This is a genomic window from Bifidobacterium thermophilum (assembly GCF_002846655.1).
In the GTDB taxonomy this organism is placed as follows: Bacteria; Actinomycetota; Actinomycetes; order Actinomycetales; family Bifidobacteriaceae; genus Bifidobacterium; species Bifidobacterium thermophilum.
This window is the reverse complement of record NZ_PCGX01000007.1, coordinates 115343-207936: the sequence shown is the minus strand read 5'-3', so window position 1 is coordinate 207936 and position 92594 is coordinate 115343. Positions and strand designations below refer to the sequence as shown.

Sequence of the window (92594 nt, the reverse complement as noted above, 5' to 3'; positions counted from 1 at the left end):
CGAGTTGGATGTGTCGTTCGCGATCGGGGATCTGGTCAGGTTCCGTGTGAACGTGTACCAGGATCGTAACGGCGTGTGCGCGGCGTTGCGTACGATCCCGTTGGAGATCAAGACGGTCACCCAGTTGGGCCTGGACCAGAGGATCGCGGACCTGGCGCTCCTGCCGCGCGGCCTGGTGCTGGTGTGCGGCCCGACGGGTTCGGGCAAGTCGACCACGCTGGCCGCGATCGTGGACAAGGCGAACGCGGAGCGGCACGACCATATCATCACGATCGAGGACCCGATCGAGTTCGTGCACCGGCACAAGAACTGCGTGGTCAGCCAGCGTGAGGTCGGCACGGACACGTTGAGTTTCGCGGAGGCGCTCAAGCACGCGTTGCGTGAGGACCCGGACATCATCATGGTGGGCGAGTTGCGTGATCTGGAGACGATCAGCACGGCGTTGACGGCCGTGGAGACCGGCCACTTGGTGTTCGCGACCCTGCACACGCAGGACGCGGGCTCGACGGTGGACCGTCTGATCGACGTGTACCCGGAGAACCAGCAGCAGCAGATCCGCGTGCAGGTCGCGTCCACGTTGCGGGCGGTGATCGTGCAGACGCTGCTGCCGAAGGCGAGCGGGCACGGGCGTGTCCCGGCGACCGAGGTGATGTACGCGACGCCGGCGATCAGCGCGTTGATCCGCGAGGGCAAGACGCATCAGGTGCGTACGCAGTTGCAGTCGGGCGGCGACCTGGGCATGCACACGCTGGACCAGGATCTGGCGCGGCTGGTCAACCGGGGCGACGTGCAGCTCGACATCGCCGAGAAACGCTGCCAGGACCGCAAGGAATTCGAGAAGCTCGTCCAGGCCCGCGCCGCCTACTGACCGCAAGCCGGGGGCCGACCCGGCCGGTGACAATCAGTCCTCCGGCCGAACGAATCACCCCCGGCCGAACGAATCGACCCAAGGCGACCCCGTCCCGATCCTACCGGCCGGTCATCCCCCTGTTTCTGCCGACGCTGAGACCCCTCTCACCGTCGGCAGAAGGTTTTCTGCCTGTTTTCTACCGACGCTCACACACCACTCAGCGTCGATAGAAGCAGAAAACGGGGCTTCTGCTGACCTCAGCTGATATCGACATCTACAGTCAGCGCGTTCGGCGCTTCTTTGTGGAACACCTTGCGATACACATCCCTACGCATATACACGCTGCATGTCGTAGCTTTGTACTGGTCTTTCCATGGGCGCACCAAATTCACATACTGCACCTCAATGTAATCAGCACGTTTGTATCCCAATTCATTAAAAAAGAACGGCTGGAATGACGTGAAATACAGAGCTGGCTCGCCTTCATTCTTCCACGTTTCGAGGTCTTTCTTGGCTTGTCCCGCTGGCTGATACCACAACAAGTAACTCGAATCATCCGGCGAGTTCGATATCAGATTCTTGTTGAAATACGGGTTCGCAACAATCAGATCAGCCGGATACCATGTAGTGAAATCGATGCAGTTATCACCGCCACCGCAGTATGCCCCCTGCCATTCTTGCTGTTGCTCTTTAGTCGCAGGCAGTCGCGACCATCCGGACATCATTCTTTCGTTCTGCAGATTTCCCCGCTCAATCAGCGAAGCCAAGGCACGTGCCTGAGAATACGGATACAGCACATCAGCGACACATGCATAGACATTCCAATATACGCTGATACTGAGCAGGAGCACTCCCACGAATTTACCGAGATTGATACACAGTGTGCGATCCCGATTACTCATGTGCGCAGATGCACGCACGCCCAAAGTCTTCATCCATGCCGGTACATCATTCATATTCAAAGGGCAGTCACGGCATAGGACACACAGCACCATAATGAAGAATCCTAGGATGATCCCTTCATGATGAGCAGCAAAATACCGTACTCCCAGCACACTCATCATCGCATACGGAATGATGAGAAGACCAAGTTCTCCGCGCCGATAGGCAAGATGGAAGAACACAGCCCAGACAAGACAGGAAAAGACGGCCATCATTGCCCACTCCCATGCCGATATGGAGGCGAAACACATCATGACGTCCGAGAACACCGATGTAAACATCATCTCCGAAGGCAGGCACAACCAGAAGCGAAGCACCATCTGCCAAGTACTCGGCAACGGGGAATCCACAAGCAAATCTAATCCACTATCGTACGTGTTGGGTCTCGGCCAGACGAGAGCGGTGATCCCCAGGCCAACAGCAAGCAACACCAACCAACCCGCCAGACGAGGTTTTGAGCCCATCAACACACCGCGTATTCCGTGTTGGCGCCATACGCGCCACACCCATACCATTGTGATGCTGCCGGCGAGCACGACACCATACGAACTGCACAAGCAGAGCAGCACCAACGAGCCAATCAGCCGCCAAGGGTGGTCGTCGCGTTCACGCCATGACAGTCCTGCCAGCAGCATAGCAGCGTGCATCAGCGCGTAGGGGCGCGACGTCACTCCATCCTGAAAACACACGAAATATGTGAACGGCAAGATGATACGTAGCACTTTCGGCAATCCTGAACGGAATATCAACAGCCATACAAAGAAAACCGCCGTCATCAATTGAATGCTCTTGATTCCCCACTCGTATGGCACGCCAAGACGCGCAGGAATCGCCAGCAACAGCCACCAGAACGGCGGATGCCCCTCGTAATGCGGGCGCACCAGCAACAAATCATGCCATGAGCAGTCACGGGCCATCAGCCACGATTGCGCTTCGTCGAACCACGGTTCATGGAAGCACATCACCGTGATGACGACAGCGATATACGCCGTCAACACTCCAACATGAAGAAGATTCTTCGGAACGGCAAGCCACTTGCGGATGCGGTGCGTGCGACGCGCATCAGTAGACCGCCGCGAGACCGGTACGCTTCCTTCAACAGCACTACTCACGATGCCCGTCCTTCCGTGTCGTGTACATCATGCATGATTCCCTTCACCGGTTGAAGCGACGCACGCAACCACTGCGCGACCTCACAGCTGCACAACCAGTCATAGACAGCATCAAACCAAGTGTTGTAATGTTTATCGATGGTCATCGCGAACAACAACTGACGAAGAATATCAATGATTGTGCCGAACACGACAATACACGCAATGACAGCGATGAGCATGGCAATAGGAGCACGCCAGGTTCTAACCTGTTCCAAAGGGAACATCTCCGACCACAACAGGTTGCGCAACACAGCATTTTCATGCAACACATAGACACCAAACATCGCCGATGCCACGGCGTTGATTCCGATAATGTGTCGATGACAACGAACAGCCAACGATACAAGGCCAAACGCCACCAGCAACACAGGAAGCTTTCCTTCCCCGGTCAAAAACAGATGATCGATGTTCGTATAACTGTGGTTTCCCGTATATCGGAATGCAAGAACGCAAGAAGCGATATGGACAACAAAAATCAAACACCCTGCCGCAACCATCAGCCATGCCGTGGAAGGTGTTATCTCACGCAAATACCAGCGATAATACGACAACAAGATGTATAAATATATGAAATATATGAAACTCCATGTCGGAAACTCCCACGTTGCATAACGCGTCAAACCATATGCAATACCCCAAACCGCAAACATCACCAATGCCAAACGAGCGTGCCTACTCGGGCCGATAGCACGCAACGCCGCCGTGACAAACGGATATAGCAGCAAGAACATAATGTACGCCGTCGCATACCACAAAGCATTCGAAGAAATCGGGAACAGATTGCCTACGATATCGTCTACCGACAGCAAGGCGTTCGGCACGAGAATACGATATTCTGCAAACAGAATAATGTTATACATCAGCACTTCAAGCTCAAGATAACAAGCTTTTCTCAATGACGAGCGGAACGTAGGCGCTTCACGTTCGCATAAATACCAGGCAGAGATGAGAAAGAAGATGGCAACACCGGTTTTCCCCAACGGACTCAGGGATAACGCCCAGAGATCAAACGCCGACGATCCAAGAGCAACGTTATGTACTGCCGTACCATTCCAGCATGAGTGATACGCAACAATCATCACCATGGCGATGATGCGTAAGGCTTCAACGCCCGACTCACGGTTTCTCCACCGTCGGACCACAGGACTGAACGGTGAAGCCGAAGCGGTATCGCGCGATGACGAACGCGGTTCTTTGCGCATTGTGGCAGCGTGCGTTTCAGCATGCGTTTCAGCATGCATTGTGCAATCCTCGGATACCCTCTTGTGCACATTGTCGGCCAGATTCAACGCCATGCCTTCTTCTTCTCTCGTTCGCTCCCGCTCTCACGCTCTCCAGTACGGCACGCTCTACCACGTTGGAATCACGTGCCAAAACTATGCTCAATGACAGCAATCCCGACATTAGGATGCAATCGTTGTCATTAGTACACACTGTACAACATGCCAACAACCGGCGAGCGCAGCGTGCCATACACCATGGGAGCCGGAATACGCACCCGTGTCCACAGGCATTCCTACGATAATTTCCATAATCCAATGCAGGGGAGCCCAGCCGCGAGGCCGGGCTGAGAAAGGCATCGTGCCTGACCCTTAGAACCTGTTGGTTAGAACCAGCGTAGGGAGCAATGATGAGCACAGACGCATCACCAGACACCAGTGGCAACTCGTCCATCGTTGACGACGCCAAGCGATTCAGCGCGCATACCGAAGCCACGCCGCTCGCCGCCGACGATCACCAGCGTGAGCTGATCGCCCAAGCCGTGGACAGCGTGCGGGACACCACCCCGCTCGCCCAGTCATTCACGAATTTCGTGACCATCAACCTTGTCGCCAACGCGCAGCTCGCCGCAGGAGGCACCGCGGCCATGAGCTACCTGCCGGACGATATCATCGACACCGCGGCCATCGCCAAAGCCACGTATATCAATGTCGGCACCCTGCTGCCATTCTTCAAGGACGCTCTGGGCAACATCGCACGCTCATTGCACGCCGCGCAACACCCATGGGTGCTCGACCCCGTGGCCGCCGGAATCGGCAGGACACGTTCCGCTATTCTCTGGGCTTTCCGCTCCGCTCCCCCGACCATCGTGCGGGGCAACGCCTCGGAAATCATTGCGTTGGCGGGAATCTGGGATCTCAACGTCCCATCCGCCGGCGCGCACACCGACACCACCAGACCGGCCGGTGTCGAGGCGGTGGATGATGTGGACAGTGCACGTGATGCCGCCGTCATTATGGCCCGGTATTTGCGCGGATACGCTCCAAACCACCGTGCTGCGGTCGCCGTGTCCGGCGCAACCGACCTCGTGACCGATGGCGATACCGTCTACCGGTTGCCCGGCGGCAGCCCGATGATGACCAAAATCACCGGAGCGGGATGCTCGCTCGGAGGCGTCACCGCCACCTATCTCGCCGTAACCGATCCGCTTACCGCCGCATTGACCGCGAGCGCCCTGTACAATCGCGCCAGTGAGGAAGCCGAGCGGGCCAGCAACGGTCCAGGCAGCTTCCAGACCGCATTCCTGGACGCCCTGTGGAGCACCACTGCGCAGACGGTCTCCCAGTCCCCGATTACCGCTGAAGCCGCCTGACCGGCTCGCTGCATCGCATCAAGACGTCTTGCAGATCGCCGGAGCGTACTGTCCGGCAGTTCATATGCAAACGTAACCATACCGCCGCGTGATATCACCATGCCATATCTGGTATCAAGCGAATGAATCGTTCGCATGACCGCCAGTACCAAGCGATGAATGAACACACCTCGGGGTCCACACCGGCCCCCATCAACAGAAAGAACACCATGACCAACCCAACCAACCCGTACCCCTACGCTTCCATGCGCGACAGCTTCGACCTGACCGCCTACTGCATCCTCGGATCACAAGACACCAAAGGCCGGCCGGTCGGCGACATCGTCGACGACGCACTGCAAGGCGGAGCAACGTTCATCCAACTGCGCGACAAAACCGCAGACGCCAAACAGTTGACCGAAACCGCACGCGATATCGCACAAATCATCGAAGACAACGGCAAGTCCGACACCGTCGCATTCGTCATCGACGACCGTGTAGACGTAGTCTGGCAGTGCCGCAACCTCGGTATCAAAGTCGACGGCGTACACATCGGACAAGACGATATGGACCCCCGCGAAGCACGACAGCTGCTCGGCGACGACGCCATCATCGGATTGAGCGCGGAAACCGAAAGTCTCGTCAAACTCATCAACGAACTGCCCAGCGGCTGCATCGACTACATCGGCGCCGCACCGCTGCACCCCTCAACCACCAAGCCCGAAGCCATCGTCGTCGAAAATGACGGCAGCAAGCATTTCCTGAGCATCGATCTCATCAACACCATTTGCGCCGCCAGCGACTATCCGGTCGTCATTGGCGGAGGCGTGACGCTCGCCGACATGCACGATTTGGCAGCCTCCAAAGCCGCCGGCTGGTTCGTGGTCTCAGCAATCGCCGGGGCTGAGGACCCGAAAGCCACCACCCAAGCGATGGTGGATGCGTGGCGCAGCGTACGCGGCAGCGGACATCACGGATACGCGGCGCGCACCATCTCGAGCGCACCGGCAGCGGGGACAACATCTGTGGGGGACGCTATTGAGGTGGCGGACGGCAATTCGCCCGCCACCTCACTTAACTGTTCACAAGCCGCCAAATCCGGCAACTTCACCAACGCGAAAGCCGCAAAGGAAGCCGCACGACTCGCCAAACAGCAGCGCGTTGACATCGCCGCACGCGGCTGCACGCAACGCGACAAGGCACACATCCGCAAAACCGAACGCGTCCATTTCGAGAACGAATCGGGCAGCTACGACCTTGACGTGCCCTACACCGAAATCAAACTCTCCGACACCCCCGGCGTCGGCCCGAACCCGCCGTTCCACGATTACAACACCGAAGGCCCCTCATGCGACCCGAAAGAAGGGCTCGCGCCACTGCGCCTCGACTGGATCCGCGACCGAGGGGACGTCGTCGAATACGAAGGCCGCGAGCGCAACCTCGCCGATGACGGCAAGCGCGCGGTCAAACGCGGCAAAGCGACCAAGGAATGGCGTGGACGCAAGCATAATCCATTGAAAGCGGCAGGGCATCCGGTCACGCAGATGTGGTATGCGCGGCACAACATCATCACGCCGGAAATGCGCTTCGTCGCGGCGCGCGAACATTGTGACACCGAGCTCGTCCGTTCCGAACTTGCAGCCGGTCGTGCCGTCATGCCTTGCAATATCAACCATCCTGAAGCTGAGCCGATGATCATCGGTACGAAATTCCTCACCAAACTCAACGCGAATATGGGCAATTCCGCGGTGTCGTCATCCATCGACGAAGAAGTGGACAAGCTCACGTGGGCTACCAAGTGGGGTGCGGACACGGTCATGGACCTGTCTACCGGCAACGACATCCATACCACCCGCGAGTGGATTCTGCGCAACTCCCCCGTTCCGATCGGCACGGTGCCGATGTACCAGGCGCTGGAAAAAGTCGAGGATGATGCGACCAAACTCAGCTGGGAACTGTTCCGCGACACCGTGATCGAGCAATGCGAGCAGGGCGTGGACTACATGACCATCCATGCGGGTGTGTTGCTGCGTTACGTGCCGCTGACCGCGAACCGCGTGACCGGCATCGTCTCGCGCGGCGGTTCAATCATGGCGCAATGGTGCATGCAGCATGAGCGGGAAAGCTTCCTGTACACGCATTTCGACGAATTATGCGATATCTTCGCCAAATACGACGTGGCCTTCTCGCTCGGTGACGGTCTGCGGCCCGGAAGCCTCGCGGATGCGAACGACGCCGCCCAGATTGCCGAGCTCATGACGCTCGGCGAACTCACCCAGCGCGCATGGGATCATGACGTGCAGGTCATGGTCGAAGGACCGGGGCATATCCCCTTCGACACAGTGCGTATGAACATCGAAATGGAGCAGGCGATCTGCAAGGGCGCGCCGTTCTACACACTCGGCCCGCTGACCACCGACACCGCCCCCGGCTACGACCACATCACCTCCGCGATCGGCGGCGTGGAAATCGCACGCTACGGCACCGCCATGCTCTGCTACGTGACTCCGAAAGAGCATTTGGGCCTGCCGAACAAGGATGATGTCAAGCAGGGGGTCATCACGTACAAGATCGCCTGCCACGCGGCGGATATCGCCAAACACCACCCGCACGCGCAGGACCGTGACCTCGCGATTTCGAAGGCGCGTTTCGAATTCCGCTGGCTTGACCAGTTCAACCTGTCGTATGATCCGGACACCGCCATCGCCTACCATGACGACACGCTGCCTGCGGAACCTGCGAAAATGGCGCATTTCTGCTCGATGTGCGGGCCGAAGTTCTGCTCGATGGCGATTTCGCAGAATATCCGCAAGAAGTACGGGAACGCAGCGGCGCAGGAGCGCATTGTCGCCGGGGTCGACTCGCGCGGCGGCGCGGCAGGCGTGCAGGTTGGCGCGAATGTGAGCGGTGTGAAAAATGCTGACGATGGCGATGCCCAGACCGCTACAGGTGTCGCCGCCGCTACCGAAGGAATCCACGCATGAGTGACACATTGCCGGTGCAAGCGCCTTCGCACGATTCGCTCAGCGGATCAGCGAAGCATGCAACCGAGACCCTGCCGGCCGTTCTCACCATCGCCGGCAGCGACTGCTCCGGCGGCGCAGGCATCCAAGCGGACCTGAAAACCATGCTCGCGTGCGGGGTCTACGGCATGAGCGCCATCACATCCATCACCGCGCAAAACACCCAAGGTGTCAGCGCGGTCGAAGACGTGAGCCCCGGCATCCTCGCCGCCCAGTTGGATGCTGTATACACCGATATTCCGCCTGCCGCTACAAAAATCGGCATGGTATCCAACGCCCGGCTCATCGAAGTAATCGGGGATGCGCTGCGAACGTATCAAGCCGCAAACGTCGTGCTTGACCCGGTCATGGTTTCTTCCAGCGGAACACGGCTGCTCGACGAGAACGCTGAAAGCGCCTTGACCGGCCTGTTCGGACTGTGCCGGCTCATCACCCCGAACATTCCCGAAGCAGAAGTACTCTGCGAACTGGCTGCCGGCTCAATCGACACCCCGGATGCGATGGCGGACGCCGCCAGACGCATGGCTGCGCGCTACGGATGCGCGGTCTTGGTCAAAGGCGGGCACAGCATGCAGGGCGCAAACGACGTGGTGGCCGAACCGGACGGTGACGTGACTTGGTTCCGCGGCGAGCATATCGACAATCCCAACACACACGGGACTGGATGCACGCTTTCGAGCGCGATTGCGAGCGCACTGGCACGAGAAGAGACATTGACGTCGGCGATTCGCGACGGCAAGGCTTACCTGACCGGTGCCATCGGCGCGGGACTGGATTTGGGTCACGGTTCGGGGCCTATGGATCACGCGTGGCGATGGCGGTGACAGCGGAAGTGACGACAGAGGTGCGACAAGCGTGATCTGACAGTGACAATGACGATGATGGTGACGATGACCGCGGCTGTGGCCTCGGCAATGTCCTCGACAGTGGCGAGCGTTCCTCGTCATCGTGACCGGAGATAATCGATATCGACAATAATCAACAACAATCAGCCGTGAATCCGCGCAGCCCCAGAACGACTTCTTGCGGATTCCCATGAGAAAGGACGAATCATGACCCTCGATCGCAATGCGGAACGTCAGCAAGTGCCTGTCGATCCCGAAACCGGCAAACCATATATCAACACCGTTGCCGCCGTCGCTATCAGTCCCGCCGGGGCAAGCCCCGAAAAATCGACGTATGTGGCGCAAGCGGTCGATGTCATCCGCCAATCCGGGCTGCCCAACGAAACCAACGCCATGTTCACCAATATTGAAGGCGACCTCGATCAGGTGCTCGCCACCATTCGCGATGCGACCATGAAGCTCGCCGGGCAGGGATACCGCACTGATGTGGTCATCCGGCTGGACATCCGCCCCGGATTCAGCGGGCAGATTCACGCCAAGCAGGAACTCGTCAACGAAATCCTCGACGGGAAGGCCGAACAGGCGAAGTGACAGCGATCTTGCCGTGGTGTGACAGTGGCGTCGCACCACGGCGAGATACCGACCAATCCGGCAATGCCACCCGAGATATCCAGCCGGGGTACAACGCAACAATCACACCGCAGCAAAACACCAACCAATCCAACGCCGCAGCCGAACATATCCCACCGCCACGCAACACAACAGTCGCACCGCAGCAAGATTCGCAATACCCGTGCACAGCGATTTTGACAACACATCGCTTACAATGGTCGCCGGTAGCAACAGCAAGAAGAAAGGCCAAGCTATCCATGACCACCATGCAGGACGTCGCTGACATCGCAGGAGTGTCAAAAGCCAGCGTATCCCTCGTACTCAACGGCCGTGACGCCGGACACGTCAAGCCGCAGACCGCGGAACTCATTCGACAGACCGCCGCAAAGCTCGGCTATCATCCCAACCAACTGGCGCGCAGTCTACGCACCAGCCGCACGCATATGCTCGGCTTCATCAGCGAAGAAGTCGCCACCACCCCATACGCAGGCGGCATCATCCTCGGCGCGCAAGACGCGGCCAGCTCATACGGGTACGTGCTTCTCACCGTCAGCACCGACGGCATGGCCAACGAAGAGCAAGAGCTCACCGCACTCCGACGGTACGGTGTCGACGGATTCCTGTATTCGAAAATGTCCAACCGTATCACCGACGTGCCTCAAGCCCTCACCGATTATCCGCTGGTTCTTCTCGATGCCACCGACCGCAACAAACGATTCCCCAGCGTCGAACCCGACGAATTCCGAATCGGATACGACGCCACCAAACGGCTGATCGACGCGGGATGCAAACGGATCGCATACGTCGGGTGCTCGGAGCCGCTCATCGCACAGCCCCGACGCCTGCGCGGATACCAGGCCGCGCTCAGCGACGCCGGGATGCCAATCGACGACGCGCTACATGTCGATGTGCTCAACAACGGGCCGGCATTACGAGCAGTCAGCAAGCTGTTCGACGAGCAGCAGCCGGACGGGTTCTTCTGCTTCAACGATGCCCGAGCATGGTATGTGTATGAATGCGCTGCGCGACGGGGGCTGACCGTGGGGCGCGATATTTCCGTGGTCGGTGTGGATAACCACCGCGTGTTCGCCGAAACCCTCGAACCGCTCTTGACCACAGTCGAACTGCCGCATTACGAGATGGGGTATTGGGGGGCGTGTCGGCTGATTTCCATCATCGAAGGGCATGACGTCGACACCTCGGTGTGGCCGGAGACGACCGCTCCCCTGCCGCCGCTCGACGCGCCAATCCCCGCGACGATCCACTGCAAGCTCATCGACAAGAAGTCGGTGCGCGAGTAGTGCGCATGGTCGCGGAAGGCGGCGATACGGTGGGCGAGATTGTTGCGATCGGCTGTCATATCCGTCGATCGCGCAGTGGCAAGATGCCAAATCAACTACCAATGGAACCCGCCAACCACGCCGTAGCGCGACCGTCCGGTCACACCACGACAAGATGCCCCCCTAATCATCCACCAAACCGGACGGCATCACCATGCCGTGCGACCGACCGGTCACACCACAGTGAGATATCCGATTCCCCGTTGCGTCTCGCCACACCCCCGGCTACACACCCCCAACCACACCACTCCGAACATGCCCCCGACCACGCCTCACCGCACTCCATTCCGCCGCATCACAGCGTACCGTTTCCCCACAAGTTGCACGCACAAGCCGCACGACACGCCGCACGTAAACCGATTGACGTAAACCGTTTTACCCCCTATTGTTATCCATACAGCAAAGCGCAGCAGCCTTGCCAAACCAGCTCGCTACTGGCACCGACAAATCAACATCAATACAAGCCAAAGGACAATGACGCAACCGCATAGCAGCGGAATCTACCAGAAAGAGGCCATCATGGATACGACACACACCAAGAAATCGCCATCGACATGGAGCAATCCCTCCTACTTGCAAAGCTCGTTCGGCATCTTCATGTTCTTCTGCTCGTGGGGCATCTGGTGGTCCTTCTTCTCCCGCTGGCTCACCGATCCCACGCACGGACTGGGCATGACCTCTGCACAGCAAGGTGAAATCTACTCGATCAACTCGCTGGCGACGCTCATCATCATGTTCGCCTACGGCACGATTCAAGACCAGCTCGGCATCAAGCGCCGCCTGGTTGTTGTTGTTTCGGCGATCGCGGCATGCGTCGGCCCGTTCGTGCAGTTCGTGTATGCGCCGATGCTCAACGCCGGCGGCACGGTCCGCATGATCGGCGTGCTGCTCGGCTCGGTGGTGCTGTCCGCCGGATTCATGGCGGGCTGCTCGCTCATCGAAGCGGTCACGGAACGCTATTCACGCCATTTCGGCTTCGAATACGGCCAGTCACGCGCCTGGGGCTCCTTCGGCTACGCGATTGTCGCCTTGTGCGCCGGCTTCCTGTTCAACATCAACCCGATGCTCAACTTCTGGGTCAGCTCGCTGTTCGGGGTGGGTATGCTGTGCGTCTACCTGTTCTGGGTTCCTTCCGAGCAGAAGGATGAGCTGCGCAAGGAAGCCGACCCGAATGCCGCTCCGACCAACCCGTCGCTCAAGGAAATGGTCTCCGTCCTCAAGATGCCGACCCTGTGGGTGCTCATCGTATTCATGCTGCTGACCAACACCTTCTACACCGTGTTCGACCAGCAGATGTTCCCGAACTATTACGCTTCCCTGTTCCCCACCACGGAAATCGGCAACGCGACATACGGCACGCTCAATTCGTTCCAAGTGTTCCTCGAGTCGGCCATGATGGGTGTCGTTCCGATCATCATGCGCAAGATCGGCGTGCGCAACGCGCTGCTGTTGGGCGCCACGGTGATGTTCCTGCGCATCGGCCTGTGCGGCGTGTTCCACGATCCCGTCGCCGTGTCCATCGTCAAGCTGTTCCACTCCATCGAGGTGCCGCTGTTCTGCCTGCCTGCGTTCCGCTACTTCACCTTGCACTTCGACACGAAGCTGTCCGCGACCCTGTACATGGTGGGCTTCCAGATTGCATCCCAGGTCGGTCAGGTGATCTTCTCCACTCCGCTGGGCGCGCTGCATGACCATTTGGGTGACCGTCCGACCTTCTTCACCATTTCGGGCATTGTGCTCGCGGCGTTGATTTACGGCATCTTCGTGATCAAGCGCGACGATCAGGAAGTCGGCGGCGACCCGTTCTACACCGACAAACAGAAGCGCGCGATGGAGGCGGCAGCCGGTTCTCAGAGCTGACGCTCGGTCTGACATGCAGGACGGGTGTCGGTTCAGGACTGACGTCGTTCGGTACCGACGTTCAGAACCGACATCTACGCCGAACGGCCGTCTTCCCCTTCGCTCCAGAATCCTCTGACTCCCGCATCCATCTCTGACCGTGTTCCGCAAGCGGCACGCTTCCCAAGCCATCGCCCGTCTTGCGGAAGCGGTCAGCGCCACATCATCAATCACATCAATCAAATCAATCAAATCAATTACATCAATCAAATCAAGGATGATTATGACCAACACCACTCACACCGAAGGCTCGCAGAACACCGCGACGACCTTCGCTTCCGGTTTCACTCCAGCGCAGCCAGTGCTCACACCCATCCGCGACCATGCACTGCAGCTTGAACAAGCGGAGGCGGGCGTCCGCAAACTCGCCGCAACCCGCAACGACCGCTGGTACCCCCTGTTCCATATCGCTTCCAACGGCGGCTGGATCAACGACCCCAACGGGCTGTGCCACTACAAAGGCCGCTGGCATGTCTTCTACCAGCTTCACCCGTACGGCACGCAGTGGGGCCCCATGCACTGGGGACACGTTTCCTCTCCCGACATGCTGCATTGGCGGCGCGAACCGATTATGTTCGCCCCGTCGCTCGAGCAGGAGAAAGACGGCGTGTTCTCCGGTTCGGCAGTGATTGGCGATGACGGCAAGCTGCGCTTCTACTACACCGGGCATCGTTGGGCCAACGGGCACGACAACGCCGATGGCGACTGGCAGGTGCAGATGCTCGCCGAGGCCGACAACGATGAGCTCACCCACGCCACCAAGCGCGGCATGATCATCGATTGCCCGCTCGACCGCGTCTCTCACAACTATCGCGACCCGAAAGTGTGGAAAACCGGCGACACCTGGTACATGACCTTCGGTGTGACTTCCAAGGAGCATCGTGGCCAGATGTGGCTGTTCTCCTCGCACGACATGGTGCGCTGGACGTACGAGCGCGTGCTGTTCGAACATCCCGATCCTGACGTGTATATGCTCGAATGCCCTGATTTCTTCCCGATTCGCGACTCTCACGGGCGGGAACGTTGGGTCATTGGTTTCTCCGCGATGGGCGCCAAGCCGAGCGGGTTCATGAATCGCAATGTGAGCAACGCCGGATACATCATCGGCGATTGGACGCCTGGCGAGGCCTTCGAGCCGGATAGTGAGTTCCGTCTGTGGGATTGGGGGCATAACTTCTACGCCCCGCAATCCTTCACCGACGGCGACCGGCACATCATGTACGGCTGGATGAGCCCGTTCACCCCGCCAATCCCCATGGAGGATGACGGCTGGTGCGGCAATCTCACCCTGCCGCGTGAAATCACGCTTGGCGACGACGGCGATCTGCACACCGCTCCGGTAGCGGAAATGACCGGACTGCGCAAGCACACCACCGAATTCGGATCGGTTCGGCTTGATACTAACGAGCTGAAGACCATCATGCCGGATGCCCAGGCAGTGGAAATCGAAATGACAATCGACCTGCGCGAAACCACCGCTGAGCGCGCCGGACTGCGCGTCCATGCGACCGATGACGGCGCATTCACCGCAATCGGCTACGATGCGCAGACACAGCGGGTGGTTATCGACCGTCAAGCGGCGGCGCGAGGCGATCGCGGGTACCGTGCCGCACCGCTGAGTGAACAGGAACTGGCATCGGGATTGCTCAAGCTGCGTGTGTTTGTCGACCGCGGTTGCGTCGAGGTGTATATCAACGACGGCAGCCAGGTAATGAGCTCCTACAGTTACCCGTCTGCCGGGCCGCGGGCTGTTGTGCTCGCTGCCGAATCCGGCGGCATGGCGGTGCGTGACCTCACTGTGCACACGCTCGCCTCGATCGGGCTTGCCGACAAGCGGTGATTACGCGCAGTCTCGGTGTGTGATCATCGGCGGGCGGTGCGACGGTTCAGTCGCACCGCCCGCCGATACCATTTTGGCTCACCCACGAAACCTGCGGCATCTCGCCGCCATGCAACCACCCCGCCACACCACGGCGGGATATCCCCCGGCCCGACCAAGAAACCCGGCCAACCACATCACTCAGCGACCAACCAGTCGCACTGCGGCGAGCATTGTCATTCCCTCTCCTGGCCAATCCGCCATGTTCTCCTATTTCCCTTATCTCCCCATCTGCCCCTATCTCGCCCATTATTTCCCCAGCGATTTCTGATATTCCGCGGTTGTTGCTCACCTGAACAGTTAATCCTGCGTACAATGAAGATATGGTCACGATGAGAGATATTGCGGCAATGGCGCGCGTATCAACTTCCACAGTCTCGCTGGTCATCAACCACCGAGACAAAGGCCGCGTCAACCCCAAAATTGCGGCACGCGTCTGGAAAGTCGCCGACAAACTCGGATATCATCCCAACGCCATGGCGAGTTCGCTGCGCAGCGGCCGGACGCACACCATCGCTTGTATCAGTGACCAAGTCGCCACCACCCCGTACGCCGGCGAAATCATCCATGGCATGGAAGATGCCGCACGCCAACTTGGGTACATGATGTTCATCATCAATGCCGACGACAAACGCGATATCAGCGACGACATCGCCCGTATGCTCAGCTGGGGCGTGGACGGTTACGTGTATGCCAAATTCGCCAACCAGCACATCAACGTGCCGAGGACACTCCACGGCCAGCAGGTTGTCGTGGTCAACGCCGAGGAACGCACCTTCATCCACCCGCGGATTGAGCCGGACGAATTCGCCATCGGGTATGACGCCACCATGCGCCTCATTGACGCCGGGTGCCATCGCATTGCATACATCGGCTGCGATGAGCCTGCCATCGCCCAAGTCGGACGGCTCAAAGGGTACCGTCAAGCGCTCCGGGACTCGGGATTGCCGTTCGAGAAACGTCTGACGAACCGGGTATCCCACGGGCGTCCCGCGCTCGAAGCCGTATACAAGCTGCTCGATGACACGCATCCGGATGGCGTGTTCACATTCAACGACGCCCGTGCGGTCTATGTGTATGATTATGCGTTTCAGCATGGGCTGACTATCGGCAAGGATCTGTCAGTCATCGGTGTGGACAATCATGAGGTTATCTGCGACACCACCGTGCCGGCATTGACCAGCGTGGAATTACCTCATTACGAGATGGGATTCTGGGGAGCGTGCAAAGTCATCTCCATGATTGAAGGCGCCGACCCGATTGAGCAGGAACGTGTCACGCCATCATACAATGCCGCGTCCATGCCGCCGTTGGATACTGACGGTCCTGCGCGCATTCATTGTGCAATCGTCGAAAAAGAATCCATCGTCGGCGGCCCGCGCACGCACGACGATTCCGAACCGGCGCAGACTGCTGGGAGCGACGCGAATCCGAGCTCATCTGCTTCTGCCGACGCTCACGACGCCCCCAGCGTCGATGAAGGCCTCCGCCGACACCCACAGGCTGCTCAGCGTCGATAACAGCTTCTGCCGACGCTCACGACGCCCCCAGCGTCGATAGAAACAAGTACCCACGCTCACGACACCTTCAACGTCGATAGAAGCTTCTGCCGACACTTACGACACCCTGAGCGTCGGCAGAAGCAGACATAGGTCACCCGGCATCGGCACACGGTTGATGATCATGGCACAGGTCAAAACAGACGCCGGCACCGAACAGACCAACCAGACGGATCAGGCTTTACTTCTTCACTCCACCGAACCGACGATCACGGTGAATGTAGTGATCGATTGACCGCCAGAACGCTTCACGCCCATAGTCCGGGAACAGTTCCGGCACAAAATCGTATTCCGCGTAAGCCGCCTGCCACGCCAAAAAATTCGAGGTGCGCTGTTCGCCCGACGTTCGGATCACCAAATCGCAATCCGGAATATCCGGGTTGTACAGGTGCTCGGCGATCATCTTCTCGGTGACGCGATCACCCTTGATTTTGCCGGCGCGCACCTCACGCGCGATATCCGCGCACGCATCAGCTATTTCTGCACGCCCGCCATAGTTGATGCAGAACACCACGTCGATGACCTTGTTGTTCTTCGTGCGTTCCATAGCCATTTCGAGTTCGTCAATCACCGACTTCCACAGCCGCGGACGACGGCCGGCCCAACGCACACGCACGCCCCACTCGTCCATCTGGGCGACGCGGCGGTGGATGATGTCACGGGAGAAGCCCATGAGGAACCGCACTTCCTGCGGCGAGCGCTTCCAATTCTCCGTGGAGAACGTGTACAGGCTCAGATACCGCACCCCGCATTCGATTGCAGCAGCGATGGTGTCAAATACCACCGGTTCGGCGGCCTGATGACCATCGGTGCGGATCAATCCGCGCTGTTTGGCCCAGCGACCGTTGCCGTCCATAATCACGCCCACGTGACGCGGCACTTTATCCTTCGGGAAATCCGGGATGATTGACGGGTCTGAGAACGGAGCCGCCGGCACATCCAGCGACTTGTAATCCACATGTTCGAAAGCCATAGTTATGAATCTAACAAGCGCAGCGAACGAATCGGGCGTTCCATGTAGTATTCGCCCCATTCCTCGACAAGTTTGTGCGTGTCGGCACGCTCTTCGGCCATGTCGAGAATCGCCCAATCGCCTTCAACCAAGGCCTGGAGCTGTTCGCGGGTGTCGAGCGTAATCCGATGCGAGCCGGGGACATGGTCTTTCACGCACATCACGCCGCCCGCAGGAACGGAGAAGAAATCCAGATTGTCACGTTCACCGCACACGACGCACGCGTCAAGCCGCGGTGTCCAGCCCGCATGTGACAACGCACGCAGCACATACGAGTCACCGATGGCCGCGCACGGGTGCGCATGACGGGACAATGCGTTCAACGCCCCCGCCAGCAGCAGATACTGGGCGGGCGAAGGCTCATTTTCCGTGGAAATCAGGCGGTCCGCGGTCTCGACTATCTCACACGCCGCAGCATACGCCTCGAAATCGCCGACAATGCCGGCCGCATACGCTGAAATAGAAGCCGCTTGCGAAACGACATCAAGCGAACGGCCTTCAGCGATCAGCAAATCGTCGCGCATGAACGGTTCGAGTCTGCCGCCGAATCTTGATTTCACGCGACGGACACCCTTGGCTACCGCCCGAATCTTGCCGTGATTACGCGTGAGGATGGTGACGATGCGGTCCGCCTCGCCGAGTTTGATAGTGCGCAACACCACGCCCTCGTCACGATACAACGGCATCTTGGCGACCTTTCAGCGTGCGGCAAGCGGCGCGCGCCCACCAGCTCGGGCGATAATCAGCGATCTGTGACATCTCAGTAGATGAACAGGCCCCAGAACGCGAAGAACAGCAGCACATGGAACATGGCGAACGCCGTCACCCAGAACAACACGCGCGCGAAACGCGTCGAGGCGAGCACCGGCTCACGACCGCTGACGACATCACCGATTGCGCCCTTGCGGGGCGGGAACTGGGCAAGACCGCGGGTTTGCATGACTTCGATAAGCCGCGTGAACACCCGGGACCACGCCCACACGACCAAGGTGCACACCACTTGGATGACCGGCCAGCTCCAAAACATCATGCCCGGATTCTCCGCCGGAGCGCCGCCCCACGCGAGTTGCACAATACCCATCACCACTTGGCCCAAGCCGCCGCAGAACAGGAGGAATGTGGCCAGCGTAGTGATCGTCAGGCTCAGCAGCGCCCCGCCGAACCCGTATTTGAAGCCAAGTGCCGGGCCTTTGCGGCGGATCATGAACACGATTTTACGCACCAACGCCGCCAGAGCAATGATCAGTGTAAGCAGCAAGGTGATCAGCATCGCGATGTGAATCCATGCCCCGTAGATGGTCAGTCCGCGGTCAGCGTGCAGGTCTTTCGGCACCGCGATTGACTGGTACAGCATCGAACCGGCCGCCCGCTCGCTGGTCTGGTCAAGCCCGGCGGCGGTTCCGACCGCCCACGAGACCATATCGTTGACGTAATCGTCAGCGAATCCGGTGCCCGAATCTGCCTCGTTGCCTAATCGCAGCACATGATTCGCCACCGGATAGCTGCGAATGGTCACATCCCAATTGCCCGATCGGTGCGCCAAATCGAGAATCTCCCGCGCCCCTTCGACCTGAGCGGTCATCACGTCCTTCGAACCGTACGCGACGAAAGTGGGGATGGAATAGGCGGCAGGCTGTTCGATGTCGAGATCGAAATTCTTCAAACCGAACAGGGTGCCGTCCATATCGAACACACGGCGCACGATTGACTGGTATCCGCTATGCGCACCGACCAGAGTGAAATCTTGTGAAGCGAGGAAGCCGAGCGACTGTCGCGGGGAGAACACCATCGGGCTGAGCAGCACCTGGAACGCGATCTTCGGATCCAGCCGCAACAGGTACGAGCTGATCCATGTGCTTTCGGATGTCGCATAAATGCCGACTTTGGCGGCATTGACTTGTTTCAGCGATCGCAGATAGTTGATTGTCTGATCGTAGATTTTCGCGGAGGCCGGATAGTCCCTGGTGATGTCTGTCGTTGACCATATCGGTTTGTCGATGACCGCGGTCACGAAACCGGCCGATGACAACGAATAGGCGACATCGCCGAACGAGTTGTCGCAGGTTCCGTACCCGGCGCCGTGCATGAACACGACACCTGGACGGTTCGACCCGGCGCCTTTCGGCTCTCGGATCAGGACGCGTATATGCTGGATTTCGCCCGTGGATGGGCGTTTCGCATCGATGGTGATATAGCGCTGAGTGACCTTGTAGGTGCCGACCGACGGCAAGGCATGGCCTGTGGTGTTGTTGAACGTGACTGATGTGTCGCCGGTGAGCATGGACATGGTTTGCCCAGTCGGCTGGATGTTCGCGCTGACGGCGGTGATATGGGAAACGCCTACGAGAATGCCGAGAAGAATGATGAAAATGGGAACGCTGACGGCGAGACGATGCCCGCGGGACCATGCGACGGGCTCCTGCTTGGGCTGGCGGGCGCGCTCGGCGGTTGTATCGGTGGGTAGCGTGTCAGCGGGTAGTGTGCCGGTCTGGCGAGCAGTCGGTTCGGCGGCATGCATATCGGAGCGCTGGACGGCTTCTTGGCCGGTTTCGGGGCTGCTCTGGCGTTCTTCCTGATTCGACACATCGACTATTCTAACGAGGACCATGGCCGTTCAGCCGGTCGCAAGAACCAGACCGGGATCACCTAAATCGACAATCCCGCACTCCCCCTCAGCTTCTGCCGACGCTCAGCACTGCCTCAGTGTCGGCAAAACCTCCTACCGACACTCACAGCACACTCAGTGTCGGCAGAACCCTCCACCGACGCTCACAACACTCTCACCGTCGGCAGAAGGTGGGGGGGCCGACGGTGTGTTGGGTATGCGACCGGGACGCTCCATTCTCTTACGCGTTAGGGTGGGTCCCACCGGTAATCGGGACGACAACCGGGCCACTTTTCGCGACGGGCGTGCCGCTTGCTGCACTTTCGCTCTCCATCCGTCCAGCGATCTCGCGCGCATGCTCGAGCAGCGTGGGAACAATCTGGTCTTCCGGTACGGTCTCGATGACCTTGCCTTTGATGAAAATCTGACCCTTGCCATTGCCGGAGGCCACGCCCAAATCAGCCTCGCGCGCCTCCCCTGGGCCATTGACGATGCAGCCCATAACCGCGACACGAATCGGCGCCTTGATATCTTTCAGCCCTTCCGTCACCTGCTTGGCGAGCTCAATCACATCGACCTGCGCGCGCCCGCAGCTCGGGCAGGAGATGATGTCGAAATGCCGTTGGCGAAGACCAAGATACTCAAGAATCTTGCAGCCAACCTTGACTTCCTCGACCGGGGGCGCGGACAGGGACACGCGAATCGTGTCCCCGATGCCTTCAGCGAGCAACGCACCGAACGCAAGGCACGACTTGATAGTGCCCTGCCACGCAGGCCCAGCCTCGGTCACGCCCAGATGCAGCGGCCAATCGCCCTTGCTGGCGAGCAGACGGTACGTCTGGACCATGGTGACCGGATCATGGTGTTTGACGGAAATCTTGAAATCGTGGAAGCCAACGTCCTCGAACATGCGGGCTTCCTTCAACGCCGAAGCGACGAGGGCCTCAGGGGTCGGCCCGCCGTATTTCGCATACAGCTCCTTATCAAGCGAGCCGGCGTTCACACCGATACGCAGTGAAATGCCCGCATCCGTGGCCGCCTTGCAAATCGAAGGCCCGACCTCGTCGAACTTGCGGATATTGCCCGGGTTGACACGTACCGCGGCACACCCGGCGTCAATCGCCTGGAAAACATACTTGCTTTGGAAATGGATGTCGGCAATCACCGGAAGCGGGGATTTCGCGACGATGGCGGGCAGCGCGTCCGCATCATCCTGACTGGGCACGGCGACGCGGACGATGTCGCAACCCGCCTGCGCGAGCTCACCGATCTGGCGCAGCGTGGCGTTCACGTCCACCGTCGGGGTGTTGGTCATCGACTGCACGGAAATCGGAGCGCCGCCGCCGACGGGCACCGGACCGACCATGATGCGGCGGGACTTGCGCCTCGGATGCAACGGGCTTTCGCTAATATCAGGGGCGCCTGTCTTGCGGAACCCCGTCTCGCCGCTTGCGGTCAATTCATCGTCTTGAATGCTGATGCTTTCCTTCACACCTGCTTGTTTATCAAAACATCGGCACGTTGGCGCGCTTCATGCTCAACTTGCCCCATTTCCTCCACGGATGCGAACAGCGGATCGCCGCGAAGCTCCGCATCCATCTGGTCGATCACCGCCTTGACCGTGTCCACAATGCCCAGATACGGCAGCCGGCCGTCGAGGAACGCATGAACAGCCTGCTCATTCGCCGCGTTCAGCACCGCGGTATGTTTCTCGGAGGCGGCAAGGCACTGCCGGGCAAGATTCACCGCGGGGAACGCTTCATTGTCCAATGGTTCGAATGTCCATTGCGCAGCTTTCGTCCAATCACACGCGGCGGCGATATCACCGAGTCGTTCAGGCGCGGACAGGCCGAGCGCAATCGGCAGCCGCATGTCCGGCGGCGAAGCCTGGCAAATAGTCGCGCCATCGCGGAATTCGACCATCGAATGCACAATCGACTGGGGGTGTACCGTCACTTCAATCCGCTCCGGCGGAATATTGAACAAACGGCTCGCCTCGATGACCTCCAGCCCTTTGTTCATCAGGGTGGATGAATTGATCGTGACCACAGGGCCCATGTGCCACGTGGGATGGTTTAACGCTTGGCTGGGGGTGATGGCGGTCATCTCATCGCGGTGCAGACCGCGGAACGGACCGCCTGAAGCGGTGACGATGAGCTTCGAGACTTCGCTATGGCGCCCGGATCGCAGGGACTGCCAAATCGCGGAATGTTCGGAATCGACCGGATTGATCTGCTGGTCGCGGACCTGGGCGCTGAACAGGAGATGACCGCCAGCGACCACGGACTCCTTGTTGGCCAACGCCAGCTGCGATCCCGCTTGCAGCGCGGCGATGGACGGTTCAAGGCCGATGGATCCGGTGATCCCGTTGAGCACCGTATCGGCTCCGCACCCGGCAAGCGCAACAATCGCCTGATGACCGGCGTGGATGGCGGTATTTGAAGCTCCCGCCTGATCGAGTGTCTCACGCAACGCCCCGACCTTGGATTCGTCCGCTATCGCGACCTGCGGGACATGGAATTTGGCAGCCTGCTGCGCCAACAGGTCAACATGGCTGCCGCCCGCTGCAAGTCCGGTAACCGTGAAGCGGTCCGGATGGCGGGCGATGACGTCAAGTCCCTGCGTGCCGATCGATCCTGTTGACCCGAGCACGATGACAGTGGATTGTCTGATCACAGTGGATGCTTCCTACTCCTCGTGACCGGCCTGAAGCTCCGTGTTCAGCGCCAACCGGTCGGTATTCACCTCTGGGAGCGCACAACTCCCCCTACTGGTTCACATGATACACTCGGGCGGCAATCAATCAAGGATTTCGGTCGGTTGCGCAGCTCGCCAACAGCGTCAGGTTTGTACCACCGAGGTTGGTATGCCTGATTGCATGTGCGCCTGATTGCCATGCCATGCACCGGCAACCATAGCAAGCCATACCCAATCGAACCGGAAAACCGCAATGATGCCGACGCAGGTGCGGCCAGGCGATAGCTTTAGTCCTTGTCACGCCCCTGCTGATGGTCGTCACCCAAGGACGGGAACGACAAATCGGGAATGTCAAAACCGTAGCCGGACGCAGACGTGTTGCTGTGGGAATCGTCGTCGCTGGCATCCGGGAACAGATTCACAGAAGGTGCGGCGGCCGTGGCAGCTTGGGCGTCCGCGTTCGGTGCGCCGAATGATGATGCCGACGGTGCAGCGGCGGATGCCGGTGTCGCCGGTGTTGCTGGCGTCATCGGTGTTACCGGTGTTGCCGGCGTCTGCACGGAAGCGGCAGAGAACGCGCTCGGCATCGATACCGGCTGCGATTGGATTCCCGCTGAGAAATCATGCGCCGGGGCGTCCGACGGAGCTCCAGCAGATGCCGCCGCGCCGAAAACGGACGCGTCTACGGAACCATTGCCGGAAACAGAGTCATTGCCGGCAGGGAATATCGAGGCCGGAGCAGACGCAGACAGTGCGGCAGGAGCGGGACCGGCAGCCGCTGCAGCGAACAAATCAGAGGACTGATTGGCAGCGGGCTGATTGAAGTCGGCGACAGGCGGAACCGACTGGCCGTTGAACAGCGGCGACGGCTGGAACGACGGCGGCACAGAAACGGGTGAATCAGTACCAGCAGACGCAGGCGTGTCGGCCTGAACCGGCGTGACCTGGGAACCCATGTTCGGGAAAATCGTCGACTGGTTGCTACTGGCCAGTGCCGCCAATGACGGGCTACCTTGGGCATTGGCAGATGCGGCGGCTTGGGAAACAGGGCTTTGGGCAGCTCCGAACAACGAAGCATCGAGCTGCTGCGCAGCCGTGGGCTGCCCTACCCCGGCATTGCCGGACGACGGTACACCGAACGCAGGCAGATAATCCGCCCCAGCGCCAGAAAACACACTGTTGGCAGAGTCTGCAGAAGTATGCTGTGGGGTTCCCGCAGACACCGGGGAAGTCGATGCCGCCGGCGTTCCCGCGCCGAAAGCCGGCTGATCAGACTGACTCGGAACGAAAATCGCCTGTTCAGCCTCATGCAGCGCGTCAAACGACTGCGGGGTCGCAGCAGCAGCGTATGCGGCGGCTCCCGATCCAGGAGCGAACTGCGGCAACGCTGCTTCCTCCTGCTGGGCGAACAACGGTTTGACCCCACCATTGGCGTGCGGCTGAGCAGACTGCTCTTCCGGGCTTCCCACATAATCCGCGACGCGGGCATAGGATTCGATGCGGCTGAGCAACTGGACACAAGCATTGATGTAATAATCGACTTGCCGTTCGTCATATCCGTGCTTGCCGCGGCGCTGGGTGAAAATCACGTTGGCGACACGCTGGGCGTTCAGATCGATGTCTTTCTTGGACTGGTCCTGATCAGCCCCGTCGATGCCGAGTTCCGCGGCTGCCTTGTCGACCACCTGGTCGACCAAACGGTCCACCTGCTTGCGGTCATAGGACGGTTGCTTGCCCTCGCCTGCGGCGAAACGCTTACGCTGCGGACGCTGCGCATGTCCGGCGATTTGACGATACAGATCTTCGGTCTGGGCTTTCCACGCCACTCGGCCGTGCTGTGTGATCTCCCATGTCGTCTGCTTGTCCACGACCGCACGCTCAAGTCTTGCCAATGCAGCGTCAACCTGGGCGATTGCGTAACCGCCCTTGCGCATCTCGAAAGACACGTTCTGAATGTCCTTCTGCGTCAGCTGCATGCCTTCACTGTCATACAGCTTGTGCGCACGCTCAAGAAACTCGTCGACCTGGGGCACGTCATAGCCCCACTTGCGCTTGCCTACGAGCGCAATACCTGACGCACCCTGTTCGGTTTCAGGTTTCTTAGCCATTGACTACCGACCTCCTAGACGTATATTCCTAGGCTCAACTGTACGTGATTGTTTAGACTCTTTTGCTGGGAAAACCCATAAACCATACCGAAAAGCGCGTTGTTTCGGCACGCTCCCAACGGTGCGTCCGGACGGGAACACGCCGGGATGCGGCGCTCGCGGCGTGTCATGCAGTAGAGTGGAGATTTGCGGGCGATTAGCTCAGTTGGCTAGAGCGCCACCTTTACACGGTGGATGTCGGGGGTTCGAGCCCCTCATCGCCCACTTTCCCGCAGCCATTGCAAACATTGGGATTGCACGATATGCGGATTTCCGTCTCCCCGCGTCGGTAGAGCTTCTGCCGACGGTCAGAACGCCCTCAGCGTCGGTAGAAGCAGGAGAAGAGGCATGAATAAGCGCCTGGGAACGGTCAGCTGACAAGCAATTCCAAGAGCAGGGCACACACCCACGCCTCATCCGCCACTTCCACAAACTAGCTACGCTCAGGACACCGCCAGCGTAACCAGTTTGTAGAGGAGTACGAACCAGCTATGACTAAGACGCCGCTGGCACAGTTGCTCGCTAGGGTTCAGTGGGAGGAACCTTTGCCGAAGGCACGCAGCTGAATGCCGTTCCAGTCCTTGCTGACTGTCAACGGAGTAGCGGCATTCATACCCGCGGTCTGCGCGGCGGATTGCACCGTGCTTGCATTCGGAGCGCCTTCACGACCTGGCTTCGGGCACAGCACCCACATCGGGCCGTCATCCCCAAGCACCGCGTACGCATCGACAATCGTGTCGGCGAGCTCGTCCTCGTCGTCACCGTCACGCCACCAGATGATGACCCCGTCAACCGCGGAATCATAATCCTCGTCAACGAGTTCCTCACCCGTCAACTGTTCAATCTTCTCACGGATCGAATCGTCGACGTCATCATCCCACAGCCATTCCTGCACGATGTCCCCGGAACGGAACCCGAATTCTTCAGCGTTTTGAAATGCCGTTTCAATCACGTTGCACAATATAGCAAGACACGCGAACTTATTGGTTACTTATGGCTGTTTTTGGACACTTTACCCGCCAAGTCACCTGCCATGTCACCGCACATCGCAGCTCACACCGTGCAATGCGGCAGGCTGTTCCCCTTGCCTTTACCGATGGCGACAAGCGCCTTGTACGCCTCGTCGAGCGTCGACACCTTCACATCGCGCAGCCCCGACGGCACATGGCCGACGACCTCGTCACAGTTGGACGCGGGAGCAAGGAACCACGTGGCACCGTCACGCTTGGCACCCTGCATTTTCAGCCGGATCCCGCCAATAGCACCGACTTTGCCGTTACTTTCCATGGTTCCCGTCCCCGCGATCGTCTTGCCGCCCGTCTCATCGCGGGCTGTCAGCTTGCTGATTACACCGAGCGTATACATCATGCCGGCGGACGGACCGCCGATATCGTCAATATGCATATCAACGTTGACGCCGGAAACATCCACACCGAGTTTCTTGGCATACGCGAGCGCCTGTTTGGTGGCCGCTTTCTGCGACGAGGACATCTCCTTATTGGCTTCCTTATCGTATTCCTCGGAGGTCTGGCCGGGAGTGAACACCGCCTCGCTCGGTAGCACGGTCGTGTCGGGGCGGAAATACATGACAAGCGTCGCGATATTGGGTACCGGATACCCCGGCACGCCGGAAGCGTTGACCGTTACCATGAGTAGTTTGCCCGACTGCTTGTGTGTGCGAGCGCCGGATATCGCGATGATCTGCTTACCTGACGACGTGCCGAGCACGTTGCGTGTAGGACCAGGCGTTTCAATCACATACGGACTGGGCATGAGCAGGACAAGCCCGCACAGCAGAACGCAGAACGCGCCTGCATAATAGCCGAGGCTGCGTCGGTCGAAATCGTTGCGTGCGCGACGCAGGAACGCTGCGGCGGCTTGGATGGAGCGCGTGAAACTCATACCGCCATACTAGCCAGTCACCTGCCGTCATGGCCATATGCGGGCGGTATGGCAGGCAATTGCCATCGCCAAACGCCGGCCCCTCCACCGACCACCATGAATTGCTGTCCATCACCGTCCGCATGGCGGCATTTCACAGCTCTCGCCGCAATCCGCTCACCATCAGCGAACAATGAGGCGGCTGACTGTATCATTAGGGGTACTTACGCGCCCACTCTCAACCGAAGGATGACAGGTCATGGACGAACACGCGATACACCAGTGGCTCATCGATTGTTTTGGCCCGATCCAGGGAGAGATGGCTTGGCAGCAGCTTTCCCAACTGCCGCAGGAGGTCCGGGACCAACTGGCGCAGCAGGATCCACAGAAGCTGCCGAAGCCTGATGAAGTGCGGGCAATGATGAAAGCCTTCACAGAAGGCGGGCTGAATTCTTTGGCCGAAATGCAGCAGACCGTCGAGCGCGGGCCAATCAACGTGAAGCTCGCGGCAACCATCGCGCTCGACCGCGCCAACGACGAATCATCATGGCAATCCGTCAACGCGCAAGACGCCGCCAGCGTACGGCGTGCCGCCAGCGAGGCGAACCTGTGGCTGGACAGTGCCTGCGAATTCGACCCCGCTCCGGGCGAAACCGAAGTGCTCACCCGCGCCGACTGGGTCAACGGCACGCTTGATTCATGGGCGAAATTCGCCGGGCCAGTCGCATCCGCGATGAACGAGGCCCTGGCATCGGTGGTTTCCGAACGGCTCGGGGACGCGTTCGACGGCGATATCGCCGGTATTTACGCAGGCCCGATTCCGCTGCCGATTCCAGAGAATCTCAAGAATCCGTCACAAATTGTCAAGCTACTGGCGAATACGTCATTCGCCATGCAATTGGGCCACGCCGCCGGCGATTTGTCGCATGAAGTCCGCGGCAGTTTCGACCAGGGCGTGCCGCTGCTCAATAATCCGGCGGGCGGGTTGATCGCGCAAAACGCCATTGAATACGCGCGTTCGCTTGATATCGACCAAAGCGAGGTGCTCGCTTTCCTCGCGTTGCAGGAAGAAGCGCATGCCAGGCTGTTCGCTTCGGTTCCTTGGCTTATGCCTCGATTCGAGGCGCTGATCGGCAAGTACGCACGCGGAACGCGCATTGATTTGGACGCGATGGAAGAGCAGCTGCGCGATGCGGAAATCATGAACCCGGATTCCTTCTCCGGCGCGGTGAACCTCACCAACGTGGCCATCCCCGATACACCGGAGCAGCGTGAGGCTCTGGCAAGCCTCGAGGAGCTGCTGACGCTCGTGGAGGGCTGGACCGATTGCGTCACATGGAAGGCCGGCATGGCACACCTGCCGCATTTGGATCAATTGCGTGAAATGATGCGCCGCGAGCGCGCGGTCGGCGGGCCGGCGCAACGGACTTTCGAATCGCTGCTGGGATTGCAGTTGCGCCCCAAGCGCATCAGGGAAGCAGCCGATCTGTGGGCGCGAATCGACGCGGATTTCGGTATGGAACGCCGTGACGCGAAGTGGTCGCACCCTGATCTGCTGCCGAAACTGCCCGGCGAGCATGCCGGCGACGAAGTTACGTCGGGTGCCGCGACTTCCGGCGCTGATGCGGATGCTGCAGGACAGACGGGTGCTCAAGGAGCTGAGAGCACAGGAATCGATTGGGATGCGGAGCTGTCCAAACTGTTGGATGAGGACGCGCGCAGCCAGAACCAATCCGAAGCGGGGTCGGACGCGGAATCCGCCCAGAACAATCAGCACAGCCCAAATGGTGAGGATGGCCAGAATCCGGGGCATCCGGCCCAGGACAGCGGCAATCACGTGGATGGTGCCGGCGAGGGCAACACTGCTCAAGGCGGTGATGCTCAAAGCGGTACCGCTCAAGGCGGCGCCGACAATGGGAATGGCACCGGCGAGGACGACTAATTCCTAAGACTCCGACGACCATAACGATAGACAGGATGATGTTGCCACTTGCGGTCACGGCCCACCGCTTGACCGTTCGGCGGCATCATCCCGTCAAACCTTGAGGCGTTATCAACCTTTACCTGACGCAGCTGGTCAGCCGCCGGTCGTCTAAATCCAGACGCACGGCAGTCACACCAGAAAACGGCTCGGGCGTCGGCGCGCGCCCGTATCGCTCGACTGCCGGGCTGCAAACGACAAGTGCAATGTATCCTCAGCACGAGTGACCCCCACGTACATCAACCGGCGTTCCTCCTCAAGCGCTTCACCGGGCGCCGGAGACCCGTACGGTAACAGCCCCTCCGAACAGCCAACAATGAACACGTGTGGGAATTCCAGACCCTTCGACGCATGAATCGTGGATACCGTTACAGCAGAGGAATCCTTCACAATCCCCTTGGCCTCAAGCAGCGCCGCTTGTTCCTGCGTTTCATCGGCAAGCGGCGACGACTGCCAACCGGCATCACGACGCACACGGAACCGCAATCCTTGCCCTCGCAACGCGGCACATACATGCTGCTGTTGGGCGTTGATGCGCGTCAGCACCGCGATATCAGATGCCGACACGCCTTGTGCTACAAGCCTTGCAATCCGGGCGGCGATACCCTGGGCTTCCTGCTCGTCGTCATCGTATTGGGTGCGAACCACGCGCACCCCCGCACCACGGCCGGATTCCAGACGCAAGTAGTGCTCGCGTTCGGGAGAAGCAGCAAGAATCCGGTTCGCATACCCCACAATCTGCGGTGTCGAGCGATAATCAGTGCGCAAACTGATATCCGCAGCGACAGGCGAGAATTCCTCGGTGAAATGCAACAGGTCATAGCTGCTCGCCCCGGCGAACGAGTAGATGGTCTGCGCCGGGTCCCCCACCACGCAGATGTTCCGGTTGTCGCCCAGCCAACGGGTCAGCAGACGATGCTGAAGCGGCGAAACATCCTGATATTCGTCAACGGTCAGCCACCGGATCGAACGGCGGATGGCACGCGCGGCATCCGCATCATCGTCAATCACATGACACGCCATGAGCAGAATGTCATTGAAATCAATATGCCCTGTCGCCGATTTCTCTTGTTCATACGCTGTATATACGTCAGCGAAACGGTCAGGTTCCAAGCCGATAGGCGGCTGCCGGTGAGTGGCGGCGCAAACCCTGCCATAATCGTCGGGTGCGATGAGCTGCACCTTGCACCAGTTGATTTCAGCGAGCACATCGCGTACTGCGGGCAATCCGGTCTGGGTGGGGTCAAGACCTTCCGGATTCACCGTGCGACGCAACGCCCGCGCGGTAAGCTCCTGCGGACGGTCGGTGACATGAGGGAACGGCGCGCCGCAGACATCCGGCCATACGCGACGAAGCTGGTGGAGGGCAGCCGAATGGAATGTCGTCGCGGTCACGTCATCGCCGACACCAAGCGTGCCGAGCCGGGCACGCATCTCGGCGGCGGCTTTCACGGAGAAGGTGACGGCGAGGACTCCTCGGGCATCCCAGGCGCCCGTTCGGCAGCCGTAGGCGATGCGCCGCGTGATGGTGCGCGTTTTACCGGCGCCTGCACACGCCACAATCCGCACCGGTCCGTCCAACGCCGTGGCAGCTTCGCGTTGCGCATCATCGAGGCCTGCGAGCACATCATCCTCAACCGAACCATTCATACCTCGCTATTGTGTCAGCCGGCACGACCGCGTGCAAACTTGACACGGATGGCGGGATGGTGGATGGTGTCCCTGCTTGGCGTTGCGCATGGCGATTGCGAGTTGGCGCACGGCGGGCGGTGGGAGCCAAGAGTTGAAGCGGCGCTCAGTTGGAATCTTGGACTATACCCGTTGTCGAATGTCAATCAGCGATTCAGTCCGGGCAACAGGGCGCAAATCGTCGGATATGGGAGCGCCGACCCCCAGGAAATGGCGGAATACCAAGAGAGGAGACCCATCGGCCATCACACGGCAGGGCATGCAGCTGGACCAAATCCAAAATCGAGGCTCGAATATGAATCCAGTCCGAGAGACCCGCGGACACGGGAGTACAGGACCATAAGGAATGGCGGAATACCAACAGATGAAGCCCGCCGGCCATTCCGCGGCAGGACATGTATCAGGACTGAATCCGAAATCGGCGACCGAACATGAATCCAGTCCACAGAACAGGACACAAACCGGTATGCGCGAGAATGCCGGGCATAGGAAATGGCGGAATACCAAGAGATGAGATCCACCGGCTATTCCATGCTAGGACATGCGCCAGGACCAAATCCGAAATCGGCGGCCGAACATGAATCCAGTCCGAGAGACCCGCGGACACGGGAGTACAGGACCATAAGGAATGGCGGAATACCAACAGATGAAGCCCGCCGGCCATTCCGCGGCAGGACATGTATCAGGACTGAATCCGAAATCGGCGGCCGAACATGAATCCAGTCCACAGAAACAGAACGGAACCCATACATGTAAGGCATCCGACTTGAAAAAAGCCGGAATACCTAGGAAAAGCCCAGCCGAATGACCATCATCGATGCATACCCGGCCGAGCCGGCAGACCGCAATTGAGCCATACCACGCCAAACTGGACTTTACCGACAATCGCCATCAAGTCATTCCATCCATGCCGCGCCCGTATTCCTGTACACGGTTTTTCCGCCCAACATGCCGAATCCTGCTCGATTCAGGCGATTGCCTGTATTACTGTGGAACTGTGAATCAGCGAAGCGATTTTATGCTGGCGGCCTTGGCGTCGGCCGTCATGCCGGACATTTCCGTGGCAGGCGTACGCGCCAGCAACCAAGGCAACGCCACCGACGAAGCCCGAGGCATCGACCATGCCGTCGTACAGGACTCCTCAGGACGCCTGTATGACGTGCATGCCAGCGACACCGAAGCGGGTCGCAAGCATCTGCGCGGGCGTATCAAGGCCGCCCAGGCGCTGCAGCGGGCGAAGGAGCCTGCTGCGCTCGGTTTCGCCGTCGACCGTGTACTCGCCAGTTCCGACGGGGACGACGAGCATGGCCCGACCGGCACGACCGCGGTCATGGTTTCGCCGCATTTCGATGGCATGTCACGGCCACTTGACCTGCTGACCTTGGATGATTGCGCCAGCGTCGGCACGGCGATCGGCGCGATTCACCGGCTCAATCCGGCGTTCATTCCGCAAGAGCATTATCCAGCGTATGCAACCGGCCAAATCAGGGCGCAACTGGTCGCATGGATCAAGCGTCTCAGGCAAGCCGGGCATATCCCCCAGGAAATCACGTCAAGCTGGACGGCGGTACTCGACACGGATGGCCTGTGGTCGTTCTCCACTTGCCTGGTGCATGGTGGATTCCATGACGGGGACATTCTGTTCTCAGGCTCGACGATCACCTCAATCGTCAACTGGCAAGACATGCAGATCAACGATCCGGCACGCGATCTTGCATGGATTTTCGGCAAGCTTGACGAACCGCACCGCAATGCGGTGTTGGCGGCATACGGACGGATGCTGGGTTCGCGTCTGGACAGCCTGATCATGTTGCGGGCCAATCTGTGGCTGCAAATGGAGCAGGTCGGCGAATTCATTCAGGCGCTCAGCGATGCAGACAGCCAGAAAATCATCCAGTTCAAGGCTCAAGTCGAACGGCTCGCCCACCAGCTGAGCCTTGCGACCGGATCGCGGTCCCCTGCCGCATCAATCCACCGTTCCGACGGCAAGCCGCCGAGCACCATCACAGTCGGCACTCTGCTGGATGCCGGGGAGCGGCGTGACGCGATGCTGCGCGAGGAAGCCCGACGCAAGGCGGCTGCGCAGGAAGCGGACAACACCAATGATGCTTCGGCACAAGCCGGGAACGCCGGAAACGGTGAGCCGAGCGACCAGACCAATGAGACCGACCGCACCGGTTCGGCGCAAATCGCGCGTGCGACCATCAAACGCGACGAGACGGCGGACAGCACGAAATCTTCACCGGTACACGCAGAGAACGCCGGAAACGCCGGAAACGCCGGAAACGCCGGCGACAGCACAGCGAGCCGCCCTGTTACCAACCCGCATAGCGAGGCGCCGACAATTGCCATCAAACCGCCGAGCTTCGCAATTCGCGGCATCCAGGTGAATAACGCGTCGGGCACCATCCAGACCATCGACGACGACACACGCAGCGAGACAATCACGGTTGCAAACGCCCAGGGCACGCAAAGCGTTGCTCGAAACGAAATCCAAGGCGGAACTGCACACCAGACGAACGATGGCGGCACTGATGCAGCACGCCCGGAGGAAGGTCGTGGAGGGCAGTCGGCGCAGCATTCCGCACGCAGTGCGCAATCAGCGCAGTTCCAAGTGCAGGAAGCGACCCGGTACATTGGGCAGAACAGCAATGTGATCAGCGAAACGCGGTCGTATGTTTCCGCTAGCGTCCGGGTGCGCAAAAACGGCGATGCCAACGTGGATGGGTTCGCCGACAGCGACGCCGAAACCGTGGCGTTCCGGGCCGCTGAGCAGCAGTCCGGTGACGATGAGCATGCTCCGGAAACCATTCTCATCCCGCTGCTTGAGCGTGAGGAGCGCGCGATGCGGGACGCCCGGGAAAGCCTTGAGGCCGCGTCCCGTCAGCAACGCCACCGCGACGAAGCATCCGATGTTTCCAACAATCCGCAAGATGCCGGCAATCAGGTATCTGATGGGCGATCGGATGCTCACGACAACGGTGACGGTCACAGCGAACCCGTTATTTCAAGCGGCACAGACGACAGCCATGGTCATGCCGACCAGGCAGACAAAGCTGATCAGGCCGAGCAGGAACAGCGCGATCAGCAAGACCGCCCAGCCGGGCAACCGACCGATGCCAACCATGGCGAAGAGGCTGCCGCCGGGCAGTCCGACACCACGCCGAAAGCGTAACCGCACGCCAACGGGCACAATAGAACACAAGAATCACAGGACATAGCCGCACGACACCCCGGTTTCCTTCCGGGAAGGCACAGGATGGGCGCGCGGATCAACGACAGGAGCAGACATGGACATCGAACTGGGCATCCAGAACGTGGCACGGCCGGTGAGCTTCACTTCCGATGATACAGCCGAGCATATCAGCGCAATTATCGACGACGCGGTCGCCAATGGCAAAATCATCGACCTCGTAGACACCAAGGGCCGGCATATCGTGGTTCCGGGCGCGGCGCTCGGCTATGCGCTGATCGGTTCCGAAACCAAGCACGCGGTCGGTTTCGGCGCGCTGTGAGTTAGCGCCGAGGCATGCGGCGCGCATAGTTTCTGGATATACGTGAGCTGCGCAAGGTACGTAATCACACAATTCAAGTAGGCATACGGTACGCATTCTGTTGTAGAGCTGGGCTGCTGCTGCAGGGCCTGTGCGGGGCTTCGCGGATTGTGTTATGCGACCCCCGTTGCGCGGACGGTATTGCGCAGACCGTGGTCGCACAGCAACGACAACAATGCCCGACTTCCTCACCGGGAGGCCGGGCATTGTCATTACCGTACGTTGTCGCCTCGCATCATTGCGTTACGTCGTTGTTTTCCCGCCATCCTGCCGTCGGGACGTTGGACTTGGGTCGCCACGGACACAGACACGCCGCCATTGCCCCCGACACTCTGGGCCACGAATCAAATCAACGGAATCGTGCCTCGCTCAACGATGCTCCTGACTGTTTCATCATCGGTCAGGTTCTCCCCCAATCGGTTCGGTTTGCCACCTTGCCCGTGCCAATCGGAACCGCCGGTGACAAGCAGATGGTGGCGTGAGGCGATATCCAGCAGGCGCCGACGCTGCTGGGGCGGATTGCCGCGATGCCACACTTCAAGCCCGTCCAGTCCGGCATCGATAAGCTGCCCGATTTGGTCGTCCGACAACAGCACGGGATTACGACTGGGATCGCCGGCATGAGCGATGACACTGACTCCCCCAGCTTGCTTGACGGCACGAACCACATCGACGGCATCCGGCGACGGAGTGGGAATGTAGTAAGGGCTGCGCGAACCGACAGCGCCGTCGAACGCCGCCGAGCGATCCGGATACGCCCCCGCAGCGACCAACGCATCCGCGATATGCGGCCGGCCGACTGTCGTCTCATCGCCTTCGCGAATCTGAGCGAGCACATCATCCCAAGTAATCGGGTAATCCTTGGAAATCAGCTCGACCATACGCTTCGTGCGCTCAAGTCTGGCTCGACGAAGTTTGGCGAACAATCCGCTGATTTCGCGATTGTGTGGATCGTACTGGTATGCGAGCATATGCACCGACACGCCATCCGCATCCGCCGTCACTTCAGTGCCCCGCACCAGATGCAGGCCGTACTCCGTGGCAGCCGTTGCCGCATCATTCCAACCTGCGGTGGTGTCATGATCAGTGATCGCAACCCCGTGCAGCCCCAATGCGCACGCTTCACGGACCATATCCGCAGGTGTCTGCCGACCGTCGGAGAAGACGGTGTGACAGTGCAAATCCCACCCCTCGGATGGCGGATTATCAGCGATATGTGCAAGAGTCATATCACCATCGTAAGCTGGATATTCGCAACCGGCCAACGACACGCGCAGAAGCGCGGCGCGCACGGCACATCGGTAATCAGCGTAACCAGCGAGGAAGGCGGCATCGTGAGCGAACAGACGACACCAAAGCCACAACAGCAGCGGAATTCGAGCGCTTCGGCAGAGCAGGATGCGGTGATTCCCGGCTGGCGACACGGCAGCACATGGACGTATCTGATCATGCTGCTCGCTTCTGCGGCGGCACTGTTTGTTTCGTTCATGCTGTCCGCCGAGACGCTTCGACTCGCACGCCGGCCGAATCAGCTGCTCGCCTGCGATATCAACAATGTGGTTTCCTGCTCGCAGGTCGCGCAATCCTGGCAGGCGGAGCTGGTGAAACTGGGTGATTTGAGCTTCCCGAACGCCTTCTTCGGCATTGCGGCGGAAAGCGTGTTCGTGACCATAGCAGTGATTGGTCTGGCTCGTGTGCGCGTGCCGCGCTGGTTCGCAACTTGCACGTGGCTCGGCGGGCTTGCCGCGCTGCTGTTCTCCTACTGGCTGACCACGCAGTCGTTGTTCGTGATCCACGCGTTGTGCCCGTGGTGCTTGGCTCTGATGTTCTCGACGACCATCCAGTTCATGGCGTTGAGTCATGCGACGGTTACGGTGCAGGATATTCCCCATGGCAAACGCGGTTTGCGCACCTATTACCGTCTGAATTATGACCTGATGGCGGATGTCGTGTGGGTGCTGGCGATTATCGCGCTGATTTTGGTGAAGGACGGCAGCGCAATTTTCAGGTGAGCTGAGCCGCATTCGGCAGTATCGCACGGTGGGTGGGCGCATTGCACGAGTGCGAACGGCCCCGGCTGTTTTCGGCTGGGCTTGTCCGCGCAAAATTGTCGCTAGCGGTACCGTATCAACAGCCTCGTCGCCACTGCCTTGAGCGATTTCTCTTATACAAACTGGTTACGTTCAGCGCCCGCTGAGCGTAACCAGTTTGTATAAGAAAGGGTTGGCGTGCACACGGGCTGCCCCAATCTCAAGCGAGCGCGCTGAATGCGCCCAATGATTGCGTCCGCTCGTTGCGAGGATTAGAGGAGCACACCAGGCGAGTTACAGCAGATCGATGCGACCGACCAGTGTCGCCGAACCGGTGAGGAACACCCGGTCGTCGCGGACATCAACTTGCAGGGTGCCGCCGCGCACGGTAATCGTCCAATGGTGGATGCCGGTTTTGGCCAACAAGGTGATGCCTGTGGCGCACAACCCGGTTCCGCATGACAGGGTCTCCCCTACTCCGCGCTCGTTGACACGCATTGTAGCCTTGCCAGTATCCGTACCGGCGTCTTGGGAATCGATGCGGACGAATTCAGCGTTCTGATCGGACTCAAGTACCGGAGCCACCTCCGGTTTGGTTACAAGATTCAGCGCTTCAACCGCCGGCAGGGTGGATTCCCCGTCTTCAAGCACGCTGACCACGTGCGGATTGCCCATATCCACGAATGTTCCGCGGGCGGACCCGTCAGTCCCCGGAATCGTCACGTTGAAAGCATCCGTCTCCCCACGTTTCCACGGGCCCATGTCCACACGGAACACATCGTGACCGCATGGGGCCATATCGCCTAGCGAGACGAGCGTTTTCACCCCAGCACGGGTTCCCAGACGGAATGGCTCGCCGCCTACACCTTGCGCATATCCGAGCCGTTGCGCGAACAAGGCCGTGGCACGCGTACCGTTGCCGCACATTTCAGCGAGGGAACCATCCGCGTTGCGGTAGTCCATAAACCATTCAGCGCCTTGGGCATGAAGGTCTGCGGCGGTATCAGCGGAAACGTCTCCCACATGCTCGGGGTGGGTCAGGCGCAGCAGGCCGTCTCCGCCGATGCCGAAATGCCGGTCGCACAGGAAACGGACCTCGTCTGCCGTCGGCTCGAATTCGCCGTCGGGATCAGCGTATATGACGAAATCATTGCCGGTGGCGTGCGCTTTGTATACCGTGTGTGGAATGCTCATGCCATCACTGTAGCGTTTCGACGCGAGGATTGCTGACAGCGCATCGCATAGCGGGCGGATGCGGATGTTGATGAGCATACGCAGACGAGAAGCACTGCAGCGTCGGCCGTCACAACGGTTGCCGGTCGGTAATCTCAGACGACGTGGATTTCATTCACAGTCCCTGCGCGCCCCGCGCCCATCGCAATGGTTGCCACAATCCAACAATCGAGAAGCGAGCAACTTCAGGAATACGACATACCGCTTATTCATGGTTGGCAAGTTTCGCCTTGAATTTGTACACAATCATGACGACTTCGGTGGCCCCTGCCGCGGTAACGGTCATCGCCGTGCCGTCCGGGAACAGCGAGGCAGGCAACCCGGTCGCCTGGACACCTTCGACGCACCAGTCCTCCTGGAGAATGGTATGACTGGAGCCATTGGCATCCTCCACCCCGATGCTCACCGGCTTGTTCATGGTCTGTTTGCACATGAACACCGCGTAATACATTTCATCGTCGGCAACGTCTTGCGAAAATCTAATGGAACCGTTGCCCCGGAACTTGCGAGAACCGAGTTCGGTGTGCGGACGATACTCGGTCATCATCTTACTTTCCGCATAGCTGCGTAACCCGGGAACAGTGAAGTCCGCATAGGTTTTCAGATAATCCGGCTGCACCGGTTCCGACGAGGAAACGCCGGCAGGCGCGGACGCGGTACCGTCCGCGGACGTGGCTCCGCCCGGACCGCATGCCGTGGAGCACAACACCATGCAGAGGCAGCTTGCCACCACCACAATGATTTTCAGGACGTGCATGATTACCGACCGGTAGGCTCCATTGCTATTCATAACAACCTCCTTGTCGTCGGACGACATCTTGAAATGCCCCTGTTGAAATCCCGCGATAATCCTCGGTGATTTCCGCGATACCACTCAGGATAATCCGCGGTATCACGCCATGCAAGCCCCACCGGTAGCAGTTCCCACCGATATAACTTGACTGGTAGAACTTGTCCGGCAGGGAACCGAATCCGAGCACACAACCGCAAGCCGGTAAACCGGACATCCGGGTTCGCGGCTCTCAGTCGACAGCCAGTATTTCCACCGTTCCGGCGGTCCGGCGAACACCGCATACCGACAGGCCATACTGCCGAGCTCTACAATCGTCGAGTTCTGGCCACAGCAGTTCTACGACAGTGGTAAGAACAAAACGCACCAGAACCCCCGGGAGCAGACGGTCTTGTGATCATGCCCCAGTCACGCGTGTTTGAGCTCGCCATGCTCCTTGCTTTGCGCGTACATCACACCGATTTTGCGCGCGTACCAGATGAGCGCAACCGTGCCAGCGAGCGCTACAACGATCAGCACCAGCATTGATGCACTGATACCGGTTTTCGCCAAAGCCCCTGCAATGCCACCGGGCGTTGATGTGGCAGTCTTCTTAGTGCCGGAAGACGCAGCACTTCTCTTGCCGTTGCTCGTTGTGGCGGACGACGGAGCAGCCGTCGCAGCGGCGCTCACTGTGCCTTTCGATGATGTCTTATTGTTTGGCGCGTTTTCGCGATTGACCATCGCGTCAGCGGCGATCTTGTTTGTCGCCGCTTGGGCGAGCGCGGCTTTGGCTTTCGCCAACTGTTCCTTGCTCTGCGCTAATGTCGCAGCACTCTTGACAAGCTTGGCATCGGCATCGGCCTTTGCTACGGTGGCATCTGCCAATTCAGCTGCTGCCGCACGCAGCGCGGGTGCGTCGGCGTCCCTCTGGCTGTCCGCAGCGCGCTTGGCAGCCAGTGCCGCATCATTGGCGGCTTGTACGGAATCACGATTCTGCGTTGCCTGCTGCAATTGGGTATCCGCCTGCTTGACGGCATCGCTGTCCGCGGGATTGTTCCGCCTGACTGCGGCATCATTGGCCAAAGCCCTCGCATACGCGGCTTCGGCACTTTGTAATGCTGCAGCCGCGCTTGCCAACGACACCGCGGCTGCGGCGGCTTGCCTCTGCCCTGCGCTCGCGCTGGCAACCGCTTTTGATGCGGCAGTCACACGCTGTTGCGCGGCATCTGCGGCTTGTTTCGCATTCTTGTTGTCAGTAACTGCTTGATCATAGGCGCTCTGGGCCTCGGTTAAGTCATGTTTCGCAGATTCATAGGCGCTGTCCGCGGCTTTGGCGTTGCTCTTCGCATCTGATGACGTGCTCTCCGACGACACACTCGATGACGGCTGAACTGCAGAGGTTCCCTTGCTTGCCTTCTCTCCGAATCCCGCTGCGAACGCAGTTCCCGGCAGCATGCAAGCCACGGCTGCGACAACCGCAATAACGTACCTGATACGTTTCATTGTTCCCCCTATCCTTGCCGGCGTGAATGGCTCCAAGCGGCAATGTCCTGCTCTGTCACCCATTATGGCCCGGATGCGATGACATCCGAAAGCCGATAATTCGACAATATCAATGCGACACGCCCAGAGTTGCACTTTGTATCGAAGGTATTCTCGCTACATGCGAAGCCGGGTTCACCTATCTGCGCATATTCATGCGCTTTTGTACCGAGCGGCACCGTTCAATCCGCCCATATCATCAGACGCCAATTACAACACGCCGTTGGGGAACGATGCTACTATCTGCGGTAGCGCGTGCAGTTCGGATTGCGGACACGCGGCATCGTCGTTGAATGAATCGTTGAGGAGGAACCATGACTTCCACTGCACCGATCGGCGTGTTCGATTCCGGGTTGGGAGGCATCACGGTTGTGCGTGAAATCGCGAAAGACCTGCCAAATGAGCAAGTCCTGTATTTCGGCGATTCCGCAAACGCCCCGTACGGCACGAAAACTCCCGAACAAGTGCGGAAACTCGCATTCGCCATTGTCAACAACTTCGTTCGCGAAGGCGTCAAAGCCGTGGTCATCGCCTGCAATACGGCGACATCCGCCGCGGTCGATGCGCTGCGGGAACAGTTCACCATCCCGATTATCGGCATGGAACCGGCGTTGAAGGTCGCATGCGACCGTGGACACGGCGTCCCTCAGCATGTCATCGTTGCCGCCACCCCACTGACCTTGCGTGAACAGAAGTTCGCCAAACTCATGGCTCGGTTCAACTCAACCAACGTCATTTACAAACAGCCTTGCCCGGCGCTGGTGGAGATTGTGGAGCACGGGCAGCTTGACGACAGCGAGCTGGTCGAGCGCACGCTGCACGGGTATTTTGACGGCTATGACCTCGAGACGATTGATTCCGTGGTGCTCGGCTGCACGCATTTCCCGTTCTTCCGCGATTACTTCCGTCGGCTCATGCCCAGCAGCACGGCGATCATCGACGGAAACGTGGGAACCGTGAACCATTTGCGCGTGGTGCTCGAAGCGCTCGGCCAGCTCGCCCCCGAAGACGCGGAAGGCACAATCGTGCTGTCCAATTCGGACCCAAGCGAACGGATGACCACGTTGATGCATCAACTGTTGACACGGTAATCATAACCGACGAGCCACATTGCGGCCGGATGGCCGGGGCAGTTTCCCAGTCGTATCGGACGGACCGCGACAGCTGTCTGTCTGCTGAACGAAGCATCTGTCCGCTATGCGATCCGGCAGTCGCACCATGGGCAGATAGCCCGGGCAATCGACGAAACTGCCGCCATATCACCCGGCCGTGCAACCGCGCAGCCGCACCACAAGCAGATAAGCGGCGACACCAGCCGCGACACCGTGGTCATCAGTCGGCCCACCACATACATCCCGATGCACCACGTGCACCTCCATGCGCCCCTATGCGACACTTCAGTATCATCTGCGCGGTTTCCGCCATCGGTCGCCACTTTGTCCACGCTTCACCCGTAAGCTCGCATTATGCGCGCATGTCAGGCATGCGTTCGGTGAGATTACCAGGTGTGAGGGAGACGAAATGGCAAAAACGGCGCTTATCGATGTCGGCGGAGGGTATCGTGCGATTTTCGGGGCAGGCGTCATGGACCGGCTCATGGAAATGCACATCGACTTCGACCACTGCTACGGTGTCTCCGCGGGAAGCGCCAACATGGTCGGGTACATCGCGCGCCAGCCCTACCGCAGCCACAAGTTCTACACCGAGTACGCCAATCGCAAGGAATACGCAAGCGTTCAAAACTTCAGGAAGAACCATAACTTCGTCGCGCTTGACTACGTGTACGGCACGCTGTCAAACCACGATGGCGAGTATCCGGTTGATTTCGAAGCGTTCGAGGCGAATCCAACCAGATTTACCGTCGTCGCATGTAACGCCGAAACTGGTCAGCCCAAGTATTTCGACAAGTCCGATGTCCATTTCGATGATTTCGACATCATGAAGGCCTCTTCTGCCGTGCCTGTGGCCTGCGAACCGTACGTGATCGACGGGGTCCCCTATTTTGACGGCGGCATCGCCGACCCCATCCCCATGCAGAAAGCCATCGACGACGGGTACGACCGGGTTGTGGTGATCCTCACCCGGCTCAAGGATGTGCTGCGCGAGCAGAAGAAAGACATCATGCCCTCGCGCATCCTGGAACGCACCTACCCGGCCGCAGCCGACCGGTTGCTCAACCGGTACCAGACGTATAACGACGAGGTTGCGCTGGCCAAACGGTACGAGCAGGAGGGCAAGGCGCTGATCATCGCGCCGGAATCCTTGTACGGGCTGTCCACGCTGACCAAGAAATTCGAGGGGCTGGAACGCATGTACCGTGCCGGGTATGCCGCCGCCGAGGCGATTCCGGCGTTCCTGGAGAGCTGAGCGCTGCGAATCCTGATCACGCACGGTTGCTGGAGGCCGATTTGGCGAGTTGATGACGAAAAATCCTGACAACCCGCCAGCGCAATCTGGAAGGTGAGGCGCCGGAATCAACAACCACGGAATCGGCCGCCCCGCAATCAGCTGACCCGAAATAGGCGCGAGCGAGATGCCGAGTCTGACGCGGCACACACCGGCACACATGAATCGGCACACATAACAAGTGGCGGGTTCCAGACATCACAAGCGTCTGGAACCCGCCACTGGCAAGGAATCCGCGTCGCGCCCGAATTTGAGCGAGGGCGCGGACATCCGTGCTCTGCACTAATTGAGCGGAGCCATACCGGCCGGGCGCGCGGAAGCCGCTGCCGTGGACGCAGCAGCAGCCGCATCGGACGGGACTTCGCTGGCGGTGAGCATGGCCTTGGTGACCTGCTCGTACAGATCCTGATACCCGCCAGGCGTGGAGGCGGGCAGCACCACGGTCTTCGCGTTGCGGGACTCGGACAGCGAGCGCATCACGTCGAGATACTGGTTGAACAGGACCACATTGTTGACATCGGCGATATTCATGCCGACGGCCTGCAAGCTCTTGATCTGGTCGACAATACCATTGGCGATCTCACGACGATAGTTCGCCTGGCCCTCGCCCTGCAGGCGGGTCTTCTCGGCTTCCGCGGCGGCCTGGGTTTCGATCTGGATGCGTTGAGCCTCGGCACGCTGGCGGGTGGCTTCCTTCTCACGCTGGGCGGCGTTAATGGAGTCCATCGCGTTCTTGACCTGCGGGCTCGGGTCAATCGCGGTGATGAGGGTCTTGACGACGGTGAAGCCGAAGCGGCTCATTTCCGTGCCGACGGTCTTCTGCACGTCGGCGGCGACATCGTCCTTGCGGGCGAATGCGTCATCAAGGGTGAGCGCCGGTATTGCGGAACGCAGGGCGTCCTCCATGTAGCTGCGCAGCTGGCCGGCCGGATCTTGCAGCTCATAGTATGCCGTGGCGACGGATTCCGGAGCCACGCGGAACTGTGTGGAGGCGACCACGGTGACGAACACGTTGTCAAGGGTCTTGGTTTCCAGCTTCACATTCAGCTGGCTGACCCGCATATTCGTTTTCATGGCGATGCGGTCGACGAACGGGATTTTCATACGCAGGCCCGCATACTGAACTTTATGGAACTTGCCGAACCGTTCAATGATGTAAGCCTGCTGCTGCGGGACCACGTACAGTGCGGAGCACAGCAGAAGCACCACGATGACAATCAAGGCGATAACAAACGGCATGTGGGATTCCTTTCATCCGATTCCGCGCAATCTTTGCGCGAACAGCCGTCTCCATCGTATCAGAAACTGAACAGAATGCCGGAATCCGGCCATTTTCAAGACACGCTTCCCAAAAGCTGAGAGCCGGCTATCGATTTTTGCGAACGCAACGCCACCACACGAAAGCGTGCAGGTTGTTAGGGTCAAAGACAACCAACGCATTCACACTGACTGCAGCCATCTGCGGTCACACAGCCATACCGCACTGCCGGATGCGGCGCGCATCATCGCACCGTGATGCCGGCACGCCGCATGTCCCATCCAAGGAGGTTCCGCATGCCACGTATCTTCCAGGTCAGCGTTCCGTCCCTGCGGGTCACGCTGTCCTCCATTTTCCGCAAGCAAGGCTTCAATTCGACTGACGCCTTGTATCTGGCCGGCACGCTCATCGACGCCGACCAGAGGGGGATCAGCTCGCACGGCACGCAGCGCATGGCCATGTACGACGCGAAAATCCGGCATCGGATCATCGACCCGCACGCCCGCCCCGGCATCGTGCGCAGCAAAGGGGCTAGCCTGCTCATCGACGGCCACGCTGCCATGGGGCAGCTCGCCATGCGCGAGGCGACCAATCTGGCCATCGGACTGGCGCAATCGCACGGTGTAGGCCTGGTGACCGTGCGCAATTCAAACCATTTCGGCACCGCCGGGCAATACGCGCGCAAAGCCGCCGATTCCGGATTCGTTGGCATCGTCTCGACGAATTCCAACCCGATTGTCGCGCCAACACACACCGCAGTTCCCGCACTGGGCAGCGACCCGATCGCCGTGGCCGCCGGTTACGGGGACGACCAGCTGGATTTCGACGCGGCAACCAGCACCGTGTCGCTAGGCAAAATCGAGATTCACGAGAAGACCGGCACGTCCATCGACGCCGACTGGGCGGTCGACGCGCGCGGAACCGTCAACCACGACCCGGCGGCCATCATGAACGGCATACGTTCCAATCCACGCCGGGCCGCTTTGACCCCGCTCGGCGGACCAGGCGAAAACGGCGGCGGGTACAAAGGTTACGGCCTGGGGCTTGCGGTGGAACTGCTCACCGGACTGCTCGGAGACGCGCCCGCATCCATCGACTTGAAGGGCACTCACATCAGCCACAGCATCCTCGTGATTTCCCCAGAAGTCTACGGCGGCAGCGATGCGCTCGCCGCGCGGGTCTCCCAACTCGCCAAACGCCTGCGTTCCCTGCCCTCCAGTGACGGGCATCCCGTGCTGTTCCCCGGCGACAAGGAACGCGCCGCAATCGCCCAGCACCACGACAGTGTTCCGATCGACGACGTGACCTACCGGCAGGTGCGGGATATCGCGTGGGGGCTGGATATCGACGAACCGCAGATTGTGCGGGTTGAGGGGGCGGATGGTGGCGGTGGTGATGAGGACGCGGGCGCAGTCGAAGGCCAGAAGGAGATCGTGGATGGGCTTCCCGCGTAGCAGAAACTCCCAGATGCCTGGGCTTCCGAGCTGTGGTGCTTGTTGTGTGATCGTGTGAGGATCCGCTCACACAGCGGGGTCGCGATTGTCTTGTGGTAGGGGTTTGGCTTGTAGGGGTGTCGTTGTGTGAGGATTCGCTCACACAATGACAGGTTGGGTGGCCGGAATCGACTGGTTTGCCGGTTTTTCCTGTGGTTGCGTGAGGATTCGCTCACACGATAACAGGCCATGACCCTCCCGTGGTGTGGTTTGTCTTTGTCTGACGGTCACTGTGTGAGGATTCGCTCACACAGTGACCGGTTTGATGACTGGAAACAGTCATTCGCGACCACCAGATGTCTGTTGTGCGAGGATTTGCTCACACAACAGACAATCCGCCGGGACTAACGGAACTCCGGTGACGGGGACGACATCCAGTGTGACAACCAAACCGGGGCACCGTCGTGCATCCATCAGCGTGCCGTATACATCAATCTCTGTACGCCCGTTCGATGGCCTGGTCCAGGTCGGCGATCAGGTCGGAGACATCCTCAAGGCCGATCGACAGGCGGATCAGCTGGTCATCCACGCCGGCGGCCTTCAGATAGCGCGATGGGACTTCCCGGTGCGTGATGCGGGCCGGGTTGACAATCAGCGAGCGCGAATCACCGATATTGGGCACGTAGGAGAATACACGGACCGCGTCGATGATGCGCAGTACGCGGCTCTCGTCACCTTGCGGCGAGAACGACAGAATCGTGCCCACACCGTCAGGGAAATCACGAGCGACCAAGGCCGCCTGCGCGGTGTTGCCCAGACCAGCATAGTTGACACGTTCAATGCGCGGATGTTGCGACAGATGCCGAGCGATGGCGGCGGCGCTCACAACTTCTTGGCGCTCACGGACGGCGAGAGTTTCCAGTCCGACCAGTTGCAGGTAGCTGTTGAACGGGCTGGGTACCGCCCCGAGCGTGCGCAGGTATTTCACGCGGATGCGCCGGATGAACGCGAGAGAGCCGAATTTGTCCCAGAAACTGTGGAATTCACCGTTGCGCTCGTCACTGATAGCCTGTTCGACCATGGTGAACTGCGGGTAACGCCCACGGGACCAGTCGAATCGTCCCGCGTCAATGATGACTCCGCCGATGGCGTTGCCATGCCCTGTGATGCCTTTGGTGGTGGAGTGGACAACGATATCCGCACCATGTTCGATTGGCCGGTACAAGTAAGGTGTGGGGACGGTGTTATCGATGATCAGTGCGACACCGTGACGGTGGGCCAGTGTGGCGAGCGCGGGCACATCGGCCACTTCGGTTGAGGGGTTGGCTACAGATTCCGCGAAAATGGCGCGGGTTTGCGGTGTAATCAGCGCTTCGACGGCGTCAAGGTCGTTGATGTCGTCGACGAAATCGGTGTGGATACCGAATTGGGGGAAGAACGAAAGCATCGCGTCCACCGAGGCACCGTACAGGCTGGTGGGGGCGATGATGCGCCCGCCGCCTTCCGCGGCGCACAGAAGCGCGTATGAGACGGCGGCCATGCCGGAGCCCACGGCGACCGCTTCGGCACCGCCTTCAAGTTCGGCGAGCCGCCGTTCCAGTACGGCGGTGGTCGGGTTGGCGACGCGAGAGTATGAGAATCCCTGTACCGCCCCGGAGGCGAGATTGTCGCCGTGTTCCGCAGTGTGCATGTCGAATGCCGCGGTCGCGTAAATCGGCACGTTGCATGCTTCGGCGTTGCCGGCAGTGTCGTATCCCCCATGAATCGCCGCGGTGGCGAACGCTCTATCCGCGGTGTCACCGGCTGGAATCGCGCAAGGCGCAGCGATTGCCAGAGTGTGGTCGGGAACAGGAACGGATGGGTTGGTCATTGGGGTCATCGCCTTTGGGATACGTGTGGATGGATAGGGGGTATGGCAGGGAGCGTCGTTACCGCGCCAAAACTGCTTTCATTGGAGGAACTTGCGGAATCTGCGGCATCATCGATGTCGCCGGCATCGTCGGCGTTGTCGAGATTGCGCAACGCAAGCAACGCGAGCGTCGCCAATGTCCTGCCAGCAGGGGCGAGCGCGTCAAGCTGCGGGTAGAAGGTAGGGCCGTGCATCGGCCGGTCGCCGTTGCCTACGCCGATATGCAGAAAAACGCCAGGAGCATGGCCGAGATAGTAGGAGAAATCCTCTCCCCCAAGCGTGACCGGCGAGGATTGCGGTTCAAGGCCGGCCTCGCGGGCTGCCTGTTCGGCGATGCGCGCCCAGCCGGCATCGTTCACAACCGCCGGCGAACCATAGTCCCAGTGGAAATCGGCATCCACCGACCACGCATCGGCCAGACCGTCTACCAGTGCCTGTATCCGGTCATGAAGGAGGCGCCGGTCCTCGGGATACGCGGTGCGCACGGTTCCTTCGATGAATGCCCGGTCAGGGATGACGTTCCATGTGCTGCCCGCCTCAATGTGGGTGATGCTCACCACACGCGGGTGGGTGGGGTCAAGGTCGAGCCCCGCGAGGCTTTCCAGCCCTTGTGCCAGACTGATCAGCGGGCGGATGGGGCTGCGGCCGGCATCAGGATGGGCGGCGTGCGATCCCTGCCCGGTGATGGTGATGGAGAACTTGTCGACGGCCCCGCTGACCGGCCCGGCACTGATGCCGATCCGACCTGGTTCGAGCGCGTTGGAATCATGGGTGCCGAAGAATGCCTCGACGTCATCCAAGACCCCTGTACGTAGGACGACGACCGCACCCGTCGGTGTGTCCTTGGTGGCAGCGACTTCTTCCGCCGGTTGGAAAATTACTTTCACCGTACCTGCGAATTCGCTGCGCTTCTCTTGGAGCTCAAGCGCTGCGGCGAGGGCGACCATGAGGTTGAAATCATGACCGCACCCGTGCAGGTATCCCGGATTCAGCGATGTGTACGGCAATCCGGTCTGTTCTTGGATAGGCAGCGCGTCAATGTCCCCACGCAACGCGACCACATGATGACGCGTCGCAACCGGGAACGTGACGCCGGGGGCCGTCCGCGTGCCTTGAATCTGCGCGACCAACCCGGTAGACAGTCCGCTCTCAAGAATGGTCACACCGTGGTCTTTCAGGATGCCGGCGATTTTCGCCGTGGTTTCCACTTCAGCATAGGACGGTTCCGGATGCTGGTGGAACCATCGGTACCATTCGTGCAGCTCGCTGTCGCGCAGGGGCATGGGTTTCTCCTTCTCGTGGTGTCTGCCGCTCGGAAATGAGCGATGAGGTTCGGAAATCGCTGTGTCGGCAATCAGATGTCGCCGAAGCTCCACAGCGCATCCATACCGCCGGTTCCCGGACCCGAATATTCCCATGAACCGGTCAGTGCGGATCGGTCAGCCGGTTCGTTCCAGCGTTCGTAGTAGGCCTGCCGGTCGGCCGGGCCGTTGTCCTCAGTGGTGTCGGTTGTGGTCGTGTAACCGAACGAATACGCATATGAACCGTCATCGAACGGCAGGAATCCCAAGGCGCGCAATTCCTCATCGTCGATGAATCCCGGGGTCTGGAACAGCTGCCGGGCATACGACCACAGGTGCGGATAGTCCCACAAGTGACGCACATCGTGTCCGACACGTTTGACCACGCGTGGACGGTAGGTCACTTCGTAGGCGGCTAGTGTCTGGAAGAGACGCGCATCGCTGTCGGTGAGGTACGGACCGAACAGGTACCTCCGGTTTTCGAGACGCTGGTTGATTTCCGCGAGTCTGGCCTCGAACACGTCGAGGGCCGCCTGCGCGACATCCCGACGCGGAGAGAAGATGATTTTATAGGTGCCGTTGTTGATGTCGTCGAACAACTGCTGGTTGAGCAGATCGATCTGCGGTCGAAGGAAATCCGGGTACAGATCCGGCGCTCCCTGCTTATGGTATGGCTTCCATACGGTTTCCCAATCCAGCGTCAAGGTCTGGTACTCATTGGTGACGACTTTGCCGGTCTGTTCGTCAATGACGGCGGGCGAAGTGGCGCGTCCCGAGAATTCCGGATCAGTAGCACGATAGAAATCCACGAGGTGCGTGTAGCCGAATTTCTTGCCCAGCCCTTCGGGATCGAGAATCCACCCAGCATCGGTTTTGCCGAGCACGGACTCAATCGCCACCACCTGGTCGAGGCCGGTGAGCCTTAATACGATGCGCTGACGCCGGTTCCAGCCGCAGCCAATCAGCCCAATCACGCGGTACCGGTTCGGGATAACCGGGATTTGTCCTCGTCCGTATCCGAACCGACGAGAAATCTTATTACCTTGGCGGCGGAAATCCCCTTCAGGCGTAATTTCGTCTCTCACCCGTTTCAAAGCGGCATAACCGCTACCATCGCCATCATTCGTCGCATTGCTCAGCAAGCAAGCAGCCCGAACCGTTCCGTCTAGCGTAATCTGCTGCGCCATCAGTGCTCCTTTTCGTTTTCATGGTTCGCAAGTCTCGTTCTGTTAATTCAGGACGCTGGCGTCGGGCGTCTGGTCAGCGCCGAACCATTTGACGTCGATCTTCTTCGATGTCCCGTCCTTGACGACTTCCTTGAAGGCCTTGTTGATGTCGTCGCGCAGCTTTGTCTCGCCCTTGGGCAGAACAAGATAGCTGTAGCTGTCGGAGGACAGTGAAGACTGCGCCTTCTCCCCCAGACTCAACGCCTTGGTATCGAGACCGCCCTTCTTCTTGAGATAGCCGAACGTCGGCTTGTCGAGGAAGTACACGTCCGCGGTGCCGTTCTCCGTCTGCCGAATGGTGTCAAGTCCTTCATTCTGCGTGTAGACAAGCTTCGAAGCCTTGGACGGGTTGGCATCGTTGTACTTCTTCAGCGCAAGGGAGATGTTGCATCCCGAAGCGCAGACGAGGACCTTCTTGCCAGCCAGCTCGTCAAGTGTGTTGATTGCCTTGATGCCGCTTGTCTTGCTGACGACCGCGACATACTGGTCCTGGTAGATCGGGTAGGTGAACTCGTACTTCTGCTCACGCTCTTTGGTTTTGCTCAGATTGTTGACGGCCAACTGGTAGCGGCCGGCATCAAGACCAGTGAACAGGGCGCTGAACTCTGCGGTCTTCCATTCGAGCTTGTATTGGGGCAACTTGGCGAAAATCGCTTCTGTCAGTTCGGCGTTCTGCCCGCTGACATTGCCGTCCGCATCCTTGAACACGAACGGCGCCGGACCGCCACCGGTGACCGCGACGATTGTGCGGGTCTTCGTGCCCGACGAAGATGATGCCGAAGATGACGATGCCGACCCCGAGCCACATGCGGACAGCCCGGATGCGGCGAATACGATGGCGGCCAATGATGCGGCGGCCTTGATAATCAGTCCTTTGTTTTTCATGTTGTCTCCATATCTCTTTGCGTGATTGCCTTGGATTGTCTTGCCGAAACCCAATTAGCACCTGATTGATGATTGGTATGTACCGCACGTTATCGGCGCGACATGCATGAAACGCCCCCGGCTCCACAAGACGTGGTTATGGCAGGTTATTGGGTCGCCTGTTTTCAGGGAAAACCGTTTGTCGAACGCCTATCAGGGAAAGTTGGAACGTGTTGCAACCGGCGGCGGGAGCGCCGAAAACGTTCGGGACAAACCGTGCCGAAAACGCAAGACGGCCCGCACCACCTTGTAGGATGGCACAGGCCGTCTTGAGTTCGGAAGCGTCTCCGGACCGTTCAGTCCCCTGAAGAACCTGTCAGATCCTCACCGAACCATTTCTTGCTGATTGTTGTAGCGGTACCATCCTTGATGACCTGCTTGAGCGCCTTGTTGACATCGTCGCGCAGCTGCGTCTGGTCTTTCGAAAAAATCAGGTAGGCATGGCTGTCCGCGGAGAACTTTGATTCCACCGCTTCACCGATATCGATGCGCTTGGCATCAATGCCGGCTTTGTCTTTGAGATAGTAATAGCTCGGCCCGTCAAGGAAGTACACGTCGCCGGTGCCGTTCTCAACCTGGCGGATGGCATCGGCTTCCTCGGCTTGCGAGTAGACGATCTTGGATGCCTTCGACGGGTTTTTCTTGTTGTAAGCCTCCAAGGAGGACACGATATTGTACAAACCTGCCGGAGGCACGATGATGCGCTTACCGGCGAGATCCGCGAAGGATGAGACCTTCTTCAGCGAATCGTCCTTGCGCACCACCGCCACGTATGGCGCCTAGTACAACGGGTCGCTGAACAGGTACTTGTCCTTGTTCTTCGCCGTCTTGGAGAAATTGTTGACGCCCATCTGGTACCTGCCCGCGTCCAGTCCCGGGTAGATCGCCGAGAAGTCCGCGGTCTTCCACACCAGCTTGTACTGGGGCAGTTTAGCGAAAATCGCCTTGGTCAGCTCGATGTTCTGTCCATACAACGAGCCGTCAGACGCCTTGGTGATGAACGGCTCCGGGGCACCTGCTGATACCGCCGTGATGGTGCGCACTTTGGTTCCGGAGTTCGCCGTACTGCTCGTCGCGGTTCCCGTACCGCTGCATGCAGCTGTGCCCGCAGCCAGCAGTACGGCCAGCACCGCCGCCGCACCCGCCCGCCAAGCAGACGCCAGGCTACGGCCGGTTCTCGTTGATATCGTGTCTGTCATATCAGTTTTCTTCTCTTCTGTTCCTTACGTCGGGCGTGAGGTTCAGTCCCGGTAGAACCCGTCGTACGCGCCGAACTGCCACAGTTCGAAGCTGCCGCCGCCGCCCGGGCCGGAATACAGGGGCGAACCGCTAAGATGCGTACGATCGGCAGGCTCCAGCCAACGTTCATACAGCGCCTTATGCTCATCTTTCACCGTCTGCGGTGTAGGACCGTCGTTCTCCTCCCAGGTCGCTGCGCGATAGTTGCCGTTCTCGTCAGGCGTGAAGCCGAGAGCATACAGTTCCTCGTCATCGATGAACCCGGGCGTTTGGAACAGATCCCTGCCGTAGGCGAACAGGTTCGGATAATCCCAGATGTGGATGATCTCATCGGTGTTGAAAGTGCGCACAAATCCGGGGCGATACGTGCTTTCGAAGGATTCAAGGGTCTGGAACAGCCGTACGTCGCTGTCGGTGATCCGGTCACCAAACAGATAACGACGGGAAGCCAGACGGAAATCGTAATCGGCGAGGCGAGCTTTGAAAATTGTGTAAGCGGCGGTGGCAGCACCTTGCGACGTGGCGAAATTCACCTTGTAGGTGCCGTTGTTCACGTCGTCGAAAATCTGCTGGTTGAGCAGGTCGATCTCCTGGCGAAGCTCCTGCGGGTATAGGTCCGGCGCACCCTCCTTGTGGAACGGCGCCCAAGCGGTCTCCAGATCGTTGCTCAGGATGTGATAGTTGTTCGTCACGACTTTCCCGGTGCTCAAATCGACGACGGTCGGCGAGGTACCGCGACCGGAGAAATGGTCGGTGGTGGCACGATAGAAATCGTTGAGCCGCTCGTAACCGAACAGATCCGCCACGCCTCCCGGAGTGTGAGTCAGTTTCCAACCGTTCTCGTCACGCCCGTACACGATTTCAGGGGTGAACGCGTCCCACAGGCCGAGCAGGCGGATGACGATGCGCTGACGGCGGTTCCAGCCGCAGCCCAGCGCTCCAAGGATGTGGTAACGCCCGGCTTGCACCGGCGCCTGACCCGGCCCAGAGCCGAAACGGACGGTGAACGCGTTGCGTTGACGGCGGAACGCCCCATCCGGCGTCTGTTCGACGGTCGTTTCTTCTACAGGACGATCCCGCTCGTCATGTCCAGGACGGGACACACGCTCACGGTGTGCCGCAACGCCGCAAGCATCTGCGGCCACGACTGACAGTGGTTGCCCGTTGGTCGAAAAATCGAATGTCATATGTTTCTCCTCACGTTGATGATGTACGGGGATTGGAATCCGGTTTGATGAACCGGTTGCTTGATTTCCGATTATCGGCGTCCGCAGTCACGAACACAACGTTGCGCCTATCACCGTTTATGCAGTGTCGATATAACGATTCTGTATTATCAGCAAAGTTGATGACGTGCGTGCAACACGTGCCGTCATGGTCTTACAACTCCCGTCTACATCGTCTCTTCCAATGCGCCGATGGCATGGAACGGATTGCGGTGACTCGGGAAGCCATTGCGTTGTCGTCGCTGATTGCGTTTTCGCCGGGTGTTGTCGCCCTGTCATGCGATTCCCACTCGTAATCCGTCATATCTCTTGTCCTTTCGCCGCATGATGTCAGAAATGACTGACGGCATCACCGGAAACAATCCAGCGATGCCGTCGATCAATCATGTTCTATTCGGTGATGTCGTAAATGAAGAACAATAACCGCTGTCCTCCATCGACAATCAATGTCTCCATCTCAGGGTGCCGCACAAAACCGCACCGTTGGTACAGGCGATGCGCGTACGGCATATTTGGGCCGGAATGGATGAGCAGCCGTCTATAGCCGTATGCCTTGGCGACCGCGATATTGTGTTCCACGAAGGCTTTGCCCAACCCGTGGCCGCGCCCTTTTGGCAGCACACCCATGGTATTGAATTCGAATGTCGGTTCGTTGCTCAATGCGGGCTTGACCGTCGTGCATGCGCCATACAACTCACCGGACGCATCGGAGATGACCCAGATATCCTCTTTCGCCGATCTTCCAGAAATATCAGTGAGCCGATGATGGTATTCCTTGGTCATCGGACCATTCGTGGAGAACGCCTCCACCAGCGTGCGCCCCACAGCGTCATATTCGTCGGGATGTGCAAGCCTCAGATGCAGGCCGGAACCCAAATCCCAATCCTTGAGACCAACTGGCAGCGTGCTTGCGTCAGCATACGCAGTCACTGTCATTCACACCGCCTCCAATGCGAAATCCTCACGCTCATGTTCTTCACGACGCGCTTTCTGTGCTTGCCAGGATACGTTCCGGGAGGCATCGGCACCGGGATGGTCCGTCCCATACCGTTCGAAGGAAGATAGGAAGTCACGCAACCGGTCGGTATGCGGATTGCCGAAAATCTCCTCCGGAGTCCCCTGTTCCACGATCTTTCCCCCTTCGAGGAAAATGACCCGGCTCGCGATGCTACGAACGAAACCCATTTCATGGGAGACCAACAGCATGGTATTGCCCGCCTCGGCGGCCGTAGCAATCGTACGCTGCACCTCGTTCACGCGTTCGGGGTCGAGGGCCGATGTCGGCTCATCAAGCAGCAGCAGCCGCGGATCCATGGACAGCGCCCGTGCGATCGCCACACGCTGTTGTTGCCCGCCACTCAGATGCTGGGGGTAATGGTCAGCCCAAGCTTCCAAACCGACATTGCGCAGTTCACGCAAGGCCCTGTCTTGCGCCTGATTCTTCGGTAGGCGCTTGACCACGGTCAACCCTTCCATGACGTTCTGCAGCGCGGTGCGATTACGCAACAGGTTGAACTGTTGGAACACCATAGCGGTCGACCGGCGAATCTCGAGTGTCTCGTCCTTTGACGCGTTGGCGAGGTCATATGTCTTGCCATCGATTTCCAGTTCGCCGGTGTCGGGGTGCTCCAGCAGATTGATGGAACGTAGAAATGTCGATTTTCCTGTTCCCGACGGGCCGATCAACGCCACGACCTCGCCGTCCTCGATATCGATGCCGACTCCGTCGAGTACCTTGTGCCCATTAAAGGATTTGCTGATATTCCTGATGCTAATCACGGGCGACCGCCTCCTTGGCTACCGTTCCTGCCAAGGTTGCAATCCCCGGCGTATTCAATGCGGGCAGTCTGCGCACCGATCCACGCGCCGGCGCCGTCTGAACTGGCTGCGCCTGTTCGGGTTCGGTTTGCGCCACCTGCCGCAAGGCCGGTGCCTGTTCAGGGACAGACAGTCGGCGTTCGAGCCAGGCACCGACCCGCTCCAGTAGCAGGGTGATCACCCAGTAGATGATTGCCAGTGAGCAGTACATCTCGAAGTACCGGTATGACGAGCCCGCCATAATCTGGCCAGCCGCCGTCATATCAACGACCGCGCACACGAACGCCAAGGAGGTGCCCTTGATCAGGCCGATAAGCGAATTCATCAGACCAGGCAAGGCAATGACACCCGCCTGTGGAAGAATGACCCGCCGCCTGACCTGAGCCGAAGACATGCCCAGCGAGCGCGCCGCCTCAAGTTGTCCCGGATCGACCGCAGTGATCGCCGCACGAATGACCTCCGCCATAAACGCCGACTGGTTGAACGCGAGCGCGAGAATCGCGAACAGGACCGGCGGCACGCTGTTGATATCCCAGTTCGTGCCGTTCCAATAATTGAGGTACTTGAGGAAAATCGGAATTCCAAAGTAGCTGATGTACAGCTGCACGATGATAGGAGTGCCGCGAAGCACCGAAATATACACCGTGCTGATCTGGTACAGTACCGGCGTACGCTTGACACGGATGAGCGCGATCACGAAGCCGAGTGCCAAACCGATGACGCCGGCAGCGACGGTGAGTTCCAATGTGACCGGCAGATAGCGCAATAGTTGCGGAATCTGGGTAAACACCAGTTTTGCATTGAATAAATCAGGCATGATAATGCGCGTGTTCCTTGATATGTATTGTTGTACGTTTCGTTGACCCTTGCGGGATGCGGTTACGGTTCTTGCGAAACACTTGGCGACGTTCCCGTCACAGTATCCACGCAGTCAGGTCGCTTTCCCGCCTACCGCGCCACCTCCACGAACTGAGGCTGAGCCGCCTTCTCCGCGACCGCGAACGCCTGGTCGAGGTCCTCGATGAGGTCGTTCACGTCTTCGATGCCGATGGACAGGCGGATGAGCTCGTCGGTGATGCCGACTTTGAGGCGTTCCTCGCGCGGCAGTTCGAAATGCGTCATGCGACACGGCAGTTCGGCGAGGCTTTCCACTGCGCCGAGGCTGACGGCGAGCCGGAACAGGTGCAGGTTGTTGAGGATTTCCGCCGGGTCGATGCCTTTGACGACTTCGAAGCTGAGCACGCCGCCGAAGCCTTTGAGCCCCTTGTCGGTGTCGCCTGGCTGGCGACCGCCTTCGACGCCCGGATAGTGGACGGTCGCAACGAGCGGGTTGTCGAGCAGCCAGTTCGCGATGGCGACGGCGTTGCTCTGCTGGCGTTCGATGCGCAGGCCGAGCGTCTGGATACCGCGACGCACGGAATCGGATTCAGCCGGCGGAAGCACACCGCCCAGCCGGTTCTGTGCATAGTAGACGCGCTCGCCCAGCTTGTCGTCGCGCACGACGGCGAGACCGGCGATGACATCCGAATGCCCGGCCAGATACTTGGTCGCCGAATGCAGGACGATGTCCGCTCCCAGATCCAGCGGCTGCTGCAGATACGGGGTCACGAAGGTGTTGTCCACAATCACGATGGCACCGTACTTGTGGGCAATCCGCGCAATCGCGGCGACATCGTTGACCTGCAGCAGCGGGTTGGTCAGGGTTTCGAAGTAGACGGCCTTGGCGGGTTCACTGGCACCGTCCTCGTCGCCGGCGACGCCAACGCCGCTGATCGCCGCTTCGAGCGCCTCGTAATCATTGGTGTCCACGGGCTGGCTGACCAATCCCCAGCGGGTGAAATGCTCGTTGAACTGCGAGTAGGTGCCGCCATACACGTTGCTGCCGACGACAATGCGATCGCCGGGCTTGAAAATCGAGAGGACCGCGTGGATCGCAGCGAGTCCGGACGCGAACGCGAAACCGCGCGTGCCATGCTCAAGCTGCGCGATCTGACGTTCGAGGAAATCGCGGGTCGGGTTGCCGCTGCGCGCGTAATCCCAGCGGGGCATGGACTCGACCGATTCGAAAGCATACGTGGATGAGTTGTAGATAGGCGGATTCACGGCCCCGGTCGTGTTATCGTTCACCGGCAGTCCGTGGACCAGCTGAGTGTTGAACCTCGTCATAGTGCACCCCCTAGGTAGTGTCGCAAGCGCCGCGGGCAGGCCGGGCGGATTGTTGGTTTAGTTGTTGGGTTGTTGTGTTTGCTGTTTGGTTTGGTTGTGTCTGCCGTGTTGCCGGCGGCGGGACCTTTCGGCCTCGCGTTGGTTACGAACCTAATCGCGCAAGGCTCGCAGATACAAGCTGCAAGGCATACGGGATACTTATATGCGGCTAACAACCGTTGCGGCGATTGAGGTTTTGCCGTTTGACGGGCAGAGTCAGGCGAGCGCGACACGCGGGATGCGGGTGGCGGTTCACCACGAGAAGACAGCGCTGCGACACGCGGCAGCGGGCGCCGCGGAGCGAGGGAGCGACGCTGCAGCCGAAGGACAATCGGCACCGGTGATGGCGGGTCTGTTTTGGCACAGCACTCAACCACTGGCTGCGTATGCGCCGACATACACAACTCACCACATCACCACTGAACCACCAGGCTCTCGGGATGAAAACAGTGATTACGTACGCCCCAGCATACGAAACTCACCACACCGTCACTTTCCAAGCCGTTCCCCACGCACAAAGTACCGATCGCGCATGTCCCGGCATACACAATTCGTCATGCTTCGGCTCACTGGATGGCGTCATCCTCAGTGCACTCAGCGAAGGGACATATTGATGCGGTTCACTGTGTGAGCCAATCCTCACACAACAAGGGACGAACCAGTCTGTGTGGCCAATTCCTGCCAACGGACCGGTCACCGTGCGAGCGAATCCTCACACAACGGGCCCCTGACCAGCTCAATCAGCTGATTCCGACCAACGGAACGGTCACCATGTGAGCCGATCCTCACAAACCCGCACCTCCAGCCGCCGAATCCAGCGACCTCAGCCTCCCGACCCGTCACTGTGTGAGTCAATCCTCACACAACGGAGGCCTGGCTACCCCTACAAGACGATTCCAACCACTGCACTGGTCACCGTGTGAGCGAATCCTCGCACAACGGCACCGCCCGGCGAGAAGGAACCTGCAGCGAGCCTTTACCGGTCTGCGCCCGCCACAGCGGCGAGCAGCCGCGCGACGTTTGCGGCGGTGGCGGCGAGGTTATCGGCGGTCTCCCGGCACGCGTCCGCAAGGGACTGCGGTTCGCGAATGATCGGGAACACTGCGTCGATGCCGCACGCGTAGAGATCCGCGGATGCCGAATAATCGGCATCATCCCGAGGAATAGGCCGAGCGGCTGAGCCATCGGCGCACCCATCCACACCCCGGCTCCCGGCAACTGCCTGTGGCACTGCGGCGACACCGCGGGCGACCGCTCCGGCGAGCGCTACGACCACCATGCGCGGATTGGCTCGTTTGACGATGTGAGCGACACCGGCCGGGGTTTTGCCGTAGGCGGTCTGCCCGTCGATCCGCCCCTCCCCAGTGATGCACACGTCTGCCGTCCGCGCCCTGCCCGCCAGCCGCGAGGCTGTTGCGACAAGCTGGATGCCGGGTTCGATGGTCGCGTTTGTGAAGGCGAGCAGTCCCGCCCCGGTTCCGCCCCCTGCCCCGGATCCGGGAACCGCGGCGACAGAACGCCCCAAATCACGCTCGATGACCTGCGCGAACCGGTCGAACGCATCATCAAGCTGCCGGACCATACCAGGGGTCGCACCCTTTTGCGGCCCGAATACCGCGGATGCGCCAGTCGGCCCGGTCAGCGGATTGGTGACATCGGTGGCGATGCGGACCTCTGTATGCGCGAGTCGCGGGTCCATGCGGGCGGTGTCGATATGGTCGAGTCGCGCGAGCGCCGCACCGCCCGGTTCCAAGTCCCGCCCGGTCGCATCCAGTAATCGAGCGCCAAGCGCCTGAGCGATGCCGGCGCCACCATCGTTGGTCGCGCTGCCGCCGAGCGTAACGATAATCGTGCACGCCCCATCATCGAGCGCGTGCCTGATCAGCTCGCCAGTGCCGAACGTGCTGGCATGCAGCGGGTCGTGCGTATGCTCATCCACGTATTGCAGGCCGCTGGCACGCGCCATCTCTACCACGGCGACACGCCCGAACTCGGCCGCTGTCGCACGATTCGCATTTCCGGCGTTTCGCACACCAGCGAATCCCCGTGCACCCGCGATTCCCTGTGTACCCGCGGTTCCCCTCACACCGCCGATATTCTGCGCATCCAACAGCCCGTACTCCGCGCGGACCGGCCGCATCAGCGGATCGTGGACCATCGCACTGCAGCGCCGCCCGCCAACGGAAGCCAGCAGCGCATCCAGCGTGCCTTCTCCCCCATCAGCCATCGGCGCGATATCGCAACACGCCGTCGGGCAAACGGCCTTCACCCCGCGCACGACCGCACGACATGCCGCCACGGCATCAAGCGACCCTTTGAACGAATCCATCGCAATGAGAAACTTCACGGCTCCAGCCTAAAATGAGGACGCAACCAGCGGCACGACACGACACGGTCAGGCATTCGCAACCGAACGCCAGCCGCCAGCCCACCGCACGCCGCACACCACGCACGAACCCAGTGCACGAACCCAGCACGCAGGAGACAACGATGCCATCATCAACCAACACCACCGGTATCAGCACATACACGCCATCCCCCGACCGATACGAGACCATGCCCTACCGGCGAAGCGGCCGCAGCGGTTTGAAACTGCCCGCCATCAGCCTCGGGTTTTGGCATAATTTCGGCGATTTCTCGCCGTTCGACACGATGAAACAACTGTGCTTCACCGCATTCGACCATGGCATCACGCATTTCGACCTCGCCAACAACTACGGGCCGGAACCCGGCAGCGCCGAACGCAACGCCGGCAGGATTTTGCACGATTATTTCGGCGCACACCGCGACGAGCTGGTCATCAGCACCAAAGCCGGATTCGACATGTGGCCCGGCCCATACGGCGACCACGGCAGCCGCAAATACCTGCTCGCCAGCCTCGATCAGAGTCTGACGCGACTCGGCCTTGACTACGTCGACATCTTCTACCACCACTGCCCTGACCTGGACACGCCGCTCGAGGAAACCATGGGTGCGCTCGCGCAGGCGGTCACAAGCGGCAAAGCGCTGTACGTGGGCCTGTCGAACTATGACGGGCAACGGCTCGAAGCGGCCACGGCGATCCTTGACGAACTGCATGTGCCGTTCATCATCGCGCAGAACCGCTACAACATCCTCGACCGGACCGTGGAACACAACGGTCTGCTCGATGCCGTCAGCCGGCTGGGCAAGGGACTGATCACCTACAGCCCGCTCGACCAGGGACTGCTCACCGACCGGTATCTGGACGGGATTCCAGCGGATTCGCGCGTGGCCAGGGACGGCCGGTTCCTCACCGAAGCCGACGTGGCACGCACGCATGACGCTATTGTCGCGTTGAATACGATTGCCGCTGCGCGCGGGCAGAGTCTCGCGGATATGGCGCTCGCTTGGCTGCTGCGCAAGAGCGAAGTGACCAGTGTGCTCGTGGGCGCGTCCCGACCTCAGCAGCTGCTCGACAGCCTCGGCGCGTTGAACGGGCCTGATTTCACCGATGACGAGCTCGCCGCCATAGACCGGATCGCGGGCGACGGGCGGTAACCGTCTGTGGTGGGCTCGCAACGATTGCGGTTGCGGATGAGCCGGTTGCAGATAATCCGGATGCGGTGCCGCTGCGGAAGACCAGCTGCAATCAGTACGACAGCCCAGCCTTCACAAACTAGCTACGCTGACGAACCGCCCAGCATAGCCAGTTTGTGGAGGCGCGAAACCGGCTACGATGGCAGTCCTGCTGCGTCGCCGACGCGCGCGACGACAGCCAGAACGGGAAAAGAGAAGGGCCCGGAAGACCGGGCCCTGAAAGGAGAGAAAAAAAGAGAGAAGGGATTGAATTATGGGATTCAAGAGGAGAACCCCATCAGCTTTTGCTGACATAATTTAGGATACGGACGTCACCTTGGGTTCACAATATGTTTCCCTGTGAATACTCTGAGATTCGCTCAGGCAACGTCCAGCCTGATGTGCAAGCAGTCATCCCCGTCAAGCCGATTATCCACGCCTGCCCCTTCGCGACACCGTTCATAGCCCATCCGACCGCGCTCACCCAACCACACCCGTCCCACGCAATCTTCACCAGCTCAATCCCCGACCGCCACAATTCAATCACCCGCTACACAACCACCCCGTCCAATCGCGCCCTGTCAACCGTCTCCACCCAACCTCATCCGACCGTGTCATGCTCACCCAACCGCACCTGACCAATCAACCATGTCACCCGCGCCATGCACAATGGGCGACATGAACACGTTGGGCAATATCCTGTGGCTGATTCTCGGCGGTCTCGAACTGGCTGTGGCATGGGCAATCATCGGCATCGTGCTGTGCATCACCATCGTCGGCATCCCGCTCGGCATCCAAGCGTTCAAAATGGCGGGCCTGACCCTCACTCCGTTCGGCAAGTCCGTGGTGTATGGCGGTGGCGTCGGCTCACTGCTCGCCAACATCATCTGGGTGGTGTTGGTCGGCATCTGGATGGCAATCGGCTACGTGATTGCAGGCGTACTCAACTGCATCACCGTCATCGGCGTGCCGTTCGGCATCCAGTCGTTCAAGATGGCGAAGCTCGCGTTGTGGCCGTTCGGCGCGCAGGTTCAATGATTACCGGTTCATGATCGATGCAATCGCAAAGCATGCCGTCAAACTGCCAGACGAATCCGGAATATCGGATGTTTCACGATGACGGCAGGCTTGATTTACTGGATTGGCTGAGGAGATGCCGTCAGACTGCGGGAGTTCAGCCCGGAACGGTCCGTCAGACACCGCTCTCCCGGGAGAACTCGAGTGGTTCCGTAATCTGCCATTGAACTCCCGCACGCGACGTGGGAGTTCAGCCCAATCCGGCGCTTCCACGGAAGATCTCCCAACAGAAACGTTGAAATCTTGCGATTCTGAAAAATCGGCCCTGAAGCCGTTTCTGGGAGAAAAGCACCAAAATCGTATTTCGCAATAAACTCCCGCAACAAACTGGGAAATCATCTCCTCTAAGCGGCAGCGAGGATGTTCTCCCGTTTTCACAGGAGAACACACGGCAAGGAGAACACCAGGATCGGAGCACCTGATAACCGGGCGTCGGCAGCGAGAAATCCCCCTGCCGCCCATGATCAATCACTTCACGGTAGGTCCCCAGAAAGTCCGCTCCCGCAAGGGCGAACCCGTGTCATCACCGTCTACCCCTATCATCGCGATTCCACCGATTCCGCCGGCCGCAATAACCACCGACCCTGCTACGCCTGCTGCCACGCGAACGGCAGATGCATGAACTCCGGCACTTTGTACCATTTGACCGGATACCCGGCACCATGCGCGCAGAACACCGAATCCGGAGTGTTCTCCAGATCGGCTTCGGGATCATACTCGGCTGCAGCGATGACCGCGTCCTCGTCGTGGCACGGTCGGTAGCCCTCCGACACGCAGGTCAGCGACCCGCGTCCGTGCGTGTACGCGTTGACATCCATCGCGTAATCACGCATGCCTTCGACGGGCGCCTCGCCCTCCAGCACCGCCGTCGTGCCGTCATTTTCAGGCGGGTCGAACGTACCACTCATCCGCTGGATATCAGCCATCGCATGCCCCACCTGGTCGGCGGGCAACTCCAGACGGAAGCGGTACCACGGTTCAAGCACATGGCAATGCCCGCCCTGACGCGCCTGCATAAGTCCTTCGCGGATTGCGCGATACGTCGCCTGACGGAAATCCCCGCCTTCAGTGTGCTTGTCATGCGCCCGACCGGTCAGCAACGTAATCCGCATATCGGTGATTGGCGCGCCGATAAGCACGCCCAGATGCTCGCGTTCGCGCATATGCGTCATGATTAGGCGCTGCCAGTTGCGGTCGAGCACATCCAAACTGCAATCGCTGGCGAATTGGAGTCCGCTGCCACGCTCGAGCGGCTCCAGCAGCAGGTGCACTTCCGCGTAGTGCCGCAACGGTTCGAAATGACCCACCCCTTCGACCGGCGTATCTATGGTCTCGTGGTATACGATGCCCCCGCGATCGAACGCAACTTCGATGCCGAAGCGCGTGCGCAGCAGTTCCTGCACGATTTCCAGCTGGACAGCGCCCATGAGCTGGATGTGAATCTCCTCAAGACGCTCGATCCACCGCACGTGCAACAGCGGTTCCTCGTCCTCGAGTTCACGTAGCGCACCCAACAGTTTGTGCGTATCCGTGCCATCGGTGGCCGTAACCGTGTAGGTGAGCACCGGTTCAAGCAGTGGATGCGAGGCGTCCGTCTGCATGCCGAGTCCCTGACCTGGCACCGTGCCTTCCAGACCGGTCACCGCACAAACTGTTCCGGCGGGGGCGGATTGCAGGATATCGTATTTCGCGCCGGAATATCGCCTAATCTGGTCGATTTTTCCGTACGGTTCAATCTCGCTTTTCACCGGCAGTTCGCCGCCGGTCACTTTCAGCCAAGTGAGCCGGTTGTGCTGGGCGTCATGCGAAATGCGGAACACACGGGCGCCGAAATCCTTGCCATTGCTGTGATTACTACTGTTATCGGCGTTATCTTTGCCATGATTGACGGAAGTGTTGTCGGAAGAGTTGTCGCCGTATCCGTCATAGCGCGGCTCAGGAGCGTACGCGGCAAGCGCATCCAGCAGATAGCGGATGCCTTGCAATTGCAGCGCTGACGTCCACATACACGGGACGAGCTTGCGTTGCGCGATCATCCGGCTGATGGTCGCCGGGCTGATCCGGCCGGTGTCGCAGTATTCGTCGAGCGCGGATTCGTCGAGCGCGGCAACATCCTCATCGTGTTCCATTCGGGAACCGGCGGAAATTTGGGCGTGGGCGGACGAGCCGCCGGCAATCATGCCAGTTGATGCGCCCGTGGCTGCATGGGCGTCTGCGGTAATTGAAGCATCCGAAGGTACGGGGGTGTCCGCAGTGACCGGGGTATCCGCATTCTCAGCGATATCGGCAGAATTCTGCGGCAATCCGGCATCCACGCACACCTCGCCAAATCGCTTGCGGATGCCGGCGAGCACGTCATCGCGCGAAATGCCGGGAGCGAGCGCGTCGATTTTATTGATGACGATGAAGGTCGGCACATGATAGCGCTCCAGCAATCGCCACAGAGTCTCGGTATGACCTTGCACGCCGTCGACGGCTGAGATGACGAGCAGAGCGACATCGAGCACACCCAACGTGCGTTCCATATCAGCGGCAAAATCCACGTGCCCAGGCGTGTCGAGCAGGGTCAAGCGCATACCCGGATAGTCGATGATCGCGTCTTTGGAATAGATGGTGATGCCACGTCGTTTTTCCAACGCGTCGGTATCGAGGAATGCGTCGCCATGATCGACGCGGCCAAGCCGACGCACTTCGCCGGACACGTAGAGCATCGCTTCGGAGAGGGTGGTCTTGCCCGCATCCACGTGGGCGAGCACGCCCGCGACGATCTGCTTCATCATGCTCCTGTCGGTCGGTAACCGGCGCTGTGCGGCGCCTGAGTCTTCTATGGTAGACCGCCACGGCGTCATCGCTGCCGGTATGCACGCCGCCCCCGACTCCTATCTCTCCCCCAACCTTCTACCCACGCTGACAGTAGTCTCAGCGTCGGCAGAAACAGGGATGCGGGTGGGCAGATACACAAACTGGCTACGCTAGCGGACTCACCAGCGTAACCAGTTTGTGAGGTTAGGAGCGTCGATACTCAACAAGATGCACCCCTTGGGTGTCGAACCAGCGGGCATCACGCCCACCAGCTCAACGCCCCGAGGCGTCACGCCTTGGCGACGGCGACCTCGAGTTCCTTGGCGGTATCGCTCGGCTTGATGTCGAGCGTCGTGGCGAGCGTCTCGTGGGCGATCAGGTCACGGAACTGCTCAAGCTTCGGCGCATCCGCCACGGGTGCGGTCAGGGTCAGCACGATTCGGTCAGAGATGTTGAAATCGGCTTCCTTTCGGGCATCCTGCACCGCACGGACCGCGTCACGCGCGTAGCCTTCGGCCAGCAAATCGTCGTCGAGCGCGGTGTCGAGAATCACGAACCCGCTGGACGGCAAGGCCGAGGACACCGAATTAGCGGCCTGCTTGGCATCCTGCTCCTCCACGCGATTGATGACCTCGAACTCGCCATCCTCGAGCGCGATATCGCCGTTCGGCGTCTCGACCACAGGAGCGCCGGTCGCGGCATCCACATGCCAGGCACCCGTCTTGGACGCCTTGATGGCGAACTGCACCTGCTTGCCCAGACGCGGGCCGGCGGCGCGCGCATTGACCTTGAGCTGGTTGATAATCTTCAGCCCGTGTTCCGGCGCATCCTCGAGAGTCGAGAAGTCCACGGACTTCACGTTGAGCTCTGACTTCAGAATCTCGACGTAATCCTCGACCGCCTCCGGGTCGGCGACCACGACGGTGAGCTTGCTCAGCGGCTGACGCACGCGAATCTGCTCAGCCTTGCGCAGCGACAGGGTCGCGGAAACCACCTCGCGCACCTGGTCCATCGCAGACACAAGCGCATCATTGGCCTTGAGCACAAGACCAAGCTCCGTGGGCTCGCCAGTCTTCTCGTCAGCAAGGAACGGCCAATCCGCCAGATGCACGGATTCGCCGCCGGTCAGACCACGCCACACGGTTTCCGCCTCCATCGGGGCGAGCGGGGCGAGCGCGCGCATGAAGGTTTCCAGCACGGTGTACAGCGTGTTGAACGCGTTCTCGTCCTCGTTCCAGAAGCGGTCACGCGTGTTGCGGATGTACCAGTTGGTCAGCACGTCGATGAAATCGGTGACCGCCTCGCACGCATCGGAGATTGCGAAATCATCCAGCGACTTCTCGACGCGTTCAACCAGCAGGCGCGTACGGGCCAGCAGATACTGGTCCATGCGCGGTAGGCCGTCGACCTCGTCGGCGCGCAGACGACGTGCGTCGAAGCCCTTGCCTCCGTTCGCCGCGTTCGCGTACAGCGTGAAGAAGTAGTACGAGCTCCACACCGGCAGCATGACCTGGCGCACGGTGTCGCGGATACCGTCCGCCGTGACGATGAGGTTGCCGCCGCGCAGAATCGGCGAGCTCATGAGGAACCAACGCATGGCGTCGGAACCGAATTTGTCGAACACACCGTTGACATCCGGGTAGTTACGCAGGTGCTTGCTCATCTTCTGGCCGTCGGAACCGAGCACGATGCCATGGCAGATGACGTTCTTGAACGCCGGCTTGTCGAACAGTGCGGTTGCCATGATGTGCAGCGTGTAGAACCAGCCGCGCGTCTGGCCGATGTACTCGACCACGTAGTCGCACGGGAAGTGCTGCTCGAAATACTCCTTGTTCTCGAAGGGGTAATGGAACTGCGCGAACGGCATGGAGCCGGATTCGAACCAGCAGTCGAGCACGTCGGTGATGCGGTGCATATGGCTCTTGCCGGTCGGATCGTCCGGGTTCGGGCGGGTCAGGCGGTCGATATACGGACGATGCATGTTGATCTCGCCCTTGTCGTCGCGCGGGTAACCGCCGAAATCAGCCTTGAGCTCGTCAAGCGAACCGTACACGTCGACGCGCGGATACTTCGGGTCGTCACTCACCCACACCGGAATCGGCGAGCCCCAGAAGCGGTTGCGGCTGATGGACCAGTCGCGCGCGTTGGCGAGCCACTTGCCGAACTGGCCGTCCTTGACGTTGGACGGTATCCAGTTGATTTCCTGATTGTGCTTGAGCAGGCGGTCCTTAATCTTCGTGACCGAGACGAACCAGCTGGACACCGGCTTGTAGATCAGCGGGGTGCCGCAACGCCAGCAGTGCGGGTAGGAGTGCACGTAGCTCTTCTCCTGGAACAGCAGAGCGCGATGCTCCTCGGGGATGCGCGCGAGCGGGCCGGTGCTGTTGCGCAGGTCGCGCAACACGGACTTGGAGGCATCGAACACATACTGGCCCTCGTATTCGGGGCATTCGGAGGTAAAAACGCAGCCTTCGTCGAGGTAATCGACGCTCTTGATGCCCTTGGCGTTAAGCGTCGCCATATCGTCCTCGCCGTAGGGTGCCTGATGCACGATGCCGGTACCTTCGACGGTGTCGACGTAATCCGCGGTGAAGATGGTGAATGCGTTGGGGCCGGGCGTACCGCCTTCGGCCAGCTGCGCGTCGGAAGCGTAGTAGGGGAACACGGGCCAGTACTTGCGGCCTTCGAGCTCAGAGCCCTTGAGTTCGCGCACGACCGTGTAGTTCTCGCCGAGTTCCTTGGCGAAGGCCTCAAGACGCGGCTTGCCGATGTAGAAGCGCTTGCCGGCGAACTTGCCTTCCGCAGGCTCGACCTCGACATAGTCGATGTCGGCGCCGACCACGATGGCAAGGTTGCCGGGCACGGTCCACGGCGTGGTGGTCCAGAACACGACGTAGGCGTCCTCGTCGCGCAGCTTGACGGCCACGGAGATTGAAGTGTCCTGACGGTCCTGGTAGACGTCCGCGTCCATGCGCAACTCGTGGTTGCTCAGCGGGGTGCGGTCCTTCGGGCAGTACGGCAGCACGCGGTAGCCCTTGTAGGCCAGGCCCTTTTCGTACAGCTGCTTGAACGCCCACATCACGGATTCCATGTATGGGATGTTGAGCGTCTTGTAGCCGTGGTCGAAGTCCACCCAGCGACCCTGACGGTGCACGTATTCACGCCATTCGTTGGTGTATTTGAGCACGGAGGCACGGCAGGCGTCGTTGAACTTGGCGATGCCCATCTTGTTGATGTCGTCGACCGAGTCGATGCCGAGTTCCTTCTGCGCTTCGAGCTCTGCGGGCAGACCGTGCGTGTCCCATCCGAACACGCGGTTGACCTTGTGGCCCTTCATGGTCTGGTAGCGCGGGATGACGTCCTTCGCATAGCCGGTCAGCAGATGGCCGTAGTGCGGCAGGCCGTTGGCGAACGGCGGGCCGTCGAAGAACACGAACTCGTTCTGGCTGTGGTCGCCGGACGGGCGGCGTCCCACGGATTTGTTGAAGGTGTCGTCGGTGTCCCAATAGTCGAGGACCGATTCCTCGAGTTTGGGGAAGTCCGGGTTCGGCGCGACTTTGGCGCTCTGCTCGCCGGTTGATGCCTTGGGATACACGTGATCGGTGGTTTCGCTCACCATATTCTCCTCGACTGGCTGGTTGACGTTGCCACGAGGACGACGGGGCTCGTGCCCGCGCCGCGGTACCACCTCGCTTGCCGCGCATTGCCGGGTGCCGGTTGTGCGCGACCGCTTGTGTCCAGCTGTGTCGGGCCGGACCCGTCGGTTCTACTGGGGACTTGACATTCGCCGATTCGGTGATGTGATACGCCGCCGATTCGTCGATTTGCCGGGCCCTGTTCTTCCGAAGACTCCCCGCTGATAACGGATCATCGTCTCATACAGCCGCCATGATAGCACCGCGGGCGGGACGAGCGTGCCGGACCGATCAAGCGGATTGGCCGGCTCAGCGCAGACAACCGACCGGAGTCACGCGGGCTGACCGGCTCGGCGCAGGCGTCGGGCGATTTCAGCGCAGACAAGGGCGGCGATGATTGCAATCAGACCGCAGGAAATCAGCGTCCGCGCGGTCGAGCCGCCGGTCAGTGGCAGGGCGGTGATCACCCGTTTGTTGGTGAAGTCCAACTGATTGGCGCTGGATTTGCCGGTATCGTCACTGGCGCTCGAATCGTAGACGACCTTCGGCGTGTCGAGCGCATTACCGTCATCATCAATCACTTGCATGACCTTGACTCCGGCCCTGTTGCCGAGCTTACGCTGTGTGGCATCGGTGACCGTGTCCTTGACGGTGACGATCACCCGGTAGACGGCCTTCGAATACTTGATTCCGGTCGCACCGTCAATACCGCCAGTTCCAGCGGCACCGCCGTTTGCGCCGTTTTCACGGATTTCGTACACATACGTCTTCCCCGCGTCGGCCGCGGTGTACGGGAACGCCTCGAAGGAACCGGGATTCGCCGATCCGTCCGAGCCCTTGGACAAGGTAAGCGTCGCGGCGGACGGCAACGGACCGGCCCCATCGCTTGAGCCGCCGTCGTCATTCGCGTCGAGCACGGTCATGGTGAAGGCGTATTGGGCGCCCGCAGGCCACCCGCCTTCCACGGTCTTGCTCACCTTCACCGCGGTGGTCGGCACGGTGGTGTTCGCGAACACCGGCGGGGTGGACGTGTCGTAGACCACGGTCGCAACAAGCTTGTTCGGGTCGGACGACGAACGCACGACCCCCACTGAAGCGGTGTGGGTCGTCGTGTCATACAACGTTGTGCCAGTAGCCGCTTCCTTGGGAATATTTTCCGTAATCGTGTACTGGTATAAACCCGCTTGCGCATAGGTGATGGTTCCAAAGTCGATGGCGCCGTTCTTCCCGTTCGTGACGGTCACGGTCTGAACGGTAGTGGTCTTGCCGTCAGCATCGGTGGATGTCGAAGTCGTAGCGCCAGAAGGCATGGGAGCGCTGCCGGTCGGATCGGTAAGCGTGAACGAGTATGCCCCGTCAGCCGCCGCCACGCCGTCCATCGTCTTGGTGGCCGTAATGTTCGTGGTCGCAGGCGTCACCGGCTTCGTGGTGTTGTAGATCTTCGGGTAATGCTTCGTATAGGCGTTGCCTTGGTCGGGTGTGGCGGCCACCTCGAAGTTCGATGCATCGTCAAAATTGTCCTGGGTGATGGTCACCCCCGCCTTGGCATGGTAGATCGTGCCGTCGGTCACACCGTCCCAGCCGTAGGCTACGTAGTCCTTGTTCTGGTCGTCGTCACTCGTCTTGTCTTTGTCAATCACCACCATCGCCCGCAAACCGGTTACACCGTCCTTGACGACTTTCTTCACCAAGACGGTCGCTGTGCGGTCGGTGGTGTCGTATTCGATGGTCGGATCGCCGCCGTCCACCTCGCGGAAGGTGTAGGTTAACTTGGCGGAATCCTTGCCGTTGAGGTCAGCGAGGGTGATCGGCACGGTGAAGTTGATCAGGCCATCGTCGCCATTGGTCACCGTCGTGTTCGTCAGTTTCGGCGCGTTGTCTGACGGAGTGACGGAGAAGGTGAATTGGCCGGCTTTCGCGGGGCTCCCGTCAAGCAGTTTTGTCGCTTTGATCTGCACCCAACCGGTGGTCGTGGTGTTCTGGATCACCAGCAACGCGTCACTGCCCGCGTAGCTGACGGATGAGGACAGCGTGTTGTCGCTGTTGCGCGTCACAGTCACTTTCGCGGCGTACACGTTGCTGTCGTATACGATGTCGGAATCGGTTCCAGTGACTTCGTGGATCGCATAGTTGTAGACGCCGGGGTATTCGAAGGTGATATCACCCCAGGAGGCGTGGCCGGCACCCTGGTTGGTCGTGGTCGAGGTCGGCGTGCCGTCGGAGTTGGCCGTAGCGTCGGAAGGCATCGGCACGCTCGCCGCGTTGCCGTCGGTATCAGTGGCGTCCGTAGACACCGGTTGCAGCTCGAAGGAGAACTGGCCGTCGGTGCTCGCGGGGATGCCGTCCAACATTTTAGTCAGTCGCAGCTGCGCGGTGGTGGGCACAGCCTTGACATAGCTGTTCGAGAAGCCAGCCGGCGCGTCACCGGCGTCGTAGCTTACCGTGTCGCTGAGCTTGTTCGTGCTCGGGTCGCGCGTCACGGTGACGGTCACGAAGTGAGACGCGGTGTCCTTGGAAATGAACGGATCGCTCGGCGCCTCCTCGGTCATCGTGTACCGGTACGTTCCGGCCTTGGAGTACACGATTGGGCCGAAATCGATGAGACCGTTCTCGCCGTTCGCGCTCAGGCAGTAGATATCGCCGTTTTCGTCGGTCGCCTGGGTGGTGCAGGTCGAAGGCATCGGCGTGTCCTTCGCCGCCGTGAGACGGAAGGTGAATTGGCCGCTGGATGCGGGTTTGCCGGCGAGTGTCTTGTAGGAATACAGGTGTTCCTTGATGTCTTCGGGCTTGATCGTCGTGTTCTTGAAGGTCGGCGGATCGGCGGAATCCGTGCCGTTCGCGCTGTAAGTGACTGCTGCGGACAGCTTGTTGGTCGCCTTGTCGCGCGTGACCTTGACTGTCACCAGTACCACGGAGGAATCGTAGGCGATGCCCGCGTCGGTGCCTTTGCTTTCGGTCATCGTGTAGGTGTAGATGCCTTCCGCGGCGTAGCGGATGGTGCCGAAGTTGATAGAACCGTCGCTGCTGGCATAGGCAGTGGACGACAAGCCGTTGTTTGCCGAAGCTGGCATGGGCGCGCCGTCTTCATTGGCCTGCAGCGTGAAGAAGAAAGTGTTTGCGGCGAAGCCGGTTTTGCCGTCGAGCGTCTTCTTCGCACCGATCGAGACGTCGACCGGGTTCGGGGCGATCGTGGCGTTCAGGAAGGCGTTGCCGCCAGTGCCCGTGGTAACGGTGCCGTCGACGGCTTCCTTGCTATAGGAGACAGTAGCCTCGAGCTCGTTCGTGGCATCGTCTCGCGTCACCGTGACGGTCGCGGTCACCGTGCCGGTGTCATAGCTGATGCCAGCGTCGGCGTCACCGGGCTTGATTTCAGTGATGTCGTAGGTGTAGGTGCCCGCTTTAGTGAAGACAATCGGGCTGACAATCGCCTTGCCGACCGAATCATTGGTGATGGTGGTCGAGCCTCCCGCGGCGACACCTTGCGGCATCGGGGCGTCGCCGTTGGCCTGGACCTTGAAACTGTAGGCGCCGCGCTCCGGAATCTTGCCGTCGATGGTCTTGGTGACTTCCAGCTGCGCCGTGGCGTCCTTGGTGTAGACGTTGTTCACCGTGATGCCGCCGGTGTCGGCGTAATGCACAGCGGCGACGAGCTTGCCCGCATCCGCCCCGGTGCCTTTGGTGACTTTGACGGTCACCGTATGCGCTGTACTGTCATAGCCGACGTCGGGATTGTCCCCCGGAATCTCGGCTACCGAATACACGTAGGTGCCTGGCTGGGTGTAGGTAATGTCACCGAAGGTGAAGGTGCCATCATCACCTACGGTCGCGGTGTCGCTGGCGGGCAGCGGGGCGTTCGTATCGGTTGCGATACGGAACTTGAAGTTTTTGAACAGGTTGCGGACGGTAGCGTCATCGCCCGTAGTACCGTATTCGGACCACTTCTTGCCGTTGATGGTCTTGGTGCCCTTGATAGTGGCGGTGGCGGGGTTCTTGGAGTAGTCAATGGAATCGTCGACGATGTTCGCATCCATGGCACTCGGCGTGATGGTGGTGGTGCCCAGGAGATTCTGGTAGTTCTTCACCTCACGGCCCGGCTGGTACAGCTGGAGCGCCTCGCTGGCCTGGAGCGTGTAGCCGGTCGGGTTGATGAGCTTCTGGTAGGCGTCAATCATCGCCTGATTGAAACGGTAGTAGTTGCCGGCAGTTGGCTCGACGAGCTTCGCGAAGGAGTAGCTTGGAGCGAACTTGTTGGCATAGGCGCCGTCCGTGTAATGCCACACGGCGAGCTGGGTGACCATGCGCTGTTGGTTCGCGTCGAGACCGGCCAGCAAATCGGTGGGGTTGTTGTCCGCAATGGTGGTGTTGTTCGGATATCCGCGCGTGACGACCGACATGATGCGGCGCACGAATTCCGCAGAGTCGGAGATGGGGCCGTAGCTGTCGGACTGGAGCCTGTACGCTGCGCTGGTCCAGAGCATGGCGATAGAGCCCTCGGCTTCGTTGTACCGGGTGTACTGCGTGCCGCTGGAAGCCTGGGGTCCTCGCGGCGCCGTGCTCAGATAGTTGTAGCAGTAGACGACGGACGATGTTCCGCTGCCGTCGGTGACGGAGATCGAGGGAAGCGGGTCGACCCTCTTGTCGTCGCCGGTGGTGGCGATCGCCTGGCGGCTCGTCCATGTAACGTCCTTGTACTCCCACGGGTTCGTGGTGTCGGCTTTGACGGGGAATTCGCTTGTCGCTTTCCAGTCCTTCGATGTATCGACGGCCTCTTTGTATTGCGGGACAGTGAAGGTCACATCGGCTGCGCTGTGGTAATCCTTCGGGGCCTTCTCTTCATGCAAGGTGTAAGAACCCGCCGCGACTTGAACCGCTAGGGCGGTCGAGGTGCTGGTCCAGCTGGCTGACTTGCCGTCCGCAGCAATGGTCACGTCTACGTCGGAAGAGCTGTCTTTCTTGATGTAGCCGTCGCTCGTGGTGAGCTTCAGCTGCGCGCCGGGGATTTCCTTGCGGATGCTTTCACCGGTGGATGACGATGCCGAGGTGTCGTACTGCGGGTTGCCGGCCGCGTCGTTGCCCCACTTGTGAATGGTCAACTTGCGGGTGATGATGCCCGACGCCGCGTTGGACGCATCGTCTGCGGCTGATGCTGCGGTTCCCCGTAGAAGCATCGACGGCACAATGATGGCGGTCGCGCACAACAACGCGACGACGACGATCAATCGGCGACGGACTGTTGGCTTCTGCACGTGTGGCTCTCCCCACTTGCGACTGTTCGCATCCATATATATCCGGCAGGCGCGATACCACTGCTTCCGCCCCCGCCTGTCAAGCGTTTCCCCATGCAACGACCTGATGTGCACGCAGGACGCAACCTGACAACACTTCGACATCAAACCGGTTCGATAGTACCAAACCCGATACCCGCATTGATGCCAAATATATGAAATGTGAGTGAACTCACAAGCCACCACCAACCCCTCCCCCACCTTCTACCGACGCTCACGGACACCCCAGCGTCGGCAGAAACAGAACACCGACGCTCACCAGCACCTCAGCGTTGGCAGAGGCAGAAAAAACCCACCGGCTGCTTACACTAACAGTGAGTTGAGCGTAGACAGATGGTGGGTTTTCTGGCTGTTGTCGCGCTACTCGAGTTCGAGCGCTCCGGTGTACAGCTGGTAGTACTCGCCGCGCTGGGCGATGAGCTCGTCATGGTTGCCTCGTTCGATGATCCGGCCATGGTCGAGTACCATGATCACATCCGCATTGCGGACAGTGGACAGCCGGTGCGCGATCACGAAGACCGTACGGCCCTTCATCAACGCGTCCATACCCGCCTGCACGACCTCTTCGGTGCGGGTATCGATTGAGCTGGTCGCCTCATCCAGAATCATCGCCGGCGGATCGGCCACAGCAGCGCGCGCAATCGAGATCAACTGGCGCTGCCCCTGCGACAGACCGGAACCATCACCGGACAGCACGGTGTGATAGCCCTCCGGCAGCATGCGGATGAATCCGTCCGCATTCGTGCGTTTCGCCGCCTCGATGCATTCCTCGTCCGTCGCGTCAAGACGTCCGTAACGAATGTTGTCCATCACCGTGCCGGTGAATAGGTTCACATCCTGCAGCACGATGCCGAGCGAACGGCGCAAATCCGGCTTGCGGATGTTGCGTACGTCGATGCCGTCATACAGGATCTGGCCTTCCTGGATATCGTAGAAGCGGTTGATGAGGTTCGTGACCGTGGTCTTGCCCGCACCCGTCGCACCAACCAGCGCGACCTTCTGACCCGGCTTGGCGAACCACGTGATGTCATGCAGCACAGGCTTGGACGGATCGTAACCGAAGGTCACATCGGTGAAGCGCACATCGCCGCGCAGCAGCGTGTACCGGCCGTCCGGTGAAGTGATTGCGCTCTCCTTGGCCTTGGCGGCGACTTCACGGGCCTGGCCGCGCAGTTTCGCTGCGGCGGCGAGCGAACGCGTGCCGTCGTCATCCGCCGCGCGTTTCCACGCCCAATGCTGCGTCTCCCGGTCGGTTTCCGTCATCGTGCGCCCGTCTTCGCCGAGTTCGACGTTGACAAGCGTGACCGTACCGCCATCGGCTTCCACCGGCTCATCCATCAAAGCGAAGATGCGCGAGGCGCCGGCGAGCGCCATCATGACCATGGTGAACTGCATGGAGACCTGGCCGAGTGGGTTGATGAATCCGCGCGACAGGGTGAGCATGGCGATGACCGTGCCGAGAGTCATGGTCCCGGCGCCGCCGAAGCCGAAGTTGTGCATGCCGGACAGGCCCGCCCACGCGCCGAGAATCGCGGTGGCGACATACAGCAGGTAGCCGGAGTTGTTCACGATCGGCATGGTGATGTTGCCGTAGGTGTTCGCCTTGGCGGCCGCATCGAACAGTTCGACGTTGCGGCGGTCGAATTCGCGTTGCGTGGCGTCCTCGTGGTTGAACACCTTGATGACTTTCTGACCGTTGACCGCTTCCTCGACGAAACCGTTGACATCGCCGAGCACGCGCTGCTGACGCACGAACTGGCTGCCGGAGCGGGCGACGAGCTTGTTGACGAACACGAACAGGATAATCGCGAACGCAAGGGTGAACAGCGCGAACGGCACGGACAGCCACATCATCGCGATCAGGGATGCGAGCGCGGACAGCAGCGAGGAGAACATCTGCGGGAAGGACTGCGAAATCGCCTGCCGCAAGGTGTCGGTGTCGTTGGTGTACCGGCTCATCACGTCGCCGTGCTCGTGGGTGTCGAAGTAGCGGATCGGCAGACGCTGCTGGTGGGCGAACATGTCGTCGCGGATCTTCTTGAGCGTGCCCTGCTCGATATCGATGATCAGCCAGCCCCACAGCCACGCGCAGAACGTGCCGACCGCGTACATGATGGCGAGCATGGTGAGCGCACGGATCAGTGGCCCCCAGTCGGGGTGGGTGGCGGTGACCAGCGGGATGATGTACGTGTCGACGAGCCGCTGCAGGAACGCGATGGACAGCGCCTGCGCGGCGGCGGACACGATGATCGACAGGACGACGATGACCAGACGCACCGGGTATTGGGAGATGTAGCCCCACAGGCGTTTCACGGTGCCGCGCGGGACTTTCGGGCGCGGCTTGCGGCCGGCTCCAGACACAGAGGTCCGGGCGCCAGGTTTCGCCGACACGTCGTCGGGCTTGGCGGCATCCATGGGTTTCGTGGTGTTCTGCGTGCTCATCGTGCCTCTCCTTCCTGTGCGGTGTTTGCGGTGGACTGGCTGGTTGCGGCGTCCGGGACATTCGCGGCACTCGGGGTGCCCGTGGCACCATCCGCGGCACCCGCTTCGCCGTGGTTCTTGGTTTGCAGCTCGTAGATCGCGCGGTATTCATCGCTGGTCTTCAACAGCTGCTCATGCGTGCCCTTGTCCATGATGCGGCCGTCCGCCATGACCAGAATCATGTCAGCGTCCTGCACGGAACTCAACCGCTGGGCGATGATGATCTTCGTGACGTCCGGCGCCTCGGAGCGCAGGCCTTCGCGAATCAACTGGTCGGTCTTGGTGTCCACCGCGCTGGTGGAATCGTCCAGAATCAGGATCTTCGGGTTCTTCAGCAGCGCGCGGGCGATGCACAGGCGCTGACGCTGACCACCGGACACGTTCGTACCGCCCTGTTCGATCATGGTGTCGTACTTGTCGGGGAATTCCTGGACGAAGCCGTCCGCCTGAGCGATCTGCGCAGCATGGCGGATCTGCTCGTCGGTGGCCTCCGGGTTGCCCCAACGCAGGTTATCGGCGATGGTGCCGCTGAACAGCACGTTCTTCTGCAATACCATGGCGACCTGGTCGCGCAAGACTTGCAGATCGTATTCACGCACGTCATGCCCGCCGACCTTCAGCGAGCCTTCAGTCACATCGTATAGACGCGGAATCAGCTGCACGAGGCTGGATTTGGACGAGCCCGTGCCACCGATGATGCCGACCACCGAACCTGAGGGGATGTCAAGATTGATGTCGTCAAGCACCGGCTTCTCCGAGTTGCGCGAATAGCGGAAGGTCACATGGTCGAATTCGATGGAACCGTCCGGCACCTGCTCAATCGGGTGGTCGGGGTCGGTGACGGTGCTGCGCTCCTGCAACACCTGGCAGATACGCTCGGCGGACGCCTGCGAGATGATGAACATGACGAACACCATCGAAATCATCATGAGCGCCATGAGAATCTGCAGCGCGTAGGTCACCAGTGCGGTCAGGTCGCCGGTGGTCAGGCCGTGCGCCGCATTGTTCCCGGAGACCACGATCTGCTGCGCACCCATCCAGGACACCGCGAGCAGGGCGATGTAGATGCACGCGTCCATAAGCGGGGCGTTGAAGCTCAGTATGCGTTCCGCCTTGACGAAATCACGGTAGATGGCGCGGGAGATGCGGCCGAACTTCTCGATCTCATGGTCTTCGCGGTTGTACGACTTGACCACGCGGACGCCTTGGAGGTTCTCATCCACGTCGTTGTTGAGCTTGTCGTAGGTATGGAAGACGCGCTCGAAAATCGGGTGCACCAGAAGGACGATCGCGAACAGCGCGATGCCGAGAATCGGGATGATCGCAAGATATACCAGCGAAATCGGCTTGCTGATGCGGAACGAGCAGATCCATGCGGCGATCATCATGACAGGGGCGCGCACGCCGATGCGGACGATCATCTGGTAGGAGTTCTGCAGGTTGGTCACATCGGTGGTGCTGCGGGTGATGATCGAGCCGGTGGAGAAACGGTCGATATTCGTGAAGCTGAAGCCCTGCACCTTGGCGAACACGTCGTGGCGGAGGTTCTTCGCGAAGCCCGCGGAGGCGACGGCGGCGAACCGGCCGGCGAGCGTGCCGGCGGCAAACGAGACGAGCGCGCACAGGAACAGGATCAGGCCGAATTTCCACACGGCAGGCATGGAGCCGCCGGAGATGCCCTGGTCGATGAGGTTCGCCATGACCGTCGGGATGACGATTTCCATAATCGCCTCAACGGCGACGGCGAGCGGTGTAAGCAGACTTTCCTTCTTGTATTCGCGCAGGCTGTGAAGCAGTGTGCGGATGACGTGCGTTGGTTTTGCCGGCGCGTCGGCGGCGTCGCGTGTAGTCGCGAGCTGTTGTGCGGTCACTGGTTGCGTTCCTTTCCTTCCTTGATGGTGTTCCGGTCATAGTGGATGATGCTTGCGGCGAGGCAGCCGACGGTCTGTGACGGTTCCGGCTGGTCCGTGGACTGCGCCGGCGCCCGGGTGGCTTGGGATTGGGCGGCGATGTCGAGCGCGGTGTCCATATTCTGATGAAGCCGGGCGAGATAGTTGCGTAATTGGGCGAGTTCGTCGGGCGTAAAACCCACGGTGAGGGAGGTTTCGGCGCAGTGTCCGTTGACGACGAGATCGGCGACGATTCGGTCGGCTTTGGCGGTGAGTTCGATCCGTTTGAGCCTGGCGTCACGGGCGACCGGTTTGCGGATGATCAGCCCCTTGTGCTCCATGCGGGTTAGCACGCGTGAGGCGGTGGACCGGGTGATGCAAAAGCGGATTTCGATATCGTGCTGGAATATCTCATCACCGCGATGGCGGTCGAGGAACATGATGATGCTGGCGTTGCCGTCTGTCGCTTCGCGCGCGCTGGCAGGCATCGTCAATCCGAGATACCGGCGGACCGCCCTGGCGAGCCGTTGGATTTCCACTCCCAGGGGGATCTGATCGGACGCCGGGGCGCAGCCGGGCCCGGACCTGCTGTCATCGCGGCAGACAGCAGGCGTGATGCCAGACTGATTGATGTCATATGTCATGTTCTTCCCCTGTGACTGCCCGAATGATGGATGTGATGCAGGATACGTGCGGTTGCCGTGGCGGTCGGCGTGGACGTTCCGAATGTTGATGGTAATAGGTGCTCCATACAACAGTTGCATATGCAACATTCGGCGTGTCGAACCGGTTTGCCATCGACCACGCAGCTTTCCCATGACCGAACGGTCCACATACGGCTCTCCGGGATACCGTCCGCACGGTTACGGTCACCGCCCCTGCCCTGCGGCGCATTACGGCAACCAACTCGCCGCGGAGGCTCATCACCGGCCGACGACGGCACCCGGCAACAGCCAGCATCCGCCGTTGCCACGCCGGCCGAACCGGTCTGTTTGCAGCAATCCCAAGGAAGCACGGCGCAGCCTTCGGATCCCCGCGATTCCCGGCAGCCCGAGGACCCGCGGACACGCCCGCACCGCTTGTCACATCATGACCGAACCACTAAACTACCAGTTGGTAACTAAATCCGCCTCGATGAAGAAAGCGAACCGTCATGACCGACGATCTTCCCTACCGAAACCCAGAACTGCCTGCATCGCAACGCATCGCCGACCTGCTCGGACGCATGACCCTCGAAGAGAAAGTCGGGCAGATGATGCAACTCGATGCCCGCAACGGCGACCTCGATGATCTCATCGTCGCCAAACACGTCGGCTCGATTCTGCACACCAGCCCAGCCGACCTGCCGCGCGCCGTCGAAACCGTGAACACCAAAACACGCCTCGGCATTCCGTTGCTCATCGGCGACGACTGCATCCACGGATACTCCTTCTGGCCGGGAGCCACCATCTTCCCCTCGCAACTGGGCATGGCGGCCAGCTGGGACCCCGCCGCAGTGCAGGCAGTCGGCCGCGCAACCGCCGAAGAAGTCTCCGCCACCGGCGTGCACTGGACCTTCTCCCCCGTACTGTGCATCGCCCGAGACACCCGATGGGGCCGCGTGGATGAAACCTTCGGCGAAGACCCGACCCTGATCGGCGACATGGCCTCCGCCATCATCAAGGGCTACCAAGGCGGCGCCAAAGCCGGCGAGCCGCTCGCCCACGACGCCATCCTCGCATGCGCCAAGCATTTCGCCGGCTACAGCGAGACCCAAGGAGGCCGTGACGCTTCCGAAGCCGACCTGTCCCACCGCAAACTCGAATCATGGTTCCTGCCGCCCTTCGAACGGGTCGCCAAAGAAGGCTGCGGCACCTTCATGCTCGGCTACGAGTCCATCGACGGCATACCGGTTACGTTCAACCACTGGCTGCTCTCCGATAAGCTACGCGGTGATTGGAACTACCAAGGCACGCTGATCACCGACTGGGACAACGTCGGTCGCGCGGTGTGGGAGCAGAAAGTCAAAGCCGATTATGTGCAAGCCGCAGCAGACGCGGTCAAAGCCGGCAACGACCTGATCATGACCACACCGCAGTTCTACGACGGCGCCATCGAAGCCGTGCACACCGGCTTGCTGGACGAAGCGCTGATCGACGCCGCAGTGAGCCGCATCCTCGCGCTCAAGTTCCGTCTCGGCCTGTTCGAAGACCCCCGATTGCCCGATGAGCGGCGCATCAAAGAAGTCGTTGGCTGCGACGCCCATCAGCATCTCAATCTGCGCATCGCCCGTGAATCCACAGTCCTGCTGAACAACAACGGGGCGCTGCCGTTCGCCGCAGCCGGCAAACGCATCGCCGTCATCGGTCCGCTTGCCGACGACGCCCAGAACCAGCTGGGCGACTGGGCGGGCAACTCCGGCCAAGTCACCTGGATGCCCGACGGCCAGCCGCGCGGCATGATCACCACAATCCTCGACGGATTCAAACAACTCGCCCCTCAAGGCTGCAACATCACCTATTCCCGTGGCGCGAACATCATCGACCTGGTCGATGACCCGGAAGGCGCATACTTCCCAGACGGCCAGCCGCGCCCGAAACTCGCCGTCAGCGCCCCCGTCGACCAGCGGCTGCTCGACGAAGCCGTGGATAACGCCCGCCAGAGCGACCTCATCGTCGCTGTCGTCGGCGACGTCGTGCAACTGGTCGGAGAAACCTGCTCGACCGCGACCTTGGAACTGCTCGGCGGCCAGAACGCCATGCTCGAAGCGCTCAGCAATGTGGCACGCGAAACCGGCACACCGCTGGTCGTCGTGCTGATGAGCTCCAAGCCGCAAGTCATGCCCGCATGCGTGATCGGCGGCAACGGCGTCATCGTGGACGAATCCGCGGCAGACGGCGTCAGCGCGTTCCTGTGGGCGCCAAGCCCGGGAATGAAAGGCGGGCAGGCGATCGCCGAAATCATCCTCGGCCTCACCGATCCCAGCGGCAGGCTTCCCATCACCTTCCCGCGCCACGCCGGGCAGCTGCCGGTGTATTACAACCAGATTCGCGGTCAACACGGCAACCGCTATGCCGATCTCACGCAAGATCCGGCATTCGCGTTCGGTGAAGGACTGAGCTACACCACCTTCGACTACGGCGAAGTGGCCATCACCAACACCCCGGCATGCGGGACATACACCGTGGATGACACGGTACACGCCGAAATCACACTGACCAATACCGGCGACCGGGCAGGCACCGAAGTCGTTCAGCTGTATATCGGCGACATCGTCACCTCATACAGCTGGACCGACCGCGAGCTCAAGGCGTTCCGACGCGTGCACCTCAAACCGGGCGAAACCACGATTGTGGCCTTCGACATTCCGGTGGCCGACTGCACCATCGTCGACCAGGACGCCCACAGGTTTGTGGAACCCGGCGAGTTCGAGGTGCTGATCGGCCATTCGAGCCGTCGCGCGGACCTCAAACGCGCCACGTTCACCGTCGCGTAAACGACCACATCACTTCCGCCCCAACCACATACGGAGCAGGGGGTGCCGCCGAACCCACGACGGTTCAGCGGTACCCCTCCCACAGCGGCAGCGGAAACAGCAAATCCTCCATCGCCGCCCATTCCTCACACAAATCAATCGCCGGCTCGCGCAACCAACGCAACTGCACGCCATCCATGATCTCCATCGCACGACGGACCAGCGGGCGCATATCCTGCCACTGTCCCACCCACTGCGGAATCTCCCATGCGAATCCGCTGTAATACCGCCATATCGCTTCCGGCCGACGGGCGAACTCCTCATGCAGCGGATGCCGCGGATTGAACGATTCGACCTGAAGCATGGAAAACAACTGCACCAGCATGCGCCGCTGCGCATTGCACTGCACCAGGAATCGCAGATAGGCGGGGAACCGCATCGCACCCGGCCCGCTGCCCGGCAGCCCGGAGGCGCGGAACTCCTCCGGGCTGCCGATCGCATTGTAATATTCGTGATACACCATCGCCAGCATATTGTCTTTGCTGCCGACATACCGCAGCACGCCCTGCTTGGAAATGCCGACCCGGTCAGCGACATCCTGCACGGACATGCCGTTGAATCCGCGTTCGCCAATGAGTTCGACCGCGGCGTTCAGCACCTCGCGTCGACGCTCCTGCGGTGGTTTGCGGATCCGCTTGCTGCGCTGAGTATCCATACACCCGAGTGTATCGGTGCGAACGGAAAACCCGAGCGCGCTCTCAGGCCTGGAACACGTCTGGGTGGACCGGATCCCCCGGCACATCGGCAAGCAGCCCCTCCAGTCCGAGGAACTCCTGCCAGAAGTCAAGCGGCTGCCCATACGGCGTTGCCTCACTGCCATGCGCCTGCACGTTCGCTTTCGCTTCCAACACGTCAAGATCGCTCAGCCCATCGAAATACGATGTCAGCCGGCCGAGGTTCTCATCGTCATAGAACAGGGAACCGATGATCTCCGTCAACCGTTGGGCACGTTCGACCGGCAGTGAATCCCAGTGGCGCAGTTCGATGAAGTTCTTCAGCCGCACATCGTTGAAATGCGTGGACAGCACATGGTTCACCTCGTACGCGTTGAGCTCGCGGTCGGGGTAGATCTCGTCGGCGTTGTCGCGGAACGCGGCGCGGTGTTTCTGCTCTTCGGGCAGCCCCTCAGCCTCCGGGGTATGCGTCAGATCGGCGAACATCATCGGAGTGCTCAACACGTCCACCGCATAATCCTCCCAACCGAAACGGTCATCGTACAGACCGGGGATCAGGTTGGTGCGCTGGCAGTCGAGGAAATCCCACATGCGCTGGCGCAGCAGCGGGAACGGGTTCTCCACGCCTTCGAAATACGGGGTGTTGCGGAAGTACCACGCCAGAATCGGGCCGATCGCGGTCCCCACGCGCAGCTTGCGGACGGCGTCCTGCTCGTTCTGATAGTCGATGCTCACCTGCGTGGAAGCGGAACCGCGCATCATGCACAAGCCGTACTGGCCGACGCGTCCCAGATAATCGGTCATCGCCTCGTACCGGCTCTTCGGGTTGACCGGAATGTCGGCGTAGCTGGTGTTCGGCTGGTAACCGTAGTTGATCAGGCGGAAGTCCAGCGCGTCAAGAATCGGATCGACCTCGTCACGGAAGCGGCCGTAAATCTCGCTCAACTCTTGTGGATCGTGCAGCACGCCGATCGAGCATTCGACTTGGGCGCCCGGCTCCAGTGAAATCGAAATCCCTTTTCGGGCAAGCCCAACCAAATGCCCGTTCTCCCAGTATTCCTTATCGGCGTCATAATACGGGCGCATACGGTTGAGCAGCTCCTCAACCCCGTTCGGCTCGTAGTAGTTGACCGCCTGGTCGCTGCCATTGCGTACGGGCAGATGCTCGATTTCCACCCCGTAGCCGTCATCGCGTTCCGGCTTGGCGCCGCTTTCGAAGAAGCGGACCAGGCTGTCAACGTGCTTGGGGTTGACGGTGGCATTCATGTGCGCGTAGCTGATGCGTGGTGTGCTCATGCTGCCATCGTAAACGAAATGGGACCGCCACGCGCGGATTGCCGCGCCCTCAGCTCTACGAAAAACTGATAGCGCCTTGCAGGGTCTGATGCCGCCTGATGTGATGCCGCTTGGGTCGACGCTGCTTTGGGACGATGCCGCGCATCCAGCCCGTCCAGTCGGCACCGACGGCGAACCGTGCCGACGGAGACAGACAGACGGCGACAGACAGACGATCCGCGGCGTGGCACAGCGGGGCGGGAATGGCAGTACTGCCGCGGCGAGGCGCGAGGTAGCGATGTTGAGCGGCAAAGTGGAGCGTGCCCCCCACACACACTCCGGGCGCAACGCGTATGCCTGGCGCCGGTATCTATCGGTCCGACGCCAGAATCGCGTTCAGTCTGCCGTAGACAGCGGCGCCGATGCGTCTGGCGACGGCGCGGACGCTCCACTCTCGCCGGCGCGCCCGCTTGCCCGGCCGTGCATCGGCTCATCGAGATGCGCCTTGTGATTCTTCTTGGCAGCGGCGATCATCAGCTTCAAACGGTTGAGCTGGTTCGCCTCCGAGGCGCCCGGATCATAGTCGATCGACACGATGTTGGCCTGCGGGTACAGACGGCGGATCTTGCCGAACATGCCGCGCCCGGTCACATGGTTCGGCAGGCACGCGAAGGGCTGCGCGCACACGATATTCGGGCACCCGGACTCGATCAGCTCGATGATCTCGGCGGTCAGCAGCCAGCCTTCGCCCGCTTGCACGCCGACTGACGTAACCTCGTCGGCAGTCTTGACGAGCTGCTCCATGCGTTCGTCCTGGCTGAACTTGCCGTGCGCGGTGGCGATGGCGCGACGTACCGGGTTGAGCCCGCGGTTGAGCGCCCACCGCATGATCGCGTCCATAGTCTGGCTACCGCCGGTGCCCAGATGGTCCTCGTTCCACTTGTCGGTGTACGGGTGCTGGGTCATGAATTCGATAATGCCCGGCACCACAGCCTCGCAACCTTGCGCCTCGATCTGGTCGACGACATGGTTGTTGGCGTCCGGATGGTATTTGACGAGAATCTCACCTACCACACCGACACGCGGCTTGCGCGGGATATCCCGTAGCGGCAGCTCGTCGAAAGTGCGCACGATCTTCTTGAGCAGCTGCGGATAAACCCAATACCCCTTGCCGTACACGCGTTTGGCAGTCTTGGAATACCCGTGGTGTTCGATGGTCTCGCGCAGGATTGTATCCCACTGTTCATATAGGGCGTTCGCGCTGCCCGGTTCCGCCTCGTAGGGGCGGACACGGTACAGGCATTTCATGAGCAAATCGCCGTACACGAGCGCTTTGCCGGCACGCTCCAGCATCGCCGGTGTCGCTTTGAAGCCCGGGTTGCTTTCCAGCCCCTGGAAGCTCAGCGCGATGACCGGAATCTGTGGATATCCGGCGTCAATCAGCGCCTTGCGGATCAGACCGTAGTAGTTGGTGGCTCGGCACATGCCGCCGGTCTGCGAAATGGCGAGCGCCACATGATTGGGATCGTACTTGCCTTGGATGATGGCGTCCACCAGTTGTCCGACGACCATGATCGCCGGATAGCAGGCGTCGTTGTTCACGTATTTGAGGCCGGTTTCCACGTCCTCGTTGCTCGCGTGCTTGAGTACGTCGCATGTGTAGCCGCCTGAGCGGATGACGGATTCAACCAGCGAGAAGTGGACGGGGCTCATCTGCGGTACGACGATGGTGTAGTCGCGCATGGATTTCTCGAAGCGGACCTTGTGCGCGTACCGGCTCATGGTGGCCTCGTTGCGGGCGGATCCGCCGCGCTTGCCAGTCTTCGAGCCGTCCTGCTGCGATGTTTGGGCATTGCGGCGCGCGGCCTTCCTGACCGCCTCGGTGAGCTTCGGATTCTCGGCCATCACGGTGTCGAGCATCGCCTGACGTCCCGGGGTCGGAGCAGGGCCGCCGGTGTGGCGGAAGCCGCTGTCGGATGCAGTTTGCGCGGGCTGCGGTTCCAGCGATTCGGGAGATTCCGACGACTTGTGGCCGTCGCGCAATTCGGAGTTGCGTTCACGCTCCTCGACGGCGGCTTTCAGCGAACGCAGACGGATCTTGGCCGCGCCGAGGTTGCTGACCTCGTCGATTTTGAGCACGGTGTACACGTCGGCCTTGTCGGCGAGGATTTCGCTGACCTGGTCGGTGGTGATGGCGTCGAGGCCGCAGCCGAAGGAGTTGAGCTGCACGAGTTCAAGCCCCGGATAGGAGGACACGAAGCGCGCCGCCGCATACAAGCGGGCATGGTAAGCCCACTGGTTCTGCACGCGCAACGGCATGCGTGTGACCTTGCGGTCGCCCACCTCGCGGAATCCCGCAGAATCCTTGGCACGGGGGTTCTTCTCCCCCGCGGCCAGATAGTCGCTCAAATGCAAATCCTCACCGGGCTGCAGCTCGCAGATCGAATCCTCGGACAGCACGACCATACCCAGCGAGCAAATCGTCTCGGGAATGCCGTGGTTGACTTCAGGATCGATATGGTAAGGCCGCCCGGCGAGCACGATGCCGCGGCAATCATGCTCCTTCATGTACGCGAGCGCGCGCAAGCCTTCCTGCTGCACGTCATGCTTGAACAGCTTATCCTCGGCGTATGCAGCCTTGACCGCCTCTTGGGCCTCGTCCATCGTCACGTTCGCCCATGCGAATTCCTCGACAATGCGCTTAGCCATAAGCTCATGGTTGGCGAGGTTGAAATAGGGGCGCATGTAGCGGATGCCGGGTTCGCGCAGTTCGGGCATATTCGCGCCGATGACGACCGGGTAGTTCGCGACGACCGGGCAATTGTAGTGGTTGTCGGTGTTGGGCACGAGGTTCTCCTCGTAGCTCACGCACGGGTAGAAAATCGTCTTGACACCCTTGTTGAGCAGCCATTTGATATGGCCGTGCACCAGCTTCGCAGGATAACAGATGTTCTCGGAGGCGATGGATTCGATGCCGGTTTCGAACAGTTCGTGGCTGGAACGCCCGGAGATGATGACCTTGAAGCCGAGATTGGTGAGCAGGGTGAACCAGAACGGGTAGTTCTCGTACATGTTGAGCACGCGCGGAATGCCGATTTCGCCGCGGGTCGCCTTCTTGTCGGTCAAGCGGCGGTAGGCGAAGCAGCGCTTGTACTTGTAGTCGTACAGGTTCGGCCGGTCGGAACGCTTCTTCTTCGCGTCGCCACCGCGTTCACACCGGTTACCGGTCACGTAGCGCGAACCGTCCTGGAAGGTCGTGATGGTGAGCTTGCAGTGGTTCTGGCACAGCTTGCACACATCACGGGACGTGGTCATTGACAGATTGTCAAGCGCCTGACCGCTCAGGATGCCGGAACGCGTGTGCTCGGCGGCCGGATCATCGTCCGCAGCGTCGACGTAATGCATGCGGGCGGTCAGGGCGGCGCCGTACGCGCCCATAAGGCCGGCGATGTTCGGGCGGGTGACCTCGCGTTTGGTCAGCAGTTCGAAAGCGCGTAGCACGGCATCGTTGAGGAAGGTGCCGCCTTGGACGACGACCGTGTCGCCGAGCGCGTCGGCGTCACGCAGTTTGATGACCTTGTACAGTGCGTTGCGCACGACCGAATAGCACAGGCCGGCGGCGATGTCCTCGATGGAGGCACCCTCCTTCTGGGCCTGTTTGACGGAGGAGTTCATGAACACGGTGCAACGCGAGCCCAGATCTACCGGATGTGTGGAGTTCAGGGCTTTCTGCGTGAATTCCTCGATGCTCAACCCCATGGACTGGGCGAAAGTCTGCAGGAAGGATCCGCAGCCGGACGAGCAGGCCTCGTTGACGGCAATCGAGTCGATGACCCCGTCGGTGATGGCGAGGTATTTCATGTCCTGGCCGCCGATATCGATGACGGCAGTCACGCCGGGGCTGACCATTTCGGCGCCACGGTAGTGCGCCATCGTCTCGACGACGCCCTCATCCAAGTGCAGACCGGTGGAAATCAGACCTTCGCCGTAGCCGGTCGCACAAGAACGCGCAATCCACGCTTCAGGCGGCAGCTGCGCCTGGATGCGTTTGACGATATCCACGGCGGCGGTCAGCGGGCTGCCCTCGTTCGTGGCGTAGGAGGACCATACGATTTCGCGGTCGTCGTTGACGAGGGTCGCCTTGATGGTGGTCGAACCCGCATCGATGCCAAGGAAGTGCGGGCCGGACGCCCCTTCGAGCGTGCCCACATGCACGTGTTCGCGGTGGTGACGGGCATTGAACGCCTCGCGGTCCGCCTCGGTGGGGAACAGCGGCGGCATGGTCTTCGTATTGCTCGGCAGGTTCTTCAGTCGCTCCAAATCATCAAGAATCTGCGTGCAAGTGCGTGGTTCGGCGACCGTGGCGGTGCTTGTGTCGTCATCGTCGTCGTTGTCGTCGCCGGCGATGAGTGCAGCACCGAACGCGACATACAAATGGGCGTTGCTCGGGGTGATGAACTCGTCGACCTTGCCTTCGAGCGCACGGTGGAAGGCTTCGCGCAGCTCGGACATGAAGAACAGCGGCCCGCCGAGGAAGACGACGTTGCCGTGGATTGGCCTGCCGGAAGCAAGGCCCGCGATTGTCTGCGTGGCGACGGCGGTGAAGATCGAAGCCGCCAAATCGGGTTTCGCCGCGCCGTCGTTGATAAGCGGCTGCAAATCGGATTTCGCGAACACGCCGCAACGCGAAGCAATCGGGTACAAGGTCTGGTAATGCTTGGCCATTTCGTTGAGGCCGGCCGCATCCGTATCCAACAGGGTGGCCATCTGGTCGATGAATGCGCCGGTGCCGCCCGCGCACGAACCGTTCATGCGCTGCTCAGGGGTGGGCTTCAAATACGTGATTTTCGCGTCCTCGCCACCGAGCTCGATGATGACGTCGGCTTGCGGGATTTCCTGGTCAATCGCGCGGGTTTCGGCGATGACTTCCTGGATGAAGGGCACGTGGATGTTGTCGGCGAGTGTCAGGCCGCCGGAGCCGGTGATTGCGAGCCGAATCGGCTCATCCCCGCGTCCGAGCTTGTCGAGCGCAGTGCGGATGTCCTCAAGCAGCCCAGCCACTGTGGCGCGGACGTTGGCGTGATGGCGCCGATAATCGGAGAACAACACATCGTCAAGCGTGTCGCCCTGATCGAGCACGACCGCCTTGACCGTGGTCGATCCGATGTCGAGACCGACACGCAACGGTTTCCTCCCGTGTTCGCCGGTCATGACATGTTCTCCCTGTTCCACCATCTGCACCTCATATCCATTGTCGGCGGAGTGCCGGGCGGTGCCGACCTCAAACCGTGCACCTGCCCGCCCCGCCGAATTTCCTCTAGTGAATGCTAACGCATACGGACGTCAGCAGAACTCGCCCCCAGCGAAACAGGACAGATGTCGGGTATCTGTCCCGCGGATTTGTGCTACCCGCGAGTTGGAACACGCGCATGCCCGGTCAGGAGCGTGCCGATGTCTTTGCCGGCATCCGGCGTTTCACCGCGGCCGACACCGCGGTGGTCGCTCGCATAGCGCCCCAGGCGAGCAGGGTGACTACCAGTTCCAAGGGCAGGAGTCTCGCCGGGAAGAACGCCATGAGGATGCCGGCGAGCGGGGCGTTGCCGACCAGCACGATGGCCGTGCAGAAGGCGACCGTCATCACCACAACCACCGGCTGGCAGCCGGGCAACAGCTTGGCGAGCGCGCCCCCGTGCAGCAACGCGGCGAACATAATCGGGAAAATGTCGCTGCCCGTCCATCTGCATTCGATGCACAACTGCGCAAACAGGAGCTTTCCGCCGGCGAGTGCGAACAGTGCGCCAGCACCGAGGCTTGCGAACAGCGTGCTGATGGTGTGGATTTGGTGTTGTCCGGATGTCGACAGCACCGGCAGTATGGTGACCACGAGCGCGACGAGTACGCCGCCGACTAGCAGACGCACGGTCATCGGCACGTTGATGCGCCCCGACAGCGCGCGGATGCCAGTCATCACCCTAGCCACTGTAATCGCTCATCCCTCACAAACCAGCTACGCAAACGGCTTTCCCAGCGTAGACAGTTTGTGGGAAACAGGCGCGAGACGGACGCACGCCAGGTGATTTACTGTTCGGCGGAGATGCTATCGTTACCTTCCCCGGCGGCGCGATCCTTGCCATAGATTTCCGGGATGAAGCGCTCCTGGTCGTGCAGTTTGCTCCAGATGACAGGCTCGCCCGCCACAAAGGATTTCTGCACGTCGATGATCCGCTGATTGCTCGAACCGCGGAATTGCAGCAAAGAATCGTGCAGGTCCTTGATATACCGGCCGTCGACGAGAATATCGATCTCGTGTAGCAGATCGAGTTTGTCCGGGGTCTCGCCGGGGCGCATGAGCTCCTCCCACGTGTAGCCGGTCCAGCACCAGATGTCTTTCGTATGGCCGAAACGTTCGCGGATTTTGCGTGCCAGCGGCAGCAACACGCCCGTATTGAGCAAGGGCTCGCCGCCAAGGAAGGTGATGCCCTGCACGTATGACTGGGACAGGTCGTCCATGATTTGCGCCTCGAGCGCGTCATTGTATTCATGGCCTGCTTGGAAATCCCAGATGGACTTGTTGTAGCATTCCACGCAGTGGAACGGGCATCCGGACACGTACAGGGAACAGCGGATGCCTTCGCCATCGGTCATAAGGAACCGCTTGTAGTCGGCGATCATATTGTGGCTCATCCGGTTCGTCCACTGTCCGGCTTTCGGGTTGTTCGACCGGTTGGTCGGGATGAACGGACCGCGGTCGGTCTCCCCCGCCGCGAAATCGTGCAATGTCGTTGCTGCCATCTGTACTCCCCTGCTCCTTAGCTCCTTGTTGTATTCCGGGCACGCCGCCGAAGCTTGCCCGCACGGCAATGACGGCCGTGTGCAGCGTGCATCACGGCCGTCATCATTGTTTCCCGGTTCGCCGCCTTCGGATATCCGTCTGGCGGCCTGCTCCCGGTGTTTTCCGGGCTATGTTTTCCGGATGTTGCGCTCCGGATTATGCGCTCCGGGCTACTTGGTCTCCTCGAACCATTCGCGCTCGGAACCGTCCTTGAGCGTCACATGGCCAGTTTCGCCGCTCATGTGCTTGACGCGGTGGGCGATTTCCTCGTGGCGGCCATGCACCATCGGGCGCTGGACCGGGTTGCCGAGGTATCCGCACGTGCGCTTGGTCACATTGCACTTGTCAGGGTCGGAGTTGCCACACTCGGGGCACTTGAAGCCCTCTTCGGTCGGCTCGAAGTCACCTTGGAAACCGCACACGAAGCAGTGATCGATCGGGGTGTTGGTGCCCAGGTAGCCGATGCCGATCTTGTAGGCGTAATCCCACACAGCCTCAAGCGCCTTGGGATTGTCCTGCAGGCACGGGAACTCGCAGTAGTTGATGAAGCCACCGGACGCGTAGTAGGGGAAGTCCTTCTCGTAGTCGAGCTTCTCCATCGGCGTCGGGGACAGCCACACCGGGTAGTGGAAGGAGTTGGTGTAGAAGTCGTGGTCGGTCACGCCTTCTACGCGGCCGAACTTCTCGCGGTCCATGCGGTTGAAGCGGTCAGTGAGGCTTTCCGCCGGCGTGGAGTACACCGAGTAATGGTAGCCTTCGGCCTTGCACCACTGCTTGCACAGCTGGTTCATGCGCTTGACAATGGACAGCGCGAACTCTTTGCCTTCCGGATCCCAGCTGTGGTCGCGCATCCAGTTCTTACCGTAGAACACAGCCGTCGCCTCGTACAGGCCGATATAGCCCAGAGAAACGGTGGCACGCTCGTTGCGGAAGAGCTGGTCGACGTTGTCGTTGGCGCCGAGGCGTCCGAAGGCACCATAGCGGAACAGGGTCGGCGCGTTGACCGGGGTGGCCTGCTTGCAGCGCATGATGCGGAACTGCAGCGCCTGGTGCGCGACTTCCATACGCTCGTCGAACAGCTTCCAGAAGCGGTCCTTGTCGCCGTGGGACTCAAGGGCGATACGCGGCACGTTGACGGTGACGACGCCGAGGTTCATGCGGCCGTCTTCGACATCCTTGCCGGTCTTGGGGTCGATCCAACCCTGCAGGAAGGAACGGCAGCCCATCGGGGCTTTGAAGGAGCCGGTGATCTTGACGATGTTGTCATAGAAAACGACATCCGGGTACATGCGCTTGGTGGAGCATTCGAGCGCCAGCTGCTTCATGTCGTAGTTCGGGTCGCCCGGGTCGGCGTTGATGCCGTGTTTGATGGTGAACACGAGCTTCGGGAAGATCGCGGTATGGCGATCCTTGCCCAAGCCGCGGATGCGGTTGAGCAGAATGGAACGCTGGATCTCACGGGCGAACCAGGAGGTGCCCAGGCCGAAACCGACGGTGACGAACGGGGTCTGACCGTTGGACACACGGTTGGAATTAATCTGATATTCCATGGTCTGCATGGCGTCATAAATCGCCTTGCGGGTCATGATCTTCGCATAGATTTCGCGAATCTGCTGGATAGGCTCGGCATCCGCGTCAAACGGGACGTCGTCGGGCAGCGGCGCGCGGTTCTCGAAATGCAGCCCGGACGGCTCCTGGGCCTTGAGTCCACGCACAACAGTTTTCGCAGCCTCGACCGGCATATCGTCGGGGAACATGGCGTGGGCCATCTTCAGATGCTTTTCATAGTCGAGCTTCGCATACGGCTCAAGCATCTCGTCGGCGCGGTTGACGGTCTGGCCGCCGTACTGTGCGCCCGCGATGTCCTTGATGATCTGCGTGATCTGCGTGGCGGCGGTGCCGATGGACTTCGGGGAGTCCATCATCGCGTTGCCAAGCTCGAACCCGTGAGCGAGCATGTCGCCGAAGTCCGGCAGCGAGCAGTTGGTCATCGCAGTGAACGGCGAGTAATCGGCATCATGGAAGTGGATGTCGCCCTTCATATGGGCGTTGGACACGGCGTCAGGCAGCATGGAGAACGCGGACGCCTTAGAAACGGCGCCGGCGAGCAAGTCACGCTGCGTGGCATAGACGTTGGAATCCTTGTTTGCGTTCTCACGCACGAGGGATTCGTCGCGGTTGACCAGACGGCTGACCGCTTCGTTGATATCGGTGGCCTTGGCGCGCTCGATGTCCTTGTTCAGACGATAGGTCGTGTAGTTGCGGGCGACCTCATACAGATGGTCTTCGATGAGGCCGTGCTCGACCAGGTTCTGGATGTCCTCGATCTTGGCAGGACCGTTGTAGCGTTCCTTGATTTCGCCTTCGACCTGGTTGGCGAGGTCGCGAATCAGCTGCTCCTCCTCCGGGCCGATCTCCTTGTCGAGATCCTTGAAGGCGGACTTGACGGCGCTGATGATGTTAATCGGGTCGAATTCGACGATTCGGCCGTCACGCTTCTCGACGAGCACCTTGCCCATATCCGACTTCCCTTCCGCGACAGTGTCTGCCACATCGCTGTCCGGGGTGGCGGTCCGAGGCACATCAAGAACCTGCATGTCCATTGGGTTCCGTCCTTTCCCTTGGCCGGGCGCCTCCCGGCCTTCATCGTTCTGTATTTGCCACATCGACTGTACCACGAGATATAGTGCACGATCACCGAGTGTTGCCCAAGATATAGTAGCAATCCGCATCGTTCCGCCAATAAGCGGCAAATGTGATGAGGATTACACGAGCACCTCAGCGTGTCGTTTCCGACACGCCACCACCACCCATGAAAGAGTGATATACG

Annotated in this window: 57 protein-coding genes, 1 tRNA gene, 2 pseudogenes and 1 riboswitch; of the genes and pseudogenes, 21 read left to right on the top strand and 39 right to left on the bottom strand. The window is 60.3% G+C overall.

The genetic code is table 11. The features are described from left to right. Window positions 1–868 (top strand): type IV pilus twitching motility protein PilT (locus tag CQR48_RS02790; RefSeq protein WP_101451945.1); only part of this gene is annotated, 868 nt, incomplete at its 5' end. 239 nt (window positions 869–1107) lie between these two features. On the opposite strand, the gene CQR48_RS02785 is transcribed toward CQR48_RS02790, so the two are convergent. Next, the gene (locus tag CQR48_RS02785) at window positions 1108–2904 is read right to left on the bottom strand and encodes a hypothetical protein (protein WP_143252461.1); all 1797 of its coding nucleotides are present in this window, start codon (window positions 2902–2904) and stop codon (window positions 1108–1110) included. Next, window positions 2901–4241, bottom strand: a complete 1341-nt coding sequence (locus CQR48_RS02780; protein ID WP_101451929.1) for an acyltransferase family protein — start codon at window positions 4239–4241, stop codon at window positions 2901–2903. The genes CQR48_RS02785 and CQR48_RS02780 overlap by 4 nt, the downstream gene beginning before the upstream one ends. A gap of 237 nt (window positions 4242–4478) precedes the next feature. Beyond that, window positions 4479–4587: riboswitch (TPP riboswitch) on the top strand. Between CQR48_RS02780 and thiM the strand changes: the two genes are divergently transcribed. The 8 genes from thiM (at window position 4577) to CQR48_RS02735 (ending at window position 16636) form a co-directional block, all read left to right on the top strand. Continuing rightward, window positions 4577–5539, top strand: a complete 963-nt coding sequence (thiM, locus tag CQR48_RS02775; RefSeq protein ID WP_101451944.1) for a hydroxyethylthiazole kinase — start codon at window positions 4577–4579, stop codon at window positions 5537–5539. Its footprint overlaps the riboswitch before it by 11 nt. 209 nt (window positions 5540–5748) lie before the next feature. Continuing rightward, on the top strand, window positions 5749–8502 hold the full coding sequence (thiC, locus tag CQR48_RS02770; RefSeq protein ID WP_244898910.1) for a phosphomethylpyrimidine synthase ThiC: 2754 nt from the start codon (window positions 5749–5751) through the stop codon (window positions 8500–8502). Continuing rightward, on the top strand, window positions 8499–9365 hold the full coding sequence (gene thiD, locus CQR48_RS02765) for a bifunctional hydroxymethylpyrimidine kinase/phosphomethylpyrimidine kinase (protein ID WP_180334520.1): 867 nt from the start codon (window positions 8499–8501) through the stop codon (window positions 9363–9365). Before thiC ends, thiD begins: the two co-directional genes overlap by 4 nt. A 228-nt stretch (window positions 9366–9593) precedes the next feature. Next, complete coding sequence (locus tag CQR48_RS02760; RefSeq protein WP_101451928.1) at window positions 9594–9977, top strand: thiamine-binding protein; 384 nt, start codon at window positions 9594–9596, stop codon at window positions 9975–9977. A gap of 278 nt (window positions 9978–10255) precedes the next feature. Beyond that, complete coding sequence (locus tag CQR48_RS02755) at window positions 10256–11299, top strand: LacI family DNA-binding transcriptional regulator (protein WP_101451927.1); 1044 nt, start codon at window positions 10256–10258, stop codon at window positions 11297–11299. A 558-nt stretch (window positions 11300–11857) separates the two neighbouring features. Next, a complete protein-coding gene (locus tag CQR48_RS02745) occupies window positions 11858–13198 on the top strand; it encodes an MFS transporter (RefSeq protein WP_033505126.1) in 1341 nt (446 codons plus the stop codon). A gap of 262 nt (window positions 13199–13460) precedes the next feature. Next, the gene (locus CQR48_RS02740) at window positions 13461–15077 is read left to right on the top strand and encodes a glycoside hydrolase family 32 protein (RefSeq protein ID WP_101451925.1); all 1617 of its coding nucleotides are present in this window, start codon (window positions 13461–13463) and stop codon (window positions 15075–15077) included. A 362-nt stretch (window positions 15078–15439) separates the two neighbouring features. Further along, the gene (locus CQR48_RS02735) at window positions 15440–16636 is read left to right on the top strand and encodes a LacI family DNA-binding transcriptional regulator (protein ID WP_101451924.1); all 1197 of its coding nucleotides are present in this window, start codon (window positions 15440–15442) and stop codon (window positions 16634–16636) included. 220 nt (window positions 16637–16856) lie between these two features. Here CQR48_RS02735 and CQR48_RS02730 read toward each other — a convergent pair whose 3' ends face one another. From CQR48_RS02730 to CQR48_RS02705, 6 genes are all read right to left on the bottom strand, one after another. Continuing rightward, on the bottom strand, window positions 16857–17648 hold the full coding sequence (locus tag CQR48_RS02730) for an isoprenyl transferase (protein ID WP_015450077.1): 792 nt from the start codon (window positions 17646–17648) through the stop codon (window positions 16857–16859). Window positions 17649–17650: 2 nt separating this feature from the next. Beyond that, a complete protein-coding gene (recO, locus tag CQR48_RS02725; protein WP_101451923.1) occupies window positions 17651–18373 on the bottom strand; it encodes a DNA repair protein RecO in 723 nt (240 codons plus the stop codon). 74 nt (window positions 18374–18447) lie between these two features. Next, window positions 18448–20205: an alpha/beta hydrolase family protein gene (locus tag CQR48_RS02720; protein ID WP_101451922.1), complete on the bottom strand. Its 1758-nt coding sequence runs from the start codon at window positions 20203–20205 to the stop codon at window positions 18448–18450. A gap of 328 nt (window positions 20206–20533) precedes the next feature. Beyond that, window positions 20534–21784, bottom strand: a complete 1251-nt coding sequence (ispG, locus tag CQR48_RS02715) for a flavodoxin-dependent (E)-4-hydroxy-3-methylbut-2-enyl-diphosphate synthase (RefSeq protein ID WP_015450073.1) — start codon at window positions 21782–21784, stop codon at window positions 20534–20536. Then, window positions 21781–22965, bottom strand: coding sequence for a 1-deoxy-D-xylulose-5-phosphate reductoisomerase (gene dxr, locus CQR48_RS02710; RefSeq protein WP_101451942.1), 1185 nt, complete (start codon window positions 22963–22965; stop codon window positions 21781–21783). The genes ispG and dxr overlap by 4 nt, the downstream gene beginning before the upstream one ends. Window positions 22966–23276: 311 nt before the next feature. Continuing rightward, window positions 23277–25097 carry a DivIVA domain-containing protein gene (locus CQR48_RS02705; protein ID WP_101451921.1) on the bottom strand — a complete coding sequence of 607 codons (1821 nt, stop codon included), beginning with the start codon at window positions 25095–25097 and terminating at the stop codon, window positions 23277–23279. A 190-nt stretch (window positions 25098–25287) separates the two neighbouring features. Between CQR48_RS02705 and CQR48_RS02700 the strand changes: the two genes are divergently transcribed. Further along, window positions 25288–25361 (top strand) — tRNA-Val (locus CQR48_RS02700). A gap of 304 nt (window positions 25362–25665) precedes the next feature. On the opposite strand, the gene CQR48_RS02695 is transcribed toward CQR48_RS02700, so the two are convergent. Continuing rightward, window positions 25666–26097 carry a DUF3052 domain-containing protein gene (locus CQR48_RS02695; protein ID WP_205827695.1) on the bottom strand — a complete coding sequence of 144 codons (432 nt, stop codon included), beginning with the start codon at window positions 26095–26097 and terminating at the stop codon, window positions 25666–25668. 92 nt (window positions 26098–26189) lie between these two features. Further along, on the bottom strand, window positions 26190–27038 hold the full coding sequence (locus CQR48_RS02690) for a YlbL family protein (protein WP_101451920.1): 849 nt from the start codon (window positions 27036–27038) through the stop codon (window positions 26190–26192). Window positions 27039–27276: 238 nt separating this feature from the next. On the opposite strand from CQR48_RS02690, the gene CQR48_RS02685 reads away from it, so the two are divergent. After that, window positions 27277–28959, top strand: a complete 1683-nt coding sequence (locus CQR48_RS02685; protein WP_101451919.1) for a zinc-dependent metalloprotease — start codon at window positions 27277–27279, stop codon at window positions 28957–28959. Between the two features lie 171 nt (window positions 28960–29130). Here the strand turns inward: CQR48_RS02685 and CQR48_RS02680 are convergent, their stop codons facing one another. Then, the gene (locus CQR48_RS02680; RefSeq protein ID WP_101451918.1) at window positions 29131–30648 is read right to left on the bottom strand and encodes an ATP-dependent helicase; all 1518 of its coding nucleotides are present in this window, start codon (window positions 30646–30648) and stop codon (window positions 29131–29133) included. A gap of 1057 nt (window positions 30649–31705) precedes the next feature. Here CQR48_RS02680 and CQR48_RS09295 point away from each other — a divergent pair. Both CQR48_RS09295 and CQR48_RS02670 read left to right on the top strand, forming a co-directional pair. Beyond that, window positions 31706–33103: pseudogene (locus tag CQR48_RS09295) on the top strand (phosphotransferase); the annotation flags it as partial. Window positions 33104–33977: 874 nt separating this feature from the next. After that, entirely contained in the window at window positions 33978–34202 is a 225-nt protein-coding gene (locus CQR48_RS02670; RefSeq protein WP_015450064.1) for a DUF3107 domain-containing protein, read from the top strand. A 383-nt stretch (window positions 34203–34585) separates the two neighbouring features. Here CQR48_RS02670 and CQR48_RS02665 read toward each other — a convergent pair whose 3' ends face one another. Then, a complete protein-coding gene (locus CQR48_RS02665; RefSeq protein WP_101451941.1) occupies window positions 34586–35470 on the bottom strand; it encodes a PHP domain-containing protein in 885 nt (294 codons plus the stop codon). Between CQR48_RS02665 and CQR48_RS02660 the strand changes: the two genes are divergently transcribed. Continuing rightward, window positions 35456–36253 carry a vitamin K epoxide reductase family protein gene (locus CQR48_RS02660; protein ID WP_015450062.1) on the top strand — a complete coding sequence of 266 codons (798 nt, stop codon included), beginning with the start codon at window positions 35456–35458 and terminating at the stop codon, window positions 36251–36253. The genes CQR48_RS02665 and CQR48_RS02660 overlap by 15 nt on opposite strands. A 312-nt stretch (window positions 36254–36565) precedes the next feature. Here the strand turns inward: CQR48_RS02660 and dapF are convergent, their stop codons facing one another. From dapF to CQR48_RS02645, 3 genes are all read right to left on the bottom strand, one after another. After that, window positions 36566–37465 (bottom strand): diaminopimelate epimerase, encoded by a 900-nt coding sequence (dapF, locus tag CQR48_RS02655; RefSeq protein ID WP_101451940.1) that lies wholly within the window; start codon window positions 37463–37465, stop codon window positions 36566–36568. Window positions 37466–37709: 244 nt separating this feature from the next. Next, window positions 37710–38294 (bottom strand): hypothetical protein, encoded by a 585-nt coding sequence (locus CQR48_RS02650; RefSeq protein WP_101451916.1) that lies wholly within the window; start codon window positions 38292–38294, stop codon window positions 37710–37712. A gap of 408 nt (window positions 38295–38702) precedes the next feature. Then, window positions 38703–39779: a hypothetical protein gene (locus CQR48_RS02645; protein WP_101451915.1), complete on the bottom strand. Its 1077-nt coding sequence runs from the start codon at window positions 39777–39779 to the stop codon at window positions 38703–38705. Window positions 39780–40132: 353 nt separating this feature from the next. On the opposite strand from CQR48_RS02645, the gene murI reads away from it, so the two are divergent. Next, entirely contained in the window at window positions 40133–40909 is a 777-nt protein-coding gene (gene murI / locus CQR48_RS02640) for a glutamate racemase (protein ID WP_015450057.1), read from the top strand. A gap of 430 nt (window positions 40910–41339) precedes the next feature. Then, on the top strand, window positions 41340–42185 hold the full coding sequence (locus CQR48_RS02635) for a patatin-like phospholipase family protein (protein ID WP_101451914.1): 846 nt from the start codon (window positions 41340–41342) through the stop codon (window positions 42183–42185). 321 nt (window positions 42186–42506) lie between these two features. On the opposite strand, the gene CQR48_RS02630 is transcribed toward CQR48_RS02635, so the two are convergent. Further along, window positions 42507–43463, bottom strand: coding sequence for an SPFH domain-containing protein (locus CQR48_RS02630; protein ID WP_101451913.1), 957 nt, complete (start codon window positions 43461–43463; stop codon window positions 42507–42509). Window positions 43464–43778: 315 nt separating this feature from the next. On the opposite strand from CQR48_RS02630, the gene CQR48_RS02625 reads away from it, so the two are divergent. Beyond that, window positions 43779–44936: an Ldh family oxidoreductase gene (locus CQR48_RS02625; RefSeq protein ID WP_180334518.1), complete on the top strand. Its 1158-nt coding sequence runs from the start codon at window positions 43779–43781 to the stop codon at window positions 44934–44936. 469 nt (window positions 44937–45405) lie between these two features. On the opposite strand, the gene CQR48_RS02620 is transcribed toward CQR48_RS02625, so the two are convergent. The 11 genes and pseudogenes from CQR48_RS02620 to CQR48_RS02565 form a co-directional block, all read right to left on the bottom strand. Further along, window positions 45406–46785, bottom strand: coding sequence for an O-acetylhomoserine aminocarboxypropyltransferase/cysteine synthase family protein (locus tag CQR48_RS02620; protein ID WP_101451911.1), 1380 nt, complete (start codon window positions 46783–46785; stop codon window positions 45406–45408). Between the two features lie 5 nt (window positions 46786–46790). Beyond that, window positions 46791–48107, bottom strand: a complete 1317-nt coding sequence (locus CQR48_RS02615; protein ID WP_180334517.1) for an amidohydrolase — start codon at window positions 48105–48107, stop codon at window positions 46791–46793. Window positions 48108–48178: 71 nt separating this feature from the next. Then, entirely contained in the window at window positions 48179–49312 is a 1134-nt protein-coding gene (locus CQR48_RS02610; protein ID WP_205827811.1) for a glutathione S-transferase family protein, read from the bottom strand. A 42-nt stretch (window positions 49313–49354) separates the two neighbouring features. Then, complete coding sequence (locus CQR48_RS02605; RefSeq protein WP_101451909.1) at window positions 49355–50236, bottom strand: transporter substrate-binding domain-containing protein; 882 nt, start codon at window positions 50234–50236, stop codon at window positions 49355–49357. Between the two features lie 335 nt (window positions 50237–50571). Beyond that, window positions 50572–51474: pseudogene (locus CQR48_RS09290) on the bottom strand (transporter substrate-binding domain-containing protein). A 42-nt stretch (window positions 51475–51516) separates the two neighbouring features. Then, window positions 51517–52701: a glutathione S-transferase C-terminal domain-containing protein gene (locus tag CQR48_RS02590; RefSeq protein WP_180334516.1), complete on the bottom strand. Its 1185-nt coding sequence runs from the start codon at window positions 52699–52701 to the stop codon at window positions 51517–51519. Window positions 52702–53130: 429 nt separating this feature from the next. Then, window positions 53131–53676 carry a GNAT family N-acetyltransferase gene (locus tag CQR48_RS02585; RefSeq protein ID WP_101451906.1) on the bottom strand — a complete coding sequence of 182 codons (546 nt, stop codon included), beginning with the start codon at window positions 53674–53676 and terminating at the stop codon, window positions 53131–53133. Beyond that, window positions 53677–54519: an amino acid ABC transporter ATP-binding protein gene (locus CQR48_RS02580; RefSeq protein WP_101451905.1), complete on the bottom strand. Its 843-nt coding sequence runs from the start codon at window positions 54517–54519 to the stop codon at window positions 53677–53679. Beyond that, window positions 54512–55375 carry an amino acid ABC transporter permease gene (locus tag CQR48_RS02575; RefSeq protein ID WP_101451904.1) on the bottom strand — a complete coding sequence of 288 codons (864 nt, stop codon included), beginning with the start codon at window positions 55373–55375 and terminating at the stop codon, window positions 54512–54514. Before CQR48_RS02575 ends, CQR48_RS02580 begins: the two co-directional genes overlap by 8 nt. A gap of 131 nt (window positions 55376–55506) precedes the next feature. Continuing rightward, window positions 55507–56724, bottom strand: coding sequence for a trans-sulfuration enzyme family protein (locus CQR48_RS02570; RefSeq protein ID WP_101451903.1), 1218 nt, complete (start codon window positions 56722–56724; stop codon window positions 55507–55509). Between the two features lie 1015 nt (window positions 56725–57739). Further along, window positions 57740–59110: a glycerate kinase gene (locus tag CQR48_RS02565; protein ID WP_244898908.1), complete on the bottom strand. Its 1371-nt coding sequence runs from the start codon at window positions 59108–59110 to the stop codon at window positions 57740–57742. Window positions 59111–59253: 143 nt separating this feature from the next. Here CQR48_RS02565 and CQR48_RS02560 point away from each other — a divergent pair, with 143 nt between their 5' ends. From CQR48_RS02560 to CQR48_RS02555, 3 genes are all read left to right on the top strand, one after another. Beyond that, window positions 59254–60282 (top strand): aldo/keto reductase, encoded by a 1029-nt coding sequence (locus CQR48_RS02560; protein WP_101451901.1) that lies wholly within the window; start codon window positions 59254–59256, stop codon window positions 60280–60282. A gap of 368 nt (window positions 60283–60650) precedes the next feature. Next, window positions 60651–60938, top strand: a complete 288-nt coding sequence (locus CQR48_RS08985; RefSeq protein ID WP_143252460.1) for a hypothetical protein — start codon at window positions 60651–60653, stop codon at window positions 60936–60938. A 40-nt stretch (window positions 60939–60978) separates the two neighbouring features. Continuing rightward, window positions 60979–61338, top strand: a complete 360-nt coding sequence (locus tag CQR48_RS02555; RefSeq protein ID WP_101451937.1) for a YccF domain-containing protein — start codon at window positions 60979–60981, stop codon at window positions 61336–61338. 626 nt (window positions 61339–61964) lie between these two features. Here CQR48_RS02555 and CQR48_RS02550 read toward each other — a convergent pair. The 6 genes from CQR48_RS02550 to CQR48_RS02525 form a co-directional block, all read right to left on the bottom strand. After that, the gene (locus CQR48_RS02550; protein ID WP_101451900.1) at window positions 61965–64154 is read right to left on the bottom strand and encodes an elongation factor G; all 2190 of its coding nucleotides are present in this window, start codon (window positions 64152–64154) and stop codon (window positions 61965–61967) included. A gap of 314 nt (window positions 64155–64468) precedes the next feature. Next, window positions 64469–67798, bottom strand: coding sequence for a mupirocin-resistant isoleucine--tRNA ligase (gene ileS / locus CQR48_RS02545; RefSeq protein ID WP_101451899.1), 3330 nt, complete (start codon window positions 67796–67798; stop codon window positions 64469–64471). Between the two features lie 348 nt (window positions 67799–68146). Next, on the bottom strand, window positions 68147–73060 hold the full coding sequence (locus CQR48_RS02540) for a Spy0128 family protein (RefSeq protein ID WP_180335100.1): 4914 nt from the start codon (window positions 73058–73060) through the stop codon (window positions 68147–68149). Window positions 73061–73459: 399 nt separating this feature from the next. After that, window positions 73460–75541, bottom strand: coding sequence for an ABC transporter ATP-binding protein (locus CQR48_RS02535; RefSeq protein ID WP_425513407.1), 2082 nt, complete (start codon window positions 75539–75541; stop codon window positions 73460–73462). Beyond that, a complete protein-coding gene (locus tag CQR48_RS02530; protein ID WP_101451897.1) occupies window positions 75538–77451 on the bottom strand; it encodes an ABC transporter ATP-binding protein in 1914 nt (637 codons plus the stop codon). Before CQR48_RS02530 ends, CQR48_RS02535 begins: the two co-directional genes overlap by 4 nt. Next, complete coding sequence (locus CQR48_RS02525) at window positions 77448–78113, bottom strand: MarR family winged helix-turn-helix transcriptional regulator (protein WP_244898907.1); 666 nt, start codon at window positions 78111–78113, stop codon at window positions 77448–77450. The genes CQR48_RS02530 and CQR48_RS02525 overlap by 4 nt, the downstream gene beginning before the upstream one ends. A gap of 509 nt (window positions 78114–78622) precedes the next feature. Between CQR48_RS02525 and CQR48_RS02520 the strand changes: the two genes are divergently transcribed. Beyond that, on the top strand, window positions 78623–80944 hold the full coding sequence (locus CQR48_RS02520; RefSeq protein WP_101451896.1) for a glycoside hydrolase family 3 N-terminal domain-containing protein: 2322 nt from the start codon (window positions 78623–78625) through the stop codon (window positions 80942–80944). A 64-nt stretch (window positions 80945–81008) separates the two neighbouring features. Here CQR48_RS02520 and CQR48_RS02515 read toward each other — a convergent pair whose 3' ends face one another. From CQR48_RS02515 to nrdD, 6 genes are all read right to left on the bottom strand, one after another. After that, window positions 81009–81638 carry a TetR/AcrR family transcriptional regulator gene (locus CQR48_RS02515; protein WP_101451895.1) on the bottom strand — a complete coding sequence of 210 codons (630 nt, stop codon included), beginning with the start codon at window positions 81636–81638 and terminating at the stop codon, window positions 81009–81011. Window positions 81639–81681: 43 nt separating this feature from the next. Beyond that, window positions 81682–82953 (bottom strand): glutamate-cysteine ligase family protein, encoded by a 1272-nt coding sequence (locus tag CQR48_RS02510; RefSeq protein WP_101451894.1) that lies wholly within the window; start codon window positions 82951–82953, stop codon window positions 81682–81684. A gap of 375 nt (window positions 82954–83328) precedes the next feature. Further along, the gene (locus CQR48_RS02505; RefSeq protein WP_101451893.1) at window positions 83329–88167 is read right to left on the bottom strand and encodes an acyl-CoA dehydratase activase-related protein; all 4839 of its coding nucleotides are present in this window, start codon (window positions 88165–88167) and stop codon (window positions 83329–83331) included. Between the two features lie 202 nt (window positions 88168–88369). Next, window positions 88370–88900, bottom strand: coding sequence for a voltage-gated chloride channel family protein (locus CQR48_RS02500; RefSeq protein ID WP_101451892.1), 531 nt, complete (start codon window positions 88898–88900; stop codon window positions 88370–88372). A 110-nt stretch (window positions 88901–89010) separates the two neighbouring features. Beyond that, window positions 89011–89724: an anaerobic ribonucleoside-triphosphate reductase activating protein gene (gene nrdG, locus CQR48_RS02495; RefSeq protein WP_081966451.1), complete on the bottom strand. Its 714-nt coding sequence runs from the start codon at window positions 89722–89724 to the stop codon at window positions 89011–89013. Between the two features lie 210 nt (window positions 89725–89934). After that, window positions 89935–92283, bottom strand: coding sequence for an anaerobic ribonucleoside-triphosphate reductase (gene nrdD / locus CQR48_RS02490; RefSeq protein WP_371836374.1), 2349 nt, complete (start codon window positions 92281–92283; stop codon window positions 89935–89937). Window positions 92284–92594 lie beyond the last annotated feature (311 nt).

Bases quoted from the DNA above. Each gene is read 5' to 3' on its own strand.
- CQR48_RS02780 (WP_101451929.1), bottom strand. From the start codon at position 4,241: ATGGCGTTGAATCTGGCCGACAATGTGCACAAGAGGGTATCCGAGGAT.
- thiM (WP_101451944.1), top strand. From the start codon at position 4,577: ATGAGCACAGACGCATCACCAGACACCAGTGGCAACTCGTCCATCGTT.
- thiC (WP_244898910.1), top strand. From the start codon at position 5,749: ATGACCAACCCAACCAACCCGTACCCCTACGCTTCCATGCGCGACAGC.
- thiD (WP_180334520.1), top strand. From the start codon at position 8,499: ATGAGTGACACATTGCCGGTGCAAGCGCCTTCGCACGATTCGCTCAGC.
- CQR48_RS02760 (WP_101451928.1), top strand. From the start codon at position 9,594: ATGACCCTCGATCGCAATGCGGAACGTCAGCAAGTGCCTGTCGATCCC.
- CQR48_RS02755 (WP_101451927.1), top strand. From the start codon at position 10,256: ATGACCACCATGCAGGACGTCGCTGACATCGCAGGAGTGTCAAAAGCC.
- CQR48_RS02745 (WP_033505126.1), top strand. From the start codon at position 11,858: ATGGATACGACACACACCAAGAAATCGCCATCGACATGGAGCAATCCC.
- CQR48_RS02740 (WP_101451925.1), top strand. From the start codon at position 13,461: ATGACCAACACCACTCACACCGAAGGCTCGCAGAACACCGCGACGACC.
- CQR48_RS02735 (WP_101451924.1), top strand. From the start codon at position 15,440: ATGGTCACGATGAGAGATATTGCGGCAATGGCGCGCGTATCAACTTCC.
- CQR48_RS02730 (WP_015450077.1), bottom strand. From the start codon at position 17,648: ATGGCTTTCGAACATGTGGATTACAAGTCGCTGGATGTGCCGGCGGCT.
- recO (WP_101451923.1), bottom strand. From the start codon at position 18,373: ATGCCGTTGTATCGTGACGAGGGCGTGGTGTTGCGCACTATCAAACTC.
- CQR48_RS02720 (WP_101451922.1), bottom strand. From the start codon at position 20,205: ATGCATGCCGCCGAACCGACTGCTCGCCAGACCGGCACACTACCCGCT.
- CQR48_RS02705 (WP_101451921.1), bottom strand. From the start codon at position 25,097: ATGGCTAAGAAACCTGAAACCGAACAGGGTGCGTCAGGTATTGCGCTC.
- CQR48_RS02690 (WP_101451920.1), bottom strand. From the start codon at position 27,038: ATGAGTTTCACGCGCTCCATCCAAGCCGCCGCAGCGTTCCTGCGTCGC.
- CQR48_RS02685 (WP_101451919.1), top strand. From the start codon at position 27,277: ATGGACGAACACGCGATACACCAGTGGCTCATCGATTGTTTTGGCCCG.
- CQR48_RS02680 (WP_101451918.1), bottom strand. From the start codon at position 30,648: ATGAATGGTTCGGTTGAGGATGATGTGCTCGCAGGCCTCGATGATGCG.
- CQR48_RS02670 (WP_015450064.1), top strand. From the start codon at position 33,978: ATGGACATCGAACTGGGCATCCAGAACGTGGCACGGCCGGTGAGCTTC.
- CQR48_RS02660 (WP_015450062.1), top strand. From the start codon at position 35,456: ATGTGCAAGAGTCATATCACCATCGTAAGCTGGATATTCGCAACCGGC.
- CQR48_RS02665 (WP_101451941.1), bottom strand. From the start codon at position 35,470: ATGACTCTTGCACATATCGCTGATAATCCGCCATCCGAGGGGTGGGAT.
- dapF (WP_101451940.1), bottom strand. From the start codon at position 37,465: ATGAGCATTCCACACACGGTATACAAAGCGCACGCCACCGGCAATGAT.
- CQR48_RS02650 (WP_101451916.1), bottom strand. From the start codon at position 38,294: ATGAATAGCAATGGAGCCTACCGGTCGGTAATCATGCACGTCCTGAAA.
- CQR48_RS02645 (WP_101451915.1), bottom strand. From the start codon at position 39,779: ATGAAACGTATCAGGTACGTTATTGCGGTTGTCGCAGCCGTGGCTTGC.
- murI (WP_015450057.1), top strand. From the start codon at position 40,133: ATGACTTCCACTGCACCGATCGGCGTGTTCGATTCCGGGTTGGGAGGC.
- CQR48_RS02635 (WP_101451914.1), top strand. From the start codon at position 41,340: ATGGCAAAAACGGCGCTTATCGATGTCGGCGGAGGGTATCGTGCGATT.
- CQR48_RS02630 (WP_101451913.1), bottom strand. From the start codon at position 43,463: ATGCCGTTTGTTATCGCCTTGATTGTCATCGTGGTGCTTCTGCTGTGC.
- CQR48_RS02625 (WP_180334518.1), top strand. From the start codon at position 43,779: ATGCCACGTATCTTCCAGGTCAGCGTTCCGTCCCTGCGGGTCACGCTG.
- CQR48_RS02620 (WP_101451911.1), bottom strand. From the start codon at position 46,785: ATGACCAACCCATCCGTTCCTGTTCCCGACCACACTCTGGCAATCGCT.
- CQR48_RS02615 (WP_180334517.1), bottom strand. From the start codon at position 48,107: ATGCCCCTGCGCGACAGCGAGCTGCACGAATGGTACCGATGGTTCCAC.
- CQR48_RS02610 (WP_205827811.1), bottom strand. From the start codon at position 49,312: ATGGCGCAGCAGATTACGCTAGACGGAACGGTTCGGGCTGCTTGCTTG.
- CQR48_RS02605 (WP_101451909.1), bottom strand. From the start codon at position 50,236: ATGAAAAACAAAGGACTGATTATCAAGGCCGCCGCATCATTGGCCGCC.
- CQR48_RS02590 (WP_180334516.1), bottom strand. From the start codon at position 52,701: ATGACATTCGATTTTTCGACCAACGGGCAACCACTGTCAGTCGTGGCC.
- CQR48_RS02585 (WP_101451906.1), bottom strand. From the start codon at position 53,676: ATGACAGTGACTGCGTATGCTGACGCAAGCACGCTGCCAGTTGGTCTC.
- CQR48_RS02575 (WP_101451904.1), bottom strand. From the start codon at position 55,375: ATGCCTGATTTATTCAATGCAAAACTGGTGTTTACCCAGATTCCGCAA.
- CQR48_RS02570 (WP_101451903.1), bottom strand. From the start codon at position 56,724: ATGACGAGGTTCAACACTCAGCTGGTCCACGGACTGCCGGTGAACGAT.
- CQR48_RS02560 (WP_101451901.1), top strand. From the start codon at position 59,254: ATGCCATCATCAACCAACACCACCGGTATCAGCACATACACGCCATCC.
- CQR48_RS08985 (WP_143252460.1), top strand. From the start codon at position 60,651: ATGTTTCCCTGTGAATACTCTGAGATTCGCTCAGGCAACGTCCAGCCT.
- CQR48_RS02555 (WP_101451937.1), top strand. From the start codon at position 60,979: ATGAACACGTTGGGCAATATCCTGTGGCTGATTCTCGGCGGTCTCGAA.
- CQR48_RS02550 (WP_101451900.1), bottom strand. From the start codon at position 64,154: ATGAAGCAGATCGTCGCGGGCGTGCTCGCCCACGTGGATGCGGGCAAG.
- ileS (WP_101451899.1), bottom strand. From the start codon at position 67,798: ATGGTGAGCGAAACCACCGATCACGTGTATCCCAAGGCATCAACCGGC.
- CQR48_RS02535 (WP_425513407.1), bottom strand. From the start codon at position 75,541: ATGAGCACGCAGAACACCACGAAACCCATGGATGCCGCCAAGCCCGAC.
- CQR48_RS02525 (WP_244898907.1), bottom strand. From the start codon at position 78,113: ATGACATATGACATCAATCAGTCTGGCATCACGCCTGCTGTCTGCCGC.
- CQR48_RS02520 (WP_101451896.1), top strand. From the start codon at position 78,623: ATGACCGACGATCTTCCCTACCGAAACCCAGAACTGCCTGCATCGCAA.
- CQR48_RS02515 (WP_101451895.1), bottom strand. From the start codon at position 81,638: ATGGATACTCAGCGCAGCAAGCGGATCCGCAAACCACCGCAGGAGCGT.
- CQR48_RS02510 (WP_101451894.1), bottom strand. From the start codon at position 82,953: ATGAGCACACCACGCATCAGCTACGCGCACATGAATGCCACCGTCAAC.
- CQR48_RS02505 (WP_101451893.1), bottom strand. From the start codon at position 88,167: ATGGTGGAACAGGGAGAACATGTCATGACCGGCGAACACGGGAGGAAA.
- CQR48_RS02500 (WP_101451892.1), bottom strand. From the start codon at position 88,900: ATGACTGGCATCCGCGCGCTGTCGGGGCGCATCAACGTGCCGATGACC.
- nrdG (WP_081966451.1), bottom strand. From the start codon at position 89,724: ATGGCAGCAACGACATTGCACGATTTCGCGGCGGGGGAGACCGACCGC.
- nrdD (WP_371836374.1), bottom strand. From the start codon at position 92,283: ATGGGCAAGGTGCTCGTCGAGAAGCGTGACGGCCGAATCGTCGAATTC.